We start from the raw sequence: 111,402 nt of genomic DNA, 5'->3' as shown, positions 1-111,402 counted from the left end.
TCATCGTCAAGGGATTCCGCGACGTGCAGTATGGTCACAAGATTAACCTGAGCAGTGAAGCGGGGGGCTTTATCACCGCCCTCACCATCGAAGAGGGTAACCCCGGTGACAAGACCCTGTTCTTGCCGGTTCTGGATTACCACCAGTCCGTTCTGGGCAAACTGCCCCGCTCCGTGGTGGCCGATGGCGGCTACGCCAGCCAGGCGAACGTCGCGGCCGGACGTGCCATGGGGCTTAAGCACGTGGTGTTTCACAAACCCGTTGGCGTATCGCTCACTGCAATGGGCGTGAAGTCGAAGACCTTTACAGCCTTGCGCCATTTTCGAGCCGGTATCGAAGGCAACATCTCGGAGCTGAAACGGGCCTTCGGAGCCGCGAAAGCGAAGTGGAAAGGTCACGATGGTTTCAAAGCGTTTGTCTGGGCCTCAGTTCTGAGCTACAACCTGGTGCGGTTGGCGCGACTCGGTCCGGATTAGCCGACCGGTTCCGACTGAACATCTGTAAACAGGTCGCATGAGCAGTCGTGCGGTGCCCGCCCGTGGCTTGAATGCGAGCCAATCGATCAAATAATAATCACATTTGCCAATATTTAGCTGCTTTCATTTTTTGAAGGCAATCAGCTCAGCCTCCACTCCTGGAGGTGAGCTAAACTGACTGAAAATGCGGGTTTCTGGATGGGCACCAGTTAGTTGCATATTGCGTTTCTTGTGTTGCTGGCACTTTGCTCGTCCGGAGCTTTTGCCATCGAAATTCCGGACAACCATCCCGTTGTACTCGATCGTGATAGCGGGCGACTCGACATTTCCCGTTATCTGACCTATTACGAAGACGCCTCGTCTGATCTCTCCATAAACCGCGTCATTCGCCAGTGGCACCGTCTGGGCTCCACCGGCATGCCAGATCAGGCCTACAACTTCGGCTTCACAGATTCCACCTACTGGTTTCATACCCGTGTGGCTAACCGCTCCAGCCCGAACAATCGCTGGGTTCTGGAAGGGCTATACCCCATTATCGACGAGATGGAACTGTTCGTGGTGCGGCCAGATGGCACCATCAACCGGCAGATTGCCGGCGATTCGGTGCCTTTCCATCTGAGACCCAGGGATCATCACAACATCAACTTTTACCTGGATCTGGCCACTGGCGAGCAGGTGGATCTGTTTTTCCGGGTGAAGACCACCGGGGCCGTGCAGATGCGCATGTTGCTCTGGCATTCCGATGAATTCAGTGCCGCGGATCACCAGGAGCGATTTCTGCTCGGCCTCTACTACGGCCTGCTGGTGTGCATGTTGATCTTCAACTTCCTGATTTTCGTGTCCATTCGGGACACCAACTACCTGTGGTACGTTTCCTATATCCTGTCCTACTGTCTGTTGCAGCTCAGCCTGAACGGGCTGGCGTTTGAGCATCTGTGGCCGGAGTCACCCTGGTGGAACAACCGGGCCGTGGCCTTCCTGATTGCCACCGGCATGTTCTGCGTGCTGGGTTTTTCCCGTTCATTCCTTGCGCTCCGCGACAACGCCCCACGGCTCGAGAAAATCTTTGTGGGCCTGATGGCGTTTTTCCTGGTGATGGGCGCCGCGGCGCTGCTCTGGCCCGCATATGGAACGGTTATCCGGATCAATACATTTATGGCGGCGGTGGCCGTCGGCTTCGTCATTCTTGCCGGTGGCCTTTGTCTCTACCGGCGGTTCCGGCCGGCCCGCTATTTCATGCTGGCCTGGACGGCGCTGCTGTCGGGCATGTTGTTATACACGTTCAAAACCTTTGCAGTTGTGCCGGCCAACTTCGTTACCGAGTTTGGCATCCAGATCGGTTCCGCGTTCGAGGTTATCCTGCTGTCCATAGCCCTGGCCGACCGCTTGCGGCACATGACCCTGGAGACCCAGAGAATACAGCAGGAAATGACCGAAAAGCTGGAGTCCAGGGTGGCCGAGCGAACCGCGGAACTGGAAGCCGCCAACCGACAGCTCGAGGCGCTCAGTTCAACCGATGGGTTGACGGGTGTATTCAATCGCCGTTTCTTTGATGTCCGGTTATCGGAAGAAGCCGCTCGCTGCCGGCGCAACGGGCCCCTGGCTCTGGTCATGATCGACGTTGACCACTTCAAGGCGCTCAACGACAACCTCGGCCACCAGGCGGGTGACGCCTGTCTGCGAAAGCTGGCCGATGTGCTGACCACCGTGGTGCGCCGGGGAACCGATCTGGTTGCCCGCTACGGCGGTGAAGAGTTCGCCATTATTCTGCCTTACACCGATATGGCCGGCGCCGAGGCCCTCGCCAACAAGGTGCGTGCGGCGGTGGAGCGGGATCTGAATTTCCGCTGGGAAGGTCAGTTGGTGCCGGTGACTGTGAGTCTGGGTGCCGCCACTGCGCCGGGTGGCACTTCCGTTGAGCCCGGCGATCTTATCGCAGCAGCCGACGCCGCCCTGTACGCCTCCAAGCAGGCCGGGCGCAACCGGGTAACGGTGCGCCCGCCCGGGCATCTGCGCGCTGGCGGTACCGAGCCGGCTACGCGGTAGCGGCCCGGTTTGCCTGCCCCAGCGGCAGGGAGAAGCGGGCAATGCGCTTGAGTACCGTGCCGTACTGGCGGGCAAAGCTACCGGTGTTGTAGTGAATGCCGTGTTTGCGGCAAACCGCCTGCACCTTCGGCGAGATTTCCGGATAGCGATGGGCCGGCAGGTCCGGGAACACGTGATGCTCAATCTGGTAGCTCAGGTGCCCGCTCAGTACGTGCAACCAACGGCCACCGGTGAAGTTGGAGGAGCCGGTCAACTGACGAAGGTACCAGTGGCCCTTGCTCTCACCCTCGCACTCTTCCTCGGTAAAGGTTTCTGCATCCTGGGTGAAGTGGCCACAGAAAATCACCGTGGATGACCACAGGTTGCGGATCAGGTTGGCGCTGATATTACCCGCCAGCACAATCGGGGCCACCGGGAAGGTCAGCAGGGGGAAGAACAGGTAATCCTTGAACGCCTGGCGCCCGCCCTTGCGCGCAAAGTCCTTCAGAAACGGCAGCTTCTCGCGCCAGCTGATCTCCCGCCGCCGCAGTTTCTCGGTCTCAAGTTCGTGCAGCCCCACGCCCCACTGGAAAAACACGCTCAGCAGGATGTAGTTGATGAACTGCAACGCGTGCCACGGCTTCCAGGGGTCATCGTCGGTCAGGCGCAACACGGCGTAGCCGTAGTCCCGGTCCTTGCCGATGATGTTGGTGTAGGTGTGGTGCTCGTAATTATGGGTGCGTCGCCAGGAGTCGCTGGTACAGACGGTGTCCCACTCATAGGTTTGTGAATGCAGGGCCGGGTCGTTCATCCAGTCGTACTGGCCGTGCATGACGTTGTGGCCAATCTCCATGTTTTCGATGATCTTGGCCACGCCCAGGCTTGCCGTGGCGGCCACGAACACGGGCGGAATGAAACCGAAGGGCATCATGATCCGGCCGCCGGCCTCCAGTGCCCGGTGCAGGCGAACCATGCGCCGGATATACCGGGCATCCCGCTCGCCAAGGTCTGCGATAACCTCGTCGCGGATGGCGTTGAGGTCCTGTTCGAGTTCTGCCAGTTGCGCTTCGTTCAATTTCTTCATGGTCTTACTCCTCGCGGACGTTGATGGCTCTTTCAAAGGCTCAAGGTGCCGCAATCAGAATTGGGTTCTCAAAGGTCCAGGGATACCGGGCCCCGGGGTACGGAGATACAAAGCTGGATGGTTTCCTCGCCGGGGCCCGAGGCTTTTCCGGTCAGCCGGTTGATCACGGTGCCGCTGGTTTTTCGACAGCTGCACTGGTGGCAGATACCCATCCGGCAGCCGTGCCGTGGGTTCAGGCCAGAGGCCTCGGCAATGTCCAGCAGCGAGGCGTCGCCTTCCGAGCTGGCAGCAAGATCGCTGTTCGAGAACTGCACCTCGCCGCCCAGGGGCGCGTCGCCCAGATCCGCTGCGGGCGCGGAAAAGAAGGTGCTGTGAATGTCGTTCTCGGCAATACCCCGGGCCGCCAGCAGATCGCCGGCCAGATCCATCAATCCCTTGGGGCCGCAAAGGTACACCTGGCGGGCCTTCAGCCCGGGCACGCTGTCCAGATCCCGTTCGTTCAGGAAGCGGGGTGTCGTGCCCTCATGGGTTGGGATGATCTCAAGGGTCAGTGCGCTGAAGCGGCGTGCCAGGGCTTCAAGCTTCTCCCGGGCGATGATGTCCTGCGACGTGCGCACGTAATAGAGCAGGGTGACCGGAGCCCGGTAATCCTGTGCTGCCATGGTTTCCAGCTGGCTGAGTATTGGCGTGATACCACTGCCGCCGGCAATGAACAGCACCGGCTGCACCGGCTCGGGAATCCGGAATTCGCCAAAGGCGTCGCCCAGGCCAATCACTGCACCGGTTTCCAGATGATCGTGTAGCCAGTTGGTAACAAGGCCTCCGGGCAAGCGTTTGATGGTCAGGCTGATCCTTCCGGTTTCCTGCCAGAGGATTGGTGAACTGGACAGGCTGAAGGTGCGCTGGCGGCGAACGCCGTCGATTTCAATACAGATGTTCACATGCTGGCCCGCCTCGAAGCCGGGCCAGCGCCCGGCGGGCTTCAAGACCAGGGTTTTGGTATCTGACGTTTCCTGGATGATCTGTTCCACCCGTGCTGGTGTGTACTCTTGTACCCACATGGGGTTGATCTGCTCCACCAGCGGGTCCAGGAAGGTTTCCGGTTTGTTGCTGTTGAACAGCTGCCTGCCAAGCCAGTGCAGAGCTTTGGACTGTGTTTGTTTCGCTAACATGCTTGGGCCTCCCTGAGGCTTTTCAATATCGTGTGTACGACTGTTCACTAATGTGTACGAATGTACACACCGGTATTCAGGGAGGCAACAGATCCCGTATGCTTGGCATGAAATGACAAGCATCCGCTGCCTTTTACGGTGTGGATGTGTACACTTGTAGCCCATCAATGGGTGGTGGTCAGAGCACAGAAGAGATGGCGGACAAGCAGCGCAGAAAACCCGGGGAGACCCGCGAGAAACTGATGAACGCGGCCCTGACCCTGGTGGGTAAAGGCCGGCATTTTGCCAGTCTGGGTATCCGGGAAGTCACCCGGCAGGCTGGCGTGGTACCCACGTCCTTCTATCGGCATTTCCGCAACATGGACGATCTGGGCCTGCAACTGGTGGATGAGCTGGGGCTGGTGCTGCGACGGATGATGCGGGAGGCGCGGGGCAATGTACTGCAGGCGGATAAGCTGATCGACGAGTCCGTGGCCATTTTCATCAGCCATGCCCGCGCCAACCGCAGCTTTTTCATGTTCATGGCCCAGGGGCTGGCCGGCGAGAGTCGGGCTGTGCAGGAGGGGATTCGCAGCGAGATGCGGTTTTTTGCCAGCGAGCTGGCCAACGACCTGCGCCGTCTGCGGCTGGTGGATCACCTGAGTGATCAGGATCTGGACGTAACCTGCGATCTGGTGGTTCGTAGCGTGGCGTTCAGCCTGACGGATCTGCTCGGGGTGTCACCGGATGACGATTACCAGATTGACCAGATCCGGAAGCGGACCACCCGCTTCCTTCAACTGATCTTCGTGGGTGCGGCCCACTGGAAGAGCAACGGCTGAGGCGCCGCTGGCTCTACCAGAAGACCTCAGCTGCCGGCCGCCGGAGTTTTCCGGCTGCGTGCTGTCCGCTTTTTCGGTGCTGCCGCCGGTTTGGTGCTGGCGGGTTTAGCCGCTGCACTGGCTTTGGCCGGCGGCGGCAGGATCAGGCTTTCCAGCTCGTCCAGGGCCTCGCCTGTGTATACCGCCAGCTTCTGCATGCTCGGCAGGGTGTCCCGGCAGCCGGTGTAGCCAAAGTTCAGGGAGCCGTCGTAGCTCAGGCAGGTGATGTTCAGGGCGCCACCGTGGGCGATCAACGACACCGGGTACATGGCCTCAAGTTTGGCACCTTCATAGTAGAGCGTCCGCTGCGGCCCGGGCACGTTCGAGATGGTCACATTGAATACCGGCCGCATGCGCCCGCCAAGCCCGGACATCAACTGCAGGATATAGGGCGACATCAGCAGCATGGTGTACTGGGTCAGCGCGCTCTTGGGCAGCTTTTGCAGGTGCTCCTTGGCGCGACGGGTGGACGTCTTGATGTTCTGCAGCCGGATCAGCGGATCCGGCTCATCGGTCGCGAGGGACGCGATCATGAAGCTGATCTGGGTGCCGGTGCCCTGGTCGTCGGCGGGGCGGATGTTCACCGGAATGCCCGCAGTCAGCGGGGTTTCCGGCAGCTCGTCCTGTTCCACCAGGAAACGACGCAGCGCGGTACCGCAAAGGTACAGCACGATATCATTCAGGGAACCGCCGGAGACGTTGGCCAACTCCTTGATGCGGTCCAGCTGATAGTGCTGGGTGGCAAATCGGCGCTGGCCGGTAACCCTGTGATTGATCTTGGAAACAGGGCCGGTGAAGGGCGCCGTCAGGCCATCGTCCGGGTGACGCACGGAATGAATCAGTCGGTTGCCAGCCTGCCAGAGCCTTGGCGCCATATCCGCCTGCAGCTTGAGGGCGTCCATGGCCTGGGAAATAGCCGCCGGCACGCTGGCTTCGGAATCGGTCTTGCTACCGCGACGGCGCTCGGGGCGCACGGACCAGGGCGGTGGCATGTCCCGCTTGTCGGGGTCGGTGGTGAGCACCCGTTGCATCAGTCGCACGCCGCTGATGCCATCAATCATTGAGTGATGCATCTTGGTGTAGAGCGCGAACCGGTTGTTTTCCAGGCCCTCGATAACATGGCACTCCCAGAGGGGGCGGGCAAAATCCAGCGGATTGGAGTGCAGGCGCGATACCAGCACACCCAACTCCCGCTCACCGCCCGGGCGGGGCAGTGCCGAGTGACGCACGTGGTAGTCCAGATCGATGTCCTTATCAACCTTCCAGGCCGGTGCCACCAGCCGGCCCAGCAGGCCGGACCAGGCGAGTTTGTAGCACCAGGGCGGGGCTACATCGCCGGTTTCCTTCATGCGGGCTACCATGTCCCTCAGGAAGGTGTCAGGGGCGCCCTCCGGCAGTGAGAAAATCTGCAGATTGCCCACATGCATGGGGGTGTCTTCAGATTCCACGGCCAGCCAGGAGGCATCCAGTGTTGCGAGGCGTTTCATTCCTTGTGTCTCTCCCCTTGTGTTTCGCCACGTGTGTCCGGGTAAATACGTGTGTGTTGCAAGTATACGTGTAACGCCCCCCAGACACGATGCCCGCGGCCAGAAAGTTCCTTTTTTTGCCAACCTTTTGCCAAGGCTTTGCCAAGGGTTCCGGTTACACGCTGTTGCCGTTTGCAGGCTCCCGCAAATGGGCGGCGTGTGCTACTTTGCATCGATTGGTTCCTACTAAAAACAAAAACCTTCGGAGGCATCGTGGAATCCAGTCCGCTTATCTCGGCAGGCCTGCCGGTTGCACTGTTCATCATCATGATCGGCATTGGCATGACCCTCACCGTCCGGGATTTCCGCCAGGTTGCGGTCTATCCGAAAGGCATGATCGTGGGCACTGTCGCCCAGATACTGATCATGCCGCTGGTGGCTTTCCTGCTGGCCACACTATTGTCTGTTCCACCGGCCATTGCCGTTGGCCTGGTGATCATCGCCGCCTGTCCGGGAGGTACCACGTCCAACCTGTTTGTCCTGCTGGCCCGGGGCAATATCGCCCTTTCCATCGTGCTGACCGTTTCCGCCAGTCTGATCACCATTCTCACCTTGCCCCTGTTCACCAATCTGGCTCTTGCACATTACATGGGTACCGAGGAAGACATTGTGCTGCCGGTCTGGAAAACCGTGGGCATGCTGGTGGGGATTGTGCTGGTGCCGGTGGCGATCGGCATGGCCGTTCGTACCCGTAATCCGGAGGCCGCACGAAAAGCCGAGAGTGTTGTCAGCCTGTTCGGCGGGGTGGTGCTGGCGGTGCTGATTGTGGTGATTATTTACGGTGTGCGGGACCAGATCTGGGATCTGCTCCGGCAGGCGGGGCCGGCAACCATCCTCCTGAATCTGGCGGGCATTCTCCTTGGGCTGCTGGCCGGCCGGGCCACCGGGCTGACCCAGCGCGAGTCCCTGGCGGTGGCGGTGGAGCTGGGCGTGAAAAACGGCACCATTGCGCTTATGGTTACCCTGACGCTGCTGGAATCCAGCGCCATGTCGATACCGGCGGCGGTGTATGGCGTGCTGATGTTCCCCATCGGATTTGTACTGGCCATGTATGGCCGGCGCATTATCCCCGCGTCCACGGTTCACGTGGCGAACTGATCGGAGTCTCCAGTCATGCAGTTTCTCAATGGCATTACCCTGCTTCTGGTATACCAGCTGGTCGGCGAGGTCACCGTTCGTCTGGTCGGGTTACCCATTCCGGGGCCGGTACTGGGCATGGTGATGCTGTTTATTACCCTGATGATCCGCGGCCACACTCCTGCGTCGGTGGATCAGGCGTCGTCGGCGCTGCTCAGCCATCTGTCACTGCTGTTTGTGCCGGCGGGCGTGGGCATGATGGCGCACTTTGGCCGGATTGCCGACGAGTGGCTGCCGATAACGCTGGCCCTGCTCCTGAGTACCGTCATCACCATGGTAGCCACGGCCCTGATCATGCAGCTGACCAGTCGCTGGTTAGTGAAGGACGCGCCAATAGAGGAGGGCAGCGATGAGTGAGCCGGGTCTGAAGGATATCTGGGTCTATCTCTCCACGTCTCCGCTGCTGGGATTGACCATCACCCTGGTTGCCTACGGGCTGGCCTACCGGCTGTACCTGAGAACCAACTCCAATCCGCTGGCCAACCCCGTGGTTACCTCCGTGGCCATGCTCATTGTGCTGCTGCTGGCAACCGGAACGCCCTACAGTGATTATTTCGAGGGTGGGCAGTTTGTTCACTTTCTGCTGGGGCCGGCAACCGTGGCCCTGGCCGTGCCCCTGTACCAGCAGTTTTCAAGACTCCGACAGCTGTGGTTGCCGGTGACTATCTCGCTGGTTTGTGGCGTGGTGATCGCCGCCGGCAGCTCTATCGGTCTGGCACGATTGCTGGGTGGCTCCATGGAAATCCAGATGTCCCTGGCGCCGAAGTCGGCCACGGCGCCGGTGGCCATGGGCATTTCGGAAAAAATCGGCGGTCTGCCTTCGCTGACCGCGGTGCTGGTGGTACTGACCGGGATTACCGGTGCGGTGCTGGGCACCAAGCTGTTCGAGTGGGTCCGGGTGCGGGACGATACCGCCAAAGGCATCGCCATGGGTGTGGCGGCCCACGGCATCGGAACCGCGAGAGCCTTCCAGGTTAGTTCCCAGATGGGCGCGTTTTCAGGCCTGGCCATGGCGCTCTCCGCCTTTGCCACGGCGCTGTTCGTGCCCTGGCTGGTGGATCTTCTGGCGCAGTGGCTGCCGGCTTGAGCGTAACCGGTAGCAGTACCAAAGTTGCATAAGATACAAAACAAATGATTATTTAAAGTCTGGCAGTCTCCCGCTGCAATGAGGTGACACCATTTTCCGGTCACTGCGTACCGTTAATGGGCGAGCAAACCCGGTCATGAGTGCGAGGAGACCACATGAACAAGAAGCAGATTATTCTTCCCCGAGTTCTGGTATTGGCGTCTGGTTGCCTCGCCAGCGTTTCCGCCGTGGGGCAGGCGACGACGGACAGCGATGAACAACTGGTACTCGAAGTGACGGCCTCGCGCCTGGTTCGAGACCTTTACGAAACCCCGGCGGCGGTTTCGGTTATTGATGCTCCGGACATACAGGAGGGTCAGCAGCGCCTGCAGCTGGATGAGTCACTGAGCACAGTCCCCGGCCTGTTCTTCCAGAACCGCTACAATTTCGCACAGAACCTGCGCTTGTCCACCCGGGGCTTTGGGGCCCGGGCTCCGTTTGGCATTCGCGGGATCCGCGTCCAGGTGGACGGCATTCCCTACACCCTGCCGGATGGCCAGTCCCAGATCGACGCCATAGACCTGGACTCCGCCCAGCGGATCGAGGTCATCCGTGGTCCGGCATCGGTGCAGTATGGCAATGCGGCGGGTGGTGTCATTGACATTACCACGGCGCTGGGCGACGAGCTTCCCGAAGGCGGGCGCCTGCGACTGGATGGCGCCAGTGACGAGTACCGGAAAGCCGCCGTTCAGACCAATAGCGTTCGTGGCGATACCAGTGGAATCGCTACGCTTTCCTGGATGACCGTGGACGGACACCGGGAGCAGAGCGAGGCCGAGAAAGGCATCTTCAATGCCCGCGTCGGCCATAAGCTGGCCCCCGGCAGACGCGTGATCACCACCCTCAATCTGTTGCACAATCCCAGGTCCGAAGACCCGGGCGGCCTCACCCTGGCCCAGGCGCAGGCCGATCCGACCCAGGCAACTGCCCTGGCCAAACGCCTGGATAGCAGCCAGACGGTTAACCAGCAGACCCTCGGTGTGCGCTATGAAGACGCCGTCGCCTTGCCCGGCCGAGTGACGGTGGATACCTTTTACACCCACCGGGATTTTGCCCAGCAACTGCCCTTCCCGGGCGCCAGCCGGGTTGCTTACGACCGCCATTTCTATGGCGTCAGTTCGCAATACCAGCAAAACTCCTTCCCCGGCGGCCTGCCACTGACCTGGGTCACCGGGCTGGATCTGCACCACCAGTCAGATGACCGTCGCCGTTACTCGGTATCAATCGATGGGGACATCACCGGGCAAACCCAGGCCGAAAACCAGAGTGCTACCAATACGGCGGTGTTCGGGCAGGGCGATCTGGCGCTCACCGACGCCCTGAATCTGTCCCTGGGCGTACGCTTTGACCACCTCAGACTGGCCATTGATGACGAACGGCGGGTAGATGGCGACGATTCCGGTAGCCGCACTTTCAGGGAGTGGAGCGGCGTGGCCGGCATCAGCTACCAGTGGGCCGCCAGACAACAGGTGTACGCAACGGTGGGCACGGCGTTCGAATCGCCCACGTTCACCGAGTTCGCCAACCCCGGCGGTGGTGGTTTCAATCCGGCGCTGGAGCCCCAGCAGGCACTCAATCGTGAGGTCGGGATGCGGGGACTGCTGGGAGAGGGCGTGAGCTACGAGCTGGCGCTGTTCTCGATCCGGGTTGAAGACGAGATCCTGCCTTACAACGTGGGCGACCAGACCTTCTACGAAAACGCCGGCGAAACCCGTCGCGATGGCCTGGAGTTGGGGCTGGGCTGGGATATCTCCTACGCGTGGCGGATCACCAGTGCCCTGACCCTGGCGGACTACGAGCTCAAGGAGTTCACCGACGAGCAGGGCAACAATGCCAACGGTAACGAGATCCCGGGGTTGCCCGGAACCCTGTGGGTCAATGAGCTGGAATGGCGGGATGTCGGAGGCCGGTTTGCTGCCCTTGAGTGGCAGTACGTGGGTGAATTCTACGCCGAGAACAGCAACCAGACCCGGGTTCCGGATTACTGGCTGGTTGGTGTCCGCGCAGGCGACTCCCTGCGGTTGGCCGATCAGACCCTCAACCTGTACGCCGGCATCCGCAACCTGCTGGATGAAGACTATTTCAGCAACGTGCGCATTAACGCCAACGCCAACCGGCCGGTGGCGGAGCGGGGCTACTTTGAGCCCGGGCCGGGCAGAACCTTCTATGCGGGGTTGGAGTGGGCGTTCTGATGTTGGGGTGAACCCCGATCAATCCGGTTCCCGTTGCCGGAAAATCGTCCCGTCGCCCTCGGCATTGAGTTGGCGGATGGCGGTGGGTGCGCCCGTTTCATCCAGCCGGAGGTCGCCGATGCCAGCGTGGTTCCAGAGCCGCTCGCCGGCGTCCCGGCCTTCTGGCAGTCGGGGAGAAATCCACATCCGGCGCCGTTTGGTGAACCAGTTCAGGGGGGACCAGGGCGCGAACAGCCAGCGGTTCAGCCGATCGAGCCATTCCAGCAGGTTGTTGGGGAATTCGTTCTTGATGCCGCTGCTTGTGATCTGCCAGATTCTCGGGCCGCGGCTCTTGTGTCTCAGGCGAATATCGTAGGCAAAGGAATAGTGCACATCCCCGGACAGGATCACGAAGTGGCGGGGCGTTCGGGGATGCCGGAAGATGTTCAGCAGCACGCTGGCGGCACCCCGGTGGGCCATCCAGTTCTCCGCATCTACCAGCAGTGGTTTGCCGAAGAAGGTGAATACCCGCTGGATGAGCTCGATCAGCTTCACCCCGAACATGGGCGCCGGTGATACCACAACCACGGCGTCTTCGCCCATGACTTCCTGCTGAAAGTCAGTCAGCGATTCCCAGTCCATAAGGCCAGATGGATGGCTCCGGCGCCTTTCGCTGCGCCAACGGTGGGTACGGGTGTCCAGCACCACGAGTCTGGGCGAGGTTGGCAGGCTGTAGTGCCATTGTCCGAAGTGGAATAGCCGGTCGATCAGCTCGTTCTGACAGACCCTGTCCAGTTCGTCCTGGTTGTTTGTTTCCGGAAACAGCGTCTGGCACTGCTCGATCAGATCTTCAAAACCCTCAGGCCGGTTGCCCCAGCCCTGGCAAAGCAGGTAACCGAGCAGGGCATTACCGATGATCCTGCGGGAAAACGGGTGCTCGTAGGCCGTGGTTTCCCACAGCGCCGAGAGGTTCCAGTCGTCGGTGACATCGTGGTCGTCGAAGATCATGTACACCGGCACATTGGCCAGGGCCCGGGCCGCCCGGGGCAGGGTATTTCGGAAATCGTCAATGGCCCGCTGTTCCCTGCGGTAGCGCTCCAGTTCGTCCGGCCGGTTTACGGGCTCGGCGTCGGTGACCAGTTGCCAGGGCACCGGCGACCACACCAGCAGGTACATGGCCATCACCTCGGCAAAGGAGATCAAGTGGTTGCCTGCGTTGGCGGTGGTGAACACCGGTTTGCGCACGCCGCCGAAGAAGCGCTCGGTCAGGTCCTCGTTGAATTCCGATTTCGGCAGCAAGGCGTCCCGATGATAATAGGCGTTGGCCACCGAACCCAGCTCACGGCTGTGGCTCAGGGAAGCGCCCTCCAGGTGTTCCTGGTATAGGCCCAGACGGTGAATCACACATTGGATGGCGTGCAGCATGGGCCCGGCCACGTCATCGGCGTAGATCTGGTCGCCGGTCATCAGTAGCAGCGAGGGTACTTCCTCGAGCTGCCGTGCCTGTTGCAGTTCTTTGTCAACCCGCACCAGGCCATCGGCGGCAGGATGATGGGGGCGGCGGCAGGAGCCGTGAAGAATCCGGTCCAGGCGGGATTTCAGGGTGAAGCCTGGTTGGCCCTGGCCATCGGGGCACAGATGGGGTGCCCAGTTACGGATCCAGAGCGTTTCGGCAACCTCGGTATCCAGCAGGCCCAGGTCGTATTCGAGTCGGGCATTGTGGGGCAGTGGTGAGTCCGGTGTGATCGCCAGCAGGTTCAGCCAGGCATGGGCTCCAACCCGAAGCCGGGTTATCTCGGTGTCGCTGACCGGTCTGTCCACGAGCGTTTCGTCGCCCATGGCAATATGCACACGAAAGCCCTGCTTCTGCCGGGTAACCAGCCAGAAGCAGACAAATTCCGGGGCAGCATGGCGAAGTAGCGGCCCGGCCAGAACCGGGCTCAGAGTACCTTCGGGGTCCAGCTCAGTCCTCCTCAAGCTCCCTGGGCGGGCAGTGATGCTCCTCGACCACCGCGCCATCGTCCACGCTTTCCAGGTGCACATCAAAGCCCCACAGGCGATGTACGTGCTTGAGCACTTCGTCGGTCTCGCCGCCCAGCGGCACCCGATCCACCGGGATGTGACGCAATGTCAGTGAGCGGTCGCCGCGAACGTCCACGTTCCAAACCTGGATGTTGGGCTCCCGATAGCTGAGGTTGTACTGGCGGGCGAGTTTCTCCCGCAATTCCCGATAACCAGGTTCGTCGTGGATGGCGGTTACCCGGTACACGTCTTCCTGGTCGTCGTTCTGGATGGCGAACAGTTTCAGATCGCGCATTACCTTGGGCGAGAGGAACTGCTGGATAAAGCTCTCATCCTTGAAATTCTTCATGGCGAAGTGGAGGGTCTCCAGCCAGTTGCTGCCGGCAATGTCCGGGAACCAGTGGCGATCCTCCTCGGTGGGGTTCTCGCAGATCCGCCGCAGGTCTGTGAAGATCGAGAAGCCCAGGGTGTAGGGGTTGATGCCGGAATACCAGGGGCTGTTGAACGGCGGCTGGTACACCACCGCCGAGTGGCTCTGCAGGAATTCCAGCATGAAGCCGTCGTTCACCAGTCCTTTGTCGTACATGCGGTGCAGCAGGGTGTAGTGCCAGAAGGTGGCCCACCCCTCGTTCATCACCTGGGTCTGGCGCTGGGGGTAGAAGTATTGGCCAAGCTTGCGGACGATGCGGATGATCTCCCGCTGCCAGGTCTCCAGCAAAGGTGCATTCTTCTCGATAAAGTAGAGAATGTTCTCCTGGGGCTCTTCCGGATAGCGCTTGCGACGCCTCTCTGAATTCTCATCCTCGTCGAGCTTCGGAATCGTGCGCCAAAGATCGTTGATGCGTCGCTGCTGATACTCTTCCCGTTCTTTCTGGCGCCGGGCTTCCTCCGAAGCGGAAATCGGCGCCGGACGCTTGTAGCGGTCCACGCCGTAGTTCATCAGCGCGTGGCAGGAGTCCAGGATCTCCTCCACCGCGTCCACACCGTAGCGCTCCTCGCACTCGGCCACGTAGTGGCGGGCAAACACCAGGTAGTCGATGATGGCGCTGGCGTCGGTCCAGGTGCGGAACAGGTAGTTGCCCTTGAAGAAGGAGTTGTGCCCGTAGGAGGCGTGGGCGATCACCAGCGCCTGCATGGGCAGGGTGTTTTCCTCCATCAGGTAGGCAATGCAGGGGTTGGAGTTGATCACGATCTCGTAGGCCAACCCCATCTGGCCGCGCTGGTAGCCCTTGGAAGTACTCAGGAACTGTTTGCCGAACGACCAGTGATGGTAGCCTACGGGCATGCCCACGGAGCTGTAGGCGTCCATCATCTGCTCGGCGCTGATGACTTCAACCTGGTTGGGATAGGTGTCCAGCCCGAACTCGGCGGCGCACTTGGCGATCTCCTCGTCGTACTGCCGGATCAGCTCGAAGGTCCACTCCGAGCTGGTGGAAATCGGCTCCCTGGCTCTGGGCTGGTCGTTTTCCGGCGCATTCGGGCGGTCCATGATTCCAGTCATGCGGCTTTCCTCTCGAACAGCTGGCGGAATACCGGATAGATTTCGCCCGGGTCTGCAATCTGCTGCAGGGCAAAACTCTGGGGGTATTGCTCGTGAATTTTCTCGTACTCGTACCAGAGCATCTGGTGGTCCTGGGGCGTGATCTCCACGTAGGCGAAGTACTGCACCAGCGGCAGCAGATTCTCCGACAGGATCTTGCCGCACACCGGCGAATCATCGTTCCAGTTGTCACCGTCAGACGCCTGCGCCGCGTAGATGTTCCACTCGGCCGGTGAGTAGCGGGACTCGATGATCTTGTGCATCAGCTTGAGGGCACTGGAAACGATGGTGCCGCCGGTTTCCCGGGAGTAGAAGAACTCTTCCTCGTCCACTTCCTTGGCGCTGGTGTGGTGGCGAATGAATACCACCTCGATTTTCTTGTAGTTCTTCTTCAGGAACAGATACAGCAGGATGAAGAAGCGCTTGGCAATGTCCTTGTGCATCTGGGTCATGGACCCGGACACGTCCATCAGGCAGAACATCACCGCGCTGGTGGCCGGTTTTGGCTGTTTCACATGCTGCCGGTAGCGCAGATCGATCTCGTCAATAAACGGGATGCGACGCACGTTGGCCTTCAGGCGCGCAATCTCGTCTTCCAGCGCCTTGATCTGGTCGTCGTGGCTGAACGCCGGGTCCAGATCATCGGGCGCGGATTTCAGCGCTTCCAGCTGCTTTTCCAGGTCCCGGATCTTCTTCTTGCGGGCACCGCCCAGGCCCAGGCGCCGGGCGTGGGCCCCGCGCAGCGAGCGCACCACATCCAGCTTGGCAGGGACGCCCTGGTTGGTGAAGCCGGCCCGCACGTATTTGAAGGCTTCGGTGTCCTTGAGCTTCTTGCGGGCCAGGTTGGGCAGCTCCAGGTCATCAAACAGGAAGTCGAGGAATTCTTCCTGGGTGATCTGGAAGGCGAACTCGTCCATCCCCTCACCGTCGGGGCTGGCCTTGCCCTGGCCGGAACCCTGGCCTCCGCCGCCCTGGGGCTTGGGGATGGTGTCGCCGGCCACGAACTCCTGGTTGCCGGGGTGCACCACCTCCCGTTTGCCGCCCTGGCCGTGGTGGAAGATGGGTTCGTCGATGTCCCGGGATGGAATGCTGACATTCTCGCCCCGTTCAATGTCGGTGATCGAGCGCTTCTGTACCGCGTCCGCCACCGCCTTCTTGATGTGGTGGCGGTAGCGGCGCAGGAACCGTTCCCGGTTCACCGCGCTCTTGTTCTTACCGTTCAGTCGCCGGTCGACTATGTGGGTCATTCCCATGGCGTTACTCCAGCTCAGTGAATGGTCACTGACTCAGTGAGACTTGCGAACGCGCAGATACCATTCGGCCAACAGCCGAACCTGCTTCTCCGTGTAGCCTCGATCGACCATACGCTCGACGAACTGCTTGTGCTTCTTCTGATCTTCCTGGCTCGCTTTCGGGTTGAAGGAAATCACCGGCAGCAGGTCCTCGGTGTTCGAGAACATCTTCTTCTCGATCACGCTGCGCAGCTTTTCATAGCTGAGCCAGGACGGGTTGCGGCCCTGATTATTGGCCCGGGCCCGCAGTACGAAGTTGACCACCTCGTTGCGGAAGTCCTTCGGGTTGGAGATGCCGGCCGGCTTCTCGATCTTCTCCAGCTCGTCGTTGATGGAGGAGCGGTCGAGGATCTCGCCGGTTTCCGGATCCCGGTACTCCTGATCCTGTATCCAGAAGTCGGCATAGGTCACGTAGCGGTCGAACAGGTTCTGACCGTACTCGCTGTAACTCTCCAGATAGGCGGTCTGGATTTCCTTGCCGATAAACTGCACATAGTGCGGTGCCAGGAATTCCTTGATGAACCGCAGGTACTTCTCGTGGGTTTCCGGCGGGAACTGCTCCTGTTCGATCTGCTTCTCCAGCACGTACAGCAGGTGAACCGGGTTGGCGGCCACCTCGGTGGTGTCGAAGTTGAAGACCTTGGAGAGGATCTTGAACGCGAAACGGGTCGAGAGCCCGTCCATGCCTTCCATCACCCCGGCAGTGTCACGATACTCCTGGATCGACTTGGCCTTGGGATCGGTGTCCTTGATGTTCTGGCCGTCGTACACCCGCATCTTGGAGAAGATGCTTGAGTTTTCCGGCTCCTTGATGCGCGAGAGCACCGAGAACTGGGCCAGCATGTCGAGGGTATCCGGCGCGCAGGGGGCACCATCAAGGGAGCTGTTGCTGAGCAGCTTGCGGTAGATCTGGATTTCCTCGGTGACCCGCACACAATAGGGCACCTTGACGATGTATACCCGGTCGAGGAAGGCCTCGTTGTGTTTGTTGTTGCGGAAGGTTTGCCACTCGGATTCGTTGGAGTGGGCCAGAATCACGCCATCAAAGGGCACCGAGCCCATGCCTTCGGTGGTGTTGTAGTTGCCTTCCTGGGTGGCGGTCAGCAGCGGATGCAGCACCTTGATCGGCGCCTTGAACATTTCCACGAATTCCATCAGGCCCTGGTTGGCCTTGCACAGGCCGCCGCTGAAGCTGTAGGCATCCGGATCGTCCTGGGAGAAGTCCTCCAGCATGCGGATGTTGACCTTGCCCACCAAAGCGGAGATGTCCTGGTTGTTGTCGTCGCCCGGCTCGGTCTTGGACACGCCCACCTGGTCCAGTACCGAGGGGTACTTTTTCACCACGCGGAACTGGCTGATGTCGCCGCCAAACTCGTGCAGGCGTTTCACCGCCCAGGGCGACATGATGTTCTTCAGGTAGCGGGCCGGTATTCCGTACTCCTCTTCCAGAATATGCGCGTCTTCGGCCGGATCGAACAGGCCCAGGGGCGATTCGTTCACCGGTGAGCCCTTGATGGCGTAGAAGGGTACCTTCTGCATGAGGGACTTGAGTTTCTCGGCCAGGGAGGATTTACCACCGCCCACCGGGCCGAGCAGGTACAGGATCTGTTTCTTTTCCTCCAGGCCCTGGGCGGCGTGGCGGAAGAAGGAGACGATGTTTTCCACGGCATCTTCCATACCGTAGAACTCGGAGAATTCGGGGTAGCGCTTGATGACCTTGTTGGAAAATATCCGTGAAAGCCTCGGATCTTTGGAGGTATCGACGAGTTCGGGCTCGCCGATGGCAATTAACATTCTCTCGGCGGCCGTGGCGTAAGCCGTTGGGTCCTTTTTGCAGATCTCCAGGTATTCCTCCAGGCTGTATTCTTCTTCCTGGGTACTCTCATACCGGTCTTTGAAGTGCTGCAGTATGCTCATAGATTGCCCTCGCTCGCTGTATCTTCAGCTTTCAGTTCACGCAATATCCCCGTTGCAGTCGGTGCCGCCCGCCCGGGCGGTTGGTCTAGTTATGGGTGGAAGGAATGGATACTTGCAAGCCTGTGCGCGAATGACTCGTGGCCGGCTTGCTTAACTTGAGCTTAGTTCACGGTTGGGAAGTTGGACAGTGGGCGTGTGGTTAAGGTTCATTAAATTATGTTAGAGGGCTGTGGGGTTTTTGTAGCCCGGCACATTCCGGCCGGGCTGCGAGGGCGAGGGCCTGTGGGCGCTATAGTTTGGTGAGACGAAACACGCTTTCCGAGGCGTTTTCCAGGCCTTTTCGCTTGGTGAACGGATGGTCCTTCGCCAGGGTGTTGGTCAGGATGTGCTCGATTTTGTAGTCATCCTGGTAGAGTTCGCGCACTTCCTCATCGCTCACGTTGAACGGCGGGCCCTTGATCTCGGTGTCGTAGTCCAGGGTGATCAGCAGGATTTTTGTGCCGTCCGGTATGATGGCGGTCAGGTGGTCGACATAGCTCTTGCGCATGCCGGGCGGCAGCGCGATGAGGGCGGCGCGGTCGTAGACCAGGCGGATATGCTTGAGGTCGTCGGGCACCAGCTGGAAAAAGTCGCCACACCAGAGCTGCAGATCGTCGTGCCGGAACGTGGTGAACGGCTCGCCCGGATGAACCCTGGCTTTCTCGCCGGCCTCTTCAAAAAAGTCCTTGCAGGCAATGTCACTCAGTTCCACACCAATAACCGGGTGCCCCCGGTCGTGCAGCCACCACATATCGTGAGCTTTGCCGCAGAGGGGTACGAAAACGGCATCGGTGCCTTTTCCGGCGAGCTCTGGCCAGTGGTCATAGAGGTACTGGTTGACCGTGCCCTCATGGAAGCCGATTTCCTTTTTTGCCCAGCGTTCATGCCAGAATTCATGTTCCATAGTGTTTACTCCGTCTTCACTCGGTATTCACTCTTTATTCACCCCGTGCTCACCCGATTCACCCCGGGTGCCTGCCCGGAAATGCTGAGTTTTGGACGTTTGTTCCAGTCTAACTTAATCTGTCGCTATCTGAACTCAGGAGAAAAGTATGAAAGCGGTGTTTCTGGATGCCAATACCCTCGGCGATGATGTGGATCTGTCACCCATCGAATCGGTGACCGGCGAGCTGACCAAGTACCCGCACACAGCGCCGGGTGAGGTGCTGGAGCGGATCCGTGGGTTCGATACGGTGCTGGTGAACAAGGTGGTGCTGGGGCGTGAGCATTTCCAGGTCTGCCCGGAGCTCAAAACCATCGCGGTGGTCGCCACCGGGCTGAACAACATCGACCAGGCCGCAGCGAAGGAACATGGCGTCCAGGTAATGAACGTGACCAATTATGGCCGGGCCACCGTGGCCCAGCACACCGTGGCGCTGATGCTGGCCCTGGCCACCCGGCTGCTGGATTACGACCGGGATGTCCGTGCCGGCCGCTGGGGCCGGAGCGACATGTTCTGCCTGATGGATCATCCGATCATGGAGTTGGAGGGCCGGACCCTCGGGATCGTTGGTTACGGCGACCTGGGCCAGGGCGTGGCCGAGCGTGCCGCGGCGTTTGGCATGAAAGTTCTGCTGGGCGCCCGACCGGGGCAGGGCCCGGGCGAGCTGGATGGTTATGCCCGGGTTCCGCTGGACGAACTGCTCCCTCAGGCAGACGTGCTCTCGCTGCATTGCCTGCTGACCGATGAAACCCGGGACCTGATCGGCGCGCGGGAGCTCAAGATGATGAAGCGGGACGCGCTGCTGATCAACACCAGCCGGGGAGGCCTGGTGAACGAGCAGGCACTGGCCGATGCCCTGCGCGCGGGCGAGATCGGCGGGGCGGGATTCGACGTGCTCACTGAGGAGCCGCCCCGCAACGGCAACCCGCTGCTCGCCGACGATATTCCCAACCTCATCATCACGCCGCACTCGGCCTGGGCAAGCCGTGAGGCTCGGCAGCGCATTGTTGGAATCACAGCGAAAAACCTGGCGTCGGTGTCCGGCAGCACCAAATAATACCGGCCCGGGTTGTTTACTGTCAGTTGCCTGATAAGCTTAGGAAAACACTGACCGGCAGGATGATGCGTGGCTGCATTCCAATTGAAGGACAGGCTCCAGGCTGCTGAAAACTGGATTCTGTTCAATTCCAACCCGCCCCAGCACTGGCCGTGGACCTGGCTTTACAAGGTCGGGCGCACGGCCTATGCCATGGTGCGAGATGTCATCAGCGGCCAGCTCACCCTCCACGCGATGAGCCTGGTCTATACCACGCTGCTAAGCATTGTGCCGCTGCTGGCCCTGAGTTTTTCGGTGCTCAAGGCCCTGGGCGTGCATCAGCGGATGGAACCCTTCCTTTACCAGTTTCTGCAGCCCCTGGGGCCCCAGGGCGTGGAGCTGGCGGAGCGCATTCTCGGGTTTGTTGACAACATGAAGGTGGGGGTGCTGGGTTCTGTAGGCCTGGCCCTGCTGGTGTACACCGTGATCGCCCTGGTCCAGAAAATCGAGCGGTCGTTCAACATGATCTGGCGGGTGCCGGACATGCGTTCCATGGCGCAGCGGTTCAGCAACTACCTGAGCGTGATCATGGTGGGACCGCTGCTGATGGTTTCGGCCATCGGTGTCAGCGCCACGATCTTTTCATCGACCATTGTCCAGACACTCATGGAAATCGAGCCGTTTGGCTCGCTGATTCTGGTGGTCAGCCGCTTTACCCCGTTCTTCCTGGTGGTGGGGGCGTTCACCTTCGTGTATGTGTTCATGCCCAACACCCGGGTGAAACTGCGCTACGCCTTTATTGGCGGTCTGGTGGCGGGTGTGTCCTGGCAGGCAGCCGGTATGCTGTTTGCCTCGTTCGTGGCCGGTTCGGCCAAGTACGCGGCCATCTACTCGAGTTTCGCCATTGGTATCATTCTGCTGATCTGGATCTATCTCAACTGGATGATCCTGCTGCTTGGCGCAAGTCTCGCGTTTTACCTGCAGAATCCGGGCTCGGTGGCCAAGCGGCAGCAGGTGCAACTGGCGCCGGAGCTGCAGGAACGTGTGGCCCTGGCGATGATGTGGCTGGTTGCCAAGCCGTTCAGCGAGGGCGGGCCGCCGCCGCAGCAGGAAGTCCTGGAGCAGTCTCTCAATGTGCCCGGAGAAGTGACCCGGGCCCTCAGCGACAAGCTGATCCGCTCAGGCCTGCTGATCCTGGCCGGGCGCAACGGGGATCGACTTGCCCCGGGACGCTCGCTGGATCTGATTACGGTGGGTGAGGTGTTGCGGGTGGTGCGTAACGATGAGGACCGGGTCGTGGACCGGCTGCCCCGGGTGATTCCCGAGGAACTGGTCAGCATCCGGCGCGGCGACGAGAGCCGCAGCTTCGCTGATCTCCTGCGCGGCCACCGTGCCGAACGGCCAGACAATACCGAGGCTCGAACAGAAGCGGCCTCAACTTCGGACGTTTGACCGACCACCTTCCCGCAGCATGACCTGCAGTGCCCGCCGCACGTTACTGATCTGTTCGGGGGTCAGGCGCAATACGGTGGGCAGATCCTCTTCGGCGAGGTTCCGCTGGTGGGCATGCCTGAGTACCTCACGGGTTCCGATCACCATGCCATCGGTCAGAGGGGTGTGCCGCGACAGGGGAACAGGGCGCTCGGCGGCCAGCAGATAGGCGTGGTACTTCGGCGGCAGATTCCATTCATTGGCAATGGTCTGGCAGGTGGCCCACTGGTACCGCGCCAGGGCATGGCGAATCAGCGCCGGCTCCGGCTCTCTGTTGCCTGTATTGGTGCGGCAGATACGCTGCAGCTCCCGCCGGACGGTAATGTAAGCCAGAGAAGGCAGTAGCCCCACCATGAAGTGGGCGCTGGTGTCTTCATGCTGGATCTTGGCGATGAGCTCCGCAGCCCGGGCGCAGGTCAGTCCCCAGCGCCAGGAACGTTGGCCGAAAAGCGCTTCCCGGCTGTTTCTGGCAGCCATCATCGGGCGCATAACGGCGGCCGATATGACGTTACGGATGCCCTCCACACCCAGCACAAACACCGCCTGGTCGACCGATTCAATGACGTGGTCGCCAGGCCGGAAATACGGGCTGTTGGCAATCTGCAGGAGCTGGTCGGTCAGGGACGGGTCCCGGAGAATGATGTCGGTGAGTTTATGGCGGTCGGTGGAGTCGTCCGACAGGGCCCGCATCAGCATCGGCAGGCTCATGGGTTGTCTTGGCAGCTCTTCCATGGCCTGGCTGTGCAAGCGGCGCCCGAGTTCTGCCAGAACCTCTTCCAGCCCGGCAGGGTCGGCCTGCAAGGCGGTGGGTTCGCAGTCGAGCAGCCAGCAGAAAAGGTGGTCTTCCAGTTGTCGGGTGAGGTCGGCCGCCCGGTCTGGGGAATCGATTTCCGGATTCAGTGGAGAGGGGTTGAACAGGCGCACTTCCGGTGTGGGTGGTGCGGGCTGGGGTGATGAAAATAATCCTGAAATCCAGGAGAGAAAACCTGGCATCCGTTGCCTCCGGGTCAAGCCTGCTCGAAGTTGTGAACCTCCGTTTTCATGAGTATAGAGGTACGACGCATTCTTGCACAGGCTCAACCCGGGAATCCGGTGTCAAAAATCTAGAAGAAGGACTCGCCGAAGACGAACACCAGCTGGCAGACACCGGCGGCAAAACCGAGGAAAGCGCCCACCAGGATCAGTTTGATCTCGTCTTCCTGGAAACAGGGCCGGAGCAGGTCCTGAAACTCTTCAGAAGAGAGCGCGATCATGCGCTCCACCATGATCGACTCGACCGCCTGGGCCCGGTCCTTTTCGAACACAGGGTTGTTGAAGGAGGTCTGCGAGATCTCGATGGCCTTTTCCCCGACCTGATTCTTCAAAGTGGCAAATCCTGTGGGCCCGAAGGCCATCTGGGTCAGGGCCTTGCCCATGCCCGCGGTCTCGTCCACCAGGGGCTTGATGTGCTTCTTCACCATGTTGCGGGCCCGGTCGCCCCTGGGCCCGCCAAGTATGGCGTTGATAATGTTGCCCACGGTGAGGATTTCGTGGGTCACAATGTGGCAGAAGGATTCGGCCACTGCTGGCTGGCGCTTCAGAAACAGGCCCTGCACCTTGAAAGGGCCGACCTTTTTCGGATGCAGCGGGCGGAAGATCACGTTCAGGGCAATCCAGTTGGTGGCCCAGCCCACCAGCAGGCCGAAGAACGGCAGCACCCACCAGCTCGGGTACACATACCAGACCGCCATCTGGATCAGGCCGAACAGGAACCCGAAATACAGGCCGGAGTTGATGATGAAGCGAAACTCCACCTCGCCGCATTCGATGAAAATCCGGTTCAGCAGCTGTTTGTCACTGGCCAGGCGCTCGATGACCATACCTTTGATGTCGAGCAGGTCTTCGATGTTGTCAGAAATGTCCTCAACGAGGTTGTCCACCAGTTGCGGCGTGGACTTGCGGACCCGGTCGTAGACCATGTTGCGGGCAGACGAGGGCAGGTTCTCCCAGAACGTGGGGTATTCCCGCAGCATCATTTCGTCCACGTATTCCTCAATGCGCGGATCGACGTTGTGGACGATGTGCGCCGCCAGTACTTTTGGGTCGATCTGCTGGAAGATCTCGCGCACGGTACCGATCTTGGAGATGGTGGCATCAACGCTGATGGCGGCCATTTTCCGGGCCTTGGAGGGGATGATGCCCTGCCAGCCCAGCAGGGGCGGCTTGCCGATAAATTCCAGCGGGTAGAAGGTCATCTTGATCGCGAGCCAGTTAGTGGTCCAGCCGATCAGGGCGGCAATCAGCGGGATGCTGAGGTATTGCCAGAATTCTTGGGTACTTAGCAGGCTTGTCATCCTGATACTCGCAGTTTCAATGTTGTTTTGTCTTCTGGAGTCTGAGCGGACGGGCAGGTTCTTGTGAAACACGCTGTGAATACATCCGTGTACGCTCGGCTCCGCCCTTTGGCGCTAATTGCTCCTGCGTCGCGCCAAAGGTCCTGGGCAAGCCATCCTTGGCTTGCCCGTGCAGTGCTTCGCACTCCACCCATGGCTCCGCACGGTTTCACAAGAACCTGCCCGTCCGCTCGAGCAAACTTCAGCGCAGGCCCTCTTCGGGGCGGTTGAAATCGCTAGCTGCCACGTTTTGGTTGAACAGGATGATGTTGTGGGGCCCCCGTTATGTCAATGACTTGGGTGCCGGCGTGAGACGGCGGTACGGTCGTTGTGGGTCAGCCGCCGATGTCGCCCCAGAGGTACTGGCACAGGGCCATGGCGGCCACCGGGGCGGTTTCGGTTCGCAGGACGCGGGGGCCGAGGGCAACGGGGAGGAAGCCTTCCTGTTCGGCCTGGGTGATTTCCTCCGGGGTCAGGCCGCCCTCGGGGCCGATCATCAGGGCCAGGCGCTGGGGTGGGATGATGGCTTTCAGGGCGTGTTCGGTGCGGTGGTGCAGCACCAGGCGTACGTCGCAGTCACGGGTGTGTTCCAGCCATTCGGAGACGCTCATGACCGGCAGGATATCCGGCACCCGGGCCCGGCCGCACTGTTCAGCGGCGCTGACGGCCACCGATTGCCAGTGACGCAGGCGTTTGTCCTCGCGGTCGCCCTTGAGTTTTACGTCGCAGCGTTCGGTGGTGAGGGGCACGATGCGGGTGACACCCATTTCCACGGCCTTCTGTACCGCGTAGTCCATGCGGTCGCCCTTGGAGAGGGTCTGGCCCAGCACAATCTCCAGATGGGACTCGGTGGGATTGGCCCGGGGGCTGCCCACCCGGACTTCCACGTGCTTTTTGCTGGCGGCGGTGATGGTGGCCGGGTAGTCGTTGCCATCGCCGTTGAACAGCTGTAGTTCCTGCCCCGGCTGCATGCGCAGGACCCGACCGACATGCTGGGCAGCGTTGTCGTCCAGGTCGGCAGTGGCGCCCTCGGCGAGGGCAGTGTCGGTGTAAATCCGGGGTACGCGCATGGGCGGTTCTCTCGACGCGGTGAGGGCTGACGTTCCGGCGGCCCTCAGTCGCGGACCGCGATCTCGATGCCTTCCGTTGCTACCTGGGCCAGGTGGCGGATCTGCTCCTCGGTGATCACGTAAGGCGGCATGAAGTAAACCACATTACCCAGGGGGCGAAGCAAGGCCTGGCGGGTGAGGGCGTGCTGATACACGCGGATACCGCGGCGTTCCTGCCAGGGGAACAGCGTTTTCGAGGCTTTGTCTTTCACCATTTCCACGGCCAGGGTCATGCCGTGCTGGCGGATGTCGCCCACGTGCGGATGATCGGCCAGGTGGGCAACGGACTCGGCCATGCAGGCGGAGAGTTGCCGGTTGCTCTCGATCACGTTGTCGTCCCGAAAGATGTCCAGGGTGGCCAGGGCCACCGCACAGCCGATGGGATTGCCGGTGTAGCTGTGGCTGTGGAGGAAAGCCTTGAGGGTTTCGTAGTCGTCGTAGAAGGCGTCGTACACCTGGTCGGTGGTCAGCACCACCGACAGCGGCAGGTAGCCGGCGGTCAGACCCTTGGACAGGCACATGAAGTCCGGGGTAATGCCGGACTGCTCGCAGGCGAACAGGGTGCCTGTGCGGCCGAATCCGACCGCGATTTCGTCGGCGATCAGATGCACGCCGTAGCGGTCGCAGGCCTCACGAAGTTTGGTGTGGTAGATCGGGTGGTGCATGCGCATTCCACCTGCGCACTGGATCAGGGGCTCCACCACCACGGCACAGATTTCGTCGTGTTTCTCGGCCAGCAGCTTGTCCATCGCCTCGAACTGGCGCAGGGCGTAGGCCTCGTCGGTTTCGCCGGTTTCTTTGTTGAAGGCGTCGGGGGAGGGCGCGGTGAGCACCTCCATCAGCAGGGGCTGGTAGGTGTCCTTGTACAGGGAGACATCGCCCAGGGCCAGGGCGCCCAGGGTTTCTCCGTGGTAGCTGTTGCTCAGATTCACGAAGTTCTTCTTGCCGGGTTTGCCCTGGTTCTTCCAGTAGTGAAAGCTCATTTTCAGGGCCGCTTCGATGGCCGAGGAGCCGTTGTCGGCGTAGAAGCATTTGTTGAGGCCGTCCGGCGTCACTTCAATCAGGCGCTCGGACAGGCTTACCACCGGTTCGTGGGTGAATCCGGCGAGTATGACGTGCTCCAGCTCGCCGATCTGCTTCTGGATGGCAGCGTTGATTCTCGGGTTGGCATGGCCGAAGAGGTTGACCCACCAGGAGCTGACCGCGTCGATAAACCGGTTACCCTCGAAATCCTCCAGCCAGACGCCCTCGCCCCGTTTGATCGGCACCAGGGGCAGGGTTTTTTCGTGGTCTTTCATCTGGGTGCAGGGGTGCCACACGGACTTGAGGCCACGTGCCACAAGGTCGGCATTGCGCATGTTAAATCTCCGTCAGACGGTCGGTTCTGGAAAATCGGCGGTTAACCTATGCGGATATTACAGTTAACAGCGCGTGCTGGCCACCGTGCCATCCGGGTGCGACCGGGCGGCCAATGCCGCTGGAGGCAGGCCATCGCAGAATTCCCTGAAAACAACGAGGAGTCGCTGATGGAACTGGAGTTTGAACACCCCTACAACGCCCGGCTGGACCGGGTGCTCGGCGCATTTTTTGATGAATCTCACATCCACGAAAAGAATGCGCAGCTGGGGGCCCGCAACGTGCGTGTCGCTGAACGGGCCCGTGATGAATCCTCAGGCAAACTGGTGATCGAGCGGGAAGTGACCAGCTCACTGGCGGTTCCGGGCGTACTGGCCAGTTTCCATCGTGAGTGGAACCAGGTGCGTCAGGAAGAGCACTGGTTTCGCAAGAGCGACGGCGAATGGCACTGCGAGTTCCGGGTACGCATCGAGGGCGTGCCTGCGAAGATCCAGGGCATGATGCAACTGCGGGAGCAGGGCGAGACCTGTACCAATCGGGTAACCCTGAACGTGCGTTGTGATGTGCCCCTGCTGGGCAAGAAGATTGCGAGGTTTCTGGCGGATGACTCTCACGCCAAGATTGAGCGTGAATACGAGGCCACCCGCCAGTTGCTATAGAACGGAAGGGCGATATTTTTTGAAGTTCTCCGCCTGCTCAAAGATTTCCTTGTAGACCTCGTCCCGGTCCACGGGTGGATAGCCATGCTTTCCTAACAGAAGGATGAGGTCTACTTTCAGTTCCGCCTTGATGTCATCACGCTGGTTCCAGTCGGTGTACTTCACTTTGTCGTCCACCACGGATTTGACCGCCTCGGCGAGGGGAACCAGTTTCTCTTCCGGGTAGGTGAAGTCGTATTTTGTGGCAAGGTCTTTGAGGATGTCGTAGAAGGCTTTGACCTCCAGGTCTATGCCAATATCGGCAAACGACCCCACCTCCTGCTTCAAGTTCTGGATCATTACCAGATACCGATCGATGATCTCATTGGTAAAATCTTCGACCACCTCTCCGCGTAGCACATCGACTTCTTTGCGCTCATTGTACTTTTCCACCAGGCTCTGCAACTGCTTGCTGAAATCCACGCCCCGGGCCTTGTTCACCCGTTTGAAATCCTCGATGGCTTTCGCCAGCAGTTGCTGAAGCAGCTTGATCTTGGTGTTGGGCAGTTTGATCTTCTCGATCTTGGCCAGGTAGTCATCGTCGAAAATGTTGCGCGCCTCGGCACCGTCCTCACCCAGCTTGAACACTTCCTCCACGCCGTCGGCTTTCAGGGCTTCGGTCATCATCTCCCTCACTTTCGCGTTTATCTGGGCGGTGTCCGGGGCGTGGCCCCGGGTCAGTTTGAACACTATGGAGCGAACGGCCAGATAAAAGTGGATGCGATCCCGCTCGGCCTGCGTGACCCCCTCCGAGCCGCTGCAGATGTCATAGGCCGCCTTCAGGCGCTTCACCAGCGCCATAAAGCGCTTTTCAATCTTGTCGGTAAGTTGGGCGAACTCGGCGGCCTGATTCAAGCAATTAAGCTGCTCCAACGGGCTACCCTTGAAGTAACCGCGTGCGTCGAACTTGTGAAACAGCTTGTTCAGAAGGTCCAGGTGATCCTTCACCACAATGATGGATTGCTCGATCTCCTCGATATTTTGCTGGTCCGCCTTGTTGTAGTGGGCCAAGGCCAGGTTCATCTGCTTCTTGATGCCGATGTAGTCCACCACCAGACCTTTGTGCTTACCCTCGAATTTGCGGTTGACCCGTGAAATGGTCTGGATCAGGTTGTGGCGCTGAATGGGCTTGTCGATGTAGAGGGTATCGAGAAACGGCACATCAAAACCGGTTAGCCACATATCCACCACAACGGCAATCTTGAAGTTGGATTTCGGGTTCTTGAACTGGCGGTCCAGCTCCTTACGGAATTCCTGGGTGCCCAGCATGTCCCAGAGCGGCTTGGGGTCATCCTTGCCCCGGGTCATGATCAGTTTCACCCGCTCTATGGGCTTGATTTCTTTCCGGTCTTTGTCAGAAAGCCGGGCGCCGGGCTCGCACACCAACACCTCGTTCCACTGGGGCCGAAGTGCAATCAGTTCCTGCCAGAATTGGTAGGCAATAGAGCGATTGCTGCACACGAACATGGCCTTGCCCTTGACGGTGGCGCCTTCCTCTACGCGCTGCTCGTAGTGATGAACAAAATCTTTCGCCAGCGTCCGCAACCGGTCCGGATCGCCCAGGATAATGCTCATGTTGGCGCTGGCTTTTTTGCTCTCCTCAATCTGGTACTCGCTGGCACCGTCTTCCGCACACTGGTCGTAGTAGGCCTCGATTTCCTGCAGTTTCTCGTTGTCCAGAATCACCTTGGCCGCGCGGCCTTCGTAAACGATGGGAACGGTGATCTCGTCCTTGACCGATTCGGTCATGGTGTAGCTGTCCACCACCTCGCCAAACACATCCAGTGTGGCGTCGATCGGTGTGCCGGTGAAGCCCACATAGGTGGCGTTGGGCAGGGAGTCGTGGAGGTATTTGGCAAAGCCGTAACTGCGCCGGACGCCGTTTTCGGTCACCCGGACTTTCTGGTCCAGGTTGATCTGGCTGCGGTGGGCTTCGTCGGAAATGCAGATCACGTTGTAGCGATCCGTCAGCAGCTCGGTGTCTTCGGTGAATTTGTGGATCGTGGTCAGAAACACCCCGCCACTGGTGCGGCCCTTCAAAAGCTCCCGAAGGTGGCTTCGGCTCTCCACGCTGATCACCGTCTGGTCGCCAATGTATTCCTTGGCGTTGGTGAACTGGCCGGAGAGTTGGTCGTCCAGATCCGTTCGGTCGGTGATCAGTACAATGGTAGGGCTTTCAAAGTCCACACTTTTCATCAGCAGTCGGGTGAGAAACAGCATGGTAAAGCTCTTGCCGCAGCCGGTTGCCCCGAAGTAGGTGCCGCCCTTACCGTCTCCCTCCGGTTTTCGGTGTTCCAGAATATTCCGAAACAGCTTGCCGGCGGCGTAGAACTGAGGGTAGCGGCAAACGATCTTTTCCTCCCGGTGGGATTTGTCCGGAAAATAGATGAAATGCCGGATCACCTCCCGCAACCGGGTGTGATCAAACAACCCCTGAATCATGGTGTGCAGTGCGTTAATGCCGTCCTGCTCGATGGTTTCGTTACCGGTCACTTTGCGCCAGGTATAGAAGTACTCGTAGGGCGCGAACAGCGAACCCAGTCGAGAGTTCACCCCATCGCTGATCACGCACAGGGCGTTGTACTTCATCAGCTCCGGAATATCCCGGGCGTAGCGAACGGTGAGCTGCTTCCAGGCATCGTGGATAGTGGCGTTCTCGCGGGTGGCGCTTTTGAACTCGAACACCACCAGCGGCAGGCCGTTGATGTACAGAATGGCATCGGGAATGCGCTTCTCCAGCCCGTCAATCTCCAACTGGTTAACCACCCGGTAGATATTGCCGCCGGTGCGGTAGCCCTCGGCATCATCCGCAATGAGCGTATCCACCTCGCCGTGTCCTGGTTCCCGCTGCTCCGGAAGCCCTGCGTAATCGATCAGTTGAATGTAGAGATCTTTCCGGGTGTGGTCTTCCCGCTTCAGCAGGAAGCCGTCGGCCACCCACTTGTGGATGGTCTTGTTGGAGGCGTAAAGATCCGAGGCAGAGAGGGCGTCCAGCCGATTGATGATGGTGCTGATCTCATGCTCGGTGATGCCGTCCTGGGCGTAACGGCTGGCAAGGAAAGACCGCAGGTCGTCACGGATAAGAACGTCGTTTGGTGGACGTGAAAGGGAAGGGCCCGGCGTATGCGGAAACCCCTGTTCACCCAACAGGGCGATAATGGCCTGTTCCAGTTTGTCCTCGGTGAACTTGGGCATTCCCTATCCTTACTGCGTGATCTGGCGTCCCGGACTGGCTGAATCCGCATGGTTTATTAGCATGTTACCTGATTGTAGCCATTTTTTGCCCGCCCGACGGCATCTCACTCTGAAATCGCAGAATTTGGCCGGGCGGGCGCTTGCGTATAAACTGCGCCTGTTCACTCACAGAGCCAGGATGGCTCAGCAAAACGCAAAGGATGCGACATGAGTAAAGCCATTGTTCTGCTCGGAGACCTCGGCTCCGACCACGAAGGTTTCCCGCCCACGCCGGTAATTGCTGGCTCCCCGGATGTGCTGATTGACGGCAAGCCCGCTGCCCGCGTGGGCGACCCGCTGGCACCTCATTCCAAACCGAAGCATTCACCCCATCCCCGGACCATCACCGGTGGTTCTGCCACGGTCATGATCAATGGCAAACCGGCCGCCGTGACCGGTGGTGCCATTTCCTGCGGTGGTGTGACGATTGGTTCCGGGTCTGTGCTGATTGGTGATACTCACACGCCGGCGCCGTTTTCGGGGGTATCTCCCACTACTCCTACTCCAAGAGCGGCAAAAGCTCCCGCGACTTCCGGTGAGCCTGTTCGGGCGACGCCAGAAAAGTTGAACCCGATAGGCAAGGCTGAATCTTTGGCTTCTCCGACCAACTCATTATCCGCGACTTCGCCCGGAACAAATAGAACGTTAAACACCAGTCATCCTGATGCCGATGATAATCGGGATCTGAGTGAGCCAGGATTCCATGTCGTTCGCGAACCCATGAGCCGTAACGAGCTGTTGTCTCGGCTTTATGGTGATGCATCTGCGAAACCTGACAATTTTGAGCGTCTGAACCCGGGGCTAGGCAACCGAGTTTTGCCAGGAGAAATGATCGTTATTGCCGATCCTGAAAGCCTGGAATGCACGGTCGAAGAAAATGACCTGATGACCGTGGCGGCCCAAGTGAATCAAGAGGTGCGACAACTGAGCGAGCAGGAGGCTCAGTTCATCGTGGATCATTACGACCTTCTGGAACTGATGACGGCGAATGCGGCGACCGGGATGGGTGCAGGCGCGGCGATGATTGGCCAGCAGATCAAGAGCATCAATATGACTCTGAAGGATATTGAGGCGCTGTATCAGAATACCTTCAGAAAACACGGTAGGCTGAACGTTCCGGAATTTTACGAGCAACGCCGAGCCTTATTCACCAAACTGGATTTCGCCCTTGGGAATATGGCGCGGAAAGGTCTTTCGCTCGATGACAATCCCAAGTTGAAGAGGGCCCTGGGGCTTTCAACCAAAGGCACGGTTCATCACTGGAAAGAAGCGGGCGTCGGGCCGATTCCGGGCTATGGAGCACACTATTCAAAAGCGGCAGGCGCTGCACGGTTTGTGGAGCATGGCGGGCGATTGGTTGTTGCATTGGATGCTGGGCTGGCTGGGTACAAGATTTACGAAGCGTGTTCGACTGGGCGAGCGAATGAGTGCGAGCAAGTGGCCTACGTCGAGTCCGGACGATTTGCGGGTTCTGCCATTGGTGGTGCCGTGGGAGCTTCAATAGCGCCTGTTTTGTGTACAGTGGTGGGCATTGGCACGGGTGGGATAGGCGGTGTGGCCTGCGGAATTATCGCTGCCGGTATCGGTGGTGCGGCAGGCGGAAAAATCATGGGTGATGCAGGGGCCGGTGCAGGCCAATTGGTTTACGAGGTTCGGAGCGATGAGTGACCAACTGACCTATGTGCTTGCCCACATAGGGTACTTTAGTCTTTTTGTTGGTCTTATACCGTTGCTTGTCATAATTACTATTGGGTTCCGCTATGTATCTTTAATAGAAGATCTTGTCGCGACTGAAAGAGGAGGTATTTCAGCCGCAAGGTACATTTGGCAAGGAAAGCTCATCGGGCGATTGATGAGAAGCAGCAATGTTTTTGCCTATCTGATGTTCCGCGCGATTCCCTATCCGTTTTTCCAGCAACGCGCGTCTTTACTGGGCGATCCGGCCGTGCCATTGCCGCGAAAGTGGCAGGCCTGGGTCATAACGCCAATGCTACTTATGTATCTCGCAGTCATGATCACCTTGGCCACCAATCTGATGATTCAATCTACGAAATGAGGCCTGGACAGGCAATTGGTCAGAGGCAGCTCGTCTTTGGAGTTGGGACGCGCAACCGTGAGTGAGGAATGGCGAATCTGCGCAGCGTATGTGGTTGCAGGGGGCATTTTGCTAAGCCTGTTGTTCATCTTTGTGACCGTGACCACGGGCTTTCGCTATGCAAAAAAAATAGAACAACGAGTCTCGACACGTTCTGGCAGTCTTTCCGGTGTCGGCGAGATCTGGTCAGAAGCGCTTGTTGGCCGCTTCGTCAGATGCAGTCATGTCTTTGCGTTCCTCGTTTTCCGTAATTGTTCGTCTCGTTTCTGCCACAAGCGTGCATCCATGTTGGGTGACCCATATATTTCGCTGCCGAGGTCCTGGCAAGCTTGGTGCCTGGTGCCTGTGTTGTCGATGTACGGAACGCTCGTGGTTGTTCTGCTGGCGGGTATATTTATGCAAATCACTGCGACCCTTTGAAGGCACAATCTGTTTCGAATATTTCACTACTTTCGGTTGTTTCGTTTGTGGTAAAGTCTAGGTCAATACTTCTAACCCGGAATTTCGTGGAGATGAATGCCATGACGGCCCAGAAAGTAGTCCATTTGCCGACTCAGGCAGAGATGGAACAGGCAAAAATATCCAGCCGGACGTTATCGAAGTACGCGAACGCTGATCGGGTTCAGATGTCCTTGCGGGGTAGCAATGGTGAAACCGACGAGCTGGTGTTACCGGGCCATGTGATCCAGATTCTTCTGGATGTGCTCTCGGAGATGTCCCGTGGGAATGCCATCAGCCTGATACCTCATCATCAGGAATTGAGCACGCAGGAGGCGGCCAATTTGCTCAACGTTAGTCGTCCATATCTCGTTGGCCTGCTCGAAAAGGGAGATATCCCGTTCCGCAAAGTCGGTGCTCACAGGCGGGTCTTGCTGACCGATGTACTCACCTACAAAGAGAGTATCGACCGACAAAGGCGTGAAACGCTGGCAGAGTTAACTGCGCTGTCCCAGAGTGAGGGCATGGGATACTGAGCGCCGATGAGCAAATTTACCGTGGTTTACGATGCCTGCGTTCTCTATCCCGCGCCTCTGCGGGACACGTTAATGCGGCTGGCGCTCACGGATCTCTTCAAGGCACATTGGACGGATGATATTCACCGGGAGTGGATCAGAGCGGTGCTCCGACAGGGCAAGCACTCCGAAGATCGGCTTGAGCGGACCAGAGACCTGATGGATCTTTATGTCCGGGATGCCAAAGTTACCGGATATGAGTCGTTGATCGAGTCATTAAATTTACCCGATCCGGATGATCGCCACGTTCTAGCTGCAGCGATTCGGGCCAATGCAGATGCGATCATTACTTTCAACCAGAAGGATTTCCCGGAGCCCGCTTTGTCGCCCTATGGTATCGAAACCCTGCACCCCGACGATTTCATTTTCTATCAGATTGATATGGCACCCTCGGTTTGCTGTTACGAAATCCGACAGCAGCGCTTGGACCTCAAGAACCCCGCACTGAATGTGGAAGAATTTCTCTCAGTGCTGCAAAAACAGCAGTTGCCCCAGACCGTTTCCAAACTCAGGGAGTTTGAGGCGCTGCTCTAATTACAGAGATTTACCCTTTCTAACAACGCCAACATCTCCCGCTGCGGCCAGATCCAGCCTTTGATGCCCTTAATCGTGCAGGGCCTGTCCGCTAACCACGCTCCGGTTCTGTAGGGTGCCAGGTCGCTGATCGGAAGCCGGTCATGCCAGATTTGATACTCCAGATCCTGCCCCATCCGGTTCATGGTTGCCTGCACGGAACGGTCGCATTCCGAGTCGCAAACCAGTTCTGCGAGGGCACCTTCGGCCGCGTTCATTTGTACCTCATTCGCACCGGATTTGAGCAGCGTGTTCATCAGCGAATCCTGAAACCACCAGTCCAGCTCCGCAAAGTCCGGCTTGGTCAGGCAGGTGGCCAGCACCGGAAAGCGGGTGCTGTTGTGAACGAACAACACGCAGTTGCGGCGCTGGATGGTGAGCAGGTTGGCGTGCCAGCCGCTGAGCAGGCTTTCAGGCTCATCATTGGCGGCATATGGCAGCGGTCGCTTGCGCTTGAGGCTACCGGATGCGTGCAGTGGCAGTTTTGCCAGCAGTTTCTTGGTGCAGTGGAGGCGGATCATGGGTTTCTTACTGTGTCCTTTCTGAGGCCCTGTTATTGCTTCCTTCGATTTGCGATGAAATAAGACGGAGTTTATGTTTCATGGGGTTAGCTCTTACTGAACACGGTCGGGGGATCAGTAGTGAAATAAAATGGAAGGATCTAATCCGTGCTTCCTCAAAACGAGAATAGCGGACTTACCGATGAAAAGAATAGCGTGCCAATACGCCATCGTGCGGTTTATGCCTTATATCGAGACGGGCGAGTTCGCCAACGTCGGTATTTTGCTGTGGGCGCCAAAAACCCGCTACCTGGGCTTTAAACTGCTTCGGAAAAAACATGCTCGTATTACCCAGTTTTTTGAAGAGCTGGACCGGGCGGTGTACCTCAAAACCATGGCGAATCTGGATGCTGAGTTGTGCAGAGTGCAGACGATGCTCCAAGACCAGATCGGCGAGTTTGGTGACAATGATCGGGAGTATGGGTTGCACAAAGGCCTGTTCCGGGAACTGATCCGACCCCGTGAAACCATTGTGCGATTCAGTGAGCAGCGGGCAGTGCTGACGGATAATCCAGAGAAAACACTGACTGAGCTCTACGAGTATTACGTTGACAGGAAGTTATCTCCGAGGGTGCCGCCCCGTTGATTTGTATTCTCCGAAGTCTTCCACGAGATCCTCTGGTTTGGCGTCTTCCAGGGCTTTGGCGCTGTTCTTACAGTACTCAGCCAACTCTGCCCCGGATGGCCGGAAGCGGCCGCGGAATGCGCGGGCGCCTTCCTTGTCGCCAATCAGCTTCATCATTTCCTCAAACAGTTCCGCGCCAAGCACGTAGCCTGCGGGCTTGTTGTGGCTCAGAACGGCAACGGGCTGATCGCCAAAATACTGCGCAGGATTGTTGCGTAACGCAGAGATGCTGACGGATTTCTCCGCCAGGATGGCGTGAGTTTTCATGACGAGCCCTCTCTTGGAAAAAAAGCACGAATATTCTGTTCAAATAAATGCACAAAAAATGTGCAGTATTTCAGTCACAATAATGCAAATTTTGGGTTTGTCAAAACCGGAACTCTGGACCGGTCTGCGTTTCCGGCCCGGATTTTTCGCTTTGGAATGGTCGCTGTTCTACAGAGCTTCCGAAACTTCTGCTTTTGCCTCTGGAATTCGCAATTCGCCGGAGAGGAGTTTGGGGAGGAGAGTGTCGCGGAGCTTCGTCAATGCATCCGTTTGCTCGGAAGTGAGCAGGATTCGCGAATAAATCGCCTCCGCTTTCTCGTTGAACGCCTCCAGTATCCCTTTTCCGGGCACCAGAAACGGAATCGGGCGGAAGTTCTTTTTGCTGATTTCCTGAAAGGTGCTGCCATTGGCCCGGTCTGTAATCTGGTTCATATTGGTTTTCGACCAGCACAACAGATAAACCGGCCCGTAGTTCTGGTTGGGGAGCATGGCAATGATGCCCTGATTGACGGAAATCGGGATGTCGCTGATGGCCAGGTAGCCAATCGGCGCTCTGGAGGACATCAGCACCGTGCCCTTCGGAAGTTGGCCCGACGAAATTTTCCGGACGCCGGCATCGGTCAGGTGTCTTTCGGTATCCATCAGCACCAGCGATTTCAGTTGGGACATGTCTCTGGGTGTGCAGAAAGGGTGTACTCCGTCGTCCCAGAAGTCCGGATTCTTGGTGCTCGGCGTGCCGCCGCCAGTGATCTCCACCTCTTCGCCAATGGTGCTGATCGTCCACCCCTCCGGCACCCACCCCATCTCCTCCGTCAGCACAAACCGGTCCGGGAACTGCTGGCGGATGTGGTCGGGCAGGGGGTTGCGCTGGTCGCCGAGGGCGGCTCTGGCGTCGGCGCGGGCCTGCAGGGCTTCGGGGATTGGGTTGCCGGCGGCCAGGGCGTTGTCGATCACCGGGTCGAAGTCCACGAACCAGCTTTTGAACAGGGCCTGGGCCATGGATTCGAGGGTGGCGTTGATTTGGTGGTTTAGGGCGATTTTGTCGTCAAGTGTCCCTAGGATTAGCGCAATCTGCCTTTGCGTACGGAAACTTGGAAACTTGAGCGTGATTTTCCTTAGTTCAGATTGTTTTATCCCCTTAACTGTCGTTCCCGTCGCCCGTCCCTCAAGTTGATGCTGCACATCTTGCGAAGAAATGAGGTATTTCAAAAAAGTATTGTCAAGAAGCCCAGACTTACCTCGCAAAGTTATAACTCTTTGTGCGAGAGCAATTTTCCGACCGTCTAACTGAGCTACCTCTCCGAGGGGAGCCTCTGTGGTCATCACTATGTCGCCAGGCTCGGGAATTCCCCGCCGCATCCAAGACTTATAGTCTTCTTCGGCAATATATTCTGACGTTGGCTCAATAGAGCCACCTTTTATGATCTTGGCGGTAATCAGCGGAATACCTGACGACGTTTTCTTTGGAGTTTTACCGCGGTAGTCGATTATTGCTTCCATGCACTTTTCCAAAGGAAGCTCTGTCCACTCACTCCCCATAACCCAACCCCTCCAGATTCCCCCGAATCACCGCATCCAGCTTCTCCCCCTCAGCCATCTGCCGATACAGCGTCTGGCTCAGCTCTGCCATTTTCACTTCAAACGGCACGCCGTCGTCCTCAATCTCCGCTGCACCCACGTAGCGGCCGGGGGTGAGCACGTAGTCGTTGGCCTTGATGTCCTCAATGGTGACGGCCTTGCAGAAGCCGGGTACGTCCTCGTAATCACCGTCTTTCGCCTCACCGCGCCAGGCGTGGTAGGTGCGGGCGATGTGGGCGATGTCGTCGGGGGTGAGTTCTTTGTGGATGCGGCTGATCATGCTGCCCATGTTGCGGGCATCGATGAACAGGGTTTCGCCTTCCCGGTTGCGGTGGTTGCTGTCGCTGTGGCCGGGGATGGTCTGGGCCTTCTTGTTCTTGGTGAGGAACCACAGGCACACGGGGATCTGGGTTGTGTAGAACAACTGGCCGGGCAGGGCGATCATGCAGTCCACCAGGTCGTTCTCGATGATCTTCTGGCGGATGGCGCCTTCGCCCTTGGTGTTGGTGGACATGGAGCCGTTGGCCATCACAAACCCGGCGGTGCCGTGTTCGGACAGCTTGGCGATCATGTGCAAAATCCAGGCGTAGTTCGCGTTGCCGGTGGGCGGTACCTCGTAGCCGGCCCAGCGGGGGTCGTCGGTGAGTTCGTCCGGGGCGCGCCATTGGTCCATGTTGAACGGCGGGTTGGCCAGAATGAAGTCGGCCTTCAGGTCCGGGTGCTGGTCCTTGAAGAAGCTGTCGGCCGGTACGTCGCCCAGGTTGCCCGCTATGCCGCGAATGGCCAGGTTCATTTTGGCCAGCTTGTAGGTGGTGGCGGTGTATTCCTGGCCGTAGATGGAGATGTCTTTCTGGTTGCCCTGGTGGCTTTCCACAAACTTGATGGACTGTACGAACATGCCGCCGGAGCCGCAGCAGGGGTCGTAGATCTTGCCCTGAAACGGCTCGATCATCTCGGCCAGCAGGTTCACCACGCACTTGGGCGTGTAGAACTCGCCGCCGCCCTTGCCCTCGGTGGCGGCGAACTTGCCCAGGAAGTACTCGTACACCCGGCCGACCACGTCCTGTTCCCGGTCTTCAACGGTGTCGATGTTGTCGATGGAGTCGATCAGCGCCGCCAGTTTGCTCACATCGATGCCCAGGCGGGAGAAGTAGTTGTCCGGCAGGGCGCCGCGCAGGGACTTGTTGGTTTTCTCGATGGTGGACAGCGCCGTGTCGATTTTCAGGGCGATGTCGTTTTGTTTGGCGTGCTTGCGAATATGGCTCCAGCGGGCCTCGGGCGGCAGGTAGAACACGTTTTTCATGGCGTAGAATTCCACCATGTCCACATAATCGCCCTGGCCTTCGGCAACCAATGCCTGTTTGCGTTCCTCGAACTTGTCGCTGACGAATTTCAGGAAGATCAGGCTGAGCACCACGTGCTTGTACTCGGAGGATTCCACCGTGCCGCGCAGTTTGTCGGCGGTGTCCCAGAGGGTCTGTTCGAAGCTTTTGGTGGTTTTCTTGTTGGGGGCTTTGGCCATGGGGGTTACTGCATCCTTGTCCGGCCGGGGAGTTCACCATCGCCGGTGGGTTAAACGGTTTTGGGAAGCATTGTTGCGATTTGGCGGCGGGCATTCAAGAAAAAAGCCCCCGCAAGCGGAGGCTTTGTCGAGCTGGTTTGGCTCAGTGAGCGAGCACCCGTGACAGAAACGCCTGGGTGCGTTCGTTCTGCGGGTTGTCGAACACGTCGTCCGGCTTGCCCTGCTCCACAATCTGGCCTTCGTGGATGTAGATGACCCGGTCGGCCACCTCCCGGGCGAAGCCCATCTCGTGGGTGACCACCATCATGGTCATGCCTTCCTTGGCCAGTTCCCGCATGACATCCAGCACCTCCCCGATCATTTCCGGATCGAGGGCCGAGGTGGGTTCGTCAAACAGCATCAGGCGTGGTTCCATGGCCAGGGCCCGAGCGATGGCCACCCGCTGTTGCTGCCCGCCGGACAGCTGGCTGGGGTATTTGTCGGCCTGGTTGCCGATACCCACCCGGTTCAGCAGGCGCTCGGCGGTGGCGTTGGCCACGGTTTGGGAGGTGCTTTTGACCTTCTGGGGCGCCAGCATGATGTTTTTCTTCACCGTGAGGTGAGGGAACAGGTTGAACTGCTGGAACACCATGCCGACTTCCTTGCGGATCTCCGCGAGGGCCTTCGGGTTGCCGCTTTTCGGCGCCAGCGGGTGACCGTCCACCTCCAGGTGGCCGGATTCGAACTCCTCCAGGCCGTTGACGCAGCGGATGAGGGTGGATTTGCCAGAGCCACTGGCGCCAATGATCACCACCACTTCGCCTTTCTCGACGGTCAGGTCAATATCTTTCAGGACATGCAGCTTGCCGAAGTACTTGTTCATGCCCTTCATTTTTACAATCTGAGTCATGGTTTCGGTTCCTTCAGACAGAGGCCAGTCCGCGCCGCTCAACGAGGCGGAGGATCAGGGACAGTGACAGCGTAATGGCCAGGTAAAGAATCGCGACCACGAAATACACCTCGAACGCGGTGAAGGTGTTGGCAATGTAGATCTGGCCCTGACGCACCAGCTCCCCGACGCCAATGACCGAGAACAGGGATGTGTCCTTGATACTGACGATGGCCTGGTTGCCCAGGGGCGGAATCATCCGGCGGAAGGCCTGGGGCCAGACCACCGACCAGAAGGTCTGGGTGCGGGACAGGCCCAGGGACAGCCCGGCCTCGGTCTGACCCTTGTCGATGGATTGCACACCACCACGAACCACCTCGGAAATGTAGGCCCCGGAGTTCAGGGCAATGGCGGCAATGCCGGCGGTGAGCGGGTCAATCGGGCCGCCGATCAGATCCGGCAGGCCATAGAAAATAAACAGCACCTGAACCAGGATGGGGGTGCCCCGGAAGATTTCGATGTAGGCGGTGGCCGGCCAGCGCAGGAACCATTTCTTGTTGATGCTGAGCAGCCCGAAGATGATGCCGAGTACAAACCCGATCAGCAGACCGCCAAAGGATATCAGCAGAGTGTAGGGGATACCCTTGAGCAGAAACGGAATGGAATCGATGGCTGCCTGCCAGTCGAACTGAAACTGGAATTCCACAGTGAGAGTCTCCGAAGAGTGTTTGGAGTCAGGAACTGCCGGGGCGCGCAGGCCCCGGCACAGGAATCGGACCGAAGGGGTCCATCAGCCGTTACATGTCGTCCGGCATCGGGCCGAACCACTTCTCGTAGATGGTCTTGTAGGTACCATCTTCCTTCATGGCGGCCAGGGCGGCGTTTACATCGTCCAGCCATTCGCTGCCGCTCTTGAGGGCAATGCCATACTGCTGGCCTTCATACAGCGGTCCCACGGTTTTCACCTTGCCTTCGCCCTTGGTGCGGGCAAAGTAACCGACGTTGGGGGCATCGTAGAACACCGCATCCACCGAACGGGACATCAGCGCCATGTACATGTCGGAGCTGCCCGGGTACGGGGTAACGCCGTCGTCGGCGTCGAGGTTCTTGATCAGGTAGTCGTAGCTGGTGCTGCCGATCTTGGTACCGATTTTCTTGCCTTCCAGATCGTCGAACTCGCTGACGTCTTCGTTGCCTTCGCGTACCAGGATCCGCAGACCGGAGTCGTAGTACGGGTCAGAGAAATCAACAATCTCTTCACGCTCGTCCGTGATGGTGATACCGGCAATGGCAATATCCACGTTGCCCGTCTGCAGGGCCGGAATGATGCCGTTGAAATCCATGGTGTTAAGATCAATTTCGAAACCGGCACGGTCGGCGACTTCCCGGATGATCTCCATGTCGAAGCCGATCATTTCTCCGGTTTCCTGGTCCATCATCTCGAACGGAACGAAACTCGGGTCAGTGACGACTCGCAGGGTCTCTGCGCTAACGGTTCCTGCGGCAACGGTGAGTGCCAGGCTGGCGCTTAGGGTCTTCAGCCATTTCGTGCTCATACATTCTCCTTTTCTTTCTTATGAGGCTCCGTTTGCCCGGTAAGGCAAGCCGAATCCACCACTGCTGTTGACTGCGATGGACGGGGAGCGTTGATGGAACTGCATCACATACACTTTAGACTATTACGCAGATGAGCACAGGAAATCAAATGCTTGGGGGGGGAGGTGCGGCTTGGGGGAGTTGTTGGATTACGGTCCTTTGGACCTAATCCAACCTACGGTGAGTGGCTTAAATTTGAAAAAAAGGGGTCAGATGAAGGGTTTCATCTGACCCCGGGGTTCACCGTCGGAACGGATGCCGTGACACCTTAGAACGCGATCTTTTCCCGGTCGCTGATTCCCAGATTTTTCCAGATGCTGAGACTGGGCTCGGCCTGGTTCAGGGTGTAGAAGTGCAGACCCGGGGCACCGGCCTTGAGCAGTTTCTCGCACATGTTGGTGACCACTTCCTCTCCGAACTTGCGGATGGAATCGGCGTCGTCGCCGTAGGCTTCAAGCTGCTTGCGAATCCAGCGTGGGATCTCCGCGCCGCACATGTCCGAGAAGCGCACCAGGCTTGAGAAATTGACGATGGGCATGATGCCCGGCACCACGGGGATGGTCACGCCCATTTTCTCCAGCCGGTCGATGAAGTAGAAGTAGCTGTCCGCATTGAAAAAGTACTGGGTAATGGCGCTGTTGGCGCCGGCCTGTACCTTGCGGGCGAAGTTCTTCAGGTCTTCCTCGGCGTTGCGGGCCTGGGGGTGGAATTCCGGGTAGGCGGCCACTTCCAGGTTGAAGGTGTCTCCGCTGTGCTCCCGGATGAATTCCACCAGCTCATTGGCGTAACGCAGTTCGCCGGCCGCCCCCATGCCGGAGGGCATGTCGCCCCGGAGGGCGACGACCCGGTTGATGCCATGCTCCCGGTACAGGTCCAGCAGCTCGCCGATTTCCTGGCGGGTGCCGCCCACGCACGACAGGTGCGGGGCCGTGGAAATGCCCTGCTTGTGCAGGTTCAGCACGGTTTCAATGGTGCGGTCCCGGGTGGAACCGCCGGCGCCGAAGGTGACCGAGAAAAAGTCCGGGTTCACCTCGGCAAGCTGGCTGCGCACGTTCTGCAGTTTTTCCTTGCCCTGGTCGGTTTTGGGCGGGAAAAACTCGAAGCTGAAGCGGCGCTTGAACTGTGTCTGGGATTGCATCTTGTTACCCGATCAGTACTTGTAGCTTTCCGGCTTGTACGGGCCTTCGACCGGTACACCGATGTATTTGGCCTGCTCCGGGGTCATCTTGGTGATCACGCCACCAAAGCCTTCCACCATGGCGCGGGCCACTTCCTCGTCGAGCTGCTTGGGCAGAACCTGGACGTATACGCCCTTTTCCCGGGCGTCTTCCGGCAGGTCGGCGAACTTGCGCTCGAACAGGTACATCTGGGCCAGCACCTGGTTGGCGAAAGAGCCGTCCATGATGCGGGACGGGTGACCCGTGGCATTGCCCAGGTTCACCAGGCGGCCTTCGGACAGCAGGATCAGGTGGTCGTTGGTGGTCTTGTCGCGGTAGACAATGTGCACCTGAGGCTTCACCTCGTCCCATTCCCAGTTCTTGCGCATGTAGGCGGTATCGATCTCGTTGTCGAAGTGGCCGATGTTGCATACCACGGCACCGCTCTTGAGCGCCTTGAGCATGTGCGCGTCACACACGTTCATGTTGCCGGTGGTGGTCACCAGCAGATCGGTGTTCTGCAGCAGGTCGCGGTTGATGCCGGCTTCGGTACCGGTGTTCACGCCGTCAATGTACGGAGACACCACTTCGAAACCGTCCATGCACGCCTGCATGGCACAGATCGGATCGGCCTCGGTCACCTTCACGATCATGCCTTCCTGACGTAGGGACGCAGCGGAGCCCTTGCCCACGTCGCCATAGCCGATCACAAGGGCCTTCTTGCCGGACATCAAGTGGTCGGTGGCGCGCTTGATGGCGTCGTTCAGGCTGTGACGACAACCGTACTTGTTGTCGTTCTTGGATTTGGTCACGGCGTCATTCACGTTGATGGCCGGTACCTTCAGGGTGCCCTCGCGCAGCATTTCCTGCAGGCGGTGCACGCCGGTGGTGGTCTCTTCGGTCACCCCGTGGCACTTGGCCAGGATTTCCGGGTATTTCTCGTGGAGCAGGGCGGTCAGGTCGCCGCCGTCGTCCAGGATCATGTTCGGCTCCCAGCCTTCCACATCAGCACCCACAGTGCGCTCGAGGCACCAGTCGTACTCTTCGTCAGTCTCGCCTTTCCAGGCAAACACGGGAATGCCCTGGGCGGCGATGGCGGCTGCGGCCTGGTCCTGGGTGGAGAAGATGTTGCAGGACGACCAGCGCACGTTGGCGCCCAGTTCCACCAGGGTCTCGATCAGCACGGCGGTCTGGATGGTCATGTGAATGCAGCCCATGATGTTCGCGCCTTTCAGCGGCTGCTCTGCCTTGTATTTCTCCCGGAGCTTCATCAGCGCGGGCATTTCGCCCTCGGCGATGTTGATTTCCTTCCGGCCCCAGCCGGCCAGGGAAATATCACGGACTTTGTAGTCGTCAAAGCTTTTCAGTTTTTCTGCCGGAGTGCTCATGGTGTTCTCCTGTCAGTCAGTTTGGTCTGGGCGCATGTCTGATGACATACGCCCGAAATAGGTTCAGATACCAGCGGCATCCTTGAGAGCCGCCGCGCGGTCGGTTTTTTCCCACGGGAATGCGGTAAACGTCCGGCCACCAACGGTCATCTCGTAGGGCTCGCGTCCAAAATGACCGTAGGCTGCGGTGGCCCGGTACATCGGGTGCAGCAGGTCGAGCATGTTGGTGATCGCGTACGGACGCAGGTCAAAGTGTTCGCGGACCAGCTGGATGATCTTGTCGTCGCTGATCTTGCCGGTGCCGAAGGTGTTCAGAGAGATCGACGTGGGCTGGGCCACACCGATGGCGTAGGACACCTGGATCTCGCACTTGTCGGCCAGGCCGGCAGCGACAATGTTCTTGGCCACGTAGCGGCCGGCGTAGGCGGCGGAACGGTCCACCTTGGACGGATCCTTGCCGGAGAAAGCACCGCCGCCGTGGCGGGCCATGCCGCCGTAGGTGTCTACGATGATCTTGCGGCCGGTCAGGCCACAGTCGCCCACCGGGCCGCCGATTACGAACTTGCCGGTCGGGTTGATGTGGAACTGGGTGTCCTTGTGCAGCAGTTCCGCCGGCAGGGCATGCTTGACGATCAGCTCCATCACCGCTTCTTTCAGGTCGTCCTGGGTCACGTCTTCGTCGTGCTGGGTGGAAAGCACCACGGCATCAATGCCGGCAACCCGGCCGTTCTCGTAGCGGCAGGTAACCTGGCTCTTGGCGTCCGGGCGCAGCCACGGCAGCAGGCCGCTCTTGCGGGCCTCGGCCTGGCGCTGCACCAGGCGGTGCGAGAAGGTGATCGGGGCCGGCATCAGCACGTCGGTTTCGTTGCTGGCGTAGCCGAACATCAGGCCCTGGTCGCCCGCGCCCTGGTCTTCCGGCTTCTGGCGATCCACGCCCTGGGCAATGTCCACGGACTGCTTGCCGATGATATTGATCACGCCGCAGGTGTCGCCGTCGTAACCAACGGTGGAGGAGGTGTAGCCGATGTCCTTGATCACGCCGCGCACCAGATCTTCCAGGTCGACCCAGGCGCTGGTGGTGATTTCACCGCCAACGATGGCAACACCGGTCTTCACCATGGTTTCGCAGGCAACCCGGGCGTGGGGGTCGTCTACCAGGATGGCGTCGAGGACGGCGTCGGAAATCTGGTCCGCCAGTTTGTCCGGGTGGCCTTCAGAGACCGATTCGGAAGTGAAGATGCTGTAGTCAGACATAGCACAAGCTCCTCTTTGAGCGTTTCAAATTCAGTGTGGGTGGTTCAAATTCAGTTCGGTAGCGGCTCTTTTTAAAGTGCGTTCCGCTTACCGGTTTGTTCGTGAATGTGAGCATACGTAAAACTACGTATCTGTATATCAAAATTTGTTGATATTGCGATTCCGGTCGTCAGACCTGGCCACTGTGCTTCCAGAACTCCCGAACCTGGATCTGGAAACCGTTGCGCAGCCCGATAAACAGCTGCTCGCCGGCCACCAGCCCGGCGTCGTCCGCCCAGGCGGTAAGTTCTTCCGGCTCGAAACCCAACCACAGGTCACCGCAATTGGCCTTGGCCCAGTCCTGGTCATGGCTGCACAGATCGCTGATCACCAGGCAGCCGCCGTTGTTCATCAGCGCCGCCGCGTCCAGAAAGATATCCGCGGGGCTGGGCACGTGGTGCAGCACCATGTTGGCCACCACCAGATCAAAGGCATCGCCCCGGGCCAGCAGGGTGTCGGTGACCCCTTCAATCAGGTCGATGTTGTTCAGCCGCTCGTCAATGCAGGTCCGGGTGGCCTTGGCCAGCATGTCCCGGCTGTTGTCCAGCGCAACCACGTGGCCGCACAGCTCGGCCAGCACCGGCAGGAAGCCGCCTTCGCCGGGTCCGATTTCCAGGGCAGTCTGCCACTGGTGCTTGCGTGACCGCTTGCGGATCAGCTCCGCCACCGGTTCGGCGTAAAGCTCGAATGCGGCAATCAGCTCCTGCTGTTCCCGGAACTGCTCCGCATGCCGGGCGAAGAACGCCTGGGACTGGTCAGCCCGCTGGTTGCGGATGGCCTCGATCTTCTCCTGAAGGTGCGTGGGCAGGGGCACGCGGTCCACCGCCTCGAAAATCTGCCGGATGGTCTGGTCCGTGGGCTTGTCGCTGTCCAGGTGCAGCGGGCGACGGTAGAAGATGGCGTTGCCTTCCCGCTGCGGCTCCAACAAGCCGGCCTTGTTCATCACCTTCAGGTGGTGGCTCATGCCGGACTGGCGCATGTCGAACAGTTGGCTGAGTTCGAGCACGCCAAAGGTATCCCGGCGCAGAACGCGCAGGATCTCCAGGCGTAGCGGGTCGCCGCTCGCTTTGAAGATCGGTGCCAGGGCGTCCACAGAGGACAGGGTGTCGGCATGTGCGTTCATGGATGTCATGGGGCCAAAGTTTAGGGGGCTTCCGGTGGTCAATCAATAGCAATATCAAAAAATTTTGATATAGGGGTGAATTTTGTCGCATCCGGATCGTTTCGGGAATCCGTAGGCAAACAATCGTGAAACAGGCGAATGCCGATTTGCCCCGGCACACAGTAATCGGCGAAAATACGCGCCTCTTTTTTGAACAGCCCTATTTTTCCCCGAAAACACTGGAGAAACGTCAATGCCGTCTCGTAAAGATCTCGCCAACGCCATTCGCGCGCTGAGCATGGATGCGGTTCAGAAAGCCAAGTCCGGCCACCCGGGTGCGCCCATGGGTATGGCGGATATCGCCGAGGTACTGTGGAACGATTATCTGAACCACAACCCGGCCAACCCTCAGTGGGCCAACCGGGACCGCTTCGTGCTGTCCAACGGTCACGGCTCCATGCTGCAGTACTCGCTGCTGCACCTGAGCGGTTATGACGTTTCCATCGAGGACATCAAGAACTTCCGTCAGCTGCACTCCAAGACACCGGGCCACCCCGAGTACGGCTACACTCCGGGTGTCGAGACCACCACCGGTCCCCTGGGGCAGGGCATTGCCAACGCCGTGGGTTTCGCCATTGCCGAGAAATCCCTGGCGGCACAATTCAACCGCCCGGGCCACGAGATTGTCGATCATTACACCTACGCGTTCCTGGGCGATGGCTGCCTGATGGAAGGCATCTCCCACGAAGTGGCGTCCCTGGCTGGCACCCTGGGGCTGGGCAAGCTGATCTTCTTCTACGATGACAACGGCATCTCCATCGACGGCGAGGTGGACGGCTGGTTCACCGACAACACCCCCCAGCGTTTCGAAGCCTACGGCTGGCAGGTGATCCCGGCGGTCGATGGCCACGATCCCGACGCCATTCGTGCCGCGATTGAAGCCGGCCGGGCCAATACCGAACAGCCCACCCTGATTTGCTGCAAGACCATCATCGGTTTTGGTTCTCCGAACAAGCAGGGCAAGGAAAGCTGTCACGGTGCCCCGTTGGGTGACGACGAAATTACCCTGACCCGCGAGCAACTGGGCTGGCAGCACGGTCCGTTCGAAATCCCGGCCGACATTGCAACTGCCTGGAATGCCCGTGAGAAAGGTGCCGCTGCCCAGTCCGAGTGGGAGCAGAAGTTCGCCGCCTATGAAAAGGCCGAGCCGGAGCTGGCGGCCGAGTTCAAGCGCCGCATGGCCGGCGACCTGCCCGCCGATTTCGCCGAGAAGGCCCAGGCCTACATCCAGGAGTGCCAGGACAAGGCCGAAACCGTGGCTTCCCGGAAAGCGTCCCAGAACACCCTGAACGCCTACGGCCCGCTGCTGCCGGAACTGATGGGTGGCTCTGCCGACCTGGCCGGCTCCAACCTGACCATCTGGGGCGGCTCCAAGGGGCTGACCAAAGAGGACGCCAGCGGTAACTACATCTATTACGGCGTGCGCGAGTTCGGCATGGCCGCTATCATGAACGGCATCGCCCTGCACGGAGGTTTCGTACCCTACGGTGCTACCTTCCTGATCTTCATGGAATACTGCCGCAACGCCGTGCGCATGGCCGCACTGATGAAGCAGCGTTCTATCTTCGTGTTCACTCACGATTCTATTGGCCTGGGCGAAGATGGCCCGACACACCAGCCGATCGAGCAGATGGCCAGCCTGCGCACCACGCCCAACATGAGCACCTGGCGCCCGGCCGACACCGTGGAATCCGCGGTGGCCTGGAAAGCCGCCCTCGAGCGCAAGGACGGCCCCACCGCCATGGTCTTCTCCCGTCAGGGTCTGCCGGCCCAGGATCGTGACGCCCAGCAGCTGGCCGACGTGGCCAAGGGCGCTTACATCCTCTCCGACAGCGAGGGCACCCCGGAACTGATCCTGATCGCCACTGGCTCCGAAGTGGGTCTGGCCCAGGAGGCCGCCGCCAAGCTGCGCGAACAGGGCCGGAAAGTGCGCGTGGTGTCCATGCCGTCCACCGACGTGTTCGACGCCCAAAGCGCCGAGTACAAGCAGCAGGTGCTGCCGCTGGACGTGACCAACCGCGTGGCCATCGAAGCCGGCATTGCCGACTACTGGTACAAGTACGTGGGCCTGGATGGCCGCATCATCGGCATGACCACCTTTGGCGAGTCCGCACCCGCCGGTGAGCTGTTCAAGGAATTCGGCTTCACCGTCGACAACGTGCTGGAAGTGGCCTCTGAATTGCTGGATGCGTGATGACAGACTCTGCGCCTTTTCGTATCGCCATCAACGGGTACGGCCGTATCGGCCAGTGCGTGTTGCGTGCGCTCTATGAAAACGGCTTTCGCGATCGCCTGCAGGTGGTCGCGATCAATGAGCTGTCGGACATCGACACCATCGCCCACCTGACCCGCTACGACTCCACCCACGGCCGGTTCCAGGGAGAAATCTCGGTGTCGGATCAGGACCTGATGGTCAACGGCGACGCCATCCGGGTGCTGCGCCACGCCGACCCGGCAGAACTGCCCTGGGGGCTGTTGGATGTGGATCTGGTGCTGGAGTGCTCCGGCGCGTTCTCTGACCGTGCCACGGCCCAGAAGCACATCGATGCTGGCGCCAAACGCCTGTTGTTTTCCCAGCCGGCGGAATCCGATGTCGACCGCACCGTGGTCTACGGCATCAACCACCGGGAGCTCACCGGCGACGATGTGATTGTGGCGGCCGCTTCGTGCACCACCAACTGCCTGGTGCCGGTGATCAAGGTGTTGAATGACGCCCTCGGCGTGGAGCAGGGCACGACCACAACCATCCACGCCGCCATGAACGACCAGCCGGTCATCGACGCCTACCACCACCAGGACCTGCGCCGCACGCGCAGCGCCCTGCACAACATCGTGCCGGTGGACACTGGCCTGGCTAAAGGCATCGAACGTCTGCTGCCGGAGATGGAAGGCAAGTTCAGTTCGGTTGCCATGCGGGTGCCGACCATGAACGTCTCCGCCATCGACATGGTGGTGAACGTGCGTGAGAACACAGACGTGGCAGCGGTAAATACCCTGTTAAAAGAGGCCGCCAACGGCCCGTTAAAGAGCATTCTCGGCTACACCGACGAACTGCTGGCCAGCTCCGACTTCAACCACGACGCCCACTCTGGCGTGGTGGACGGCGGCCAGACCCGGGTCACCGGGGGCACCATGGTGAAAGTGCTGTGCTGGTTCGATAATGAGTGGGGGTTCGCAAACCGGATGCTCGATGTCAGCAAAAGCTGGCTGACGAAACAACGAACCTGATTGCCGGTTTTCGCTGCGCGCGAACCGACCTACCGTAGGTCGGATTGAACGAAGTGAAAATCCGACAGCCAGAGCCGATTTCAAGTTTGCAAGATCTGATCAAGGGAAGAACCTTATGGCCATCAAGAAAATGACCGACCTCAACCTCGCCGGCAAGCGAGTGCTGATCCGTGAAGACCTGAACGTGCCGGTCAAGGACGGCAAAGTCTCCAGCGACGCCCGCATCCGCGCCTCCCTGCCGACCATCAAGGCCGCCAAAGACGCCGGCGCCAAAGTGATGCTGATGTCCCACCTGGGCCGCCCGGAAGAAGGTGTGTACGAGGAAGCGTCCTCCATGAAGCCGGTCGCTGAGCATCTGACCAAAGTGCTCGGCCAGGAAGTGCGCCTGATCAAGGATTACCTCGACGGCGTTGACGTTGCCGACGGCGAAGTGGTGCTGTTCGAGAACGTCCGCTTCAATAAGGGCGAGAAGAAAGACGACGAAACCCTGGCGAAGAAATACGCGGCCCTGTGCGACGTCTACGTGATGGACGCCTTCGGCACCGCCCACCGTGCCCAGGCCTCCACCCACGGCGTGGCGAAATACGCCCCCGAAGCCTGCGCCGGCCCGCTGCTGGCGGCGGAACTCGAAGCCCTGGGCAAGGCCCTGGACAACCCGGCCAAGCCGGTTGTGGCCATTGTTGGCGGCTCCAAGGTCTCCACCAAGCTGGACGTACTCAACGCCCTGGAAAAGGTCTGCGACCAGATCATCGTCGGCGGCGGCATTGCCAACACCTTCCTGGCCGCTGCGGGCCATCCGGTGGGCAAATCCCTGTGCGAACACGACCTCGTCGACACCGCCAAAGACATCGCCAGCCGCGTGGAAATCCCGCTGCCGGTGGACGTGGTGGTCGCCAGCGAATTTGCCGAAACCGCCACCGCCACCGTCAAAAACATCTCCGACGTGACCGCCGACGACATGATCCTCGACGTGGGCCCGGAAACCGCCGGCGAATTCGCCCAGTTGCTGAAGAACGCCAAAACCATCCTCTGGAACGGCCCGGTCGGCGTCTTCGAATTCGACCAGTTCGGCAACGGCACCAAAGCCCTGGCGGAAGCCATCGCTGAAAGTGACGCCTTCTCCCTGGCTGGCGGCGGCGACACGGTTGCGGCCGTTGACAAGTACGACGTTGCTGACAAAATCTCCTACATCTCCACCGGCGGCGGCGCCTTCCTGGAATTCGTGGAAGGAAAGACCCTGCCGGCGGTAGCCGTACTGGAAGAACGCGGAGAGTAAACACAAAGGCGATTCTGATCGGGTCCACCCACAAGGCCAGAATCGCAAGGCAGGTGGGGGAACTCTCTCCGGGACTGTCTGCAGCATGGATGCTGCAGTCAAGCGTACAGGGATGTATTCACAGCGTGTCCCGGAGAGAGTTCCCCCACCTGCCGCAGCAGACTCCCAAGCCAGAACAAGGGGAGCCCTGCATAAGAACAGAATTCAACTAAACAAAGCCCAACGAAGGAGACAACCCATGGCCCTGATTTCGATGCGGCAACTTCTGGACCACGCCGCCGAGCATGGTTACGGTGTGCCCGCCTTTAACGTGAACAACCTGGAACAGATGCGCGCCATCATGGAAGCCGCCGACAAAACCGACTCCCCGGTGATTGTCCAGGCCTCCGCCGGTGCCCGCAAATACGCCGGCGCGCCCTTCCTGCGCCACCTGATCCTGGCGGCCATCGAAGAGTTCCCGCACATCCCGGTGGTCATGCACCAGGACCACGGCACCAGCCCCTCCGTGTGCCAGCGCTCCATCCAGCTGGGCTTCAGCTCCGTGATGATGGACGGCTCCCTCGGTGAGGATGGCAAAACCCCCACCGACTACGAATACAACGTCGACGTTACCCGGCGCACCGTGGAAATGGCCCATGCCTGCGGCGTGTCCGTGGAAGGCGAGCTGGGCTGCCTGGGTTCCCTGGAAACCGGCCAGGCTGGCGAAGAAGATGGCATCGGTGCCGAGGGTACCCTCGACCACAGCCAGATGCTGACCGACCCGGAAGAAGCGGCGGACTTCGTCAAGAAAACCCACGTGGACGCCCTGGCCATCGCCATCGGCACCAGCCACGGCGCCTACAAGTTCACCCGTCCGCCCACTGGCGATATCCTGGCCATTGACCAGATCAAGGCCATCCACGCCCGCATCCCGGACACCCACCTGGTCATGCACGGCTCCAGCTCCGTACCCCAGGAGTGGTTGAAGATCATCAACGAATACGGTGGTGAAATCCCGGAAACCTACGGGGTGCCGGTGGAAGAAATCGTGGAAGGCATCAAGCACGGCGTGCGCAAGGTCAACATCGACACCGATCTGCGTCTTGCGAGCACCGGCGCCGTCCGTCGTTTCCTGGCCGAGAACCCGGCCGAGTTCGACCCGCGCAAATTCCTCAAGGAAACCATGAAGGCCATGACCGACGTGTGTGTTGCCCGTTACGAGGCCTTCGGCACTGCCGGCAACGCCAGCAAGATCAAGCCGATCAACCTTGAGCGCATGTTCGAGCGTTACGCGTCCGGCGAACTGGACCCCAAGGTCAAGTAAGCTTAAGAGACCGGAACTGAATCGGCCTCCGCATTGCGGGGGCCTTTTTGTTTGTGACGCCAGGCGACCAGGAAAATGATCAGGCCAAGGGTGGCGGTGGCGGCGCCCACATAGCCGGTGGACGACCAGCCGAAGCCGGCGGTAATGGCCATGCCGGCCAGCCAGGGGCCAAGCGCGTTGGCCACATTGAACGCAGCATGGTGAGAGGCCGCGGCCAGATTCTGCGCACCATGAGCCACGTCCATCAGGTGCGTCTGCAGGGCCGGGCCAAGCGCGCCCATCATGGCCACCAGAAAACAGGCGACCAGCAATACCGGCAGCGTGCCAGTAGTGGACGGAAACGCCAACAGAATGCAGGCGCTGAGCAGCAGGATCACACCAACCGCCCGGAATCCCAACCGGTCAAACAGCCAGCCGCCCATGAGATTGCCGGTAAAACCACCCAGGCCGAACACGGCCAGGGCTATCGGAATCCAGTACTCATCAACCCGGGTTACTTCCAGCAGAGTCGGCGCCAGGTAGCTGAACACCGCAAACATTCCGGAAAAGCCGATGGCACCAATGGCCAAGGCAAACCAGATGCTGCCTCGATTGAAAGCCCGGATCTCACTGAACGAGCCGTGGCGCTTTTCCTGTCGATCCAGGGGTAGCACGAAGATCACCAGGCTCAGGGTGGCCACGGAAATCAGCCCCACGAAGAAATACACGTAGCGCCAGTCCAGCGACTGGCCCATCCACGCAGCCAGCGGATTGCCGAACAGCAGCGCCAGGGTCAGGCCCATCATCACCCGGCTCACAGCCTTGGCACGCTGGTGCACCGGCACAAGTGACGCCGCCACGAGGCAGGCGACGCCGAAATACGCCCCGTGAGGAAGGCCCGCCACAAAGCGGGCAATCATGACACCGGTGTAGTCATCGGCCAGCGCACTGGCCAGGTTGCCCACCGCGTAAAAGGCCATCAGCCAGATCAACAGCTGTTTACGGAAAAAACGGGCGCCAATCACGGCGAGCACCGGTGCGCCCACCACCACTCCAAGCGCGTAGGCACTGATCAGGTGGCCCACCTGGGGTTCGGTGACCCCGAGATCGGCAGACACATTCGGCATCAGCCCCATGATGGCGAATTCGCCGGTGCCGATCGCAAAGCCGCCCAGGGCGAGGGCAAACTCGATCAGAAAAATCCGAAGTCTTGTAACAGGTGCACTGCTCAAACCGGGTACTCCCCGAAAAGATAAAACGAAAAGCCTGACAGTGTGACCGTTACGCGCGCGGGTTGCCATACGGACTACCACGGCTGTCTGGCGTTTGATCTGACGCAACTCTTATGCACTGACCGCTCACCGGTCTCTTGTATTTTTTCGGGGAGCGTCAACTATAGGTATCAGAGGCAAACGGATATCAGAGGCAGAGGGATATCTGAGCAGACTGTTACCAGAGGTTATGACGATCAATAAGGAGCGCCATGGACTTCAAGGACTATTACGCCGTCCTCGGTGTGAGTGAGTCGGCCTCCGCCGAGGAGATCAAAAAGGCCTATCGCAAGCTGGCCCGGAAATACCATCCGGACGTCAGCAAGGAAGAAGACGCCGACACCAAGTTCAAGGACCTGGGCGAAGCCTACGAAGTGCTCAAGGACCCGGAAAAACGGGCCGAGTACGACCAGCTACGCAAATACGGGGCCCGCGCCGATGGTTCCTTCGAACCGCCACCCGGCTGGCAGAGCGCGTCGGGCTTCGGTGGCGGAGGCTACACCGAGGCCGATGCCCGCCAGTTCAGTGACTTCTTTGAGGAAATCTTCGGTGGTGGCCGCCGTAGTGGCTTCTCCGGCGATTTCGGGGGCGGCTTTGGCGGCGGTGGCTTCCGCCAGAACATGCGCATGCGGGGTGAAGACGTGCATGCCCGGCTGGCACTGTTTCTGGAAGAGGCCTTTCACGGCTGTGAGAAGCAGGTGTCGTTCACCGTTCACGAGGCCGACAGCCATGGCCGGGTGATGCCGCGCCAGAAAACCCTCAAGGTGAAGATCCCCGCCGGCATGAGGGAAGGTCAGCACATTCGCCTGAAAGGCCAGGGTTCGCCCGGTATCGGCGGCGGTGAACCCGGTGACCTGTTCATCGAGGTGGAGTTTGCGCCGCATCCCCAGTTCAGTGTCGAAGGCCGTGATGTGGTGGTGACTGTGCCCATCGCACCCTGGGAGGCGGCTCTGGGCGCCACCGTTACTGTGCCTACCGTGGGCTCAAAGGTGAACGTGAAAGTGCCCAAGGGCTCCACAAGCGGCCGCAAGCTGAGGCTCAAGGGTAAAGGTTTCCCCGGCAAGCACCCGGGCGACCAGATTGTGGTTCTGCAGGTAACCATGCCGGAGAAGCACAGCCCTGAGGCCGAGAAGCTATACCAGCAACTGGCCGAGGCGGAGAAGCAATTCAATCCACGCAGCAAGCTTCACGTGTAAGCGGGGGTAACGGATGAGCAAGCAGGATCGAATGGTAACGGTGGAAGTGGTTGACCCGAACGGCACCCGCTTCACCCTGCGTGAAATTTGCGAACGTGGCGAGTGCCACGCCGAGTTTGTCATCAAGCTGGTGGATTACGGCGTCATCTCGCCGATCGAGGATGTTGCCGAGGCGCGGCAATGGCAGTTTGATGTTGCTTCGCTCGCCAGGCTTCGCAAGGCCCAGCGTCTGCAGCGGGATCTGAAAATGAACCTGCCCGGCCTTGCCATGTCGCTGGAGCTGCTGGACGAAGTTGAAGAGATGCGCAGGGAAGTGGCACGCCTCAATCACCGGATCCGTCAATTAATGGGGGAGTAAAAACTCCCCCAACGGCGCGTCAGGACTTCTTCTCGTCCAGCGCCTGAATCTCGGCATAGATCTTCTCTGCCTCCTCCATTAGGGTGCCATGAGTGCGCAGGTCGCCGTTGCGCTGGGCATCCAGGGCCTTTGCGAGTTTGTCCTCGTAAGCTTTCTGCAGTTTTTTCTTCGGGTCACTTTTCAAGAAGCCGAGCATATCCAGTACCTGTTCTGAATGACTGTTCAACGGTTTACGCTGCCTGCGCCAGAAAGTTCATCCATGGAGTGTGGCCGAACCGGGACGACGTGCAAGGATTACGACTGACAACAAAACCCGTACATAAAAGCGCGCTGTTTGGGCCCGGGTTTTGCTATACATAGGCATAACCAACAGGCAAAGGACGCCGCTGACGTTGTGCAGGACGCACAGAGCATGCACGCAAACGGGGTCCGTATGTCCTTTCAGTTCCTTCGGCGGCTGGTTGCAAGCCGCATTCTCCGACCGGTTTTCATTATTCTCTTGGTTGCAGGCCTGGCACAGGTACTGGTCAGCCAGTGGTTGATCTCCAGCCAGGTGGAGCGCCTGGTAACGACTGCCGGTAACGCTCTGCAGGCCAGCAGCGAACAGGTGAGCGCTTCCTTCGGTGACACCCGCGAGGATGTGCGTGCCCGCCTGGAGACCATGCGGCAGAAGACCACCGAGGAATTGGCCGAGGAACTCACCCGTCAGCAGACCGAGCAACAGGAGCGGGTTGCCGGCAATGTGCGGGCAGCTGTCATGGCCGAGGCCCAGGGACTGGCAGACGTTCTCGCTGCCGTTGCGGCGCCCCTGATCTGGGACCGTGATATCCCCCGGCTGACCGATCTTGTGGAACTGGCGGACGCCCGGGAGTCGGTATTGTTCGCCATCTACTACGACCAGTACGGTGAGCGCCTGACCCGCTATGTAGACCGTACCGATGACCGTGTGCGCACTCTTATGGAGCAGGGTGAGGGCCGAGGTGCGGCAAATCGGGTCCTGGATGCGGCAAGCCGTGATCCCAACGTGGTGATTATTTCCGCGGATATTGCGCCCCAGGGCTCGGCCATCGGCGAGTTGAAACTGGGGCTGTCGCTGGAAGGCATCAACCGGGATATGGCGGCCCTGGAAGAAGAATTCAGTGCCACCATTGCCGGTAGCATCAATGCCCTGCGGGATACCCTGGAGGCGGAAACCGAGCAGGTAAACCAGCGGCTCCAGCAGCAACTGGCGGCCATGGATGCCGATACCCGCTCGCGCATGGAAGGTACCGTGGAGGCACTGAATTCGGAGGCCTCGAGTCTCTCGGCCAATCTTTCGCTGTTGGCCATCGGCTCGGCGGTGGCGCTGATCGTCCTGGTGGCCCTGGTGCTGGGCGGCGGCCTGCTGCCCAGGGTATTCCGGCTGAGTTCCGCGATCTGGGGTATCGCCGATGGCGAGGCCGACCTCACCCGTCGTGTCGCAATGAAAGGCCGGGACGAGCTGACCGACATGGCCGAAGGTGTGAATCGATTTATTGCCAGGATCCAGGAGTTGGTGGCCGAAGTGCGCGCCTCCGCCGAGTCGGCAGCTGGCCAGGCCCAGAGCCAGGGCGACATCAGCCGGCAGGCGGTGGCTGCCGTCAATCGTCAGGAGCAGGCCGTGGCCGAGGTGTCGGGCACCATGGACACCATGTCACGGAGCATTGCCGAGGTGGCCGGCAACATTCAGGAAATCGCCGGTTCGGTGAGCAACGTCAGCTCCGAGAGTGAGGCAACCGCCGGTATTTCCCGGGATGTCCGGCACAGGCTGGACCAGGTGGTGCGCAATGTCGAGCAGGCCGTCGAGGCGGTCAACCAGCTGGATGCCCAGAGCAAGGAAATCGGCTCGGTGCTGTCGGTGATTGGCGCCATTGCCGAGCAGACCAATCTGCTGGCGCTGAACGCGGCCATCGAGGCGGCCAGGGCCGGGGAGTCCGGTCGGGGCTTTGCGGTAGTGGCCGATGAAGTACGCACCCTGGCCAGCCGGACCCAGGAATCCACCACGGAGATACAGGCCATTATCGAGCGCCTGCAGAAAGGCAGTCAGCAAGCGGTGACCGCCATAGGCGATGTGTCTGGCCAGGTGGCAGAGTCGTCATCGGAGTTCCGCCGGGCAGACGAGCACTTCGAGCGTATCAATCAGCTGCTTGGCAGTCTTCAGGAGCGTGCCCTGGCCACGGCCTCGGTTGCCGAGGAGGAGGGCCGCCAGGCCAGCGATGTCAGTACCAGCGTTGCCGACATCGCCAGCTCCTCACAGGAGACGGTTCAAGCCATCGAGCGCTCCGACAAAGCCAGTGGCCAGATTGCCCGCACGCTGGCCTCGTTGCAGGAGAAAGCTTCCCAGTTCCGTGTGTAAGGGAAGGCTCAGGGCATCGCTGAGAGCAGCCGGGTGCGGGCCTGCCCGTATTCCTGGCTCAGGCGGCGGACCAGATCCTCGACTGGCAATACGTCGTGGATCTGGCTCACACCCTGGCCTGCCGACCACACGGTTTTCCAGGCTTTAGCCTCGTCGTCCATGGGCTTGAGCTTTTCGCCGTAGTTGACCTCGCCCGCCTGGTTCAGCCGGTCCATGGCGTAGCCGGCGGCTTCCAGACTCTGGCGCATGAAGCTGGCAGGCACGCCAGACACGGCCGGCGTGTGGATGATATCGGCCGATACCGCCTCAATGATCATGTTCCGATAGGCGTCGTCGGCCTGGGATTCGGTGGTGTTGATGAACCGCGTGCCCATGTAACCCAGATCCGCACCCAGGGCCTGGGCGGCCAGCAAATCCTCTCCGTGTGAAAGCCCCCCGGCCAGCAGGATGGTGCCGTCAAACACCTCGCGAATCTCATGTACCAGCACCACCGGGTTGACGGTGCCGGCGTGGCCTCCGGCACCGGCAGCCACTGCAATAATTCCGTCCACCCCGGCTTCGGCCGCCTTGCGCGCGTGTTTCTGGTTGGTCACATCGTGAAACACCACGCCGCCGTAACTGTGCACCGCTTCAACCACCTGGCTGGCCGCGCCAAGCGAGGTGATCACAATGGGCACCTGGTGCTTCACACACAGCGCCAGATCTGCCTGCCAGCGGGGATTGGTTCGGTGCACGATCAGGTTCACGGCATAAGGTGCCGTTTTTACATCCGGGTGCGCGCTCCGGAACGCTGCCAGTTCCTCGTTCATCTGGACCAGCCAGTCCTCAAAACCCTCGCTGGTGCGCTGGTTCAGGGCCGGAAAACTGCCCACAATTCCCTGTTTGCAGCAGGCCAGGGCAAGCGCGGGGCCGGAGATCAGGAACATGGGGGCGGCGACCAGAGGAAGAGAGAGGGTGTCTTTCAGCAGTGCAGGCAATGGCATGAGGTTTCCTTAATTTTTCTTGGAACTTTTGTAGGATATAAAGGATCTTAGCGTGCCCCGCCGGCGCTGAAAACGGTCGCGTGCTAATTATTCCGTCACGCCGGAATAACAAACAGAGAAAAAAGGAGCCCTTCATGGGTGAAGCAAAACGACGCAAGGAAACCGGAGCCCCGGCTCCCCGCAAGGGTAAATCCAACAAGCCCCTGATGATTGGTGTAGCCGTCCTGATACTGGCCGCCGTGGTGTTCGGATTATCCTTCATGACTTCCTCTCCGGAGCCCACCTCCGATGAGCTGCCGGTGGCCGCTCCCAACGCCGAACCCTTCCCGTCGGAGCTGGACCAGTTTGGTATTTCCGTGGGTCCTGGGGACGCCCCCGTGGTGGTCCGGGAGTTTGCCGATTACCAGTGCCCGGCCTGCGGCCGTTTCTCCTCGGCCAGCAAACAGCTGAAGCAGGAATACGTGGACACCGGCAAGGTACGTTTTGTCTACTTTGATCTGCCCCTGCAGCAGCATGAGAATGCCATGCCCGCGGCCCAGGCCGCCCGCTGTGCCGGTGATCAGGACGCCTATTGGGCCATGCACGATCGCCTCTACGATTCCCAGACAGAATGGAGCGGCTCGAACGATCCGGTGGCCACATTCACCCGCTACGCCACGGACCTTGGTCTGGAGGAGCGCCGCTTCCGCCGCTGCATGACCACCGAGCTGCATCGCGAGGCCGTGGAGCAGAGTCGCCAGGTGGCCATGCAGCTTCGGGTGACGAGCACCCCGACGGTCCTGGTGGACAACATCCGTCTGACACGGCCCGGCTGGGGCCAGCTCTCCGCCGTGGTTGAGCGTGAGCTGGCAGACCATCAACAACAGTGACACTTGATCGTGAGCCTGAGTTGGTTAAAATTTGCGCCCTCTCAGGCTCCGGCCTCTGAACCAACCCAGAACCCATGCTCCGGATTTACGGTCCGGCCCGCAGGAGACAAACATGAGCAACAACGTCGTTGTCTGCGCCTTATACAAGTTCGCAGTCCTGAATGATTACAAATCCCTCCGCCAGTCCCTGCTGAACCTGATGCTGGAAAAAGACGTGCACGGCACCCTGCTGCTGGCGCGTGAAGGCATTAACGGCACCATTGCCGGCAGCCGCGAGGGCATCGACGCCGTGAAGGCGTGGATCGCCAGCGACGAGCGGTTCGATGGCATCGACTACAAAGAGTCGTTTGTAGACATCCAGCCGTTCAAACGCACCAAAGTGAAGCTCAAGAAAGAGATTGTCACCATGGGTGTAGAGGGCATTGATCCGAAGCGTATCGTCGGCACGTATGTGGAACCAAAGGCGTGGAACGACCTGATCTCCGATCCGGACGTGGTGCTGGTGGATACCCGCAACCAGTACGAAGTGGAAATCGGCACCTTCAGGAAAGCCATGAATCCGGCCACCGATACCTTCCGGGAGTTCCCGGAGTACGTGAAGCAGAACCTGGATCCTGCCAAACACAAGAAGGTGGCCATGTTCTGTACCGGCGGCATCCGCTGCGAGAAATCCACGGCCTATCTGAAAGAGCAGGGCTTCGAAGAGGTGTATCACCTGAAAGGCGGCATTCTGAAGTACCTGGAAGAGGTGCCGGAGGAAGAGAGCCTGTGGCACGGAGAGTGCTTTGTATTCGATGACCGGGTAACGGTGAACCACAGGCTTGAGCGTGGCGAGTACGATCAGTGTCACGCGTGCCGGCGGCCGATCACCGAGCAGGACAAGCAACGCCCGGAATACGAGCAGGGAGTGAGTTGCCACCAGTGCATTGACTCACTGACCGAGGAGCAGAAAGCCCGCTTTGCCGAGCGTGAGCGCCAGATGCGTCTGGCGGAGCAGCGAGGCGAAGCCCATGTGGGTGGCGAAGCGGCCCGCATTATTGCCGAGCGAAAGGCCCGTAAAAAGGCCGAAAGAGAACGTCAGGCCCGCCAGAGCATGGCCGGAGAGCAGGCCAGGAACACAGAGGGCGCCTGACCAGACAACCAACAGGGAGACTTCATGGATTTACGAAAGGCCGTAGCCGTCACCGCCGTTATGTTCACGCCCCTCGCCTTCGGGCAGGACTCCGATAACTGGGCTGATGACTGGAAGGGAGAGACCGAGCTGGGCGTGCTGATCACCTCCGGCAATACCGAAGAGACCAATATCAAGGGTCGATTGGGTCTGATCCAAGAGGTCGAAACCTGGCGCAATACCGGCGAGTTCCGCACCAACTACTCGGAAACCGAAGACGAAACCACCGCCGAGAAGTACCAGGCGTCGCTGGAAACCAACTACAAGTTCTCGGCAAACCAGTACTGGTTTCTCCGGGGCGCCTACGAGGACGACCGCTTTTCCGGCTACGACTTCGAGTCTTCACTGACAACCGGTTACGGTCAGCGTGTCTGGCGATCCGGAGAGCGTTCATTCCTCGATCTCTCGGCCGGTGCCGGTTACCGCTACAACAAGCTGGAAATGGTCAACGCCCGGGGCGAGGACGCCGAAAAAGAAGCCATCGCCCGACTGGCCGGACAGTTCGACTATGCCGTGTCGGAGAACGCCCTGTTCCGTCAGGAGCTGAGCACGGAAATCGGTCTGGATGAAAACAACACCATCACCGAATCCGAGACTTCGTTGCAGGCCAACGTGGTGGGCAACCTCTCAATGAAGGCCGCGTTCCGGGTGAAGCACCTGTCCGATCCGCCCGCGGGCTCCGAGAACACCGATACCGAGACGTCACTCTCGCTGCTTTACGGTTTCTGACCTACACATTGTTCCGCAGCCCAAGGTCGTCGGGGTAGGGCGTCAGGTACTGCTGGCTGTGCAGGTAGTCCACCGGCTCCCGGCGCTGGGCCATCCGTAGCAGGGTCATGGGTACGACTAACGGCACCTCGCCCCGACGGTAGGCTTCCATGTGCTCCATCAGTACCTTGCGGTCCTCATCGCCCATGGAATCGCGCAGGTAGCCCATCAGGTGCTGCATGGCGTTCATGTGCGAGCCGCGGCTCACCTTCTGGCTCATGGCTTCCATGAACCGGTGGATGTAGCGCTCGGCAATGGCTTCCAACGGCTCGGACTTCAGATCGCCCAGCATGGGGCCAAGCTGTCGGTAAATCCGCTCGGAATGGGCCAGCAACTGGAACTTGTGGCGGGTGTGGAATTCGATCAGCGCTTTGGCAGAGAGATTGGTCCCGGCCACGTTCTGCATCCAGTCGTCGTAGGCGAACACGCGCTCGATGAAGTTTTCACGGAGCATGTCATCGTTCAGGCGGCCTTCTTCTTCCACCGGCATCAGCGGGTAGGCCTTCAGCAGGGCATCGGCGAACATGCCCCGGCCGTCTCGCCGGGTTACCTGGCCGTCCTCGTTGTGCACCTTGATGCGCTCCATGCCGCAGCTGGGGGATTTGGCCATCAGGATGTAACCCCGCAGATCCGCCAGGGTGGGCATGACCCGGTCGATAAAGCCCTGCATGGCGTCGGTATGATCGGCGGTGCCTTTGGTTTCGATCAGGCGAAGGCCGTCGCTGTATTCGCGCAGGTGAATGGCCGGGCGAGGCACGCCCAGGCCCGCTTCCAGCTCGGGGCAGATGGAACGGAAGTCGAAATGTTTCGACAGCACCTGGGTGCAGTAGCGGGAATGCTTATGGCCGCCATCATGGCGGACTTCCTTGCCCAGCAGGCAGGTGCTGATTCCGACGGGAATGCCGCTCACGGTACGTCTCCAATGGTTAAAACGGTTTCTGTAATACGTGTATTGAGTCTAGCCCGATCAGACTGACCCCGAAAACCGTCACTTTTCCTGCTTGCCCAGATAACCGGCGCCTTTACGCTTCTTGGCAAACATCGCCAGGGTGGTGGCGTAGATGGTGCGCACGTCCCGGGCAAACTGTTCCACGGAGTAATCCCGCGCAAACTCCAGGGCCTGGCCGGAGAGCTTGCCACGCAGGGCTTCGTCTTCCAGCAGTTTTTTCACTTCGGCCCGCCACTGGTCCTGCTTTTCCGGCGTCTTGAAACCGTTGTAGCCGTGGCGGACTACATCCTCGATTCCGCTGGAACGCACGGCTACCACTGGCAAGCCGGCTGCCATGGCTTCCAGTATCACCATGCCCTGGGTTTCCGATTTGGAGGCAAACAGGAAGGCGTCGCCCAACCGGTACCAGGTGGCCATCTCATCCGGCGGCACGGCGCCGACGAGGGTGAAATGGTCCCGCAGCCCGAGCTCCCCGATTTTCTGTTGCAGGCGGTCCCGCTGGTGGCCATCGCCGATCATCAGGAACCGGAAAGGCACGCTGGTTTCCCGCCGGAGGGCATCAATGGCCTCGATCATGAAGTCGATGTTCTTCTCGTTGGACAGGCGGGAGACACTGACAAATACCTTTTCATCATGGAGTTCCAACCGCTTGCGGAGCGCCTCAATGTCCTCGTGCCGAACATCCTGGAACTTCTGGTATTCAATGCCGGTGGGTTGCACAAACGTGGGCGCTTTCACCCCGATCATGCGCAGGTACTCTTCGGTGGAGTAGGTGGGCACGATGACGCCGTCGCATTTGTTGGCAAAGCGCTTGATCAGGGCGTGGGAGATCAGGTTGCGGAACAGCATGCCCGGCAGGGGCACGAAATGGGCGTAGTGCTCCAGCCGGGTGTGGTAGGTGTAAATCGCCGGAACCCGGAGGGTGCGGGCCACGAACAGCCCGAGGGAACCCAGCCAGAACGGATGGTGCAGGTGGATGATATCGGGCTTGAAGGACTTCACCCGCTTGCGAATGCGAGCCAGGAAAATATTGGCAAGGCGGAACTCCCGCTTCTCGCCCATGGCCAGCAGCGACGGCACTCGCAGCACGTGGGGCTCGTTTTCGGGCTGGCCCTTGTACCGTGGGGCCACCACCAGCAGCTTGTCGCCGAGCGCCTCCAGGCCCCGGCGCAACCGCTCGATGGAAATGGGCACGCCACCAATGAACGGCAGATAGTTGTTGGTGAACATGGCAATGCGTAGCGGTTTCTCCAGCCAGGGTGCGGGATCCAGGTCGTAGTCCGGGTAATAATCCTTGCCGATGAAAATGGCGCCGTAGAGTTTGATGGCCAGGGCGGCGAACAGCGCGACAATCAGCAGGAAATTGAGGTAGCCGGTGTAGAACAACGAGTAGATAAAGAACCAGAGGCTCTCCAGGCGCTTGAGTATCGGGTGCTGGCCAATCTCCAGACGCTGCAGGCTGTGGCTGACCTCGCCTTCGGCGCTCACACTTACCCGCACGTAGTGGTAAAAGCTGGTGTCGTTGTTCATCACCAGGCCGCCGGCGCCGCCGGTGGTGATGAAGGTTGTGCCGGCCACGGTTTTCTCGGAGAACAAAGACAGGTTGGAGGAAAACACACGGTCCACATCGTGGTCACGGATCGCTTTCAAAAGCGCATCCCGGAATTCGGGCGGCGCCAGGTAGTCGGCCTGGCGATCAAACGGCGCGTTCTCATCCGGCTGCAGTGGCGGGTGGCCAATGAAAAGAATCCGGGCATTGGACGTATCCTGGGCCAGCAGGTCGTTGAGCCAGCGGATCTGCCAGCGCCACGGCGTCTTGCCGGTGCTGTCCAGGAAAATCAGCCGGCTGCTGCCTGCCTCAATACTGAAAAAGTGCGGGCCGAAGTGGTCATAGAACCGGAAGCTTCCGAAGTCCTCGTACTCGTGGGCGCCGAAGGTCAGCAAGTAGGGAATGTCCAGGTGGCTCAGGGTGCCGTACAGGGCCCGGTACTTGTCCTCGCCGCCGCCGCTGACGGCGTTGCCGGCGGAGACCATGAAATCGATGCCGGACTGATTGAGCTGCGGAATAATCCGGTCCTCGAATACCCCCACCGAGTTGTTGATGTTGCCCACCACCGCAAAGCTGAACGGTTCGCCCGCCTGCACCTGCTGGTGAATCCGCTCCACCTGTTCGGTGTGGACCCCTTCGAAGTCCTCTGTGAACAGGTTCAGGTAAACCTTGTAGCCCACCAGTGAGACCACCGCCAGGACACACAGGTAGAACAGCAGCTTGAGTGGGTTACGGAACATCATCCGGCTTTCCTCCGGTTGGCAACAAGCTCCCTTTGCAGCACCACCAGCCCGATGATCATGCCCAGATAGATGGTGAGCAAGCGCCAGCAGACAATCACCAGGATCAGATGGTTGGCAGACAGGATATCCCGGAAGAAGCTGCCGAAGACACCCTCGGAAATGCCCGAGGCGCCGGGTGTGGGTGAGAAATACATGACAAACGTGGTGACCACCAGCAGCCCCACCGACATCACGTAGTCCACGCTGTAGTCCAGGCTGTGCATCAGCAACGCGGGAAAGCTGAACAGACTGAGCAGGAACACCGCCGTGAACAGCACCGACAGCCAGACATACCGTGGGGCACCGCGCAGGTAATCACCAAAACTCCGGGACAGCCGGAGCATCTCCCGGCGCGCCTTGAACTGCCAGCGACGGTGCCGTCGCTCGCTGATCAGATGCAGCCGACAGGCCGTTTCCAGCAAACGGGTGAGCGGTCCTATCAGCCAATGGGTGCGGAACAGCAGCACCAGGAAAAAGCCCAGATACAGCACAATCAACACCGCCAGCGCCGTGCCAATGTCACCGGCAATGGAATTGCCATCCAGCGGCTTGAGCGTCAGCAGGAATACCGGCGTGAGCGAGAAAATGAACAGCACCGCCAGAATGGTACGGATGGTGGTAGCCGCCGTGGCCCGGCCCACCGGCACGCCATGATGGTGCAGGTACCAGATCTGGGCAAACCCGCCACCGGTGGCCATGGGCGTGATGTTGGAGAAAAACAGATTGATGAACACCAGCCGGCACATGGCCGGAAACGGCACCCGGTGCCCCAGGGCCCGCAGCGTGAAGTACAGGCGCAAACCGTCGGAGACAAAGTACACCAGCAGCAGGGCGGCCACAGACAACAGCGTGCCGGGGGCGATTAGCCGGTCATCAAAGGTGATGCTGCGACCCGCGAACTGACCGTATACGGTGTACAGCCCGGCAAAGGTCAGGGCAAGAAACAGCAGACTGAACACCACGAGCCGTCGACTCGAAGCGCGTCTGGAATACTGAATGTCCGTTGAGTCCGTCATGGGCTGCCCGTCAGAGTGAGACGGGCAGTTTACAGGGTAGGGTGTGGTGGGTGTCCAGTGTCGGCCTAGTGGCCATAAACCATCATCGTGGTGTCGGTGATGGCGAAGTCGGTGAACTGAACGGTGCCGATGCTGGTGCCGCCAATCCTGAACACCGGCATATCGATGTCGGCCCGGAACTCCACATCGTGAATCGACAGGCCATCGTTACCAGAGGCGGCACTGGTGCCCCGTGACAGCTTGGCGGTGGCACTGGCCATGCCAAAATGGCCAACCGTATCGTCGCCCCGCCGGTTATGAATCTGCAGCCCCTCAATGCCAACCGCGGCAAAGTTGAACACGAACAGCAAATCGGCGGCGTCCCAGTTCAGGCTACCGTTGGTAATCTCGAAATGGGTATCCAGCTGCAACTCAGAGCCCGACACCTCATTACCGTTTGCAAGTGTACGGGTAGAGTTGCCGCCATTACGGATCACCAGGTCCGTGGGCCCGACATAACCCTGCAACAACACATCCGAGAACAACGTGGCCGAACCCTCACTGCCCGAGGCGGTGATGCTCTCCACCGCCAGCTCGAAATCCACTGCCTGAAGGTAATCCTCCAGACTGGCCGGATCGCCATAATCGGTGGCGCCCAGGTGCATCACCAGATCACCGCTGTTGAACTGCTTGCCAAAAGAGCCTGCCACGGAGTACTTCGCCAGAGCATCGGCCACATCCGGATCCGTCGGGTCCAACAACCCGGCATCAGCACGCCGGGCAATCTCCGAAAAGCCGTGTTCCAGCACCTCACCGTCGCCGGCAATATCCACCGTCAGCTTCATGTTATCGAGCACCGTATCGTTCTGCCCGGACAACCTCAGCCCGTTTACATTCAGCGAGCCTTCATCGGTCCAGCTCAGACGGTCAATACTCAGCTTCGTTTCCAGCTCAATCGTCACCCCGGCCTGACCGGTCACCCCGGACATCGCACCATCATCCAACGGCCGGAACTCCGCCATGGCCGGAAGCGGAAGCGACAAGGCGAACACCCAGAGCGAGAGTGTGGAAGGCATGGTGTTTCGACGACAGGCGGAGGACTGAGTCATGGTGGCCCCAAAAGTCTGGTTTGTTGTTATCAACGGGAGTGATCAGGCACTACCCGGGCCGCAGGGGGACAGCACAACCAATGCAGCGGAATCTTCAGTTTGTTACAGACTGTTACGATACGAAGCCAGGAAAGAAAGATCTGTGAGGCTTGTCACATGTGGATGCTATCAGAGGGTCGGGGCGGAGCAGGCGGGAGTGATTCCCAAAACTGTGCGGAGCCATGGATGGCGGAGCCAAGCGTACAGGGAAGTATCCACAGCGTGTTTTGGGAATCACTCCCGCCTGCTTCGCTTACTCCGTATTTCGAAATTAAAACCGGGCTAGGACCCAAGAGCCTGCTGAATCAAAGCCTTCTGATGCTCCGCAAACTCCCGGATCAGTCCCTGCGCCTTCTCCGAATCCCGCGCCAGAACCGCCTGCGGCAGATTGGCAAAAAACTCACTGGTCTGGGCCAGGCCCCGCCGATAACGATCCGCGCTCAGATAATAGGCCCGACTCACCGCCGGCCTGAAATTCGACAGCGCCTCCGTGAGATACGGATTGCCCACCACCTCGCAGCAGGCCTCCATCACCTCGAAACTCGCCTCAACCACCGCCGAAATATCCGCCGCCGACGACCTCATCCGCTCAACGGCATTGTTCACCGCCCCCAGCATCTTCGGCCTGTCGCTCTCCTGCCACCGCTCGCACAAACGCACCGCCAGCATCATCAGCAGATGCATGTACACATCGTAGAGCTCGGAGGCATGGGCCGAATCCAGCCGGGTGGCCGAGGCGCCTTTGCGGGGAGTGATCTCCACCAGATGCCAGCGCTCCAGCGTGTACAGGGCCTCCTTTACCGAGGCGCGGCTCACCTTCAGCTCGCTGGCCAGAGTGGCCTCCTGGATGCGCTCCCCGGGGCGAATCTGCCCGGTCATGATGCGCTCGGCCAGGTAATTGGCAATCTGCTCCGCCAGGGTATTGGGCGCCTGAAAATCCATAAAGGCTCTCTGAACAGGTCGTAAAAACGGCCCGGCCGCGGCGGGTAGCCGGCCAGCGGGCCCATGTAAGCGCATGAGTTTATCACAGCCCCTGAACATACAATCCCCCGATGCCCTCGGGGCTCACGGCTGCGCTCGGTCTTTTTGGTAGCCCTTGAAATCCTTTTGAAACGCACGCAGGTATATGGTTTGAACTCCGCGGCAAAAAGGGAAAACACAATGCCCAAGCATTTCGAACAGGCCCCCGGCCTCCACGAAGATCCCGTTCCGGAAACCGAAGGTTACGTCTTCAACCAGACCATGATGCGCATCAAGGAACCCGAGCGTTCCATGGACTTCTACACCCGTGTTATGGGCATGCGCCTGGTGCGCAAGCTGGACTTCCCGGAAATGAAGTTCACCCTGTATTTCCTGGGTTACCTGGACGATCGCCAGGCTGGCCTGGTGCCTCAGGACGACGCCCACCGCACCACCTACACCTTCGGCCGTGAAGCCGTGCTCGAACTGACCCACAATTGGGGCACCGAGACCGACAACGACTTCGGCTACCACAACGGTAACGACGAGCCCCAGGGCTTTGGCCACATTGGCATCGCCGTGCCGGACGTCTATGCCGCCTGCGATCGCTTCGAAAAGCTCGGTGTGGAGTTCGTGAAAAAACCGGACGACGGCAAGATGAAGGGGCTGGCCTTTATCAAAGATCCGGACGGCTACTGGATTGAAATCCTGCAGCCGGACATGCTCGAGAAAAACCGCAAGGACGACTGACGTCGTCTAATCCGCGCCGGCCTCCTGGCCGGCCGGTTTGCTGCCATAGCGGGAGGCCACAATCACCGCGGCAGTCAGTATCAGGGCGCCGGCGATGCCGATCGGCCCCAGAATCTCCTCAAGAAAGATCCACGCCAGCAGTGCCACAAACAGCGGCTCCAATGTCACGATGATGCTGGAGAGCGTTGCCGGTGTCGTCTTCATGCCCGTGAAGAAGCACACATAACCAATGCAGGTGGGCACAACACCGATGTAAATCACCATCAGCCAGTGCCGGAACTCCAGGCTGGCCATCCCGTCGAAACCGCCGCTCACCGCCACCACGGGCAACAGAATCAGGGCGGCGGTGAAAAAGCAGATAAACGCGGTGGTGAACACCGGTGTGCCGGCCGAGCTGTAGCGGCTGGTGAGGGTAAAGCCGGTGTACACACAGGCGGCCAGCAGGGCCATCAGAATGCCGGCCAGGCGCAGAGAGCCACTGGTGTCCATGTCGCTGAGCACCAGCATGGCGGTGCCGGCAATGGCGGCGAGCAGTGACAGTACGGTTAGCAGTCCCGGTTTCTCGCCCAGTATCGGCGCAGCGAGAATGGCCACCAGCACCGGCGGCAGGCACAGGGCAATCAGTGTGGCGATGCCTGCGCCGGTGAGATCCACGGCCAGCAGATAGCTGCCCTGGTAAAACGCCTGGAACAGCCCCAGGGCAGTCAGTGGCAGCAGGGCCTTGCGCGACAGGCTGCGGAGGGAGCTGCCGGGCACCCGGGCGCCCGGATTCGCCCGTTCAAGGCGCACCTGTTCCCGGCGCATCAGCAACCAGAAAAACGGCAACGCCACCGCCAGCCTCAGGAACCCGAGGGTGATGGCCTGAAGGTCGGTGCCAGTGAACAGGAATTTCGCAACAATCCCCGTGGTCGCCCAAAGCAGGGCAGCCAGGGCGATCAACAGGGCGCCTTGGATCATTCAATCATCAACACAATCAGCTCTTTGGGACCGTGAACACCATAAGCCAGGGTCTGCTCGATGTCGGCGGTTTTGGACGGCCCAGAGATTAGCAGGGCATTGGTGGGCATGCCAGCGGCCCAGTTCTGGGCATGGATGGCCTCATGGAAGGTGGTGTAGAGCTCCGAGGCCTTCAGCACAGCCACGTGAACCGGTGGCACCAGGCTCATCAGGCGGGGCTCATCCGGGGTTGGCCACAGGATCAGCGAGCCGGTTTCGGCAATGCCGCCGCGGGTGGAGGTAATGGCCGCATCCACCTCGTTGAACAGATGCGCCTGCCAGCTCTCGATGGGCTCGTCGTAGATCAGCAATTCCGGCAAGTCATCCCGGCCGGCGTTACGCAGGGCCTGGCCAATCTCATGCTGCTTCGGAACCAGCAGGTTCCTCGCGCCACGAGTGCCCAGCACCTCGGCCAGCCGGTCGATCCAGCCGTCCTGACTGCAATGATGCACCTCACCGTGCACCGACTCGATCATCTTCTCGAACCGTTCAATGCGCGCGGCGGTGGACCAGTCCGGCCGCTCCAGCACGGAGAAATCACACTCGGGCGCGGTCAGCTCGCCGCCGGTACGGTTGCGCAGGCGCTGCAGAATCGTATCCCGGGAACTCATTAACCACGCTCCTTCATGCGCTGGTGCAGGGTTTTGGCGGCCAGCTTTGGCGCCGTGCGGTAATCGGTCCAGGCTCCGACTTTCGAGGGCTGCAGGGCCCGGAACTTGCTGGCCACGCCGGTTCCCAGGCGATACACACCGGGGCTGGCATGCATCCACGCCCAGCCTTTCCAGATCAGCGCTTCTTTCGAGCTGCGCTTGGCTCCATGGCCACGCACCTTGGCCGGGTGCAGCTGGTCGCCGTCCACGGATTCCTGGCGCAGGCGCACCAGCAGGTCCGGAATCGGAATCTTCACCGGGCAGACCTCGCCACAGGCGCCGCACAGGCTGGAGGCGCTGGGCAGGTGCCGGCCTTCGTCCAGGCCAATCAGGTGCGGCATCAGGATCTTGCCGATGGGGCCCGGGTAGGTGGTGCCGTAGGCGTGGCCGCCCACGCGGGTATACACCGGGCAGTGGTTCATGCAGGCGCCGCAGCGAATGCAGCGCAGGGTGTCCAGCAGCTCGTCGTCCTGGTAGATGGACGAGCGGCCGTTATCCACCAGCACCACGTGCACTTCCTCCGGGCCGTCCAGCTCCTCGGCCTTGCGCGGCCCGGAAATCATGTTGAAGTAGGTGGTGATGTGCTGGCCGGTGGCCGATCGGGTGAGCAGGGCCAACAGGCCGGTGACATCCGCCATCGAGGGCACCACTTTCTCGATGCCGGTCACCGCAATGTGGCAGCTGGGCACGGTGGTGGTCATGCGCCCGTTGCCCTCGTTCTCCACCAGGCACAGGGTACCGGTGTCTGCCACCGCGAAATTCACCCCGGACACGCCCACATCGGCGTTCATGAACTTCTCCCGCAGCTGCTGGCGGGCACTGGCGGTCAGGTACTCCACGTCGTTGGAGAGGTCGGTGCCGGTTTTCTCGTGCATCAGCTCCGAGATCTCAGCGGTGTTCTTGTGAATCGCCGGCATGATGATGTGCGAGGGCGTCTCATCGGCCAGTTGTACGATGTACTCGCCCAGGTCCGACTCCAGCGCCTCGATGCCTTCGCCCTCGAGGTAATGGTTCAGCTCCATTTCCTCGGAGACCATGGACTTGCCCTTGATCACCGTTTTCGCATTCCGGGCCTTGCAGATGTCCCGCACAATCCGGCACGCCTCGTCGCCGTCCACGGCCCAGTGCACCTTGATGCCGTTCTCGGTGAGCTTCTGCTCAAGCTGCTCCAGCAGGTCCGGCAGGTTGGCCAGGGCCTTCAGGCGGATGTTGGCGCCCAGATCCCGCAGGGTTTCCAGATCCCAGCCGTCAAAAGCGTTCTTGCGCTTGGACATGAGCCCGTCCATGGCGCCGCGGAAATTCTTGCGGATCTTCGGGTTGTGAATGGCCGCGTGTACGCGAGGGTAGAATTCCTTCACGTCGACATGATGGCCGGTGCGTTCGGCAGTCTCGGTCATGATTGCTGCCCTCCTTTCTTGTCTTCGCCCCGATTACCGTCACCCCGGGTGCGCGACCAGAGGAAACTGAGAATATGCTCGCCCCGAACCGGCTTCTGGTTCTTCTCGGCGTAGCCGTCGATGTTCATCAGGCAGCCGCAGTCGGTGGTAACAAACCGCTGGGCGCCGGTGTCCACCAGAGTGTCTACCTTCTCACTCACCATGGCCCCGGAGATCTCCGGATGGCGCACCGCAAAGGTACCGCCAAAGCCGCAGCACTCCTCCGGCCGTGCCTGTTCCACCAGGTTCACGTTCTTCAACTGGCTCAGCAGTTTCGGCCCCACCTCGGCCACGCCCATTTCACGGCGTGCCGAGCAGGAGGTGTGCATGGCCACGGTGGTGGGTTCGCCCAGGTCTTCCAGCTTGATGTGGCATACGTTCAGCAGGAAATCGGTGAGCTCCCACACCCGCCCGGCAACCTCGGCGGCTTTCAGTTCTTCCGGGGTGTCCTTGAACAGGTCCGGGTAGTGCTTTCGCATCATGCCACCGCAGGAACCGGAGGGCACCACGATTGGCCAGTCTTCGGGAAACAGGTCCAGCTGGGCACGTGCCACCGACCGGGCCTGGTCGTGGTAGCCGGAGGTGTAGGCCGGTTGCCCGCAGCAGGTCTGGTTCTGGGGAAACAGCACCTCAATGCCTTCCCGCTCCAGCAGCTCCACCCCGGCAATGCCCGCATCCGGGTAGAACAGGTCTACCAGGCAGGTGCCGTAAAAATAGACTTTGGAAGGTTTGGACGGATAAACCTTGATGGGATCAACCATGGGCCAACGCTCGAATTTTCTGGATTGTTATCCTGCAATAATAGGGTGGTGAAGCGGGCGTTGCCAGGCGACTTTAGGGGCAGTCGGAGGCTAGGGAGGGAAAGCAAAGATGGGCGGAAAACGAAGGGCTAGAAAGGGCAGCGGTGGAATCCGCTGCCCCGGGGGTGTTACTCAACAGTCAGTCGATCGGCGTTCTTCGCGAGGGTGGCTTCGCCAATGCCTTTCACGTTGGCCAGGTCGGCGGTTGCCGCGAACGGGCCGTTGGCTTCGCGGTAGGCGACAATGGCTTCGGCCTTGCTCTCGCCAATCCCGCTGAGGCTCGCCAGGGTGGCAACATCGGCGGTGTTGATGTTAACGGCGGCGTCCTGGGCGTGGGCGAAGCCGGTCACCAGGCTGAACAGCAATACGAGGGTTGCGAAAAGGGGTGTGCGGTTCATGGAATGTACTCCTGAGATTTGCGTTTTTGGTTGTGTGCCAGGGCGCAAAGCAGCAGAAGCGTATTGTGAGAAAAGAGAAACGGGTGTGTTCGAGCGAAGGAAGTGCACGGACGGGATCACATTCCCTGTAATCCCCGTTTCCGTGGCTGACCCCTGCCTGGTCCTTCAGGCGTGCGACTCATCCTGAGCGCGTCTTCCCTGTGGTCATCCCTGTGCATCCCGATCCTTCGGGTAACTCCAAATCCCTGGAGTTCTCATCCCTGATGCTTCTGTCCATGAAGCTTCCATCCGTGAAGCCTCAATCCCTGAAGCTCTCGTCCTTGAGCCAACGTTCCGTGCTGGCTTGTCATCCCTGACACTGTTCATTCTACCGGGAGCCGGATTGGACAATACCGGACAATGGCGTCGGGGTTTGTGCGATATATCTTACGAACCTGTAAGCTTTTCGGCGGCTCTCAAAATGAACGTGAGTTCAGTGTTTACGGGGTCTGCGGGGCAATTTGTTGCCCGTTGCGGTGAGCTTCTGCGGCCTCGCGGATTCGCTCCATGGTGATCTCACGAACGGCCTTCTGGCTGGCGCGAATGTGGTGCGTCAACCGGTCGGCGGCTTCGGTGGCCATGCCACTGCGCAGGGCCTCCAGAATGGCGGCGTGTTCCACATAGGTGGCGTCTACCCGATCGTCCCGGGTGAAGTCCAGACGCCGGATGATCCGCAAGCGGTCCGTGATCTCCCGGTGAATGCGGGTCATCTCCCGGTTGCCGGCCGCGGCCACCAGGTCGCAGTGGAAACTCTCGTCCAACGCCCGCACGGTGCTGCCCACGGCCCGTTCGGAGGGGTGATCCGGGTTCCAGATGGCGGTCAGCGTGCGAATGGCCGGCGGCTGCTCGTCCAGCCCGCAGATCTTGTGCATGGCGGCCCGTTCCAGGGTAATCCGCAGGTCGTACAGCTCTTCCACCTGGCGGAAATCAAACGGCTTCACCTGCCAGCCACTGCGGAACAGCACCTCCACGTAGCCTTCCCGCTGCAAACGGTACAACGCTTCCCGCACCGGCGTGCGGCTGGCATTCAGGCGAGTGCCCACATCGCCCTCGCTGAACTTGTCACCGGGGATCAGGCGGAACTCAAAGATGTCGTCCTTCAGGGCTTCGTAAACCCTGTCTGCCATGGACTCTTTTCTTTTGGTGTTTGTTGCCATTCTCGTGTTCGCCCTCTCTGTGCGGGTCGCCTTCTAAACGGAGTAGGGCCGCTGGGCGCGGCTATCGGGACGGCTTTGCAAAAGACGCCGTGAACCCATCCATGGGGGCTTGATCGCAGCATCCCTGCTGCTCACACTTTTGCAAAGCCGTCCCGACATCCACGCCCGACTCCCCACGCATGCAAGTATCGCAACCCAGGGTTATTTCGACAGCAGATACTCAGGGCTGTCCTTACGCGTTGCATGGGCGGCCAAACCACCTTTCTTTTCCTCAAACCGCCGACTCCCTTGTCCGAAAGCCGGTGGTGGCAGGTCTGTCACAGACTGTGAGCAGCAGGGATGCTGCGATCAAGCCTACATGGACGTATTCACGGCGTGTCTGTGACAGGCCTGCCACCATCGGCGCTACCTCAAAATTTGAGGCCAGGTTGTCGATGCCCCTCTCCCCCGGCCCCTCTCCCGCGTGGGGAGAGGGGAGTTGCCCGGCCTCAAACTTTGATGCTTAACAGAGGCTCCCCGGGAGTCACGGCCTTGCCAGGCTCCACATGCATGGCGCTGATCTCCCCTGCCTGGGTCGCGTTTATCTCGAATTCCATTTTCATAGCCTCCACGATCACCAATGGATCACCCTCGGCCACGGTATCACCAGGCTTCACCAGGCACTTCCAGATGTTGCCGGCAATCTCCGCGCTCACCAGTTCGCCGAATTTCGCCAGATCAGACACATCCGGCTTGGGCGGGGCCTTGGCGAGTTTGTCGAGTTCCGCGGCTTCGCTGTCTTTCCACCGGGCGACCTCTTTCGCGTAGGCCGCCTGCTGCAGTTCGCGGAATTCGGCGATGGAGTCGGCGTTGGCGTCCAGGAAGGCCTGGTGGGATTTGAGGTCGAAGGTTTCCTCCTCGATTTTCACCGTCAGCTGGCCGGCGCGGAACTGGTCGCGCATTTCATCCAGTTCGGCTTCGGTCACCGGGTAGTAGCACACCTGGTCGAAGAACCGCAGCAGCCAAGGGGCGCCTTCGGCGAACTGGGGGTTCTTCAGGTACTTGTTCCAGATTGGCAGCGTTCGGCCCACGAGCTGGTAGCCGCCCGGGGAATCCATGCCGTAGATGCACATGTACACGCCGCCGATGCCCACGGTGCCCTCGGCCGTGTAGGTGCGAGCCGGGTTGTACTTGGAGGTGAGCATTCGGTGCCTCGGATCTAGCGGCACCGCGCAGGGGGCGCCCAGGTACACATCACCCAGGCCCAGCACCAGGTACCTTGCCGAGAACAGGATGTCGCGGACTGCCTCGCGGCTGGGCAGGCCGTTGATGCGTTGCATGAAGTCGACGTTGTTGGGCAGCCAGGGGGCGGTGTCACGCACGGACTGGCGGTATTTGTCCACCGCTTCCAGGGTGGCGCTGTCTTCGAAGGCCATGGGCAGGTGGATTACACGGCTGCGCACTTTCAGCTCATCCGTGGGCGGTAGGGTAGCTTCCAGGTCCAGCAGGTAAGTCATCAGCGCTTCCTGCGTGAGAATCCTGGCGTCGTACCTCAGTTGCAGGGAACGTACGCCCGGGGAGAGTTCCAGCAGGCCGTTGGGTTGCACGTCGGCGATGGCTTCCATCAAAGCGTGGATGCGCAGGCGGAAGCCCAGGTCCATCACGTTCGGGCCGTATTCCAGCAGGATGTACTGGTCGCCGGCCTGGCGGTAGGTCACTTCCGGGCGACCGTCGGTTTCGGCCAGGTGTGCCAGGATGGTGGCGGAGAGGCCGTTCACTGGTTCAAGGTCCGGCTTCACCAGGTCTACCATCGGCGGCGCCATCAGGCTCTTGATGGCCAGTTCCTGGCGCTCGGAGAGTTTCACTGCGGTGTCGTTATCGATGGCCACAAACCGGATGGTATCGCCAGGTTTCACCTGGCCCACCTTCCACAGCTCCGCCTTGGCGATGGTCACCGGGCACACAAAGCCGCCGAGGCTGGGGCCGTCCTTGGTGAGGATTACCGGCATATCGCCGGTGAAGTTGATGGAGCCAATGGCGTATTCGCAGTCGTGGATGTTGGAGGGGTGCAGCCCGGCCTCGCCGCCGTCGGCCCGGGTGAATTCGGGCTTGGGTCCGTTCAGGCGGATGCCCAGGCGGTTGGAGTTGTAGTGCACCTCCCAGTCCTGCTCGAAGAACTTCTCGATGGACTTTTCGGTGAAGAAATCCGGCGCACCGTGGGGGCCATAGAGCACGCCGATCTCCCAGTGATCCGGATAGTCCGGGATCAGGTCCGGGTCTGCCGGCGCCGGGTCGTGGGTCGGCGCCGTGGTGGTGCAGGCCGGCAGATCAATCTGGCTGATGCCGAGCATGTCGCCGGGGCGCAGGGGCCGGCCGCCGTGGCCGCCGAACTGGCCGAGGGCGAAGGTGGAGCGGCTGCCCAGGTACACTGGCACATCGAAGCCGCCCCGCACCGCAAGATAGGTGCGACAGCCTTTGATGGCCTTGCCCACCGCCAGAACCTGGCCGGCTTTCACGGAGATGGGTTTCCAGAACTCCACTGGCTTGTCATCGAGAGTGGCGTCTGTAAGCGCGCCGGTGAGGGCAACCACCGAGTCCTTGTGGAACTTCAGGCTGGGGCCGATCAGCGTCGCCTCGAGGCCCGCCGCTTCGGTGTGGTTGCCGACAATGCGGTTGGCAATGCGGAAGGCGTAGTCGTCCATGGGGCCGCTGGGCGGCACGCCGATGTTCCAGTAGCCCACGCGGCCCGGGTAATCCTGCACGGTGGTGTAGGTGCCGGGTTTGACCACTTCGGCGACGGAGGGTTTGAACTGGAAGCTCTCCAGGGCACGGGTGGAGACAACGCCATCGGCAAAGCTCTGCTGGGCCACCACCTGGCGCAGGTAATCCAGGTTGGTGGCAATGCCCATCAGCCGGGTTTCTGCCAGGGCGGCTTTCAGTTTTTCCAAAGCGTCGTGCCGGTCTTTGCCGTGCACAATCAGCTTGGCAATCATCGGGTCGTAGTGGGCGGAGACTTCGCTGCCGTTTTCCACCCAGGTATCCACCCGAACGTCCTCTTCCGGCCAGTGCACGTCGGTCAGTTCACCGGGGGAGGGCTGGAAATCCTTCAGGGGGTCTTCGGCGTAGATGCGCACTTCCACGGAGGCGCCGTTCAGCTCCGGCTCGAAACCGGCGAGATCCGGGCTTTCGCCAGCGGCGATCTTCAGCATCCATTCAATCAGGTCCAAGCCGGTGACCGACTCGGTGACCGGGTGTTCCACCTGTAAGCGGGTATTCACTTCCAGGAAGTAGAATTCGTCCCGGTCGGCGTCGTAGATGTACTCCACGGTGCCGGCGGAGCGGTAGTTCACCGACTGCCCGAGGGAGACGGCGGCATCCAGCATCTTCTGGCGGGTGGCGGCCGGCAGGTTCGGCGCCGGGGTTTCCTCCACCACTTTCTGGTTTCGGCGTTGCAGAGAGCAGTCCCGCTCGCCCAGGGCCACCACATTGCCGGCGCCGTCGCCAAAGATCTGCACTTCCACATGGCGGGCCCGGGCGATGAAGCGCTCCAGGAACACGCCGCTGTCATTAAAGAAGCTCTGGCCCTGGCGGCGCACGGTTTCAAAGGCGTCGCGCAATTCACTGTCACTGTTGCAGCGGGTCAGGCCGATGCCGCCACCGCCGGCGGTGCTCTTCAGCATCACCGGGTAGCCCAGGCGCTCAGCGGTTTGCAGGGCTTCGTCCAGGCTCTCCAGCAGGCCGCTGCCCGGGGCCAGGGGCACGCCGGCGGCTTCCGCCAGTTCCCGGGCCCGGTGCTTCAGGCCAAACTCGCGCATCTGGTCGGGCGTGGGGCCGATAAAGGCGATGCCGTCGGCCTCGCAGGCCTCGGCGAAGTCAGCGTTCTCTGAGAGAAAGCCATACCCCGGAATAATCGCCTCGGCGCCCGTGTGCTTGGCAGCCGACAGGATTTGGGCCTTGTCCAGGTAGGTTTCGCTGGCGCCGTTGCCGGTGAGTGCCACGGATTCATCGGCCAGGGTCACGTGCAGGCTGTGGCGATCCTGGTGGGAGTAGACAGCCACGCTGCCAACGCCCATGGCCTTGAGGGTACGGATGGTGCGAACGGCGATTTCGCCTCGGTTGGCGATCAGAACTTTGCTAAACATGATGGCGGTTCTCCTTATGCCGTGCCGGATTTGAGTGCGTTGATGTAGGCGCGCCAGCCGCCGAACTCGGTGACATCCCGGGCGCCCTCGAAGCCGTAGCCTTCGCAGACAAAGCCGTTCACCCAGCGGCCATCGGCCAGCTCCACGTTGCCGATGCCGAGCGGTGCAGGAATCAGGTCCACGAAGGAGCCAAACGCTGAGGCGGGCATCTCCCAGACTTCCACGATGATCTGTTCGCCTTCACCGGGGCCGACCCGCTTGAGCCCGGGTTTCGGTGGCGTGGTGTTGGGCAGGGCGTACAACCGGTAGTTGGCGGAGGTGGTGGTCTGCTCCAGCAGTACCGAGAAGCGCTCGGTAAGCTGGGTATTCAGGGGCATGCCGCTGAGGTGAGCGCCCACTACCGCCACCTGCACGGTGGGCGTTGAGATGGCCGCGCCGGGCTCTTCTTCGGGGCGGGGTTTGTCGGTGGCGCCCAGTTTGGTGGGGTGGGCGTTCAGCCATTGGCAGGCCAGATGCTGCAGCTCCGCATCCTTCCAGGCGCCGCTGATGAGCGTGACCCCAAAAGGCAGGCCATCGTCCCGGAAGCCGGCGGGCACGGCCAGGGCGCTCATGTCCGCCAGGTTCACGAAGTTGGTGTAGGTGCCCAGCTGGCTGTTGAGGGTTACCGGGTCGGCGTTCACCGCCTCAATGGTGGGCGCCGTTGGCGCCGTGGGCACCAGCAGGGCGTCGATTTCGGCCAGTAGCCCGTCGATTTCCCGTTGCAATTCTTCCTTGCGGTATTGGGCCTTGAAGGTATCAGTGGCGCTGAACTTGCCGGCGTTTTCGATAATGCCTTTCACCACCGGGTTCATATCCCCGGCGTGTCTGGCCATGAAGGCATCCACGGCAGCATGGCGCTCGGCCACCCAGGGGCCCTCATAAAGCAGCGCTGCCAGTTCCAGCATGGGGCTGAAATCCATCGGCACCAGTTCCACATCCAGTCCGCGCCACTGGCTGACGGCGGTGTTCCAGGCCGCTTCCGCGTTCTGGTCGCCAAACCATTGCGGGTGCCCGGGAATGGCGAGCCGTTTGATCGGGCCGGGGCGGCGCAGGGCGGGGCCGTCCAGGGGCAGGGCGTAGGGCGCCTTGCGGGAGAAGGCATCTCCGGCATCGAACCCGGCCATGGCCTCAGACACCAGCCCGGCGTCGTTCACTGTGAGCGCGAAGATGGACACGCAATCCAGGGAACGACACGCCGGCACCACGCCGCGAATGCTGAACAGCCCCTTTGTCGGTTTCAGACCCACCAGATTGTTCAGGCCCGCCGGTACGCGTCCGGAGCCGGCGGTATCGGTGCCCAGGGAAAACGGCACCAGGCCCCGGGCCACTACCGACGCGGAGCCGGAACTGGAGCCGCCGCTCACCACCTCCGGTTTGAAGCTGTTGGGTACGGCACCATAAGGCGAGCGCGTGCCGACCAGGCCGGTGGCGAACTGATCCAGATTGGTTTTGCCGATCACCACCGCGCCGGCGGCTTTCAGGCGCGCGATGACCTCGGCGTCCTGTTCCGGGGTGTAGGCAAAGGCCGGGCAGGCGGCGGTGGTTTTGAAGCCCACGGCGTCGATGTTGTCCTTGGCGGCGAATGGCACGCCATAAAGAGGCAGTGCACTTTTGTCGCCACTCGCGGCTTCCAGAGTCTGGTCCAGGTCTGCCAGTGCGCGGCTGAGGCCATCGCCGTTGAGCAGGGAGATCCAGGCGGCATCCTCAGTATCCAGCCCGCTCAGCAGTTCGCCCAGCAGCGCCGCCGGCGATGCGCCCTCTTTATAGGCGTTCTGCCAGTCCTTGATGGTCCATCCGAGTGTTGAAGGCATTGGTTTTCCTCATGTGCGATTCATCTTGTATACATGTGGGATGGCAATGCCTGTGCCATTTGCGGATTTTTCTTGATAGTTATTCAAAAACAGTGGGTTAGTGATTGCGGGCATGGATCGGCTATTCCAGGGCCTGCCCAATGCCGGTGCGAGCGCACCAAAACTGGTCCGTAAAACAGGGGGTTGGCGAGGTGTAAGCGGGTGCCGGAGGGCGGCTTGATCGCTTGTATACTAGTTAACTTTATGTTTTTGCTCGATTTGCAGGGAATGTGGAACAGCAGATGCAGAGGCTCCGGTGCGTTTCATGACGAACTGCACGCTTCAACACACGACTTAAGGCAAGACCCAACTCAAGAAAAGGACGCACGACATGAGCTTCAAAAAACACGTGAAACTGGGCCTCTCTGCACTCGCGCTTTCCATCTCCTTTAATTCCGTGGCAGCGGAAGATCCCATCAAGGTAGGCATCCTGCACAGCCTCTCCGGCACCATGGCCATCAGTGAAACCGTACTCAAAGACACTGTTGAAATGCTGATCGAGCAGCAGAACGCCAAGGGTGGCGTGCTCGGTCGCCAGCTCGAGGCCGTGGTGGTCGACCCCGCCTCCAACTGGCCGCTGTTCGCGGAAAAAGCCCGGGAGCTGCTGGCCCAGGAAAAAGTGGATGTGATCTTCGGCAACTGGACCTCCGTTTCCCGCAAATCGGTACTGCCGGTGGTGGAAGAGCTGAACGGCCTGCTGTTCTATCCGGTGCAGTACGAGGGTGAGGAATCCTCCGAGAACGTGTTCTACACCGGCGCGGCGCCCAACCAGCAGGCGATTCCGGCGGTGAACTACCTGATGAACGAAATCGGCGTGGAGCGCTGGGTGCTGGCGGGCACGGATTACGTGTACCCGCGCACCACCAACAAGATCCTTGAGACCTACCTGATGGATAAAGGCGTGGCCAAGGAAGACATCATGATCAACTACACCCCGTTTGGTCATTCCGACTGGCAGAACATTGTCTCCGACATCAAGCGCTTCGGCTCCGCCGGCAAGAAGACCGCCGTGGTGTCCACCATCAACGGCGACGCCAACGTGCCTTTTTACCGCGAGCTGGGCAACCAGGGCATTTCTGCCGCCGACATCCCGGTGGTGGCCTTCTCCGTGGGTGAGCAGGAACTCTCCGGTATCGACACCGCGCCGCTGGTGGGCCACCTGGCCGCCTGGAACTACTTCATGAGCGTGGATAACGACGCCAACTACGCCTTCATCGATCAGTGGATCGAGTACACTGGCAAGGAAGACGCCGTAACCAACGACCCGATGGAAGCCCACTACATCGGCTTCAACATGTATGTTGAGGCGGTGAAGAAAGCTGGCACCACCGACGTGGACGCGGTGAAGGACGCCATCATCGGCGTAACCGTGCCCAACCTCACCGGCGGCTACGCCACCATGATGCCCAACCACCACATCACCAAGCCGGTACTGATTGGTGAGATCCAGGACAACGGCCAGTTCTCTGTGGTGTGGGAAACCCCGGCTACCGTGGCGGGCGACGCCTGGTCTGACTTCCTGCCGGGTTCCCGCGACATGATCGCCGACTGGCGCAAGCCGCTGTTCTGCGGAACCTTCAACACCGCCACCGGCACTTGCGGCGCCTCTGCCGGCGAAATGGCGATGGAAGCCGAGTAAGGCTCAAACGGCATTCGCTTATAAGACGAATGCCAAGGACAGCCGGGGGTGGCAGAGTTGCCCCCGGCAGTCACCCCGCACCACGCTTTCAACCAACAGGACATTCTCATGAGCATCTGCCGATCGCTCACATTGCTGCTGATGGCTGCGTTATCCCTGCTCTCGCTCCCGGCGACAGCGCAGGACACCGATCCCGGAAAAGCCCTTCTGATCAACCTGGCCGAGGCACCGGCCAATAAAGTGGAAGAGGCGGTAAATGCCATTGTCAGCAGCGGCGACGAACGCGCCAGGGGCTGGCTCGAAGCATACGGGGCCAACCGCCTGAGCCGGATAGAAGACACCGGGCAGGTGGTACTGGTACTGAACAACCGGGGCCGGGACTGGGAAATCGCCGACCCGCTCACTGGCGAAAACCTGGGCGAAATCTCCCGCCGAGCGCTGGACAGAGTGGCCATCAATAACCGCATCCGGGGCCAGCTTGAGGGCATACTCGCCATGCTGGACCTGAACGCCAAAGACCCCGACGTGCGGGAAGCCTCCGCCCGGGACATGATGGGCAAGGTGGACGCCTCGCTGTTGGCGCCGCTGGAAGCACGGCTAGAGGTGGAAGAAAACGCCGCCGTGCGCAATCGAATTGAAGAAGCCCTGGCCATTTACCGGGTAGGCGAGGGCAACCTGGAGGCCGTGGACGTGCTGGCCGGCAGCCTGCACCCGCGCGCTCGCGCTGCCCTGAAAGAGGCCGTGCGAGGTGACAACGAAGCACTGGCCAACCGCGCCGCCAAGGCCCTGGAAAGCATCGAACAGAAACTCAAACTCAACCGCGCCGCCGAGACCCTATACTTCGGGCTCTCCCTGGGTTCGGTGCTGGTTCTCGCCGCCATCGGCCTGGCCATCACCTTCGGCGTGATGGGCGTGATCAACATGGCCCACGGTGAGCTGATCATGCTGGGTGCCTACACCACCTGGGGCATGCAGCAACTCTTGCCCGGCCAGCCCGGCCTGGCGCTGATTCTCTCGATACCCGCCGGCTTCCTGGTGGCCGCCACCGCGGGCATCATCATCGAGCGCAGCGTCATCCAGTATCTGAAAGGCCGCCCCCTGGAAACCCTGCTGGCCACCTTCGGAATCAGCCTGATCCTGCAGCAGCTGGTGCGCACGGTGATCTCCCCACAGAACCGCACCGTGGTAACGCCGGACTGGATGAGTGGCTCCCTGGTGATCAACGACGCGCTCTCGCTCACCCTCAACCGCCTGTATGTGCTGGCCTTCGCGCTGATTGTCTTCACCGGCCTGATGCTGATCATGCGCAAGACCCGCCTGGGCCTGGAAGTGCGGGCCGTTACCCAGAATCGCGCCATGGCCCGTTCCATGGGTATTCGTGCCACGCGGGTAGACATCATGACCTTTGCCCTGGGCTCCGGCGTAGCCGGCCTGGCCGGGGTGGCGCTATCCCAGCTCACCAACGTGGGCCCGAACCTGGGCCAGAACTACATCATCGATTCCTTCATGGTGGTGGTGTTCGGTGGCGTGGGTAACCTCTGGGGCACGCTCATTGCCGGGCTCTCCCTGGGCACCATCAACCAGCTGCTCGAACCCTGGGCCGGTGCTGTACTCGCCAAGATTATCGTGCTGGTGTTCATCATCCTGTTTATCCAGAAACGGCCGAAGGGATTGTTCCCTCAAAAGGGCCGCGCAGCAGAAGGTTAAGTTATGTGGCTGACAAGACCCCTGCGTGAACGATCCACGCAAATTTTTCTGGGTGTGCTGTTCGCAGCCCTGGTGGTGGTGACCTTCCTCCACCTCTTCATGCCCCAGGGCAGCGCCCTGCATGTGAGCGCCTTTACCGTGACCCTGCTGGGCAAATACCTGTGTTACGCCCTGCTGGCGGTGGCCGTCGATCTGGTGTGGGGTTACCTCGGTATCCTCAGCCTGGGCCACGGCGCTTTCTTTGCCCTCGGCGGCTACGCCATGGGCATGTACCTGATGCGCCAGATTGGCGACCGGGGCGTGTATGGCGATCCCATCCTGCCGGACTTCATGGTGTTCCTGAACTGGCAGGAGCTGCCCTGGTTCTGGCACGGCTTCGACATGGCCTGGTTTGCCTTCCTCATGGTGCTGCTGGCCCCGGGCCTGCTGGCGCTGGTGTTCGGCTTCCTGGCCTTCCGCTCACGGGTAACCGGGGTGTACCTCTCCATCATTACCCAGGCGCTCACCTTCGCCCTGATGCTGGCCTTCTTCCGCAACGAGATGGGCTTTGGCGGCAACAATGGCCTCACTGACTTCAAGGACATCCTTGGCTTCAACCTGCGCACCGACGCCACCCGCCTCGGGCTGTTCATCGCCACCGGCATTGCCCTGGCCATCGGCTACGTGATCTGCCGCGGCATTGTGACCAGCAAACTGGGTCGGGTGAGCGTGGCCTGCCGGGATGCCGAGGCCCGTACCCGCTTCCTGGGTTACCGGGTGGAACGGGTGCAGCTGTTCGTGTTCGTGGTGTCCGCCATGCTGGCGGGTGTGGCCGGGGCGCTGTACGTGCCGCAAGTGGGCATCATCAACCCCAGTGAATTCTCGCCGCTGTTCTCCATCGAGATCGTGGTGTGGGTGGCCCTGGGTGGCCGGGCAACCCTCTACGGCGCGGTGATCGGGGCCATCCTGGTGAACTACGCCAAAACCGTGTTCACCGGCATCATGCCCGATGCCTGGCTGTTCGCCCTCGGCGGCCTGTTTGTGTTGGTGACCGTATTCCTGCCCAAGGGCATTGCCGGGCTGCTGCAGAAACGCCGCAAAGCCAGAACCGATAACGACACACCCACCGGGCAGGAGGCCACCGCATGAGTATTTTTCAGGAACTGGCCGACCGCGAGCACGTGTTCGAGTTTCTCACCCAGGTGCAATCGCCGGTGGACGTGCGCCACGGCCCCATCCTGTACCTGGAAGACGTGAACGTGAGCTTCGACGGCTTCAAGGCCATCAACAACCTCAACCTCACCATCGACGACGGCGAGCTGCGCTGCATCATCGGCCCCAATGGCGCGGGCAAAACCACGATGATGGACATCATCACCGGTAAAACCCGGCCGGATACCGGCTCGGTGTGGTTCGGCAGCCGCCACAACCTGCTCACCATGAACGAGCCGGACATCGCGAGCCTCGGCATCGGCCGCAAGTTCCAGAAACCCACGGTATTCGAAGCCCTCACCGTGTTCGAAAACCTGGAACTGGCCATGGCAGCCGACAAGCGCGTGTTCCCCACGCTCACCGCCATCATGAAACCTGAATATCGGGACCGCATCGACGAAGTACTGGAGATGATCGGCCTGAAAGACCTGCGGGACCGCCTGGCGGGCATCCTCTCCCACGGCCAGAAACAGTGGCTGGAAATAGGCATGCTGCTGATGCAGAAACCCCGACTGCTGCTGGTGGACGAACCCGTAGCGGGCATGACCGAACAGGAAATGGAACGCACCGCCGAACTGCTCACCAGCCTCGCCGGCAAACAGTCGGTTGTGGTGGTGGAACACGACATGGGTTTCGTGCGTTCCATCGCCAGAAAAGTGACTGTGCTGCACCAGGGCAGCGTGCTGGCCGAAGGCACCATGGACCAGGTCTCCAACGACCCGGAAGTGATCAAGGTTTACCTGGGGGAGGAGGCGTAATGCTGAAGATCCAGAAGCTCAACCAATACTACGGCGAAAGCCACACCCTCTGGGATCTGGACCTGGACGTACCCCAGGGCCAGTGCACCTGCGTAATGGGACGCAACGGCGTGGGCAAGACCACCCTGATGAAATGCATCATGGGCGAGGAAACCACCAAGAGCGGCAGTATTGAGTTCGCCGGGGATGTGGAACTCACCAAAAAGAAAGTGGAAGACCGCTCAAGACTGGGCATCGGCTACGTGCCCCAAGGAAGGCAGATCTTCCCCTTGCTGACCGTGGAAGAAAACCTGCGCACCGGCCTGGCCGTGCGCAAGGACGGCAGCAAGAAAATCCCCGAGCGGGTATATGAGCTGTTCCCGGTGCTGAAGGAAATGAAACACCGTAGGGGCGGCGATCTCTCTGGTGGACAGCAACAGCAGCTGGCGATTGGCCGGGCGCTGGTGATCGAGCCCAGGCTGCTGATTCTGGACGAGCCGGGGGAGGGGATTCAGCCGAATATTGTGGCGCAGATTGGGGAGGTTATTCGCAGGCTCATCGAAGAGGATGGGCTGACGGTGTTGCTGGTTGAGCAGAAGTTGCCGTTTGCGCGGAAGTATGCGGATCGGTTTGCGATTCTGGATCGGGGGCGGCGGGTCGCCGAAGGTGAGATTGCTGGATTGACCGACGAATTGATTCGGAAGCATTTGACTGTCTAGCCCCGGCGTATCCTTCCGCTCTCTGAGGCCGTGAAACCCTACCCTCGATAACTCCGTACCGAGCGATGCTAGGCACGGAGTTATTGTGCCTCCGAAAGAGAACAAAATTGGGTTGGAGCAAGTCATTCGGCAAAAGTTAGTAGTGATCGGCTTTTTGCGGCGGTTGGGTAATAAACAAAAGCGAACATTAAAGATAGACGAATACGCAACAATCATTGGTATCGCTGGAGGAAGTTTTGCTCTCGTCAATCAGAACGTATATTCAAAAGCGGCTCCAGACCTTGAACTTTCCTGCATGGTTCTTGAGATCTCAGCGAAAACCTTTAAATGAATTGCGGATGCCGTCGACAATGTTTGTTGTCGCCTCGACTACTCCATGGATCTCGGCTTCAGCAGTCAATGCCAATTCTTCAGTAGATCTCTGATTGCGCTGGGCCGGGGTTCGAACCTCATCGGCAATGACGGAAAAGCCTCGGCGCTGCTCGCCAGCGCGGAGTGCTTCGATGGAGGCATTAAGGACAAGAAGGTTTGTCTGCTCGGCTATGATCGGACTCCACCCCATTCAATGACACTCGGTGGAAAGTGCAACGACGTTTATAGCTCCATCATAAGACACATCGTTTGTCCTCAAGGAACCACTTAACGCGTCTGGATAATACACCTCTGAAACTTTGATGGCCCAACGCGCTACTTCAAGAGTTCGAACGAGGCTCTCGCGGGTCTGATTAAAACGCGGCAGGGATTCCGGCACGAGCTGCTAGCGATTTCTTGCTTGCTGGCCAACCGTCGCAACATAAAGTCCTTAACCGTTACTCAATGCAGAACGTGTGTCCCAGACCCGCAGAAAGTCTCGATCAAAAACTCGGCCCTGATGTCCAGGCTGAACCAGCCCCAGAAGTTGCTGTTTAGCGCTCCAGAACCAGTGCAACCACGATGCCGGCCAGTAAATCGCCTCGGATGTTGGAAAGCCAGTCGGCTTTGAGTTTGTTAACCATAGTTGAGTTTCCAGTGCACTCGTCAAAACAGGAAGGGTGTCAGCGGGTTCTCTTTATCAACGAAAAGGCAGGTTACGAACACAACTTGCGGTGACAACGAGAGTAAAACGCGGGAAAACGGGTCGGAATTGCCCACCGACAGCGGGCGCGGAGCTTATCAAACTACAGGTTAAAAGGTAAGGCGCACGAGACAATAGCAGCGGATTAAACACCACTAATCTACATATTCGATTTATATCTCCTTTTTTATTCATTTTACAGATAACAATTTAAGGCATAACGTAATTCCATTAGATAATAAAGGAAAGCGTTATGTACAAAGGTCTTGGGTTATGTGTTCTATTCACCATCGGTGGTTTTTTGCTCACCGCGCTGACAGGCGACCGCGTCAGCCCGCTGGTGTTTGCTCTGGTGCTGGGGGTCATCGTCGGGAATCTTCCCATGCCATGGAAAAGCCAATCCGTTGAGGCCGGACTGAAATTTTCGACCCGCTGGCTGTTGCGCACAGGCATTGTGCTGTTCGGATTTTCCGTCACCATGCAGCAGGTCTTTGCGTTGGGGCCGCGCATTGTGGTTCTGGATCTGTTGGTCATTGTCACTGTTTTGTTTGTTGGCTACCAACTGGGCACCCGCTGGTTCAAGCTGGACCCGGAGACTGCCCTGCTGACCAGTGCGGGAAGCGCCATATGCGGGGCGGCGGCCATTCTGGCAACGGAAGCCACGATTCGGGCGCGGCCTGCCACTACGTCCATGGCAGTGGCAACGGTTGTATTGTTCGGTAGCCTGGCCATGGTGGTGGAGCCCGTGTTGTTTTCGATGATCGGCTGGGATCAGGGCCTGTATGGCATTTACATCGGTGCCACCGTGCACGAGGTCGCTCAAGTGGTTGCGGCCGGCAATGCAATTGGCCCAGAGGCGCTGGCGAACGCGGTTGTCGTCAAGCTGGTACGCGTGATGCTGTTGGTACCGTTCCTGCTGCTGGTGGGCAGATGGTGGCTCAATCGCCACGCAACCAGACAGGATGGCACCCAATCCGTCGGTAAACTGACCGTTCCCTGGTTCGCGTTCGGTTTTGTGGCGGTGGCGCTGTTTAACAGCGTTGTCACGCTGCCGGAAGCCTTGCACGAAAGCCTGACGCTGACGGGCCAGATCGCACTTACCATGGCTATGGCAGCGCTGGGTTATGAAACGCGCATGTCGAAGCTTCGCGCCCTGGGGATCAAGCCTTTTGCTCTGGCACTGATGTTGTTTGTACTGCTGATCGGTGGCGGGCTTGCGGTGACTCCGATGATTGCACTGGCCTGAAATGCTGGACGCAATCGCCCGGGGTGGGTATTACGACGCTCTGTTAAAAAATCGCTCAAGCCGGGTTGTCAGAAACTGAATGGTGTGGCCGCTGTGTCGCCAGAAATGCCAATACAGCGGAACACTCAGGGCCTGATTTTCTGCAATCATGCCGTAACCCACTCCGGCCAGTGCAAACTGGACAAATCCCTGCGAGGACGGGCACAGGTGATAGCGAAAACCGCCGTGATACCCAAAGCTGTCCATGAACCGATGCTGTAACTGGTCGTTTGGGCCGTAAACGATGGCGGGTGCGCGGCTCAGCGAGTCCAGGCTGATACCGTCTGCGAAGAAGTGGTCCCGAAACTCCGGCGAAGGCCCACGTCCTGATCCTCAATCACCAGATCCATCAGCACATCTTCCTGACTGAACCTAATGTAAATGATTCAACAGTTTCTGGCCCGTCGGGGTTGGCCGTTGTAGCCTTTTTCAATGTGATTCGTGGCAGCCTGGTGGCTTTTTTGCAGGTGCCAGCACTGCGTCCGTGATTTGGTTCGGTGCCATGATGGCTGCCATCGCACTGCATCTTGCCCGTAACGGTCTGCAGGGGCCCATGATCTGAACAGGTTCCAAACCTACGTCGGGAATAAATTCCGGCCCGGCAACGCCCTTGGCCCCTGAGTTCTTATCCGACCGGCTCGATCTTGGCATCGCGTTGCCACAGCATGGAGGCGGTCGGCTTTCATTCAGCGTTCGGGGCTTTCAGCATGCATCCAACCATCGGCCAATACGTTCTATCCTTCATCGCTGTTGCCGGAACGGCAATCGGTATCAGCTTGTCTGCCAATGCGGCTGAATCCACCCGCTTCGAGCGCGGGGCCAAGGTTTACAGCCAGCAGTGTGCGGCCTGCCATCAGGCACAGGGCCAGGGCATACCGGGCTCGTTTCCGCCCCAGAAAAACCACACCGCTGAACTGTACAACGCCACCGACGGCATTGGTGGCCGCCAGTATCTTGGCCACGTGCTGCAATACGGTTTGACGGGGTCCATCGAAGTGGGGGGCACGGCGTACAACGGCAACATGCCCGCCTGGGGCGGTGCCCTCACGAACCAGCAGATCGCGGATGTGCTGAACTACGTGTTGACAGCCTTTGGTAACGAGCAGCGTCTTGCGGGAGAGTTTCAGCCCTACACCGCTGAGGAGATCAAGGCGATTGCGGGCCAGAACCTGTCCGGCAAGGACGTGTACCAGTTGCGACAGGCGGTGCTGGGTCAGTCAGTAGCGCCATCCCGGGAAGGTCCAACCGCCCGGTCGGCCCCAGAGCTGAGCCTGGAGAACGCCATCCGCGATCCGCTTTATGTGGCCGTCCAGAACAGCGGTATTGTAAGAGCCTTACCGTCAAAACAGGCCTGGCCTGGCGTGGCAGGGGCGCACTACGATGCTCTGAGCCCGGATGGCTCTCGCCTGATGGTGTCTGGTTTTAAAACCGGTAATGTCTATGTTCTGGATACGGCCAATGGCGACGTCATGGCCAGTGTGGCGATAGGCGAGGTGGCCCAGGGCGTCAAGATCTCACCGGATGGCCGCTATGGCCTTGCGGTTGCGCCGACCCAGGGCGACGTTGCAGTGATCGACATGAACACCCTCGAACTGGTGAAGAAAATTCCGGTGGGCAAGGTACCCCACAATCTCATCTACAGCGCCGACGGCAAATTTGCCTACGTCACTTTGCAGGGCGAAGGCGCTCTGGCAGTCGTGAACATGCAAACCCTGGAAAAACAGCATCAGATTCCGACGCCGGGGCTTGAGACGCCTCACAACGTTGACATCAGCGCCAACGGCCAACGGCTGTGGCTGCGCGACTTTACGGGCAACGTGGGCGTGATGGACCTGGCCAGTGAAACCATGCTGAAAACCTTCAAGGTGGGCAGTGGGCATGGCGGCATCGACGTGGTGCCCGGCGGGAAATACATCGCGACCGGGGCGATTTCCGCGTCCGCCGTGACCCTGATCGACCCCGAAAGCCTGGAAATTGTCAAGAACGTCGATGTGGGCGTCGGCCCCCATGGCGTTCGCGCCAGCCGTGACGGCCGGTTCATATACGCCTCTGTCACGGCGGATAACCAGATTGCCGTGATTGACAGCCAATCCTTGAAGGTCGTTCGCCGGCAACCCGTGGACGGCAAGTTCCCGTTCTGGATTGCGGTTCCCGGCAACCCGTAAAAAAATGTGGCGACAGGGAATAAACTGAACACAGGCGACGTCTTTGGTTAACAAGTCCACCGATTCCAAACGGGCACACAAAATGCGCAGCACCGGAAGCAAGCAGCAGTTTGACACCCTAGTACGCCCCTGGCGTTACCGGCTGTACGGTGTTGCGCAACGCCAGTCCGCCTCGACTGAAATAGCGGAAGACTATACTCAGGAAACCCTGCTTCGGGCCTGGCGGGATTTTGGCCAGTTGGACGACCAGGTAGCAATCTATGCCTGGCTGCTCAGAATTCTCAACCGTGTGGTTGCCGATGGCTACCGCCGGGACAATCGGCGGCGGCAACTGGCCCCGGTACTCACAACCGAAGACGCCGTGCTGAGCGAACACCCCTGCGCCGCTCCCGGCCCGTTCGAGCAGGCACTGAAACATCAGACCGATGCGCAGGTGATGGCCGCCGTTCGCGACCTGCCGGACAACTTCCGGCAGGTGGTTCTGTTGAGGGACTTTGAAGATCTGAGCTATCAGGACATTGCGCAGATTCTGGACCTGGCGCCAGGCACGGTGATGAGCCGCCTGTCACGAGGCCGTCGCCTGCTGGCCGAGCGATTGATCAAGGTGGCATCCGACAATCCGGCTGCCAGTGACAACACGCACACAAGGGTGACCCCCCATGAGTGATAAGCCCTCTATCACCCCCTCTTCGGAATCCCATCAGTGGTCTGACCTGCACCACCAGATTCAGGACTGGCTGGCGGGCTATGCCGATGGCGAGCTGGATGAGCATCACATCACTCTGGTTGAAGCTCACCTTGCTGGCTGTGAGGCCTGCCGACACGATGCCGAACGCCAGCGGATGCTTTCTGAACGACTACAAGAGATACCCGCGCCCAGATTGTCCCCCGCATTTGCCAAGCGCCTCGACGATACCCTTGCCAGCGTCCAGACCAGCGACAGGCGCCCGGTCGGTCAGAAGCCTCTGGAAGGCCTGAAACACTGGTTGACCCGCCTGAGCCCATCGGCTGTCATCGGAGGCGGCGGCTGGGCGGTGGCCATGGTGCTGGCGGCGATGCTTCTGGTACCCAGCCTGACGCCCGAAGATCCCAATCAGATGGCGGTGGCCAGTCAGATTCCCATGGTCAACGACGTGCTGGCCGATTATCAGCGGGTGGTGGGCAACGATCTGCGCACGCCGTCTGACGACGCCGACCTGTCGCCGCCCATGCAGTGGGCCAATGGCCGCGTTCTGGCCCGTTGGACAACCAGAGTAGGTGGCGAGCCCGCCGAGGCCTACGCCGTGCGGCTGGGCAACAGCCTGATCGTTCAGTACCAAATATCGGAGCGCGTGTTTTTCCGGAATCCGGACGTGCGACAGGCCGTGGCCCGTGCCGGTGATTTTCGAACCCGTGACAACGAGCTGGAAGTTATTGGGTTGCCGATGCGGGCATCGGGCTTACTGGTTGTGGCGCCATCGGGCAATGTGCCACCCATCGACAAGTCAGCGATGAGTGCTTCCTGAACCGACCTCGGTGGTTATTTTCTAATCAATCCCTACACTTAACTCATGCATTCGCAATCAGCCCAACAACAAAACCGGAACCAGTCCGGAGTGATCAACAATGAGGGAAATACCATGTCGATCAATGATTCGCCCGCCATTGCCTCCCAGTCTCCGGCAGAGTCAATCCAAATGAGCCGTCGGCGCCTTTTATTGGGCTCCGCCGGTGCCATGGCGTCCGTCAGTCTGCTGGGGCTCAGCCCGCTGGCCAAAGCCGCAGAGCCCAAAACGCTGCCGGACTACGTTCGCTGGAAAAACGCCAATGACGTCATCGTTCACAGTGCCAACACCATCGAAACCGAACGGGGAGCGATTGGCAGTGGTGTGGTCACTGACAGTGACAAATTGTACGTGCGCAACAATCTGCCAGCCCCGAATGCCGATATCGTTGCTGACCGCGATGCCTGGAAAGTGACTTTTGAAGGCGTGAATGGCCCCCAGTCCCTGACCCTTGGCGACCTTAAAAAAATCGGCGTGGAAACTGTGACCACGGTGCTTCAGTGTTCAGGAAACGGGCGGGCCTACTATCAGCACGGGCCGGGGGGCACCCAGTGGGGCACAGGTGCGGCCGGTTGCCTGATCTGGACCGGTGTGCCATTACGGGAGGTTGTCGCAAAACTGGGCGGCGTGAAACCCGGGATGAATTACATCACCAGCACGGGCGGCGAGAGCCTGCCTGCCGGGCTGGACCCGAAAACCATTATGGTGGAACGGTCCATTCCCCTGAAGGCTCTGGATCAGGCCCTGCTGGCCTGGGACATGAATGATGAGCCCATGCCCCTGGCCCACGGCGGCCCTTTGCGCATGGTTGTGCCCGGCTATTTCGGGGTCAACAACGTGAAATACGTGGATCGGGTGGCGTTCACCGAGGGCCAGTCGGACGCCAAGATTCAGGCCTCCGGCTATCGCATTCGTCCCATTGGCGAGAAAGGAGCACCCGATCAGCCGTCCATGTGGGAGATGCCGGTCAAATCCTGGGTTACCGCCCCCCTGACCACCGCCAGCCAGGGCAAAAACCTGGTGTACGGCGTTGCCTTCGGCGGCATGAATGCTGTCAGCAAGGTGGAGGTGTCAGCCGACGGTGGCGAAACCTGGAAGACCGCCCGCTTCCTTGGGCCCGACATGGGGCGTTATGCCTGGCGGCCGTTTGTGGTGTCGATGGATCTGAGCGCCGGCGATCACCGGATTGTCAGCCGCGCAACCGACACCGAGGGCAATACCCAGCCGCCCACACGCACGGAAAACGAGCGCGGATACGGCAACACCAGTTGGAAAGACCATGGCGTGACCGTCACCGTTTCATAAATGCATGAACCTTGTGGCGGTTCGCCCGCCGGGCCGCCCGTTTCTTTGACCGAACCAGGATTTTCCATGTCACTACGTACACTGTTATTCGCTGTACTTGTCTCTGCGTCTGCCACCGTGATGGCGGATGAACAACTCGAACTGGGCAAGAAGGTGTTCACCGAGCAGGCTCAACCCTCCTGCACCATCTGTCACGCACTGAACGATGCAGGATCGGTTGGCGAAATTGGCCCCAATCTGGACGAGCTCAAACCCTCTGCGGAGCAGGTCCGCAATGCGGTAAAGAGTGGCGTGGGGATCATGCCAGCGTTCGGTGATTCGCTGTCGGAGCAACAGATCGAGGCCGTTGCTCACTACGTTGAATCCGTAACCGGGAAATAAACGCAGGAGGGACCGCCGTGCCGGTCCCGGAGTTCACCCAACCCTGCTGAGTTGCCTAGACCTTGTGCACCTCGTAATAGCGCATCATGCCATTGTCCTCGTGCTCCATATTGTGACAATGGTAAGGATAGAGTCCCGGGAAGTCGGTGAAGGTCAGCGCAATCCGGACCCTCTCTCCGGGCAGCACCAGCACGGTGTCGTGCAGCCCTGAATCCACGATGCCGGCCGCCAACTGCCCGGCAGCTAGTGCATCGGCGTAGCGTCGGCTTAGCACCCTGAACTGCAATCCACGGACATGCATGGGATTCGGTATCATGGTGTTGTTGAAGAACTCACAAACCTCGCTTTCGCCCAACAAAACAACTTCGCCATCGGCCACCGTCGCACCTTCAAACTGACGACCTTTGATGGTAAAGCCTTGCATCAATTTCATGCCAAGCCGGAACAATCGGGGGGGCTGTGATCGTGTCCGGGCGTGGCAGGTCGGCCAGTTCATTGCTCAGCCGTTCAGGGTGTGTGGATATTTACCCCATGTCAAAGCCTAAGTTTGGGATTTGACATTTCCTTGATAAATCCTTCAACAAACCTTGACCCACCATCCAGTCTGGACTTCCCCCACTAAACACGACAACCCCGAGCCTCAAACGGAGGCAAATTGGGCGGCATTGAAGGCCATTCCGAATGTTCGCTTTGCGACCAGAAGCACCTAAACAGAAGCGAACATTCGATGCACGTCGATCGCCAGTGTAATGGGTGCATGTCCGGTTGTTCGGGTGAGGCACCACAGGAATACACCAATCGCATGTCCAGATAATTCCTGATTTGATGCACAGACAGGGTGCAGCGACGGAACGCTTTGGAAATGACATGGCCTAGCTCCTGGGTGCTGACCTACGTTCAAGATTGGTATCGAACATTCAGGTATTAAAGGTCATGTTGGTAACGCCTTGCTCTGTCGAGCATAAGGTGCGCAATCCGCTGTCCCAGTTCGAAACCTTCCTGCACAGTCACCAGCTGCGCGCTTGGTTTATCTCGCCCCCAGGCCTCCCCGGCCTGTCGAGAGGCAAAGAAAAGGACATCGCAACAAAACGCACTTCGAATGTCTCCCGATGCGGCCACCGACACTAAAGAGACGACCGCGTCCTCCGGCTCAAGCGAAACCACTCTCTGTGGCGTAATCGTCATGTTGATCGGGTTGTTCGTCTGCGGGCAACGCGATTGCACCTGCGCCCGTTCGCCAATAACGGTTGGAAACATCAAGGCATCCAGTGCACACCAGGTGTAAAGGGGCCGATCGTTGATGACAAATGCATGCGGGGTTTCTCGCAGTGTGATGCCGGAGCCGATCAGCCGTCCCTGGCCGTCGTACTCGATGGTCCCGCAGGGCAGTTTTTCCAGCACCAACTCTGCCTCATCAGTCGTCCAGTTGAGCGACTTCGCGAGCCGCTCAACAGTGACCGGTTGTCCCAGGGCAAGCTCGCGCAACAGCGTCACATGAAGCGCGGCTTCCCTTTCGCCGGTCAGACCCAGCCGTTCCACGATCTCATCCATGTTATACATTGGCGGCACCGTCTTATCCCGCACAGCACGACAATTGCTTCACGTCCTTGGTGAAGGTTTGGGCACAGAGCTTGAGCCCCTCCACCATGGTCAGGTACGGGAACAGCTCATCGGCAATGTCGTTCACGGTCATACGCGCACGCAGCGCCATGACGGCCGTCTGGATCAGCTCACCGGCTTCGCCCGCGACGGACTGGACACCCAGCAATCGTCCGCTGCCACGCTCAGCGACCATCTTGATGAAGCCCCCGGTATCGAAGTTAACCAGGGCCCGGGGCACGTTATCGAGGGTCAGGGTGCGGCTGTCGGTGTCGTATCCCTGAGCCTGGGCCTCCGCCTCGGACAGACCGACGGTGGCCACTTGTGGATCGGTAAAGATCACCTCGGGCATGGCGCTGAGGTCGAGGCTGGCGTCACCGCCGGTCATGTTAATGGCGGCCCGACTACCACCGGCGGCAGCCACGTAGACGAACTGGGGTTGATCGGTGCAGTCCCCGGCTGCATAAATGCCGGACGCGGTCGTTTGCAGGTGGTTGTCGATCCGGATCGCGCCGCGCTCGGTAGCCACGCCGACGGCCTCCAGGTTCAGGTTCTCGGTATTGGGTGTGCGGCCACTGGCCACCAGCAGTTGCTCCGCCTCCAGGGTGCCGGCGTTGGTTTGGAGGGTGAACACCCGGCCATTGTGGGTAATCTCACTGGCCTGGGTCTGCTTGAGCACCTCGATGCCCTCGCGACGGAAGGCCGCTTCCACGGCTTCACCCACCGCCGGGTCTTCCTGAGACAGCACCCGGCTGCGGGCCAGAATGGTGACCCGACTGCCAAGGCGGGCAAAGGCCTGAGCCAGCTCGATGGCCACCACCGAGGCACCAATCACAACGAGGCGCTCGGGAATGTGATCCAGCTCCAGCGCACTGGTGGACGTGAGATAGGGCGTCTCGGATAGCCCCGGAACAGGCGGTTCGGCGGGCCGGGCACCGGTGCCGATAAAGGCCCGGTCGAAGTGCACCGTCTGCTCGCCGCCGTCGTTGAGCGTAACCGTCAGTGTGCGCTCGTCCACGAACCGCGCCTCGCCCTTGAGGACGGTAATCGCGGCATTGTCATTGAGAATGCTCTGGTACTTGGACTCGCGCAGCTCCTCCACCCGGGCCTGTTGCTGAGCCAGAAGGGCTGAACGATCCACCACCGGTGCCTGGGCACTCAGTCCGTCGTCAAACGGGCTTTCCCGGCGAAGGTGGGCGATATGCGCCGACCGGATCATGATTTTGGACGGTACGCAACCAATGTTGACGCAGGTTCCGCCGATGGTGCCGCGCTCAATCAGCGTCACCCGGGCACCGCGCTCCGTCGCTTTCAGGGCCGCAGCCATGGCACTGCCACCGCTGCCAATCACCGCAATGTGCAGGTTGTTGTCACTCATAAACGTTACTCCTTGGTTGAAGGGCTGTCGCAGCAGGCGTCGTGTTTCTTTTTACGCCAGACGGCATAGCAGGTCAGGCCAATAAAAAAGACCAGTGCGGGCAAAAGCACGTAGTCGAGATAGCCGGTGAGGGCTGCCAGGCCTAAGGTTCCCAGCAAAACCACCAGTATTGGGGTAAAGCAGCACAGGGCGACCAGCACCGTGCCGATGACGCTCACCCGCAACAGGGTTTTGGGGTTTGCCATGGTTACTCCTGTTTTGCCTGAGATTGTTTCAGCGTGGACGGATAGCCGGCGTTGGTGGTGGCTTGCGTCAGTGCCTCAACGGTCGTTTTCTCGTCGTCGAAGGTGACCGTCGCATCGCGTTCTTCATAACGAACATCCACAGAGGTCACGCCCTCCACCCGGTTGAGAGCGGCCTTGACGGTGATCGGGCAGGCCGAACAGGTCATGCCAGGGACTGACAGGGTGACGGTTTGTGGTGCTGCCAGGGCCGGCAGGCTAACGAACAGGAATAACGCTGTGGCGATCAGTGATTTTTTCATGGTGCTATGCCTCTCAGTAAAATAGGGGTAAAACATAAGGGAACGCCAGCGCAGTCAGAATGAGCAGCGCGACAATCCAGAAAACAACCTTGTAGGTTGTGCGTACTTGCGGCACCGCGCAAACATCGCCCGGCTGGCAATCCTGTGCAGGCCGGTATATCCGGCGCCAGGCAAACACCATGGCCACCAGTGCCGCACCGATGAACCAGGGCCGATAGGGTTCCAGGGCGGCCAGATTGCCGATCCAGGCGCCTGAAACTCCTAACGCGATTAAAACCAGGGGACCAAGACAGCAGGCGGATGCCAGGACGGCGGCAACGCCCCCTGCGATCAGCGAACCGCGACCGGATTTGGGCTCAGACATTACGTTGGCTCCTTTCATGAGATGGATGACTGAGATAAGGTTACTCCCGTAGTCAGCTACGGAATCAACCCCCTATGTCCAAGAAACCACGTTCAATGACCATTGGCGCCCTGGCCAAGGCCGCCAATATTGGAGTGGAAACCATCCGCTATTACCAGCGCCGGGGACTGGTGGCAGAGCCTGACAAACCCTATGGAAGCATCCGCCATTACGACGATCAGGCGTTGGCGCGTCTTCAGTTCATTCGAACGGCCCAATGGTTGGGCTTCAGCCTGGATGAAATCGGAGGACTGCTAACACTGCAAGACGGCACCCATTGCGATGAAGCACGGGTACTGGGCGGACAGAAGCTCGCCAAGGTGCGTGAGAAAATTTCAAGTCTGCGGCGTATCGAGCGAACGCTGGAGGGGCTGGTGCAGGCATGTTGCACTGAGCAGGGTGACGTGAAGTGCCCGCTCATTACGTCTCTTTATAAGGGCGTAGAGGAAAACACGTCGTGAGCTTATCTACGAGAGCCAACTTCTCTGCCGGGGTCGGTTATGGCAACCAGCAAGGGGGCCGATCCGGTCGGCATCATACGTCGCCGCTTATCCCCGAGCCTACGCCAAATCTAAACGTTCGCTTTGCGACCAGGGCTTACTCTAGACCCAGCTAAACAAAAGCGGACATTCAGAAACGACCGAATTGAACAATAAAGCGGACCTTTTCTTCGGCCGCGTGACCTGGTTGCCTTCCCCCCCCGCGAGTCACCGAAAGACCCTCTGACATTGGAATGTTTGGCAAAACACAACCGTGCGGAGAACCCTAATCCGCGGTGCAACTAAAACAGGGATGTTTACATAAGCTCCGAATGTTCCTGACATTCGTTCCGAAAACTGCCAGTTGGAATTCTCTCAGCACCCACCGGCTGATTTGATTTTTCAGTCAGTTTTCGACTCCGGCCTCGTTTTAGGTCTGCTCTGAATCGAAACACCCGGCTATTTGCGCATTCGGGAAACTAGGTCGAGACAACTCGCTGCAAGGATCGCCTGCGCGCGGTTCTGAACATTTAGCTTACGTAAAACAGCCGAAACATGAGCCTTCACGGTCGTTTCGGCCAGGTGTAAGTTGTACGCAATCTGTTTGTTGGACTCTCCAAGTGTTATTCTCTCTAAAACTATCAACTGGCGCTTTGTTAAAGATTGAAACTGGCTGCGATCTATCTCTGCTTCTGATCCGGCTCGGCCAGCAGCAAGACCATTACCACTTTCGAATTCGTCAGAGCCTGCACAAATGCAAATCTTGCCATCCAAAACCTGTCGAATAGCGTCGACAATTTCATTTCTTGATGCATTTTTCGCTACGACTCCCATGGCCCCCCGGCCAATCGCCTGAGACGTGATATACCTATTTACTCTAACCGACATAACTATGATGGGTAGCGAAGGTGCGATCTCATTTAAGCTACCGAGACCGCCAAGCCCCTGCATTTCCGGCATGTCGAGATCGAAGAAGATGAGACCAAGGCTGCCATGCTCACTCACGATTTCCATAGCATCTTTCAAGCTGGATACCTCGAAGACATGTTCACAAAGATGATTTACTAAAATAATGTCGCGTATGGCGTCGCGAAAAAGCGGCTGATGATCAGCAATCATGACCTTGGGCAATCGCGCCATTTCAACTTCGTCCTGCCCAATGTCAGGAACTGGAAGCGAGTGCAGCGTAGCTTGGCTCTTTGCCAAGCTTCTGAAGTTATTGGCTTCTTTTAGCATTTGTTATTCCTCGCCAAACTGTACATACATTGACCGGTGCTCCGCCCGCACTCCTCGCCGCATGGATTGACTATTTCGAGCGGCATCGCGCAAGGAGCCTTAAAGCAGACCTGCGTCATTCTCTTCATCCCCATATCGGTGAAGCTTTGTGGCTCACCTGTGAGGAAGGTGTTATTCGACTCTCGGAAATTGAATGGTTGACCTATCTAGGCTAAACCCCTGCTTCTCAGAGCTGGGGTTTAGCATTTGTCCTAGAGGGCAATGACAACCGACTTTGTTTCAAGATATGAATCGAGTGACTGTTTACCCATATCACGTCCAACCCCGGAGAGTTTATAGCCCCCGAATGGGATGTTTGCATCAAGCATGTTGTGCCCGTTTACCCACACAGTGCCTGCCTTTAATTTCGGGATTAAGCGTTGCACTTGAGAAAGATTGTTTGACCAGATACTCGCTGCCAGGCCATAGCGACTATCATTGGCCCGGTCTACGACATCCTCGATATCATCAAACGGGATGACCACCAGAACGGGACCAAAGATCTCGTCTTTGGCTATGACCATAGAGTCGTCTTCGGTCGCAAATATGGTGGGCTTGACGTAATAACCTTTGCGGTCAGCACGTTCGCCACCGGTAACCAGGCGGGCACCTTCCTGGCGGCCCGTCTCAATGTAGCGACAGACCCGGTCTAGCTGAACCCTGGACACGAGTGGTCCCATTTGCGCAGCTGGATCCAGGCCAGGCCCCAGGGGTATTGCCTCTGCTAACTCGGCGAGCCGATCCAGGACCTTGTCAGAAATGCTTCGGTGAACGTAAAGTCGCGAGCCTGCACTGCAGGTTTGTCCATGGTTGAAAAAGATTGCTGCCGCTGCCCCTTGCGCAGCCTTCTCCGGATCACAGTCAGCCAGGACAATCATTGGAGACTTGCCCCCCAGCTCTAAGGTAACTCGCGCCATATTATCCATCGCAGCACGGCCTATGATCTGACCCACCTCAGTGGATCCCGTAAAACTAATCTTGTTGATGTCAGGATGAGTTATCAGTGCCGACCCAGTGCTCTGGCCCTCGCCAGTAATGATATTGACAACCCCGTCAGGAAAATTTGCCTCTCCGATCAGCTCGCACAGATAGAGGGCAGAAAGGGAAGTTTGTTCCGCAGGCTTCAACACAACCGTGCAACCCGCTGCAAGTGCCGGAGCCAGCTTCCAGCAGGCCATCAGAAAAGGAAAGTTCCACGGTATGATTGCGGCAACAACACCGACGGGTTCGCGTCGGGTATATGCAGTAAAGTCAGAGTCAGCCGGGGCAAAGGGCATGGACACATCAAGAGTCGAGCCCTCAATTTTTGTTGCCCACCCGGCCATGTAGCGAAAGAATTCCAGACCCAGGCTTATGTCAACAGCTTCGGCAATAGCAGCAGACTTGCCGTTGTCGATAGCTTCCAGCTCAGCAATGATTCTGGCATCTCGCTCAATCAGATCTGCAAGTTTGAGAAGCATGTTCTGACGGGCGGAGGGTCTCATTCGGCCCCAGTCATCACCATTGAACGCACTTTTTGCACAGCTAACGGCTTTGTTAACGTCATCAGGATGTGCAAGGGGTATGCTTCCTATAACCGTTTCTTCAGCTGGGTTTTCTACCTCTATACGTTTGTTTTCCAGAGCATCAACCCATTGGCCGCCTATCAGCATACGGTGATTTTGACGAGCCAGGAACGCCCGGGTTTTATTCTCTAAATCATGTGGATGTTTTGTGAACGTATTCATTGGTTTCCCTCAAATCACTGACTTTTCGGACGGATAGCATCTGCAGTACCCTGAATAAACGCTTTTATTTTCTCGACATCTATCTCATTCAGCGTTTCGGTAAAATCAGGCATGCCACGGGAAACGAATGGACCGTGAAACAGGAAGGCGTCCAGGTTTTCAATAACTGATTTCTTTGAGTAGCCCAGGTTTGGAATATTACCGCCCTTGTCTACACCAGGAACACCATGACAGAACACGCAATTACTGACGTAGAGAGCCGTGCCTTCTCCAATAAAGTCGGGATTATAGTCAACGCCGGAAACCAGTGAGTTCAGCTGATACTTGGTGAACTCAGGCATCTCGGCATCACCGTTCAGGACAAACGTATAAACAGTACCGGCGGTCTTGAGGTCGGAGGCTCTCTGGGATTTTCCAAAAACACCGCCCCAGCCTGCTGCAATAGAGACATACTGAGTGCCGTCTACTTCATAGGTTATGGGCGCTGCAATGACGCCGGTACCCATTGGGGATTCCCATAGGTGGTCACCCGTTTGCGCGTTGAACGCCATAAAGCGAGCGTCTGCGGTTCCCTGAAATACCAGATCGCCGGCCGTTGTCAGGGTTCCGCCGTTCCAGGGAGAGACGTGCTCGTAACGCCAGGCTTCCTGCTGCGTAACGGGATCCCAGGCTGTAAGTCGCCCGAATGGCTTGCTTGATGGTGGCGCTACGTTGAGTTGGAAAGCGGTGTTCCAACCTATGCCACTCATGGGTTGTCCCGGCTCATTGCTTTCTATGCTTTCCCAGGAGGGGTCCTCGACCATTGTGATAGGGATGTGCTGAGACGGGAAGTAGGCCAGGCCGGTTTGGTGATTAAAAGACATTGAGTGCCAATTATGGCCACCAAAAGGCCCAGGGACGATATCGAAGGGTTCGTCCATGGATCGTGCTTCAGGAACTTCTATTGGACGACCATTGCTGTCGTATCCCGTGGCCCAATTAACATCGACATAATTGTCGGCCGATATGAATTCACCGTTTGTCCGGTCGAGAACAAAAAAGAAGCCGTTTTTGGGAGCTTGCATGATAACTTTGCGACGCTCTCCATCAATCGTGAGCTCGCTGAGAATCATGTCCTGCGTTGAAGTATAGTCCCAGTTGTCCCCGGGCGTTGCTTGGTAATGCCATACGTACTCACCAGTGTCGGCATTGAGAGCAACAATCGAGGAGAGATAGAGGTTATCCCCACCTTCCGGACTACGCTTCTTGTGTGACCATGGAGATCCGTTACCCGTGCCGATATATAAGAGATTCAGGTCCGGATCAAAAACGATAGAGTCCCATACAGTGCCACCGCCACCGGCCTCCCAGTATTTTCCACTCGGGTCCCAGGTTTTTGCGGCGCGAGCCATGGCCTCGTTTTCAAACGGTTCGTCCGGATTTCCCGGCACAGTATACCAACGCCATTTCTGTGCCCCGGTTTTGGCGTCGTAAGCTGTGATGTAGCCCCTGACTCCAAATTCGGCCCCACCATTGCCTATGATCACGTTGCCATTAACAATCCGAGGTGCGCCGGTAATCGTGTAGCTCATGCCGTTGTCGGGCAGAGTATTCGTTTCCCAAACTTTTTCGCCGGTTTTTGCATCAATGGCGATCAGTCGACCATCGTAGGATGCAACATAGACATTTCCGTAGTGCACTGCCACGCCACGGTTTACAACATCACAGCAACCCCTGGAGCCCGCCTCCCCAGGTACTTCAGGGTCGTAGGTCCAGAGTTTTTTGCCGGTCTTTGCATCAAGTGCATGTACAATGCTCCAGGAGGCAGAGACATACATCACGCCATCCACAACAAGTGGAGTGGCCTCGACACCTCGCTCAGACCCAAGGTTGTAGGACCATGCAAGCCCGAGGTTTTCGACATTGTCCGCCGAAATTTGGGAAAGAGGGCTAAAGCGCGTCTCCGCATAATCAAAACCATGGGTGGGCCAGTCCTTGCCGGTTTTGGCATTTTCAATGATATAGCTTTGGTTAACCTGATCGGCGGCAATAACGGTGCTGGCTCCGATTACTAAAAATGGAACTAATACCCTACTTATCGCTTTTTTTGTGAAACGGTTTTTGTAGTGACTATTAATCAGCTTCATTTCTATGTCCTTTCGTTTTTATTACTGTTTTATAAGATTTTAAAACGCCTTTAGAATCCGAAAGTTGAGTCGATGTTGTTCTTTAAATCCATTTTCTACGGACAAATCGCTTCCATAATTTGCGATTAGTTGCAGTCCCGGATTCGCAAACCATGCCGTACCGATTGTCATTTTGGTGGTGGCAAGGTCATTGTCCTGGTTAATATCATTTATCTGTGTCTCACCGCCGAAAGTATGAGAAATACCGGTGCGAAGGTCCCATTGCGGCGTTACGTTATAACGCAGGAAGCCTTGGAGCTGATACAAGGGGTCCTGTTCCAGAGTGGCCTTGGAGGCACCGAGTTCGTCATTCTTGCCGAAAAAAGTGACGTCACCAACCAGGTCTAATGAGATGTTAGAAGTGAGACCAGTTATGTAACCCGCCTGTAATGTATGTTTCCACCGGTTTTCGCCAAGATTTAATGTGTCATTTCGATCGTAACTCCCTACCGGAACATACAGGAACGGAGTAATGCCGAAATAGGTGTTACTTTCGGGCTCGTTTACAAGCCAAACTGTCGCCGCAAGTATCAGGTCGCCGATGCCACTGGTGTCACCAAGGGAAGAGGTATCGTCTTTTCCTTCCACCTTGCCAAATGGGAGGAGAAATTGAGGGTCTACTGTGTAACCGCCAATTTCAGTGAAATGCACCCCACGCAGGATTCCTACCTGTGAGTCTAATCCAGCATTAATGGGCGCTTTGTCGCCATCCGAGTAGAGTGAGTCTGCAGTGGCGTATTGATAGTAGACCATTCCAAGATTGGTTCCGGCGGGCAGTGCCGTGTAATCCCCGGCATCAACGTCAATAGCTACTGCATTACCGGAAGTCAGCAACATGGTGGTTAATCCAACAGAAGCGACGCTGAAATTCCCCTTTCTGGAACCGAGTAAACTTTTTTGCTTATAGTTTGATACAGATGACATAGTGCAGCCTCTTATTAGTTTTGTTGGTATTGCACTCGACGTGAAGCAATCAATATGCCAGATCGATTGCTCCTTAGGAAATTATTATGAAACAATTACTTATGCGGCTTTATAGCATCTATGTTTTAGTTTTTGGAAAAAAGTGGATCGTTTCAATACACTAAAATTGGATGGTTGAATAAAAAAAATACAGAGTGGTGGGTGTCCTTATGCATAAAAAGATCGTTGATCTGAACACTCAGGTCCAGCAAGCCCGTGAGTTGTTTGACGAAGGGCATGTTGTACCGTCCCAGTGGGTGCGGGATGAGGTTTTGCGCTCTTGGCTAAGATGCAGAAAACATGGCGTGTCCCCCTCTGGTCAGCTCTTACTTGAGGCCGCGCAATTCGACCAGATTTCTTATATCCGCAATCAACATCAGCGTCTCATGACATTTGCCGAGCCTGAAATGCATCGGTTGTTTCGTGCAATCAGTTCTGCAGGTTGGGTTTTGGCGTGTCTGGAAAGAGAAGGCCGCAGCATTAAATATTTCGGCAATGACAGTCCCTGCTACGAATTGCTGGGAGCCGCTTTGAATCCTGGTATGGACCTTTCAGAGGATATAGCTGGAACCAATGCTCCCGGTTGCGCTTTGATAGAAGGCAGGCCTTCGCTTGTGTGTGGAAGTGAGCATTTCTTGCATTCTTTCCGCGATCTATCCTGCGTGGCAGTGCCCATTTTTGACCCTGCAGGGACGCTGGTCGGGGCTTTGAATGCTTCGAAACCTTATGATGGCCGACCGGTCGGGATTCTTGAAGCAGTTGCGCTCGCAACTCGGTCTGTTGAGAATCGAATGGTCGACGATTTGCGTGGCGCCTTGGTCCTCGCCCTTCACTATCGCCCGGAGCTTACACAGTCACCCATGCGTGGGTTGATACATTTCGGCGAGGATGGTGAAGTTTTAGGTGCAAACCCCTCGGCCAGACAGATGCTGGATCTCGAGTCTCTCGAGAAGACGCAGAGTCAGGTCTGTTTCAAAGACTTATTTTCATGTCGCGCTGCCGAGATCGAGGGATCACAACAAAGCCCTGTTGAGGTGGAATGTCACAATGGGGCAAGGCTTTTTCTTAAGGTTGAAAGTCTTCGGAAAGGGCTCGTGAGCGTCAAATCGACGCCACCGCAAAGACGGCCGGACATCAGTCAGTCTTTTTATGTGGGCGAGCCAACAAAACCACTTTTTGACAAGGCGCATCGGGCCTTTCAGTTTGGAGTTCCGGTTCTGGTGACTGGGGAAACCGGAACAGGCAAAGAGGTTTTAGCGCGCTCGCTACATGCCAATGGGCCTTCTTCAAAAGGCGCGTTTGTTGCCGTGAACTGCTCGGCTATTCCTGCCGGCCTGATAGAATCAGAGTTGTTTGGCTATGCAGACGGCGCTTTTACTGGTGCCCGACGTGGGGGTGCCAAGGGGAAATTTGAGGAAGCGAACGGCGGTACGCTCTTCCTGGATGAAATAGGCGATATGCCGGTAGAATTTCAAGCACGGTTGTTACGTGTTTTGCAAGAACGCATTGTCACCAGGCTTGGAGAAGAGAAGTCTCGGCCCGTCTCGTTTTCTCTGGTCTGTGCGACACATCGGAACCTTGATGAGCTTATGGAGAGTGGGGACTTTCGGAGCGATCTTTACTACCGAATCAATGGCCTCAGGGTGCAGCTCCCTGCTCTGCGGGAGCGTGAAGACCTCGATGCTTTAATTGATCACTTGCTGGCATCAATGTCACAGGAAGATTCCCCGCCAATTCTGACAGCTGAGGCTCGTAATCTCTTAAGGCACCATTCGTGGAGAGGCAATATTAGAGAGCTCCAGCAGGCACTGAATCTTGGCCAGGCGCTTTCTACTCAGGGAATTATCGATGTTGAGCACTTGCCCGAGGACATCAAGGCCAAAAATGATACTGCGGATGTGGACGTAGGCGAGGGCGGCACACTCGCCGCTGCGGAGCGCCAAGCGGTGCGATGTGTGCTCGAGAAACACAATCACAACGTCAGTGCCGCGGCTCGAGAATTAGGAATAACACGAGCCACTCTCTATCGGAAAATTAAACATTTTGGCCTCTGAGGTAATTCGTGGACTAGCCCGAATTTCTCATGAGGGGATAAAACGCGCCGCTCTTTTCACCGAGTAAGCGCCTGGGCATTACAGTTTGTCAGGTGTATCCGGCTTCTAGTTGTGGGGCATTAGCTTGGCTGTGCCGGTCGTTGTCCGCCCATTCCAAATGTCCGCTTTGCGACCAAGGCATCCTCTGACCTCAGCTAAACAAAAGCGAACATTCGCGTCGACCAACACGCGCCCACGAAGCCGTTTGAGAGCAAGCCCTTTCACAATAAGCGCTCCAACAGGCACACTTCATCAAACTGGCTGAGTTAGATGGTTATCTCCGGGTGAAACCGTTAGAGGATCTACTGAGGTGAGTGCGTGGCAATTTTCGACATAGAGAAAGATGATCTACTCCGACTGACCGATAGTGAGCTCGAAGAGTTAGTTGCGCGTCTCGCCGAGGCCGAAGTGGCAGCGCATGGCCATAGCCCCGCATGGGTACGCTGGTCAGGTTCAATCAACGCGCCTGATGAAGGAATTGATATCCATGTTCAGGTTCCCGTCGATACGCTAAATACCGGCTTTCTTGTTAAGCCTGACACGATCCTTCAAGCCAAGAAGCACTCGATGCCGAAGGCCTCAATCACTAATGAGATGGCCGCCGACGGCCAACTGTCACCGACAATCTCTGGCCAAGCTGCAAAGTGCGGAAGCTACATTATTGTCAGCTTGGGTGATGATTGCTCCCCTCCCATGCTGAAAGATCGCTTAAAAGCTATGCGGGATGCCGTAGAGGATGATCCCAATAGCGACAATATTCACCTGAACTTTTACGACCGTTCTAAGCTGACTCAATGGTTGCGACAGCATCCTTCTATCATGCTTTGGGTAAAACGAAAGCTTGGCCAAGGGTTCTCAGGTTGGCAGCCATACGGCGCCTGGAGTAATCCTCCACACGATGTCGTTGACGATCTAATTTCTGCCCCGGGTGTAATGGTCACGTTACCCTCAGGAAAGGGCCAGAAGCTAAGCATTGAAGACGCCATTGATCCGATGCGAAACCTAGTTCGGTCCACCACTAAAGCTGTTCGTGTCACGGGCTTATCCGGAGTTGGGAAGACCAGGATCGTGCAGGCACTCTTCGACGAAACGGTTGTTTCAGGCGCCCTTGATAAAACTATCGCAATATACGTAGATACGGGTGATGAACCGGACCCTTCGGCAGCAGCGATGCTGGACAGGCTTATCGCTGAGGGCCGTCGTGCCATCATAATCCTCGATAATTGCCCATCAGAATTGCACTCTTCACTCGCCAGCAAAGTATCAGCCGCAAGCGGCGATATAGGCCTCATCACTGTTGAGTACGACATTAGGAACGACGACAAACCTCAGACAACAGAGGTTATTCACATTGAAGCTGCGGGACCGCAGGTTGCCGAGCAGCTTCTGCTCCGCCGCTTCCCCGGCATCGGCCAGAACAATGCCCGTCGGATAGCAGAGTTCGCAAATGGGAACGCGAGGGTGTCCCTGGCAATTGCCGAAAGAGTCGAAGAAAACGAGAGTTTGGCTCAGCTTTCTGACGCGCAGCTATTTGACCGCTTGTTCGAGCAAGGTAAGCGTCCAGACCACGATCTTCGGGAGCAGGCTGAAACTCTGTCTCTGGTATATTCGTTCTCGGTCTCAATCCCTGAGAATGGTAACAGCGAGTTGGAAGTGTTGGGTTCGATTTCAGGGCATTCCCAGCGTCAATTGTTCCGATCCGTCAAAATCCTGATGGACCGTCATGTCATGCAGACGAGAGGGTATTGGCGAGCCATCCTCCCCCATGCCATTGCGAACAAGCTGGCAGCATCGGCACTTGAAAGCATCCCAGTTGATCACATCCGGGCGACCTTTGAAGGCTCCGGCAGTCAACGCTTACTTATGTCGTTCGCACACAGGCTGGGACTCTTGCACGATCATCCCGTTGCGAAAGAGATCGTTGAGGCTTGGCTCCAGCCATATGGGCTGCTGGGACGGATTTTAACGCTTGAAGGTATGACCGCAAGAATGCTGGAGTACATTGCTCCGGTTGCACCTGAAGTACTGCTCGAGAGGATTGAAGCAGAGATTTCCGCGCCTGAATTTGAAGGTATGGATCCGCATCGAAATACACAACGGTCAACCATTCTCAAGCTTTTGCAAATGTTGGCATACGAAGCGTGCGCCTTCGACCGCTGCGCCCGGCTGCTAATCCGGGTGGCCGACTACGAAGATGAGAACAACAACTACGACGCGGTTCGAGATAAGATCGTAAGATTTTTCCAGCCCTACCTGTCTGGCACACATGCCTCTCTAAACCAACGCATTGCGATCATGAATGAATGCCTTTTGTCAGAGGTGGCTGGACGAAGGTCGCTGGGCTTTCGGATGCTTTCAACTGCCTTGGGTGGGCCGCCTTGGACAGGATATGGGATGAACGAGTTTGGTGCGCGCCCAAGAGACTTTGGATTCCGACCCAGCCACGATGAACTCGTGGAATGGCGCAGCGCCTCTATCGATGTTGCGGTGCGATTAGGGACCTCTGGCGATCCCAATCTTGAAGGACCCGCACGACAGACCTTCGCAAACGCGTTTCGAGGGTTATGGCACCACAAAGCGATCAGGGACAAACTCGTCGACTCTGCTAGAAAGCTTAATGCCCATTACCCCTGGGTCGAGGGCTGGAAAGCCGTCCGATCGACAATCTACTTTGACCACACCAAGCGCAAAGGCAAAGATGATTTCGAGCCGCTGCCAGATAAACTCGCCGCATTGGAGAGAGAGCTGGAACCCGATGAATTGGTCCCGAAAATAATGACATTTGTGCTCGGCAAGGGACACGATTATTGGGCACTAGACGCCGACTTTGATCATCAAGAAGGGAACACGTTTCGCGAAACCATGAAGCGACTTGACGCCAAGGCACTCCAATTGGGGGAGGACTTTGCAACATCAGACTATGAGCTCGAAGAGTTAGGTCCCAGTCTGTTCTCCAGCGACGGAAAGCCCTATCGCGCCACATTCGGGAGAGGGTTAGCGAAGGGGAGCCATAACCTGCGAGTTGGTTGGCAGCAACTCATCGATCTGCTGGAACAACAGCCCGAAGGCAATAAGGACTTTGCAGTTTTTGGAGGCTTCATTGAAGGGGCTGACTCTTCCGATCCAGTACTAGCACAGCAGCTGCTTGACCAGTGTGCAAAGCATCCTCAGCTTCGAAACGTATTGGTTGGATTGCATCCCCGACGGAGGTTCACAGAAACAGACTTAGATCGCTGTGTGGCGCTTCTCAATGATCCTGCTGTTTACCCGCGAATGTATGGAACAATCATCTGGCGGGACGACTATGCTCACTTGCCCGAAAGCCGTGTTCTTGATCTTACTCAGCGACTTCTAGATCGACCGAACGGCGACGACGTGGTTTTGGAGGCCTTGAGTATGAAGCTATCAGACAGAAATGAGGCGGCTGATACGCTCGGATTGGCCCTCAGACGAATCGGTCTGAAAGCAGCAATTCAGAGGCTCCAAGGAGATCACCGTGACGCTGGTGGATCCATGGACTACAACATGGAGCGCGTCGTAAGGTCTGCATTGCACTTTGAGGGGAACGAGGCCGAAAAGCTGGAGTGGTTGGACACTATCGTTACGGTTATTGATGAGCACCATGGCTTTGTTCATGCATTCGAAAGTGCTATCGCAACGACAGTGGAATTAATGCCAGAGACGTTTCTAAGTCAAATTTTTAAGGGCACTGAACCTGAACAACGTCGAAGACTGTTCTTTCTTCAGGATGAAGACATGCGTCAGTCCCCTCTATCCAGGATCAACGTGGATGCTCTGATTGGATGGTGCAAAACGAGAACCGATAACGATGTTTGGGCATCAATTGCGGCTGGTGTCGTTCTTTGGTCAACAACTGATGATCAAAGGGGAGTCGTTACCATTTCGGAGACGGCTATTCGTCTGCTTGAGGCCTCCCCCGAGCCAGAAGCTATTCTTAAGACATTCGCCGAGCGCGTCACCCCATCATCTTGGTCCGGTAGCCGAGCGGGCGTAATGCAACCTCGGGCGGATGCTATTGGTAGGTTGGTAGAACACGGGCGCCCGGAAATATCCCAGGCTGCCAAAACAATTGCCTCTGATCTGGATAAGTTGATCGAATCCCAGAGAGAGCGTGAACAGCGAGAGGATGAAGAACGAGAGCAAAGGTTTGAGTGACTGTAAGAAAACGTCAACTTCCTTCGAACATCCGCAGTAACGGTATAGAGTTTCTCCCAAGACGCCAGAATTTCTAGTGAATCGAAGGCTGAGTTAACGGGGCGCACGGCCCTAGAGAAGGACCGCCTTCGGTCGATCTGAATGTTCGCTTTGCGGCCAAAGGTTTCGACAACAAGGCGTTTTGGATTCATAGATAACGCGGAGTGGCTGTGCCTTGGAGATGGTGAGGTGGAAACCGTGCAATGGTCTTTTTACTGAGTGATATAGCAGCGGCCTAAAGTGACTGGGCTCCAGCAAGGCACAATTTGGGCACAGGCAAATAAAAAAGGCCTGCGTTTTCACGCAAGCCTTTGAAAATAATGGCGCGCCCGATAGGATTCGAACCTATGACCTTTGCCTCCGGAGGACACCCTCAAAGGTAGGCAGCAACCGGTCTAAATCGGTGAAAAATCTCAAAGATCAAATGCCTAAAGCAAAAACTGCCAGCCTCCAAAACCCCGATATATCAGCATTTTAAGCCTATTTACACCTAAGTGTGGCACACATGACCTGCCCCCAATTACTAAACCACTCACTGCTTAGTAATGTCGGTTAATTTCGACCCTTTTTCAGTAGTACGGTAGCCAGCGGCAAACTCCAGTGGTGTCTGGTAGCTCAAGGCTGAATGGGGTCGGTTTTCGTTATAGTCTCGTCGCCAGTTACCAATGACTTCTCTGGCATGGGCCAGATCCCGGAACCAGTGTTCGTTCAAGCACTCGTCTCGGAAGCGCCCATTGAAGCTTTCGATGAAGCCGTTCTGAGTCGGCTTCCCCGGCTGGATCAGCTTCAGTTCCACCCGGTTATCATAAGCCCACTGATCCAGAGCCTTACTGGTGAACTCCGGCCCCTGATCTGTCCTGACAGCCTGAGGATAGCCTCTGAAGGCGGCTATGGCATCAAGAGTGCGAGCCACCTGGTCACCAGAGATCCCGTTTGCAACGGGAATGTCGAGGCACTCCTTGGTGAAGTCATCAACAATGGTCAGGCATTTTATCCGCCGACCACACGCCAGTGAGTCCATAACGAAATCCATGGACCAGGTCTGGTTGGGAGCCTCCGGCAACACCAGGGGCTGACGTTCCATGGCGATACCCTTGCGGCGCTTGCGCTTCGGTA

The 111,402-nt window shown here is 58.9% G+C and carries 95 protein-coding genes; 42 read left to right on the top strand and 53 right to left on the bottom strand.

What is annotated here, in order from left to right:
- Both ACFC20_RS07115 and ACFC20_RS07110 read left to right on the top strand, forming a co-directional pair.
- A partial coding sequence (locus ACFC20_RS07115) for a transposase (protein ID WP_375192391.1) occupies positions 1-476 on the top strand: 476 nt, incomplete at its 5' end.
- Between the two features lie 213 nt (positions 477-689).
- Entirely contained in the window at positions 690-2,522 is a 1,833-nt protein-coding gene (locus ACFC20_RS07110) for a 7TM diverse intracellular signaling domain-containing protein (protein ID WP_375192390.1), read from the top strand.
- Here ACFC20_RS07110 and ACFC20_RS07105 read toward each other — a convergent pair.
- Positions 2,512-3,585 (bottom strand): fatty acid desaturase family protein, encoded by a 1,074-nt coding sequence (locus ACFC20_RS07105; protein ID WP_375192389.1) that lies wholly within the window; start codon positions 3,583-3,585, stop codon positions 2,512-2,514. The genes ACFC20_RS07110 and ACFC20_RS07105 overlap by 11 nt on opposite strands.
- A 68-nt stretch (positions 3,586-3,653) precedes the next feature.
- A complete protein-coding gene (locus ACFC20_RS07100; RefSeq protein WP_375192388.1) occupies positions 3,654-4,757 on the bottom strand; it encodes a ferredoxin reductase in 1,104 nt (367 codons plus the stop codon).
- A gap of 194 nt (positions 4,758-4,951) precedes the next feature.
- On the opposite strand from ACFC20_RS07100, the gene ACFC20_RS07095 reads away from it, so the two are divergent.
- On the top strand, positions 4,952-5,578 hold the full coding sequence (locus ACFC20_RS07095) for a TetR family transcriptional regulator (RefSeq protein WP_091990865.1): 627 nt from the start codon (positions 4,952-4,954) through the stop codon (positions 5,576-5,578).
- Positions 5,579-5,604: 26 nt separating this feature from the next.
- Here the strand turns inward: ACFC20_RS07095 and ACFC20_RS07090 are convergent, their stop codons facing one another.
- A complete protein-coding gene (locus tag ACFC20_RS07090; protein ID WP_375192387.1) occupies positions 5,605-7,104 on the bottom strand; it encodes a wax ester/triacylglycerol synthase family O-acyltransferase in 1,500 nt (499 codons plus the stop codon).
- 252 nt (positions 7,105-7,356) lie between these two features.
- Between ACFC20_RS07090 and ACFC20_RS07085 the strand changes: the two genes are divergently transcribed.
- From ACFC20_RS07085 to ACFC20_RS07070, 4 genes are all read left to right on the top strand, one after another.
- A complete protein-coding gene (locus ACFC20_RS07085; protein ID WP_375192386.1) occupies positions 7,357-8,241 on the top strand; it encodes a bile acid:sodium symporter family protein in 885 nt (294 codons plus the stop codon).
- Between the two features lie 15 nt (positions 8,242-8,256).
- Positions 8,257-8,637, top strand: a complete 381-nt coding sequence (locus tag ACFC20_RS07080) for a CidA/LrgA family protein (RefSeq protein ID WP_375192385.1) — start codon at positions 8,257-8,259, stop codon at positions 8,635-8,637.
- Complete coding sequence (locus tag ACFC20_RS07075) at positions 8,630-9,367, top strand: LrgB family protein (protein WP_375192384.1); 738 nt, start codon at positions 8,630-8,632, stop codon at positions 9,365-9,367. Before ACFC20_RS07080 ends, ACFC20_RS07075 begins: the two co-directional genes overlap by 8 nt.
- Before the next feature lie 155 nt (positions 9,368-9,522).
- Complete coding sequence (locus tag ACFC20_RS07070; protein ID WP_375192383.1) at positions 9,523-11,598, top strand: TonB-dependent receptor family protein; 2,076 nt, start codon at positions 9,523-9,525, stop codon at positions 11,596-11,598.
- 18 nt (positions 11,599-11,616) lie between these two features.
- On the opposite strand, the gene ACFC20_RS07065 is transcribed toward ACFC20_RS07070, so the two are convergent.
- The 5 genes from ACFC20_RS07065 to tmpT all read right to left on the bottom strand — a co-directional run bounded on the left by ACFC20_RS07065 (position 11,617) and on the right by tmpT (position 19,291).
- The gene (locus ACFC20_RS07065) at positions 11,617-13,554 is read right to left on the bottom strand and encodes an alkaline phosphatase D family protein (protein WP_375192382.1); all 1,938 of its coding nucleotides are present in this window, start codon (positions 13,552-13,554) and stop codon (positions 11,617-11,619) included.
- The gene (locus ACFC20_RS07060; protein ID WP_375192381.1) at positions 13,541-15,100 is read right to left on the bottom strand and encodes a SpoVR family protein; all 1,560 of its coding nucleotides are present in this window, start codon (positions 15,098-15,100) and stop codon (positions 13,541-13,543) included. Before ACFC20_RS07060 ends, ACFC20_RS07065 begins: the two co-directional genes overlap by 14 nt.
- The gene (locus ACFC20_RS07055) at positions 15,097-16,386 is read right to left on the bottom strand and encodes a YeaH/YhbH family protein (protein ID WP_375192393.1); all 1,290 of its coding nucleotides are present in this window, start codon (positions 16,384-16,386) and stop codon (positions 15,097-15,099) included. The genes ACFC20_RS07060 and ACFC20_RS07055 overlap by 4 nt, the downstream gene beginning before the upstream one ends.
- 39 nt (positions 16,387-16,425) lie before the next feature.
- On the bottom strand, positions 16,426-18,348 hold the full coding sequence (locus ACFC20_RS07050) for a PrkA family serine protein kinase (protein WP_375192380.1): 1,923 nt from the start codon (positions 18,346-18,348) through the stop codon (positions 16,426-16,428).
- Between the two features lie 289 nt (positions 18,349-18,637).
- On the bottom strand, positions 18,638-19,291 hold the full coding sequence (gene tmpT, locus ACFC20_RS07045) for a thiopurine S-methyltransferase (RefSeq protein WP_375192379.1): 654 nt from the start codon (positions 19,289-19,291) through the stop codon (positions 18,638-18,640).
- A 148-nt stretch (positions 19,292-19,439) separates the two neighbouring features.
- On the opposite strand from tmpT, the gene ACFC20_RS07040 reads away from it, so the two are divergent.
- Together ACFC20_RS07040 and ACFC20_RS07035 are read left to right on the top strand one after the other, a co-directional pair.
- On the top strand, positions 19,440-20,387 hold the full coding sequence (locus ACFC20_RS07040) for a D-2-hydroxyacid dehydrogenase (protein ID WP_375192378.1): 948 nt from the start codon (positions 19,440-19,442) through the stop codon (positions 20,385-20,387).
- 69 nt (positions 20,388-20,456) lie between these two features.
- Complete coding sequence (locus ACFC20_RS07035) at positions 20,457-21,818, top strand: YihY/virulence factor BrkB family protein (RefSeq protein WP_375192377.1); 1,362 nt, start codon at positions 20,457-20,459, stop codon at positions 21,816-21,818.
- Here the strand turns inward: ACFC20_RS07035 and ACFC20_RS07030 are convergent.
- The 4 genes from ACFC20_RS07030 to ACFC20_RS07015 form a co-directional block, all read right to left on the bottom strand.
- A complete protein-coding gene (locus tag ACFC20_RS07030; protein WP_375192376.1) occupies positions 21,801-22,850 on the bottom strand; it encodes an HDOD domain-containing protein in 1,050 nt (349 codons plus the stop codon). The two genes, ACFC20_RS07035 and ACFC20_RS07030, sit on opposite strands and share 18 nt — an antisense overlap.
- 110 nt (positions 22,851-22,960) lie before the next feature.
- Positions 22,961-24,190, bottom strand: coding sequence for a DUF445 domain-containing protein (locus ACFC20_RS07025; protein ID WP_375192375.1), 1,230 nt, complete (start codon positions 24,188-24,190; stop codon positions 22,961-22,963).
- 374 nt (positions 24,191-24,564) lie between these two features.
- A complete protein-coding gene (locus tag ACFC20_RS07020) occupies positions 24,565-25,299 on the bottom strand; it encodes a 16S rRNA (uracil(1498)-N(3))-methyltransferase (protein WP_375192374.1) in 735 nt (244 codons plus the stop codon).
- Between the two features lie 44 nt (positions 25,300-25,343).
- Complete coding sequence (locus ACFC20_RS07015) at positions 25,344-26,696, bottom strand: adenosylmethionine--8-amino-7-oxononanoate transaminase (RefSeq protein ID WP_375192373.1); 1,353 nt, start codon at positions 26,694-26,696, stop codon at positions 25,344-25,346.
- Between the two features lie 168 nt (positions 26,697-26,864).
- Between ACFC20_RS07015 and ACFC20_RS07010 the strand changes: the two genes are divergently transcribed.
- The gene (locus ACFC20_RS07010; protein WP_375192372.1) at positions 26,865-27,353 is read left to right on the top strand and encodes a DUF2505 domain-containing protein; all 489 of its coding nucleotides are present in this window, start codon (positions 26,865-26,867) and stop codon (positions 27,351-27,353) included.
- Here ACFC20_RS07010 and ACFC20_RS07005 read toward each other — a convergent pair.
- On the bottom strand, positions 27,348-30,587 hold the full coding sequence (locus tag ACFC20_RS07005) for a type I restriction endonuclease subunit R (RefSeq protein ID WP_375192371.1): 3,240 nt from the start codon (positions 30,585-30,587) through the stop codon (positions 27,348-27,350). The genes ACFC20_RS07010 and ACFC20_RS07005 overlap by 6 nt on opposite strands.
- A gap of 207 nt (positions 30,588-30,794) precedes the next feature.
- On the opposite strand from ACFC20_RS07005, the gene ACFC20_RS07000 reads away from it, so the two are divergent.
- The 5 genes from ACFC20_RS07000 (at position 30,795) to ACFC20_RS06980 (ending at position 34,268) form a co-directional block, all read left to right on the top strand.
- On the top strand, positions 30,795-32,294 hold the full coding sequence (locus tag ACFC20_RS07000) for a type VI secretion system PAAR protein (protein WP_375192370.1): 1,500 nt from the start codon (positions 30,795-30,797) through the stop codon (positions 32,292-32,294).
- On the top strand, positions 32,287-32,682 hold the full coding sequence (locus ACFC20_RS06995) for a hypothetical protein (protein WP_375192369.1): 396 nt from the start codon (positions 32,287-32,289) through the stop codon (positions 32,680-32,682). The genes ACFC20_RS07000 and ACFC20_RS06995 overlap by 8 nt, the downstream gene beginning before the upstream one ends.
- Positions 32,683-32,739: 57 nt before the next feature.
- On the top strand, positions 32,740-33,141 hold the full coding sequence (locus tag ACFC20_RS06990) for a hypothetical protein (RefSeq protein ID WP_375192368.1): 402 nt from the start codon (positions 32,740-32,742) through the stop codon (positions 33,139-33,141).
- Positions 33,142-33,242: 101 nt separating this feature from the next.
- Positions 33,243-33,695 carry an excisionase family DNA-binding protein gene (locus tag ACFC20_RS06985; protein WP_375192367.1) on the top strand — a complete coding sequence of 151 codons (453 nt, stop codon included), beginning with the start codon at positions 33,243-33,245 and terminating at the stop codon, positions 33,693-33,695.
- A gap of 6 nt (positions 33,696-33,701) precedes the next feature.
- Positions 33,702-34,268, top strand: a complete 567-nt coding sequence (locus ACFC20_RS06980) for a PIN domain-containing protein (protein WP_375192366.1) — start codon at positions 33,702-33,704, stop codon at positions 34,266-34,268.
- Here the strand turns inward: ACFC20_RS06980 and ACFC20_RS06975 are convergent.
- Positions 34,265-34,828: a hypothetical protein gene (locus tag ACFC20_RS06975; protein ID WP_375192365.1), complete on the bottom strand. Its 564-nt coding sequence runs from the start codon at positions 34,826-34,828 to the stop codon at positions 34,265-34,267. The genes ACFC20_RS06980 and ACFC20_RS06975 overlap by 4 nt on opposite strands.
- A 130-nt stretch (positions 34,829-34,958) precedes the next feature.
- Between ACFC20_RS06975 and ACFC20_RS06970 the strand changes: the two genes are divergently transcribed.
- Complete coding sequence (locus ACFC20_RS06970; protein ID WP_375192364.1) at positions 34,959-35,453, top strand: DUF3037 domain-containing protein; 495 nt, start codon at positions 34,959-34,961, stop codon at positions 35,451-35,453.
- Here the strand turns inward: ACFC20_RS06970 and yafN are convergent.
- The 11 genes from yafN to ACFC20_RS06915 all read right to left on the bottom strand — a co-directional run bounded on the left by yafN (position 35,427) and on the right by ACFC20_RS06915 (position 46,517).
- The gene (yafN, locus tag ACFC20_RS06965) at positions 35,427-35,759 is read right to left on the bottom strand and encodes a type I toxin-antitoxin system antitoxin YafN (protein ID WP_375192363.1); all 333 of its coding nucleotides are present in this window, start codon (positions 35,757-35,759) and stop codon (positions 35,427-35,429) included. The genes ACFC20_RS06970 and yafN overlap by 27 nt on opposite strands.
- A 168-nt stretch (positions 35,760-35,927) precedes the next feature.
- Positions 35,928-37,259 (bottom strand): restriction endonuclease subunit S, encoded by a 1,332-nt coding sequence (locus tag ACFC20_RS06960; protein WP_375192362.1) that lies wholly within the window; start codon positions 37,257-37,259, stop codon positions 35,928-35,930.
- Between the two features lie 28 nt (positions 37,260-37,287).
- On the bottom strand, positions 37,288-38,859 hold the full coding sequence (locus ACFC20_RS06955) for a type I restriction-modification system subunit M (protein WP_375192361.1): 1,572 nt from the start codon (positions 38,857-38,859) through the stop codon (positions 37,288-37,290).
- Positions 38,860-39,001: 142 nt separating this feature from the next.
- Complete coding sequence (locus ACFC20_RS06950; RefSeq protein ID WP_375192360.1) at positions 39,002-39,748, bottom strand: amino acid ABC transporter ATP-binding protein; 747 nt, start codon at positions 39,746-39,748, stop codon at positions 39,002-39,004.
- Between the two features lie 13 nt (positions 39,749-39,761).
- Positions 39,762-40,433 (bottom strand): amino acid ABC transporter permease, encoded by a 672-nt coding sequence (locus ACFC20_RS06945; protein ID WP_375192359.1) that lies wholly within the window; start codon positions 40,431-40,433, stop codon positions 39,762-39,764.
- Positions 40,434-40,524: 91 nt separating this feature from the next.
- Positions 40,525-41,283: a transporter substrate-binding domain-containing protein gene (locus tag ACFC20_RS06940; RefSeq protein ID WP_375192358.1), complete on the bottom strand. Its 759-nt coding sequence runs from the start codon at positions 41,281-41,283 to the stop codon at positions 40,525-40,527.
- Between the two features lie 308 nt (positions 41,284-41,591).
- Positions 41,592-42,461 carry a methylenetetrahydrofolate reductase [NAD(P)H] gene (gene metF, locus ACFC20_RS06935; RefSeq protein ID WP_375192357.1) on the bottom strand — a complete coding sequence of 290 codons (870 nt, stop codon included), beginning with the start codon at positions 42,459-42,461 and terminating at the stop codon, positions 41,592-41,594.
- A 12-nt stretch (positions 42,462-42,473) separates the two neighbouring features.
- Positions 42,474-43,868 (bottom strand): adenosylhomocysteinase, encoded by a 1,395-nt coding sequence (ahcY, locus tag ACFC20_RS06930; RefSeq protein WP_375192356.1) that lies wholly within the window; start codon positions 43,866-43,868, stop codon positions 42,474-42,476.
- 63 nt (positions 43,869-43,931) lie between these two features.
- Positions 43,932-45,122: a methionine adenosyltransferase gene (metK, locus tag ACFC20_RS06925; RefSeq protein WP_375192355.1), complete on the bottom strand. Its 1,191-nt coding sequence runs from the start codon at positions 45,120-45,122 to the stop codon at positions 43,932-43,934.
- 169 nt (positions 45,123-45,291) lie between these two features.
- Positions 45,292-46,293 (bottom strand): metalloregulator ArsR/SmtB family transcription factor, encoded by a 1,002-nt coding sequence (locus ACFC20_RS06920; RefSeq protein ID WP_375192354.1) that lies wholly within the window; start codon positions 46,291-46,293, stop codon positions 45,292-45,294.
- A 29-nt stretch (positions 46,294-46,322) separates the two neighbouring features.
- Positions 46,323-46,517: a hypothetical protein gene (locus ACFC20_RS06915; RefSeq protein ID WP_375192353.1), complete on the bottom strand. Its 195-nt coding sequence runs from the start codon at positions 46,515-46,517 to the stop codon at positions 46,323-46,325.
- Here ACFC20_RS06915 and tkt point away from each other — a divergent pair.
- From tkt to fba, 4 genes are all read left to right on the top strand, one after another.
- Positions 46,517-48,517, top strand: coding sequence for a transketolase (tkt, locus tag ACFC20_RS06910; RefSeq protein WP_375192352.1), 2,001 nt, complete (start codon positions 46,517-46,519; stop codon positions 48,515-48,517). The genes ACFC20_RS06915 and tkt overlap by 1 nt on opposite strands.
- Positions 48,517-49,551, top strand: coding sequence for a type I glyceraldehyde-3-phosphate dehydrogenase (gap, locus tag ACFC20_RS06905; RefSeq protein ID WP_375183093.1), 1,035 nt, complete (start codon positions 48,517-48,519; stop codon positions 49,549-49,551). Before tkt ends, gap begins: the two co-directional genes overlap by 1 nt.
- A gap of 115 nt (positions 49,552-49,666) precedes the next feature.
- Entirely contained in the window at positions 49,667-50,827 is a 1,161-nt protein-coding gene (locus ACFC20_RS06900) for a phosphoglycerate kinase (protein WP_375192351.1), read from the top strand.
- A gap of 238 nt (positions 50,828-51,065) precedes the next feature.
- Complete coding sequence (fba, locus tag ACFC20_RS06895) at positions 51,066-52,130, top strand: class II fructose-bisphosphate aldolase (protein ID WP_091987489.1); 1,065 nt, start codon at positions 51,066-51,068, stop codon at positions 52,128-52,130.
- A gap of 2 nt (positions 52,131-52,132) precedes the next feature.
- Here the strand turns inward: fba and ACFC20_RS06890 are convergent, their stop codons facing one another.
- A complete protein-coding gene (locus ACFC20_RS06890; RefSeq protein WP_375192350.1) occupies positions 52,133-53,341 on the bottom strand; it encodes an MFS transporter in 1,209 nt (402 codons plus the stop codon).
- 251 nt (positions 53,342-53,592) lie between these two features.
- Here ACFC20_RS06890 and ACFC20_RS06885 point away from each other — a divergent pair, with 251 nt between their 5' ends.
- Together ACFC20_RS06885 and ACFC20_RS06880 are read left to right on the top strand one after the other, a co-directional pair.
- Positions 53,593-54,576, top strand: coding sequence for a DnaJ C-terminal domain-containing protein (locus ACFC20_RS06885; RefSeq protein WP_375192349.1), 984 nt, complete (start codon positions 53,593-53,595; stop codon positions 54,574-54,576).
- Between the two features lie 13 nt (positions 54,577-54,589).
- The gene (locus ACFC20_RS06880) at positions 54,590-54,934 is read left to right on the top strand and encodes a chaperone modulator CbpM (protein WP_375192348.1); all 345 of its coding nucleotides are present in this window, start codon (positions 54,590-54,592) and stop codon (positions 54,932-54,934) included.
- 19 nt (positions 54,935-54,953) lie between these two features.
- On the opposite strand, the gene ACFC20_RS06875 is transcribed toward ACFC20_RS06880, so the two are convergent.
- Positions 54,954-55,130: a DUF6435 family protein gene (locus ACFC20_RS06875; protein ID WP_375192347.1), complete on the bottom strand. Its 177-nt coding sequence runs from the start codon at positions 55,128-55,130 to the stop codon at positions 54,954-54,956.
- Between the two features lie 237 nt (positions 55,131-55,367).
- On the opposite strand from ACFC20_RS06875, the gene ACFC20_RS06870 reads away from it, so the two are divergent.
- Complete coding sequence (locus tag ACFC20_RS06870; protein ID WP_375192346.1) at positions 55,368-57,308, top strand: methyl-accepting chemotaxis protein; 1,941 nt, start codon at positions 55,368-55,370, stop codon at positions 57,306-57,308.
- Between the two features lie 8 nt (positions 57,309-57,316).
- Here the strand turns inward: ACFC20_RS06870 and ACFC20_RS06865 are convergent, their stop codons facing one another.
- Positions 57,317-58,291 carry an NAD(P)H-dependent flavin oxidoreductase gene (locus ACFC20_RS06865; protein WP_375192345.1) on the bottom strand — a complete coding sequence of 325 codons (975 nt, stop codon included), beginning with the start codon at positions 58,289-58,291 and terminating at the stop codon, positions 57,317-57,319.
- Between the two features lie 134 nt (positions 58,292-58,425).
- Between ACFC20_RS06865 and ACFC20_RS06860 the strand changes: the two genes are divergently transcribed.
- From ACFC20_RS06860 to ACFC20_RS06850, 3 genes are all read left to right on the top strand, one after another.
- Positions 58,426-59,160: a DsbA family protein gene (locus tag ACFC20_RS06860; RefSeq protein ID WP_375192344.1), complete on the top strand. Its 735-nt coding sequence runs from the start codon at positions 58,426-58,428 to the stop codon at positions 59,158-59,160.
- 112 nt (positions 59,161-59,272) lie between these two features.
- A complete protein-coding gene (locus ACFC20_RS06855) occupies positions 59,273-60,292 on the top strand; it encodes a rhodanese-related sulfurtransferase (RefSeq protein ID WP_375192343.1) in 1,020 nt (339 codons plus the stop codon).
- A gap of 24 nt (positions 60,293-60,316) precedes the next feature.
- Positions 60,317-61,060 (top strand): YdiY family protein, encoded by a 744-nt coding sequence (locus ACFC20_RS06850; RefSeq protein ID WP_375192342.1) that lies wholly within the window; start codon positions 60,317-60,319, stop codon positions 61,058-61,060.
- 1 nt (position 61,061) lies between these two features.
- Here ACFC20_RS06850 and ACFC20_RS06845 read toward each other — a convergent pair whose 3' ends face one another.
- The 5 genes from ACFC20_RS06845 to ACFC20_RS06825 all read right to left on the bottom strand — a co-directional run bounded on the left by ACFC20_RS06845 (position 61,062) and on the right by ACFC20_RS06825 (position 67,464).
- A complete protein-coding gene (locus ACFC20_RS06845) occupies positions 61,062-62,009 on the bottom strand; it encodes a YbgA family protein (RefSeq protein ID WP_375192341.1) in 948 nt (315 codons plus the stop codon).
- A 78-nt stretch (positions 62,010-62,087) separates the two neighbouring features.
- Complete coding sequence (locus ACFC20_RS06840) at positions 62,088-64,340, bottom strand: glycosyltransferase (protein WP_375192340.1); 2,253 nt, start codon at positions 64,338-64,340, stop codon at positions 62,088-62,090.
- Positions 64,337-65,395 carry a YbhN family protein gene (locus ACFC20_RS06835; protein WP_375192339.1) on the bottom strand — a complete coding sequence of 353 codons (1,059 nt, stop codon included), beginning with the start codon at positions 65,393-65,395 and terminating at the stop codon, positions 64,337-64,339. Before ACFC20_RS06835 ends, ACFC20_RS06840 begins: the two co-directional genes overlap by 4 nt.
- A 65-nt stretch (positions 65,396-65,460) precedes the next feature.
- Positions 65,461-66,450, bottom strand: coding sequence for a DUF6160 family protein (locus tag ACFC20_RS06830; protein WP_375192392.1), 990 nt, complete (start codon positions 66,448-66,450; stop codon positions 65,461-65,463).
- A gap of 354 nt (positions 66,451-66,804) precedes the next feature.
- A complete protein-coding gene (locus ACFC20_RS06825; RefSeq protein ID WP_375192338.1) occupies positions 66,805-67,464 on the bottom strand; it encodes a GntR family transcriptional regulator in 660 nt (219 codons plus the stop codon).
- Positions 67,465-67,683: 219 nt separating this feature from the next.
- Between ACFC20_RS06825 and gloA the strand changes: the two genes are divergently transcribed.
- Entirely contained in the window at positions 67,684-68,232 is a 549-nt protein-coding gene (gene gloA / locus ACFC20_RS06820; RefSeq protein WP_375192337.1) for a lactoylglutathione lyase, read from the top strand.
- 6 nt (positions 68,233-68,238) lie between these two features.
- Here gloA and ACFC20_RS06815 read toward each other — a convergent pair whose 3' ends face one another.
- The 8 genes from ACFC20_RS06815 to atzF all read right to left on the bottom strand — a co-directional run bounded on the left by ACFC20_RS06815 (position 68,239) and on the right by atzF (position 79,679).
- Positions 68,239-69,189: a DMT family transporter gene (locus tag ACFC20_RS06815; protein WP_375192336.1), complete on the bottom strand. Its 951-nt coding sequence runs from the start codon at positions 69,187-69,189 to the stop codon at positions 68,239-68,241.
- Complete coding sequence (locus ACFC20_RS06810) at positions 69,186-69,839, bottom strand: lactate utilization protein C (RefSeq protein WP_375192335.1); 654 nt, start codon at positions 69,837-69,839, stop codon at positions 69,186-69,188. Before ACFC20_RS06810 ends, ACFC20_RS06815 begins: the two co-directional genes overlap by 4 nt.
- Positions 69,839-71,275, bottom strand: a complete 1,437-nt coding sequence (locus tag ACFC20_RS06805) for a LutB/LldF family L-lactate oxidation iron-sulfur protein (RefSeq protein ID WP_375192334.1) — start codon at positions 71,273-71,275, stop codon at positions 69,839-69,841. The genes ACFC20_RS06810 and ACFC20_RS06805 overlap by 1 nt, the downstream gene beginning before the upstream one ends.
- The gene (locus ACFC20_RS06800; protein WP_375192333.1) at positions 71,272-72,075 is read right to left on the bottom strand and encodes a (Fe-S)-binding protein; all 804 of its coding nucleotides are present in this window, start codon (positions 72,073-72,075) and stop codon (positions 71,272-71,274) included. The genes ACFC20_RS06805 and ACFC20_RS06800 overlap by 4 nt, the downstream gene beginning before the upstream one ends.
- A gap of 167 nt (positions 72,076-72,242) precedes the next feature.
- A complete protein-coding gene (locus tag ACFC20_RS06795; RefSeq protein WP_375192332.1) occupies positions 72,243-72,512 on the bottom strand; it encodes a ComEA family DNA-binding protein in 270 nt (89 codons plus the stop codon).
- A gap of 479 nt (positions 72,513-72,991) precedes the next feature.
- Positions 72,992-73,678, bottom strand: coding sequence for a GntR family transcriptional regulator (locus ACFC20_RS06790; protein ID WP_375192331.1), 687 nt, complete (start codon positions 73,676-73,678; stop codon positions 72,992-72,994).
- Positions 73,679-74,196: 518 nt separating this feature from the next.
- Positions 74,197-77,829, bottom strand: a complete 3,633-nt coding sequence (gene uca, locus ACFC20_RS06785) for an urea carboxylase (RefSeq protein WP_375192330.1) — start codon at positions 77,827-77,829, stop codon at positions 74,197-74,199.
- A gap of 14 nt (positions 77,830-77,843) precedes the next feature.
- Positions 77,844-79,679 carry an allophanate hydrolase gene (gene atzF, locus ACFC20_RS06780; protein WP_375192329.1) on the bottom strand — a complete coding sequence of 612 codons (1,836 nt, stop codon included), beginning with the start codon at positions 79,677-79,679 and terminating at the stop codon, positions 77,844-77,846.
- Positions 79,680-80,049: 370 nt separating this feature from the next.
- On the opposite strand from atzF, the gene urtA reads away from it, so the two are divergent.
- The 6 genes from urtA (at position 80,050) to ACFC20_RS06750 (ending at position 86,042) form a co-directional block, all read left to right on the top strand.
- On the top strand, positions 80,050-81,357 hold the full coding sequence (gene urtA / locus ACFC20_RS06775; protein WP_375192328.1) for an urea ABC transporter substrate-binding protein: 1,308 nt from the start codon (positions 80,050-80,052) through the stop codon (positions 81,355-81,357).
- Between the two features lie 108 nt (positions 81,358-81,465).
- A complete protein-coding gene (gene urtB / locus ACFC20_RS06770) occupies positions 81,466-83,064 on the top strand; it encodes an urea ABC transporter permease subunit UrtB (protein WP_375192327.1) in 1,599 nt (532 codons plus the stop codon).
- Between the two features lie 3 nt (positions 83,065-83,067).
- Entirely contained in the window at positions 83,068-84,192 is a 1,125-nt protein-coding gene (gene urtC, locus ACFC20_RS06765) for an urea ABC transporter permease subunit UrtC (RefSeq protein ID WP_375192326.1), read from the top strand.
- Positions 84,189-85,013, top strand: coding sequence for an urea ABC transporter ATP-binding protein UrtD (gene urtD / locus ACFC20_RS06760; protein ID WP_273207808.1), 825 nt, complete (start codon positions 84,189-84,191; stop codon positions 85,011-85,013). Before urtC ends, urtD begins: the two co-directional genes overlap by 4 nt.
- Entirely contained in the window at positions 85,013-85,711 is a 699-nt protein-coding gene (gene urtE / locus ACFC20_RS06755; protein WP_375192325.1) for an urea ABC transporter ATP-binding subunit UrtE, read from the top strand. The genes urtD and urtE overlap by 1 nt, the downstream gene beginning before the upstream one ends.
- A gap of 85 nt (positions 85,712-85,796) precedes the next feature.
- On the top strand, positions 85,797-86,042 hold the full coding sequence (locus ACFC20_RS06750; protein ID WP_375192324.1) for a hypothetical protein: 246 nt from the start codon (positions 85,797-85,799) through the stop codon (positions 86,040-86,042).
- Here the strand turns inward: ACFC20_RS06750 and ACFC20_RS06745 are convergent.
- A complete protein-coding gene (locus ACFC20_RS06745) occupies positions 86,022-86,273 on the bottom strand; it encodes a methyl-accepting chemotaxis protein (protein ID WP_069184683.1) in 252 nt (83 codons plus the stop codon). The two genes, ACFC20_RS06750 and ACFC20_RS06745, sit on opposite strands and share 21 nt — an antisense overlap.
- 745 nt (positions 86,274-87,018) lie before the next feature.
- On the opposite strand from ACFC20_RS06745, the gene ACFC20_RS06740 reads away from it, so the two are divergent.
- The 6 genes from ACFC20_RS06740 (at position 87,019) to ACFC20_RS06715 (ending at position 93,445) form a co-directional block, all read left to right on the top strand.
- Entirely contained in the window at positions 87,019-88,011 is a 993-nt protein-coding gene (locus ACFC20_RS06740; protein ID WP_069184684.1) for a YeiH family protein, read from the top strand.
- 746 nt (positions 88,012-88,757) lie between these two features.
- Positions 88,758-90,215 (top strand): cytochrome D1 domain-containing protein, encoded by a 1,458-nt coding sequence (locus ACFC20_RS06735; protein WP_205632675.1) that lies wholly within the window; start codon positions 88,758-88,760, stop codon positions 90,213-90,215.
- An 82-nt stretch (positions 90,216-90,297) separates the two neighbouring features.
- A complete protein-coding gene (locus ACFC20_RS06730; RefSeq protein ID WP_141697240.1) occupies positions 90,298-90,882 on the top strand; it encodes an RNA polymerase sigma factor in 585 nt (194 codons plus the stop codon).
- Complete coding sequence (locus ACFC20_RS06725) at positions 90,875-91,720, top strand: anti-sigma factor (protein WP_069184688.1); 846 nt, start codon at positions 90,875-90,877, stop codon at positions 91,718-91,720. Before ACFC20_RS06730 ends, ACFC20_RS06725 begins: the two co-directional genes overlap by 8 nt.
- 114 nt (positions 91,721-91,834) lie before the next feature.
- A complete protein-coding gene (locus tag ACFC20_RS06720) occupies positions 91,835-93,064 on the top strand; it encodes a sulfite oxidase (protein ID WP_083231865.1) in 1,230 nt (409 codons plus the stop codon).
- A gap of 66 nt (positions 93,065-93,130) precedes the next feature.
- Positions 93,131-93,445, top strand: a complete 315-nt coding sequence (locus ACFC20_RS06715; protein WP_069184689.1) for a cytochrome c — start codon at positions 93,131-93,133, stop codon at positions 93,443-93,445.
- Positions 93,446-93,500: 55 nt separating this feature from the next.
- Here ACFC20_RS06715 and ACFC20_RS06710 read toward each other — a convergent pair whose 3' ends face one another.
- From ACFC20_RS06710 to merT, 6 genes are all read right to left on the bottom strand, one after another.
- Positions 93,501-93,878: a multicopper oxidase domain-containing protein gene (locus tag ACFC20_RS06710; RefSeq protein WP_069184690.1), complete on the bottom strand. Its 378-nt coding sequence runs from the start codon at positions 93,876-93,878 to the stop codon at positions 93,501-93,503.
- A 491-nt stretch (positions 93,879-94,369) separates the two neighbouring features.
- Entirely contained in the window at positions 94,370-95,005 is a 636-nt protein-coding gene (gene merB / locus ACFC20_RS06705) for an organomercurial lyase MerB (RefSeq protein ID WP_008175605.1), read from the bottom strand.
- A gap of 13 nt (positions 95,006-95,018) precedes the next feature.
- Entirely contained in the window at positions 95,019-96,422 is a 1,404-nt protein-coding gene (gene merA, locus ACFC20_RS06700; protein ID WP_008175602.1) for a mercury(II) reductase, read from the bottom strand.
- 5 nt (positions 96,423-96,427) lie between these two features.
- A complete protein-coding gene (gene merF, locus ACFC20_RS06695; protein ID WP_008175600.1) occupies positions 96,428-96,667 on the bottom strand; it encodes a mercury resistance system transport protein MerF in 240 nt (79 codons plus the stop codon).
- Positions 96,668-96,669: 2 nt separating this feature from the next.
- Positions 96,670-96,966 carry a mercury resistance system periplasmic binding protein MerP gene (gene merP, locus ACFC20_RS06690; RefSeq protein ID WP_008175598.1) on the bottom strand — a complete coding sequence of 99 codons (297 nt, stop codon included), beginning with the start codon at positions 96,964-96,966 and terminating at the stop codon, positions 96,670-96,672.
- Between the two features lie 13 nt (positions 96,967-96,979).
- Positions 96,980-97,330, bottom strand: a complete 351-nt coding sequence (merT, locus tag ACFC20_RS06685) for a mercuric ion transporter MerT (protein ID WP_008175596.1) — start codon at positions 97,328-97,330, stop codon at positions 96,980-96,982.
- Between the two features lie 74 nt (positions 97,331-97,404).
- Here merT and ACFC20_RS06680 point away from each other — a divergent pair, with 74 nt between their 5' ends.
- Positions 97,405-97,830, top strand: a complete 426-nt coding sequence (locus ACFC20_RS06680; protein ID WP_008175593.1) for a MerR family DNA-binding protein — start codon at positions 97,405-97,407, stop codon at positions 97,828-97,830.
- 477 nt (positions 97,831-98,307) lie between these two features.
- Here the strand turns inward: ACFC20_RS06680 and ACFC20_RS06675 are convergent, their stop codons facing one another.
- The 4 genes from ACFC20_RS06675 to ACFC20_RS06660 all read right to left on the bottom strand — a co-directional run bounded on the left by ACFC20_RS06675 (position 98,308) and on the right by ACFC20_RS06660 (position 103,939).
- Positions 98,308-99,084: a response regulator transcription factor gene (locus tag ACFC20_RS06675; protein WP_091643521.1), complete on the bottom strand. Its 777-nt coding sequence runs from the start codon at positions 99,082-99,084 to the stop codon at positions 98,308-98,310.
- A gap of 251 nt (positions 99,085-99,335) precedes the next feature.
- Positions 99,336-100,850 (bottom strand): aldehyde dehydrogenase family protein, encoded by a 1,515-nt coding sequence (locus ACFC20_RS06670; RefSeq protein ID WP_091643524.1) that lies wholly within the window; start codon positions 100,848-100,850, stop codon positions 99,336-99,338.
- Positions 100,851-100,864: 14 nt separating this feature from the next.
- Positions 100,865-102,976 (bottom strand): PQQ-dependent dehydrogenase, methanol/ethanol family, encoded by a 2,112-nt coding sequence (locus ACFC20_RS06665; protein ID WP_091643527.1) that lies wholly within the window; start codon positions 102,974-102,976, stop codon positions 100,865-100,867.
- Between the two features lie 39 nt (positions 102,977-103,015).
- Positions 103,016-103,939: a transporter gene (locus tag ACFC20_RS06660; protein ID WP_069183784.1), complete on the bottom strand. Its 924-nt coding sequence runs from the start codon at positions 103,937-103,939 to the stop codon at positions 103,016-103,018.
- 209 nt (positions 103,940-104,148) lie between these two features.
- On the opposite strand from ACFC20_RS06660, the gene ACFC20_RS06655 reads away from it, so the two are divergent.
- A complete protein-coding gene (locus ACFC20_RS06655) occupies positions 104,149-106,032 on the top strand; it encodes a sigma-54-dependent Fis family transcriptional regulator (protein WP_091643530.1) in 1,884 nt (627 codons plus the stop codon).
- A 357-nt stretch (positions 106,033-106,389) separates the two neighbouring features.
- On the top strand, positions 106,390-110,247 hold the full coding sequence (locus ACFC20_RS06650; protein ID WP_375192323.1) for a hypothetical protein: 3,858 nt from the start codon (positions 106,390-106,392) through the stop codon (positions 110,245-110,247).
- Positions 110,248-110,818: 571 nt separating this feature from the next.
- On the opposite strand, the gene ACFC20_RS06645 is transcribed toward ACFC20_RS06650, so the two are convergent.
- The coding region (locus tag ACFC20_RS06645) for an IS3 family transposase (RefSeq protein ID WP_375192322.1) at positions 110,819-111,402 on the bottom strand (584 nt) is incomplete at its 5' end.

The sequence above is a fragment of the Marinobacter sp. genome (genome assembly GCF_041984545.1).
Lineage (GTDB): Bacteria > Pseudomonadota > Gammaproteobacteria > Pseudomonadales > Oleiphilaceae > Marinobacter.
Note: the sequence above shows the minus strand (reverse complement) of the source record. Positions and strands in the feature narration are given on the sequence as shown.

Coding starts and splice junctions, on each gene's coding strand:
- merA (WP_008175602.1), bottom strand. CDS start 96,422: ATGAGTGACAACAACCTGCACATTGCGGTGATTGGCAGCGGTGGCAGT.
- ACFC20_RS06805 (WP_375192334.1), bottom strand. CDS start 71,275: ATGACCGAGACTGCCGAACGCACCGGCCATCATGTCGACGTGAAGGAA.
- ahcY (WP_375192356.1), bottom strand. CDS start 43,868: ATGAGCACTCCGGCAGAAAAACTGAAAAGCTTTGACGACTACAAAGTC.
- ACFC20_RS07055 (WP_375192393.1), bottom strand. CDS start 16,386: ATGACCCACATAGTCGACCGGCGACTGAACGGTAAGAACAAGAGCGCG.
- ACFC20_RS07020 (WP_375192374.1), bottom strand. CDS start 25,299: ATGCGCGTACCCCGGATTTACACCGACACTGCCCTCGCCGAGGGCGCC.
- ACFC20_RS06725 (WP_069184688.1), top strand. CDS start 90,875: ATGAGTGATAAGCCCTCTATCACCCCCTCTTCGGAATCCCATCAGTGG.
- ACFC20_RS06880 (WP_375192348.1), top strand. CDS start 54,590: ATGAGCAAGCAGGATCGAATGGTAACGGTGGAAGTGGTTGACCCGAAC.
- atzF (WP_375192329.1), bottom strand. CDS start 79,679: ATGCCTTCAACACTCGGATGGACCATCAAGGACTGGCAGAACGCCTAT.
- tmpT (WP_375192379.1), bottom strand. CDS start 19,291: ATGGAACATGAATTCTGGCATGAACGCTGGGCAAAAAAGGAAATCGGC.
- ACFC20_RS06800 (WP_375192333.1), bottom strand. CDS start 72,075: ATGGTTGATCCCATCAAGGTTTATCCGTCCAAACCTTCCAAAGTCTAT.
- ACFC20_RS06815 (WP_375192336.1), bottom strand. CDS start 69,189: ATGATCCAAGGCGCCCTGTTGATCGCCCTGGCTGCCCTGCTTTGGGCG.
- ACFC20_RS07100 (WP_375192388.1), bottom strand. CDS start 4,757: ATGTTAGCGAAACAAACACAGTCCAAAGCTCTGCACTGGCTTGGCAGG.
- ACFC20_RS07005 (WP_375192371.1), bottom strand. CDS start 30,587: ATGCCCAAGTTCACCGAGGACAAACTGGAACAGGCCATTATCGCCCTG.
- ACFC20_RS06660 (WP_069183784.1), bottom strand. CDS start 103,939: ATGTCATCTGTATCAAACTATAAGCAAAAAAGTTTACTCGGTTCCAGA.
- urtB (WP_375192327.1), top strand. CDS start 81,466: ATGAGCATCTGCCGATCGCTCACATTGCTGCTGATGGCTGCGTTATCC.
- ACFC20_RS06665 (WP_091643527.1), bottom strand. CDS start 102,976: ATGAAGCTGATTAATAGTCACTACAAAAACCGTTTCACAAAAAAAGCG.
- urtC (WP_375192326.1), top strand. CDS start 83,068: ATGTGGCTGACAAGACCCCTGCGTGAACGATCCACGCAAATTTTTCTG.
- ACFC20_RS07030 (WP_375192376.1), bottom strand. CDS start 22,850: ATGCCAGGTTTTCTCTCCTGGATTTCAGGATTATTTTCATCACCCCAG.
- ACFC20_RS06955 (WP_375192361.1), bottom strand. CDS start 38,859: ATGGCCAAAGCCCCCAACAAGAAAACCACCAAAAGCTTCGAACAGACC.
- ACFC20_RS07080 (WP_375192385.1), top strand. CDS start 8,257: ATGCAGTTTCTCAATGGCATTACCCTGCTTCTGGTATACCAGCTGGTC.
- ACFC20_RS06885 (WP_375192349.1), top strand. CDS start 53,593: ATGGACTTCAAGGACTATTACGCCGTCCTCGGTGTGAGTGAGTCGGCC.
- ACFC20_RS06680 (WP_008175593.1), top strand. CDS start 97,405: ATGTCCAAGAAACCACGTTCAATGACCATTGGCGCCCTGGCCAAGGCC.
- ACFC20_RS07040 (WP_375192378.1), top strand. CDS start 19,440: ATGAAAGCGGTGTTTCTGGATGCCAATACCCTCGGCGATGATGTGGAT.
- ACFC20_RS06745 (WP_069184683.1), bottom strand. CDS start 86,273: ATGGGGTGGAGTCCGATCATAGCCGAGCAGACAAACCTTCTTGTCCTT.
- ACFC20_RS07070 (WP_375192383.1), top strand. CDS start 9,523: ATGAACAAGAAGCAGATTATTCTTCCCCGAGTTCTGGTATTGGCGTCT.
- ACFC20_RS06710 (WP_069184690.1), bottom strand. CDS start 93,878: ATGAAATTGATGCAAGGCTTTACCATCAAAGGTCGTCAGTTTGAAGGT.
- ACFC20_RS06825 (WP_375192338.1), bottom strand. CDS start 67,464: ATGGATTTTCAGGCGCCCAATACCCTGGCGGAGCAGATTGCCAATTAC.
- urtE (WP_375192325.1), top strand. CDS start 85,013: ATGCTGAAGATCCAGAAGCTCAACCAATACTACGGCGAAAGCCACACC.
- urtD (WP_273207808.1), top strand. CDS start 84,189: ATGAGTATTTTTCAGGAACTGGCCGACCGCGAGCACGTGTTCGAGTTT.
- ACFC20_RS06840 (WP_375192340.1), bottom strand. CDS start 64,340: ATGATGTTCCGTAACCCACTCAAGCTGCTGTTCTACCTGTGTGTCCTG.
- ACFC20_RS06810 (WP_375192335.1), bottom strand. CDS start 69,839: ATGAGTTCCCGGGATACGATTCTGCAGCGCCTGCGCAACCGTACCGGC.
- ACFC20_RS06730 (WP_141697240.1), top strand. CDS start 90,298: ATGCGCAGCACCGGAAGCAAGCAGCAGTTTGACACCCTAGTACGCCCC.
- ACFC20_RS06740 (WP_069184684.1), top strand. CDS start 87,019: ATGTACAAAGGTCTTGGGTTATGTGTTCTATTCACCATCGGTGGTTTT.
- metF (WP_375192357.1), bottom strand. CDS start 42,461: ATGCAATCCCAGACACAGTTCAAGCGCCGCTTCAGCTTCGAGTTTTTC.
- ACFC20_RS07050 (WP_375192380.1), bottom strand. CDS start 18,348: ATGAGCATACTGCAGCACTTCAAAGACCGGTATGAGAGTACCCAGGAA.
- tkt (WP_375192352.1), top strand. CDS start 46,517: ATGCCGTCTCGTAAAGATCTCGCCAACGCCATTCGCGCGCTGAGCATG.
- yafN (WP_375192363.1), bottom strand. CDS start 35,759: ATGAAAACTCACGCCATCCTGGCGGAGAAATCCGTCAGCATCTCTGCG.
- ACFC20_RS06855 (WP_375192343.1), top strand. CDS start 59,273: ATGAGCAACAACGTCGTTGTCTGCGCCTTATACAAGTTCGCAGTCCTG.
- merF (WP_008175600.1), bottom strand. CDS start 96,667: ATGGCAAACCCCAAAACCCTGTTGCGGGTGAGCGTCATCGGCACGGTG.
- ACFC20_RS07025 (WP_375192375.1), bottom strand. CDS start 24,190: ATGACAAGCCTGCTAAGTACCCAAGAATTCTGGCAATACCTCAGCATC.
- ACFC20_RS06900 (WP_375192351.1), top strand. CDS start 49,667: ATGGCCATCAAGAAAATGACCGACCTCAACCTCGCCGGCAAGCGAGTG.
- ACFC20_RS06850 (WP_375192342.1), top strand. CDS start 60,317: ATGGATTTACGAAAGGCCGTAGCCGTCACCGCCGTTATGTTCACGCCC.
- gap (WP_375183093.1), top strand. CDS start 48,517: ATGACAGACTCTGCGCCTTTTCGTATCGCCATCAACGGGTACGGCCGT.
- ACFC20_RS06715 (WP_069184689.1), top strand. CDS start 93,131: ATGTCACTACGTACACTGTTATTCGCTGTACTTGTCTCTGCGTCTGCC.
- merT (WP_008175596.1), bottom strand. CDS start 97,330: ATGTCTGAGCCCAAATCCGGTCGCGGTTCGCTGATCGCAGGGGGCGTT.
- ACFC20_RS06995 (WP_375192369.1), top strand. CDS start 32,287: ATGAGTGACCAACTGACCTATGTGCTTGCCCACATAGGGTACTTTAGT.
- ACFC20_RS06875 (WP_375192347.1), bottom strand. CDS start 55,130: ATGCTCGGCTTCTTGAAAAGTGACCCGAAGAAAAAACTGCAGAAAGCT.
- ACFC20_RS06830 (WP_375192392.1), bottom strand. CDS start 66,450: ATGCCTTCCACACTCTCGCTCTGGGTGTTCGCCTTGTCGCTTCCGCTT.
- fba (WP_091987489.1), top strand. CDS start 51,066: ATGGCCCTGATTTCGATGCGGCAACTTCTGGACCACGCCGCCGAGCAT.
- ACFC20_RS07090 (WP_375192387.1), bottom strand. CDS start 7,104: ATGAAACGCCTCGCAACACTGGATGCCTCCTGGCTGGCCGTGGAATCT.
- metK (WP_375192355.1), bottom strand. CDS start 45,122: ATGTCTGACTACAGCATCTTCACTTCCGAATCGGTCTCTGAAGGCCAC.
- ACFC20_RS06975 (WP_375192365.1), bottom strand. CDS start 34,828: ATGATCCGCCTCCACTGCACCAAGAAACTGCTGGCAAAACTGCCACTG.
- ACFC20_RS06870 (WP_375192346.1), top strand. CDS start 55,368: ATGTCCTTTCAGTTCCTTCGGCGGCTGGTTGCAAGCCGCATTCTCCGA.
- ACFC20_RS06860 (WP_375192344.1), top strand. CDS start 58,426: ATGGGTGAAGCAAAACGACGCAAGGAAACCGGAGCCCCGGCTCCCCGC.
- ACFC20_RS06670 (WP_091643524.1), bottom strand. CDS start 100,850: ATGAATACGTTCACAAAACATCCACATGATTTAGAGAATAAAACCCGG.
- ACFC20_RS06960 (WP_375192362.1), bottom strand. CDS start 37,259: ATGGAAGCAATAATCGACTACCGCGGTAAAACTCCAAAGAAAACGTCG.
- ACFC20_RS06985 (WP_375192367.1), top strand. CDS start 33,243: ATGACGGCCCAGAAAGTAGTCCATTTGCCGACTCAGGCAGAGATGGAA.
- ACFC20_RS06795 (WP_375192332.1), bottom strand. CDS start 72,512: ATGAACCGCACACCCCTTTTCGCAACCCTCGTATTGCTGTTCAGCCTG.
- ACFC20_RS07010 (WP_375192372.1), top strand. CDS start 26,865: ATGGAACTGGAGTTTGAACACCCCTACAACGCCCGGCTGGACCGGGTG.
- ACFC20_RS07095 (WP_091990865.1), top strand. CDS start 4,952: ATGGCGGACAAGCAGCGCAGAAAACCCGGGGAGACCCGCGAGAAACTG.
- ACFC20_RS06950 (WP_375192360.1), bottom strand. CDS start 39,748: ATGACTCAGATTGTAAAAATGAAGGGCATGAACAAGTACTTCGGCAAG.
- ACFC20_RS06655 (WP_091643530.1), top strand. CDS start 104,149: ATGCATAAAAAGATCGTTGATCTGAACACTCAGGTCCAGCAAGCCCGT.
- uca (WP_375192330.1), bottom strand. CDS start 77,829: ATGTTTAGCAAAGTTCTGATCGCCAACCGAGGCGAAATCGCCGTTCGC.
- merP (WP_008175598.1), bottom strand. CDS start 96,966: ATGAAAAAATCACTGATCGCCACAGCGTTATTCCTGTTCGTTAGCCTG.
- ACFC20_RS06980 (WP_375192366.1), top strand. CDS start 33,702: ATGAGCAAATTTACCGTGGTTTACGATGCCTGCGTTCTCTATCCCGCG.
- ACFC20_RS07060 (WP_375192381.1), bottom strand. CDS start 15,100: ATGACTGGAATCATGGACCGCCCGAATGCGCCGGAAAACGACCAGCCC.
- ACFC20_RS06790 (WP_375192331.1), bottom strand. CDS start 73,678: ATGGCAGACAGGGTTTACGAAGCCCTGAAGGACGACATCTTTGAGTTC.
- ACFC20_RS07105 (WP_375192389.1), bottom strand. CDS start 3,585: ATGAAGAAATTGAACGAAGCGCAACTGGCAGAACTCGAACAGGACCTC.
- ACFC20_RS06675 (WP_091643521.1), bottom strand. CDS start 99,084: ATGCTAAAAGAAGCCAATAACTTCAGAAGCTTGGCAAAGAGCCAAGCT.
- ACFC20_RS07075 (WP_375192384.1), top strand. CDS start 8,630: ATGAGTGAGCCGGGTCTGAAGGATATCTGGGTCTATCTCTCCACGTCT.
- ACFC20_RS06835 (WP_375192339.1), bottom strand. CDS start 65,395: ATGACGGACTCAACGGACATTCAGTATTCCAGACGCGCTTCGAGTCGA.
- ACFC20_RS07015 (WP_375192373.1), bottom strand. CDS start 26,696: ATGCGCAATGCCGACCTTGTGGCACGTGGCCTCAAGTCCGTGTGGCAC.
- ACFC20_RS06920 (WP_375192354.1), bottom strand. CDS start 46,293: ATGACATCCATGAACGCACATGCCGACACCCTGTCCTCTGTGGACGCC.
- ACFC20_RS06735 (WP_205632675.1), top strand. CDS start 88,758: ATGCATCCAACCATCGGCCAATACGTTCTATCCTTCATCGCTGTTGCC.
- ACFC20_RS06940 (WP_375192358.1), bottom strand. CDS start 41,283: ATGAGCACGAAATGGCTGAAGACCCTAAGCGCCAGCCTGGCACTCACC.
- merB (WP_008175605.1), bottom strand. CDS start 95,005: ATGTATAACATGGATGAGATCGTGGAACGGCTGGGTCTGACCGGCGAA.
- urtA (WP_375192328.1), top strand. CDS start 80,050: ATGAGCTTCAAAAAACACGTGAAACTGGGCCTCTCTGCACTCGCGCTT.
- ACFC20_RS06865 (WP_375192345.1), bottom strand. CDS start 58,291: ATGCCATTGCCTGCACTGCTGAAAGACACCCTCTCTCTTCCTCTGGTC.
- gloA (WP_375192337.1), top strand. CDS start 67,684: ATGCCCAAGCATTTCGAACAGGCCCCCGGCCTCCACGAAGATCCCGTT.
- ACFC20_RS06970 (WP_375192364.1), top strand. CDS start 34,959: ATGGAAGGATCTAATCCGTGCTTCCTCAAAACGAGAATAGCGGACTTA.
- ACFC20_RS07000 (WP_375192370.1), top strand. CDS start 30,795: ATGAGTAAAGCCATTGTTCTGCTCGGAGACCTCGGCTCCGACCACGAA.
- ACFC20_RS06720 (WP_083231865.1), top strand. CDS start 91,835: ATGTCGATCAATGATTCGCCCGCCATTGCCTCCCAGTCTCCGGCAGAG.